This is a genomic window from Thermosynechococcus sp. FA-CM-4201, from assembly GCF_054689355.1.
This window is the reverse complement of the sequence record NZ_CP079920.1, coordinates 1,489,825-1,605,167: the sequence shown is the minus strand read 5'-3', so window position 1 is coordinate 1,605,167 and position 115,343 is coordinate 1,489,825. Positions and strand designations below refer to the sequence as shown.

The window sequence follows — 115,343 nt, the reverse complement described above, 5'->3', positions numbered from 1 at the left end:
AAAGAGCAGCGGGGGCGGGCGATCGCCAGTGGTGAAGCCCTCATTGATCGCTTTTGGAGTCTTCAGGGGCACACGTTCAACGCCAATGTCACCGCCAATAACCTGCGCTTAGGGGGCATTATTGCCCTCATGCTGGGACTAGTGGGGGTCTTTCAAAAACGCAAGGATGTGCTTTAGGCTGCTAAGTGGGCAAAGGCTCGGCTCACTGCCCCTAAGGCCATATCAATCTCGGCAGCACTGACAATGAGAGGAGGGACAAAGCGCACCACCTTCGGCCCCGCCGGCACCAGCAATAGCCCCTCAGCAAGGGCAGCTTTAACGACCTCAGCAGCGGTGAGGGGGGTGTCAGGTTGCAGTTCTAGACCGTTGATCAGTCCCCAGCCGCGCACCTCAGCAATGAGTTGGGGATAGGCTGCTGCCAGTTCACGTAGTCCTGTCCGCAGTTGCTGCCCGCGATCGCGCACATTTTCGAGGAGATTCTCCTTTTCAAGGGTTTCACAAACGGTGAGGGCGGCTGCCGTGGCCAAGGGGTTACCGCCAAAGGTACTGGCATGATCCCCCGGCTGAAAGACGGCACAAAACGCCTTAGCAATCATGGCACCAATGGGAACGCCGCCAGCAAGGCCTTTGGCGGAGGTGAAAATATCGGGTTCGACACCGAGGGTTTCATAGCCCCACAGGGATCCCGTGCGACCAATGCCCACTTGCACTTCATCAAAAATGAGGAGAATGCCTTTTTCGGTACAGAGTTGGCGTACCTGCTCAAAGTAGGCGCGATCGCCGGGGCGGACTCCCCCTTCCCCCTGCAAAGGTTCCAAGAGAATCGCTGCCACTTGCGGCTCCGGTTGATCCAAGGCGGCCACAAGGGCTTCTAGGGCAGCCAAGTCGTTGTAGGGCACATAGGCAAAGCCGGGCACCAAGGGGTCAAAGTGTTTTTGGTATTTCGGTTGACCCGTCGCGGTAATCGTAGCGAGGGTGCGTCCGTGGAAGCTAGCCTGTGCCGTAATGATGATCGGGTTGGCAATGTGGCGAACGGTATGGGCGTATTTACGAGCCAGTTTAATGGCGGCTTCGTTGGCTTCAGCCCCAGAATTGCAGAAAAAGACGCGATCGCCGCAGGAGTGAGCCACCAACCACTGCGCCAGTGCCCCCTGTTGGGGAATGTAATACAGATTCGAGACGTGATGGAGCGTTTGCATTTGGCGGCTGACCGTCTCCACCAAAGCCGGATGGGCATGACCGAGGGTACAGGTGGCAATTCCCGCCACAAAGTCCAGATAGCTACGGCCTTGATCATCCCAAACGCGGCAGCCTTCACCGCGCACGAGCGTAATCGGAAAGCGGCCATAGGTGGTCATCACCACTTGGTCAAAGGCATCGGTACTGAAGGACGTTGGGGGAGCGGCAACCATTGACTCTGGACTCAAAGCAAAAACTTCCTGCTATCTTAGCATCTCCCTCTCGCTGTGGCAGGGGAGTTACGGTTCTCTCTAGAATTAGTGCTTATTGACCCCCAAGGATTGCTTCGGTACACTACACCTAGTATTCAGCCATTGAGTCCTGCCCCTATGGTGCAAAATCCTCCCCGTCCTCAAACCAGCTTCCCCGCTACGGCTCCCACAGCCTATCCCGTGTTTTACCGCACCTACAGCCGCCAAAATGAAGCGGGCGAGCGGGAGAGTTGGCAACAGGTGTGCGATCGCACCCTGCAAGGACTACAGGAAGTGGGTCACCTCACCGCAGCAGAAGTTGCCCTTCTCCGGGAAATGCAGCAGGACTTGAAAGCACTGCCCTCTGGCCGTTGGCTGTGGGTGGGAGGAACTGATTGGGTGCGCCAGCCCGAGAACTTTTCCGGTGCCTACAACTGCACCAGCACCAATGTTGTGGATTGGGATTCCTTTGGCCTGATGATGGATTTGGCCATGCAGGGCTGTGGCACAGGGGCGATCCTAGAGCAAAAATACATCTCCCAGTTGCCGCCGATTTGCAATCGCCTTGAAGTGACTGTCATTGGCCAGATTGGTCAAACCCCCAAGGAAGCGCGTCAAGAGCAAACAACTGTAATACTCACGGGGCAGACCTGCCAGATCAAAGTGGGGGATAGCCGCCAAGGGTGGGTGAAGTCCTACCAAACACTGCTTGAACTAGCCAGCAACTCCCAACTCGGTGGTTCAGTTCAGGTGACGATTGACATTAGTGATGTGCGTCCCACGGGTGAGCGGCTCAAGGGGTTTGGGGGGGTTGCCAATCCAGTAAAGCTGCCAGACCTCTACCATCGCTGCGCGGCACTGTTGAATGCGGCGGTGGGTCGCCAGTTGACCTCTGTGGAGTGTTGTCTGCTGATTGATGAGGCGGCCGTTGTCGTTGTTGCGGGCAATGTGAGGCGTTCAGCGGGTATTCGTCAGGGCGCAAGTGAGGATGAGGCTTTTGCCCAAGCCAAGCAAAATCTTTGGCAGCAGGATGATCAAGGCAATTGGCGAATTGATCCCAAGCGGGATGCCCTGCGGATGGCCAACCATACCCGTGTTTTTCACACGAAGCCAAGTCTTGAAGAATGTACCAATGCGGTGCGTAGTCAGTTCTATTCAGGGGAAGGTGCCATTCAATGGGCCGGGGAGGCGATCGCCCGCGCCAATGCCGATCTTTTGACTACAGCGGATCTCAAGCAGGCCTTTCTCCGTGCCTATGAAAACCAACAAGGAGAGGCGTTTTTGCGGCAACTGTTGCCCACCATCGATCAGCGGGAGCTGGCTCACCGCTTGGGTCGTTATGGCCTCAATCCCTGTGTTACAGGCGATACGTGGGTACTCACGGAAGCAGGGCCGCGCCAAGTCAAAGATTTGATCGGCCAACAACACGGCACCTATGTTAATGGCGAGTTGTTTAGTACCACCGCTGCTGGCTTTTTCCTGAGTGGTATCCAGCCAGTTCTCAAACTCACCACCCGTGAAGGCTATACCCTACGGCTCACCGCGAACCATCGTTTGCTGAAAGTGACTGCCCAAACCCCGAAAAGACAGTACACGGAATGGGTAGAAGCAGGTCAATTGCACGGGGGCGATCGCCTTCTTTTGCACAATCACCGCGATCTAACCCCTTGGGCTGGTAAGGGAACTTGGGAAGAAGGCCGTTACGCCGCTCAAGCCCTTTATCAAGTTGTCACGGGAAGCGCTGCCCTGCAAACCCAAGCGGCACCCTGTTTCACAGAGATTGCACACCGTCAAAACAACTGGATAGCCGTACTCCCCCATAGCTTAGAAAAGAACTTTAGCCTAATCACGATCGAAGAAGGCAGCTATGCATTCTACTGCGGGTTCCTCCGAGAGATTTTCGCTACGACTCAGTTAACATCAATACCACGGCTGCATGTCACACTGGGGGATCGCCAACTAGCCTCACTTATTCAACGCATGCTATTACGTTTGGGAATCGTTTCGCTGGTTGCAGAATCATCCCTAGTTATCCAAGGGGATAATCTCACAACGCTGGCTCGGGTTTTGGACTTGGGGGCGATCGCCCATAATGATTCCTTACCTCTGGAACGGTTTACCGTTGTTGTTGAGTCAATTATTCCCGATGGCATTGAGCCAGTGTATGACTGTACCGTGCCCGGCCCGAATTGCTTTGATGCCAATGGCTTTGTTGCTCACAATTGCGGTGAAATTATTGGTGCTGATTTCCACTGCAACCTTGCGGAAATTCACCTAAATCAAATTGATCCAGCGGATACGATCACACAGGAAAAAGCCTTCAAAGCCGGTGCGCTCTCAGTGGCAGCGCTGTTGAACCATCGCTTTGTTGTCGATCGCTATCAATACTCCCGCGCCATTGATCCCATTGTTGGCGTCAGTTTTACGGGGCTATTTGACTTCTGCGTTCATGCCTTTGGTGTGCCTTGGCTGGAATGGTGGGCAGCGGGACGACCCGATACAACCCAAGGGCGGGAATTCAAAGTGCAAGAGGCAGCCTTCCTGCAACGCTGGCGGCAAATTGTCCATGAGACCGTCTGGGAGTATTGCGATCGCCACGGCCTCAAGCGCCCCAATCGCTGTACCACCGTCCAACCCTCTGGTACCAAATCCCTGCTGACGGGTGCCTCTCCCGGCTGGCATCCCCCCAAAGCCCAACGCTTTATTCGGCGGATTACGTTCCGCAAGGGCGACCCCGTGGCCATGGCCTGCTATGACTTTGGCTACAATATCATTCCCTCCCAATCCGATAAGGATGAGACAGGGAAGCTTCTTGATGATCCCTTTGATCCACGGTGTACCGAGTGGCTGGTGGAAATTCCCGTTGCCGTCTCTTGGGCAGATCTGCCGGGGGCAGACACGATTGATATTAGTCAATTTTCTGCCTTGGCGCAGTTTGACTTCTATATGCAGGTGCAGCAGCACTACACCACCCACAACACTAGTGCCACCATTGAGCTACGGGAACCTGAAGTCGAACCCCTTGCCACGGCAATTTACACGGCGATTCAGCAGGATCAAGGGTATATCTCTGCGGCGCTCTTGGCACGGTTTGATGCCCATGAAACATTCCCACGTCTACCCTTTGAACCCATTAGCAAAGAACGGTACGAGCAGGAAGTCGCTGCGGTTGCTCGGCGCAAGCGGGTCAATGATTTCCATGAAGCCCTCTCCCGCTATACCCAACCCCTCATGGAAGCAGGACCTGCGGGCTGTGACTCCGATAAGTGTCTGATGTCTTAAGCTTTTCAGGGGGGATTCCTTCCCCCTATTATTATTTTGGCAGTTTTGTAAACCAATTCTTTTTCGTATTGTCAAGTTGGCCTTGAACCATACCGGAAACTATACTAAAGTCTGCCCCACAAATATCGGCGCCGGTAAAGTTGGCTCCTGAGATCGAGGCATCCTGCAATTTAGCCCCTCTTAAATTTGCCCGCTCAAAGTTGGCTTGCACCAGATAGGCACCACACAGATTGGCATCACTGAGGTTAGCGCCTTGGAAATTTGCTTCCCGCAAAACAGCATTCGCCAGAATACAGCCCTTCAAATCTGCATTGGTAAAATTGGCGTTGGCAAAGTTGGCACCTGACAGATCTGCATTGCGGAGGACAATGTTGGAAAGATCCACATCCACAAAATCCCGTTCTCCCCGTTTATAGGCTGTGAGCACCTGTACTGCTGTCATCCGTGGTGTGACCTTGGCACGTAGGTGTTGACCCGGACCAGTTCCAACCACTGGTGGGCCTCCCAATTGTGTCCCTGTCATCCGTGATTGTCGCACTCGAGCCGCTTGGGCATTTTGGCTCACCGATGAGGCATAACTAGAGCGTTTAGTTGTCCCTGGGACACGGGGTCGGCCTTGACTGGGGGGAGCTGAAAGGGCACTACTGAGATCATCATCCTCTGCTGAAACAGTAGGGGCAGCCACAGTAGTTGTTTGTTTGGACTCGAGGAGTTGCAGATCCCTAAGCACATCCATCGCGCTTTGGTAGCGGTTTTTAACGGCATCCTCCAGCATTTTGTCGAGGAGAGCGGCAAACTCAGGGGAGATATTTTTGACGTACCGCTTCCAATGCCATTCGCCCGTGCGCGGATCCCGTTCAATCTCCTTGGGTGATTTACCCGTGAGGAGATAGACACAGGTGACACCCAGAGCGTAAATATCGCTGGCATAGATGGGACGCATGGCCATTTGCTCTGGCGGCGCATACATTGGTGTTCCCACAGCAAAGCTAGTGAATGTAGAGAGTTCTGGGGCATTTTCCACCATCGCTTGGGTGACTTTGTCTTTGACTGCACCAAAATCAATGAGCACTAGCTTGTTGTCAATATCACGACGGATCAAGTTCGCAGGCTTAATGTCGCGGTGGATCACACCATTTTTGTGGAGGTAATCAAGGATGGGCAGCACTTCCTGCAAAACCTGCTTCACCTCTTCTTCGCTTTTGGGGCCAAAGCGTTTGACCTCCTGTTGTAGGGTGAGGCCACCCACATATTCTTGGATCAGGTAGAACTCATTTTCATTTTCAAAGTAGCCAAGGAGACGGGGCAGTTGTGGGTGGTTGCCAACTTTGCCGAGGGTGGTTGCTTCCCGCAAAAAGAGTTCCCGCGCCATGGCCAAGATATGGGGTGCGGTGGCGGCTGGCCGCAATTGTTTAATCACACAACTGGGGTTACCGGGCAGTTTTGTATCTACGGCCAAAAAGGTAGTACCAAACCCTCCCCGCCCTAGCACTTTGATTGCCATGTATTGATCATTCAGCAAAAGTTTGCTGCCACAGGCTTGGCAAACATCTAAACCGTCAGGATTATCTGGCTTGACACAGTTCGGATTTAGGCAGTAACTCATAAGCAGCCAAGGAGATGAACAGCATGTTCAACAGGGAGGGAAGGGGGGTAGAGTGACCTTTTCACGTCAAAGCTCACAAGAATGTGCCCCCACTGCTAGCATGATTCAGTAGTTTCCACAGGACGACTCCGTACTTTTACGATACTCTTTTTTCTTTGCCTCACCCTATCCGTGAAATTACGGAAGTTTGACAAAAAGCTTACAGCCCTTTCCTAAAATATCGGATGCATAAGGAGGAAGCTTATCCTGCTCGAAAGTAGCTTTGACTGTTTTGAGGGTTTCCCAACCTTGTGAAAAGAGCCTTCGGTATGATACAAGGGTAGCACTTCATCATCCCTGCTGTGGCTTTGGCTATGACCCCGCTTGTGACAACTGATGCTAAAGACTCCCTGTGCGATCGCCAGCAGGTTTTGGCATGGCTAACAGAGAATGTGCCAGCACCCCGACTACAACATATCCTGCGGGTAGAAACAATGGCGGCAGAGCTAGCCCTACACCACGGCTTGGATGTGGATCGCGCCGCTTGGGCTGGGTTACTCCATGATCTGGCGAAATACTTTCCCCCAGAGCGGTTGTTAAGTATGGCACGGGAGGCGGAGCTACCCATTACAGAGGTTGATGAAGCAGACCCCCACTTGCTCCATGCCGATGTCAGTGCCTTAGTGGCGCGGCAGCAATTTGGCGTAACTGATGAGCAGGTTTTAGCAGCCGTCGCCAATCACACCTTGGGTCAACCGGGCATGGATGCCTTGAGTTGTGTTGTGTTTCTCGCGGATAGCTTGGAGCCGGGGCGCGGCCAGACGGTGGAGCTAGAGGAATTGCGCAGGGTGGCTCACCAAAATTTACAGGAGGCGGTGTGGCGGGTGTGCGATCGCACGCTGTTGTGGCTGATTGATCAGCACCGCTTAATTCACCCACGCATGATCCTGACCCGCAATTGGGCAATGCAGGTGGCACCAGCAAAACCGAAAAAGAGCGAAAAGAAAGGCGCCGCCAAGGTTTAGAGGCCTTGCTACCCTAGAAAACAGGTTTGATCTCGGAGTTGCGTTATGACCACCGCTTCAGCAAGGGCTGTTCCCGGTATTTTCTCAGGTGAATTCATTCAGGAAACCCTCGCTTTGACCCGTCGCCTGTTTATTCAACTGCAACGGCGCCCTTCAACACTGGTGGCGGGGGTGGTACAACCCTTGATTTGGTTGATCCTCTTTGGTGCCCTGTTCCAGAATGTGCCGCAGGGTCTGTTTGGCGAGAGTACCAATTATGGTCAGTTTCTCTGCGCCGGCATTATTGTCTTTACCGCCTTTAGTGGTGCCCTCAATGCGGGGTTGCCCGTGATGTTTGACCGTGAGTTTGGCTTTTTGAATCGGTTGTTGGTGGCGCCCTTGGCCTCGCGGTTTTCGATTGTTCTCGCCTCGGCGTTGTTCATTACGACCCTAAGTTTGATTCAGGTGGTGGCGATCGCCAGCTTGGGGGTGCTCCTCGGAACGGGGCTGCCGAATTTAGCGGGCATTGGGGTCGTTTTGGCCGCGGTACTGATTTTGGTCTTTGGGGTGACAGCTTTGAGCTTGGGCCTTACCTTTGCTTTGCCGGGGCACATTGAGCTATTGGCCGTGATTTTTGTGATCAACCTGCCGTTACTCTTTGCCAGTACTGCCTTGGTGCCCCTGTCGTTTATGCCCCGCTGGTTGCAGTGGATTGCCAGCCTCAACCCCCTCAGTTTGGCCATTGAACCGATTCGCTATGTCTATCTGCATCCCGATTGGCGGTTGAGCGATGTGGTGATGGTGGCTCCTTGGGGGTCACTGAGCTTAGGTGCTGCCCTATTGATCCTCTTTGCTGTTGCCCTGGGGATGAGCCTACTGATCCAACCCCTATTACGGCGGCGTTTGGCCTAGACCACCCGCAGTGTAAAGCCTTGGGTACACCACTCCCGCACATCCAAGCAAAACTCATTCCCTTCCGGTTCACTGCTGAGATCCGCTAGCAAACTGAGAACCAAGGCAAGACTATCCTCACCAGAAATTAGCAATGGCTCTGAATGGCTAGGGTGGCTACTCAGTTGACTAAAACGAGTCAGGGGGCGGTGGCTGCTGATGATAAAGACCTTCAGCCATTGGCAAGGGCGATTCAGCGTCCACGTATAAAGGGGAATATTCAAGCCCGGCGCAACCGCCAACTGCCACGACTGGGTTTGCAGCGGCAGCAGGAGAATGCCTTGACTGCTATCCCATGCAAAGGCGACAATGTTGAGGGGGCGATCGCCATAGTTGTAGAGGCTCCAGCGGCAAGTATCCCCCTTGGCTAAGGTGAGGGGCGTGTCTAAATTCGTGGCTGGCAGCTTGGTGCTCAGGACATCCGGCAAGGGATTGGGGCTGCGGGGTGGGGATTGGCGGCTCAAGAGTTTTGCCGTTGGCGATAGTTGCTCAAGGGTTGTACACACGGCCACCTGACTGGAGGTGGGATTGAGCGTTAGCGTCAACCATTTCTGCGCCAGTAGGGCATTCAGCAGGGGGTTCAAGCGACGGATGCCGGCTTTGGCGGCTTCATTGGTGCCACTACAACTGTGTTGGAGCAATGTTCCCACCGGCCACTCCAGCCCATAGCTGCCCACCGTCTCACTCTTGGTGAGAACCACATCGGGCAGGGGATCACTGCTGTTGAGGACGGCAACTTTTTCTTCATTGGTCAGGGCATTGATGGCATCTACGCGCTCAATTTTGCTGAGTTTGGTGTCGAGGGCCACGTGCAGATGGAGATTTTTCCCTAAACGTCGCTGTTGCTCGTAGAGGCGATCGCCGACTTGCAGCGGCTGACTACTAATCCCCTGTGCCATCAGGCCATTAAAACTCGCCATGTTGACGGCGGTGGTGCCATCGGCAGTGACCCAACGACTGTGGGGATGACAATGGGCTAATAGCCAAGGACTGAGGCCGCCACACCAAACCTGAAGGGTGCGATCGTGACTGGTACTTTGCACCACACCATCAAAGCCGTGGGATAAGGGGACATTCCCCGGCAATCCATCGCTAACTAGATGAATTTCTGCCCCGGTTTGCCAGCGCAGTTCATCGGCAGTGTACATCAGGCTTGTCGCCAACGGGCGATCGCCCCCCAAAGCCGCTAGATAATGGCTCAAACTAGCAGTAAAGAGTCCCATAGGAACGCCATTCAGATGCGTTTCTACCCCCAAATCTGCCCAGAGCAGATGATCCTTGGGAACTTGGCCTGTGCCACGGGTCTCTACAGGCTGCAACGGCACAAATCGCCAGCGCAACATCTCCCCCTCAATAGGTGGCGGGCTAAAGCGGGTGTCGAGCCATACCTGTACCCCTTTGGTACGCACTAATTCAGCAAGTGGTAAGATGCCCTCACCTGCTGCTGTGGCATCGGCGAAAACCAATGCTGGTTGTTGCTGCCAAAGCGTGCCGTAGCCACTAAAGTAAACCAACAGGGGCTGACCAGCGTGCTCCAGCACCCCTAGGGTTTCTTGAACCGCATCGAGGGTTGCCGCCTGTTCCGTCAGGAGCGTAATGTCACTGTCCGCCAGCCCCCAGCCATCTAGCAATAGGTTTTTCACTAGCTCAACATCCGTTAGACAACCGCCTAAAGGGGGCACACCCGCCAACTGGGGATAGTGGTTAATGCCAATCAGGAGTGCTCGCCATGGACGAAAAGAGTCTGCTAAGGAGCCGCCTGCCGTTTGCCAAACCCACGGCATCAGTGTCAGTGCCGCAGCACCGTACAAAAAAGAACGACGGCTTAACCTCATGCCTTACCTCCCAACAGGCCCATCCTCAGGTTCGAGCACAGGCACGACAACACTTATGAATTAGGACTAGTTCTATTCTCAAAGGTTGTGGACGCAATTCAGCGCACAGCGAGCATAAAACGTCAATTTTCCTAGGGGGCTTCCCCCCGCACAATGAAGCAGACGCGCTGGCCAATGGTTGTCGCATGATCACCAATGCGCTCCAAGTTGCGAATCAGCAGCAGCAGGATCAAGCGCAATTCCACTGGCTCTTGGGGATGCAAAGGGGTGCAGAGTCGCTCATAAAGACGTTGGTAGTCGGCATCGACGGCATCATCGCAGTTGGCGAGGGCTAGCCCGATCTCAGGATCCAAATTGGCAATGGCGGATAGCGCTTCCGATAGTAACAGTTGCGATCGCTGGAACATCAAGCGGATGTCCTCAAGGTAGGGTGGGGGTGGATAGCGCAGCAGGGTTTGACCCGCACGGCCAATTTCAAGGGCATAATCGCCGATCCGCTCTAGATCGCGGCAGAGGTGCGAGAGCATGACTAAAAATCGGAGATCCTCGGCCACAGGGGCTTGCAATGTCAGCAGGGCGATCGCCTCACGATTGAGTTCTTGGGCGCTGCGGTCAATGTCCCGTTCCCTTTGGATTAACTGCTCGACACTGAGAAGATGTCGCTCAATTAAGACACCATAGGCCAACTGACAGGCACTTTCGACTAGTGTCCCCAGTCGCAGCAAGTCACTGCGCAGACGTTGTAGTTGCCGTTCAAAATGGGTGGTCACAGCCTCAGACACCCACCCTCGCTCAAATAACTGTGCTCCCTAGTGTGCCAAAAAAGTAGCGAGTTGTTCCTTGGGCACAGCCGTAATTAATGATGTATAAAATATAGTCATTTTGATTCCTTCATCCACTGGCGCGATCGCAACAGCGCAGCGCAACTGTATCGCCCTTAACTTCGATGATCTAAATGGTTGGCTATCTCATTTCCCTTGGTATCTTCACTGCCACCTTTGCCCTTTTTAGCTTGGGGCTGAATTTGCACTGGGGCTATACGGGGCTAATTAACTTTGGCCATGTTGGCTTTTTGGCCATTGGTTCCTACACCACGATTTTGTTGGGGATTGCTGGCGTCCCCATGTTCTTTGCCGTCCTTGCTGGCGTGGTGCTGGCGATGGGATTGGGCTTTTTAATGGGGATTGCTACGCTGCGACTGCGGGAAGATTACCTTGCGATTGTGACCATCGGCATGGCGGAAATTGTCCGCTTGATTGCCCTCAATGAGGATTGGCTAACCCGAGGCGGTCGGGGGGTGTATGGGTTTCCGCTGCCCCTTGCTCAGTTCAATCCCAATATATCGACCAAGCTGGGGATGATTGCTCTTTTTTGGGCTGTGGTGGGGGCGGCTGCATGGCATTGGTGGCAATGGTTAGAGCGGCAGTACGGGCGATCGCACCCCCGCTGGTTACTGCCTAGCTATGCCGCTTTATTAATTGCCGGTACCCTCAGCCTTTGGGCCACGTTGCTCCCCTTGAGCTTAGGACGGGGAATGGCCATTTTTCCTCTGGTGTTGACACTGGTGACGCTGGGTGGGGCGATCGCCCTCGTCAGCTATTATTGCCGTCCAGAAAAACCAGCAGTGGTTCCCATCGCTTTGAATACGTTGGCCGCAGCTCTAGTTGGTCTCGTGGTCAAAGCCCTTACCCTTGGCCTGTGGGATTTTAGCTACCGGGCGGGACTGTTGTGGCTGTTGGTCTTGGTTTTGGCCTTGGTGGTGTGGCAGTTAGAGCGTTGGATTCATTCCCCTTGGGGACGGGTGCTCAAAGCAATCCGCGAAGATGAGGAGGTGGCCAAAGCCCTAGGCAAGAATGTCTTTGCCTACAAAATGCAGTCGCTGCTGTTGGGGGGAGCGATCGCGGCAGTGGCAGGGTCTTTTTATGCGTGGCAGCTCACCTTTATTAACCCCGATGGCTTTGTATCCCTGATTACATTTCAGGCGTGGACAATTGTGGTCTTAGGGGGTGCAGGCAATAACATGGGTACTCTCCTCGGTGCTGCGCTCTTTTGGGCCTACACTGCCCTGACCCGCTTTATTCCCCTTGATGGTGGTCGCCTAGAGGCCTTGCGGATGATGCTCATTGGCCTTGTCCTCATTATCTTGATGATGTGGCGACCCCAAGGTATTTTGGGCAAAAAGGAGGAACTCAGCCTTGGTCGATGAACCTTCTCTCGCGCCCGTCTCTAGCGGTGTCAGTCCAGTCTTGCCCTCAGACCTCCTAGTGGCTACGGGGCTATGCAAAAGTTTTGGTGGTATTCGCGCGGTGGATCATGCCGAAATTCGGGTTGCACGTGGCAGTATCACTGGTCTCATTGGTCCCAACGGTGCCGGCAAAACCACCCTATTCAACCTGTTGTGCAACTTCCTTACCCCCGACCAAGGCCGTGTGATTTTTGATGGTGCCCCCATTAGCCATTTGCCCCCCCACCAAGTTGCCCTTCAGGGACTGCTGCGCACCTTCCAAGTGCCCCGTGTACTCTCGCGCCTATCAGTTCTCGAAAATATGCTCCTAGCCGCGCCACTGCAAACAGGGGAGAAGTTTTGGAATAGTTGGCTGCAACCCCTGCGCATCCGCCAAGAGGAACAGGAACTGCGGCAACGGGCGTGGGCAATTTTGGAGTCTGTGGGGCTAGCGGCCAAGGCCAATGACTATGCGGGTGCATTGTCGGGAGGGCAGCGCAAACTCCTCGAAATGGCGCGGGTGATGATGCACCGTCCCCGCATGGTACTCCTCGATGAGCCAGCCGCCGGCGTCAACCCAACCCTGATTAATCAAATTTGCGAGCATATTGCGCGTTGGAATCAAGAGGGCGTGACGTTTCTGATTATTGAACATAATATGGACGTGGTGATGTCCCTGTGTCAGCACATCTGGGTCTTGGCGGAGGGCAAAAATCTTGCTGACGGTTCTCCGAGTGAGATTCAAACCAATCCTGAGGTCTTGAGAGCTTACCTCGGACAATAAGTTCTTTGGGGCAGATCAATCATGCGCAAGAGTTTTATTTTTTTACTCTGAAAACCCATCAGGAATAGCCCCGGATCACTGCCAAGGAAGGACAGCGCTGCTGATCCAATTGCTGGAGGTATTGGCGATGCTGGTAGTAGTCATGGCGCAGTTGTTCAAGGACTTGCAGCCGCTCGGGTGCCACACCGGGAATATCGTCAATCTCTCTGTCGCTGTCGGTGAGTGAGCGATCTAGATAGTGGCGTAGGGCTTCACTGGCGGGAGATTCACTTAAAATCAGGGCAACCGTTTCCTGCCAAGACTGGAGGATGTAGCGACAGCGCTTTTCAACGGCAATGCGCTCAAGGGTGGCGGCGGCGGCTTGGATGACTAGTTCGGGACGATCGAGACTGACGGCAGTGGTCTCATCTAACTGTAGGAGCGGCGTCATCAGAGAAGCTTCTGCTGCTTCGTCGAGGCGATCAAAAAGATGGGTGACCAAATCCAAGTCCGTCAGTTGTGTCCCGGTCTCCGTGGGTGAATGCAGTGGCCACTCAGCAGTATAGGGATCATCAGGCGCAGGCAGACCCGCACACTGTTCTTCTTCAATGGCTAGGATTTGCCGCCACAGCCAACGGTGGTGGGAGAGGCTAAATTCAATATCCCGTGCTTGCAGCGTTTGCCGAATTAGGGGGCGATATTCCCCACAGTGGAGGTAGAGGCGCAGAAGCTGTTCTTCAGCCGCTTGACGTAAATTATAATCCGCTGGACGTTGCCATTTTTGCGATCGCCCCTGCCAGCGCTGACCCCGCACCTGTTGCCGCAGGGATTCTTCAAGGCGGAGGATAAAGCGACTATCGTGGCGTCCCAATAGCTCAGCACAGTGGTGAATGTAGTGACTACGCAGTGTGGCATTGGGGAGTTTGCCCAAGAGTTGGCTCAGGGCTTGGCTTGCCTGCTGAAATTGATCGCTTTGGTCGAGATCGTACTGCTGCAAGATGGTTTGGATTTGCCAATCGAGCCAGAGGGGGGCTTGATCTAAGAGCGTTTGGTAGCGATCTCGCCGTGCCTCTAAGGACTCGGCAGCATCCGTGAAAAAGTCAGCCGCATCTTTACCCGCCGGTAACGTGAGAATGCGCAGTCGCAGATCCCCCCGATAGGCCAAATCCGCAGCCTCGCCAATGGCGCGATCGGCAGCCCGTTGTCCCGCTGGGTCGGCATCAAAGTTGAGAATAATTTGCTTCGACTCAGTGTAGCGCAGTAGCAACTTAATTTGGGCTTGACTGAGGGCAGTCCCTAAACTGGCCACCGCTTGGGGAAACCCCGCTTGGTGCAGAGCCATGACATCAAAGTAGCCCTCAACAACAATCGCCTGATCGGTTTGCACAATCGCTTGGCGTGCCTTATCAAGACCAAAGAGTAATTGCCCCTTGTTAAAAATAGGGGTTTCTGGGGAGTTGAGATACTTCGGCTCTTCGTTGCCTAGGGTACGACCGCCAAACCCCACCACCCGTCCTTGGGCATCCATAATCGGGATCATCAGGCGATCGCGAAAGCGGTCATAGTAGCCGTCCCCGGTTCGCCGAGGCATAATCAAGCCCGCCTGCTCAACTAAAGCAGCAGGATATCCCTTTTGCTCCACAAGATATGTGTAGAGCACTTGCCAACCCGCAGGGGCATAGCCCAAGCGAAATTGCTGAATCGTGTCCTCTTTCAGATGGCGTTGTCGCTGCAAATAGTCTTGAGCTGCTTGACCAATGGGCTGCCGCAGGGCGTGTTCATAGAAACTGGTGGCGATCGCCAGAATCTCGTACAGTTGCTCTTGAAGGGACAGCCGCGCTTGTAGTGCCTGTTTTTGCTCACTATCGAGGGTGCGTACGGGAATCTGATGGCGTTGGGCAAGGTCGAGCACCACCTCGGCAAAGGAGCGCTTTTGCAGTTCCATCAGGAACTTAATGGCATTGCCCCCAGCACCGCAGCCAAAACAGTAGTAAAAGCCCTTGAGGGGGCTGACCGTAAAACTGGGGGTTTTCTCCTCATGAAACGGACAACAGCCAACGTATTCTCGCCCGCGCTTGCGTAGGACAACGTGCTCGGCCACCACATCGACAATGTTGACCGCTTGGCGCACAGCCTCAATCGTATCGGGGTGTAGGCGAGGAATTTCCATAGATTACCAGTCTAATCGATCCTCTCAATCAGATATTCCCCTCTGGAAAATTCAACGATTCCTAAGGATGTTGCAAGCTCTTAACTCAAGCAGTCAAGGGCGATTGACCTTCGCTAGGATGTTGACGGTGCCCTTGTTAGGTGCAGAGGCAGGCTTTGAAGCCACAACCGTTCATATAGGGAGCAAGTATTCATGAGTACCAGCCGCAAACGACTTGGTGTGTTCACCAGTGGCGGAGATTGCCCAGGTCTAAATACGGCCATCCGTGCCATTGTTGCCCATGCCACTTTAAGTTACGGTTGGGAGGTGCTTGGCATTCTCCACGCGACTCAGGGGTTAATTGAGCGGAAGGCGATCCCCCTCAATGCAGAAGGCCTCGGGGGAATGGATGTACTGCTCAACATGGGGGGAACCATTCTCGGAGCAATTAATAAGGGCGATACCCTTGGCCATGCCGATGAAGTGATTGCGGGGTACTATGAATTGGGCTTGGATGCCCTCATTGCCATTTGTGGCGATGGCAGCCTGAAAATTTTGCATCAACTGGCGCAAAAGGGAAACTGGAATTTCCTTGCTGTACCCAAAACCATTGATAACGATGTCGCCTTGACCGATCGCGCCATTGGCTTTGATACCGCTGTCAACATTGTTGTCGAAGCCCTCAGTCGGATTACCTCCACCGCCGCGAGCCATGATCGTGTTTTTGTGGTGGAAGTGATGGGGCGCACTGCGGGTCACTTGGCTCTGTATTCGGGCATTGCTGGGGGCGCCGATATTATTCTGATTCCAGAAATTCCCTACTCCATTGAAGGCATTTGCCAGCACCTCCAGAAGTTGCGCGATCGCTGGGGACGTAAGTTTGCCCTCATCGTCGTTGCCGAAGGCGCCAAGGAACTAGAACAAGACGCCAACCATCACCGCCATTGTAGTATTGGCCAGTATATTGCCGATAAAATTGCCCAGCACAGCCCCATCCCCATTGAGCTACGGGTTTCGGTGTTGGGTCATATTCAACGGGGGGGTGCCCCCATGGCCATGGATCGGCTGCTGGCAGCAGGCATGGGCAATACCGCTGTCGATTTGGCGGCTCAAGGGACGTTTGGCCGCATGGTGGCGTGGCAAGCAGGGCAAGTGGTGACCGTGCCCATTGCCGATGTTGTTGCTAAATGCCCGCGGCATGTGGATCCCAATAGCTTCTTGATTCGTACGGCTCAAGGCTTGGGCATTTACGTTGGTGATAAGCCGATGCTGCCCTACGTGGATCCCACCCTTTGCCGCGATGAAGTAATTTGTGCGATCTAGACCCCACTGAATCAGCCAACTAGGGAATGCTCCGCAAGGGGCACACCACTGAGGCTAAAGGCTCGCGCCTCGGTAATGCGGACACGCACCAGTTGTCCCCGTAGGGTCTCAATATCGCCGGGCAGGTAGGTGAGGCGGTTGCCATCCGTGCGGCCATAGACTTGTTGCGCATCCTTGGGATTCGCCCCCTCCACCAGCACCACCTCTTCCCGTCCAAGATAGCGTTGGGAGCGATCGCCAGCGATCGTCGCCACTAAATGATTTAGCCGTTGCAGGCGATCTTCTTTAATCTCTTCCGGTACTTGATTCTCCCACGTGGCCGCTGGCGTATTCGGGCGCGGAGAATAGGCCGCCGTATTCAGTTGGTCAAACCCCACCTCCGCCACCAGATCCAGTGTGCGCTGGAATTGAGCTTCTGTTTCGCCCGGAAAACCAACAATGGCATCCGCACTAATGGCAGCATCCGGCATATAGCGGCGAATCGTTTCAATGATTTGTAGGTAGCGCTCGCGAGTATAGCCCCGTGCCATTGCCTTGAGAATCTCATTATCCCCCGACTGAAAGGGAATGTGGAAATGCTTACACACCTTGGGCAGTTCGGCACAGGCTCGAATCAAGCGCTCCGTAAAATAACGGGGATGGCTGGTGGCAAAGCGAATCCGCTCAATCCCAGCAACATCATGGATGTAATAAAGCAAATCGGTAAACGTGTGCTGTCGCCGCCCCTCTGGGGTAATTCCCGGCAAATCACGACCGTAGGCATCAATGTTTTGCCCGAGGAGCGTCACTTCCTTGTAGCCTTGAGCCGCCAGTTCCTCAATTTCAGCGCGGATTGCCTCGGGGCGGCGGGATTGCTCTTGCCCCCGTACCCCCGGCACCACACAGTAGGTACAGCGTTCATTACAGCCATAGATCACATTGACCCAAGCAGTGACCCTACTATCGCGGCGGGGTTTGGTAATGTCCTCAACAATGTGCAGTGGCTCCGTTGCCACCACTTGGCTGCCATTCCACACCTGCTCCAACAGCTCACCAAGGCGATTGGCATACTGCGGCCCCATCACCAGATCCACTTCGGGAACTCGCCGCAGCAGTTGTTCCCCCTCCTGTTGAGCCACACAACCAGCCACAATCAGCGTTAGGTTAGGGTCTTGATGCTTGCGCTTGGCCTGCCGCCCTAGATAGGAATAGAGCTTCTGCTCGGCGTTGTCGCGAATCGTGCAGGTGTTGTAGAGCAACACATCGGCTTCATCCGGTTCGGCGACTGGTTCTAAGCCCATTGCTTCCAAGACCCCGGCCATGCGCTCGGAGTCGGCTTTGTTCATTTGGCAGCCAAAGGTGGTGATGTAGTAGCGGCGTGGCATTCCCTTGAAGTGCCCCTATACGTCCGTCACATCATTGGTGGGATTCGTGTCACTGGCACTACCCTCTTCAGGGGGAGCGGCCACTTTGACCATGGCATGGCGCAACACGCGATCGCCCAGCATATACCCCCGCTTGAGTTCTTCAATCACGGTGCCTTCAGGATGTTCATTCGTTGCTTCCCGCAGCACAGCCTCGTGGAGATTGGGATCAAAGGGCTTGCCTTTGGCCTGCATCGCGGAAACGCCAATACGCTTGAGGCACTCCACCAGTTGCTTGTAAACCCCCTGATAGCTGCGGTGAATTTTTTCTTCCGCCTCTGTTTCGGTTTGAATGTGGGTGCGGGCTAGCTCAAAGCTATCCACCACAGGCAGCAAATCAGCAATGACGCTGCACTTAATCTGTAGCTCTAGTTCCTCTTTTTCTCGCTGGGTGCGTTTGCGGAAGTTTTCAAAGTCAGCGGCAAGGCGCATATATTGGCTATTGCGCTCCTCCACCACCTGCGAAAGACTAGCCTTGGCAGCTTCAAGGGCAGCAATTTTCTCTAGCAAATCCGCTGCATCCGCAGAGGTGGTCTCAGATGCTTGACCCTCTTCGCCCGTGGTGGCCTCGGTATGATTCTCAACGACATCGGGGGTAATTTCGCTTTCTTGGGCTTCAGCAGCGGGGTTGGTTATGGTTTCATCACTCATAGGTTGACTCAGGTTATGCCCTCTAGACTGTGGATTGCGCACCGCAGTGCGTTTAACTCATGCAATCGTTGTAGCCTATCACTTTACCCATTGTATCAATAGGGGCGAGGCATCCGTCTATTACGGACTTCTCTACAAAGAATACAATGGTTAGCTCATCGGTTTTGGAACTGAAAGATACAGTTGCTCGTCCCGTAAGAGGTACATGACTGCCAAAGCACAGTTTAGGAGTGGGAGTTTGCGTTGATGTCCTTTCGCCTGATGACATTCAGCCTGATTTTAGCGTGCGCGTTGACAGGTGTAATTCCAGTGTTGGCACAGACAGAGCCACCGCCACGGGAAAACTTTAATCCCTTTGGGGTGGATAATCCAGTCCTCCAGCGGGCACGGAATTGGGCACGACAGGCGGCAGAGCGAGCCAATGGCGGGTTGAGTCGCTACCGCGCTGAAGCATCCATGTTTGGGCCTGCGAGTCAATCCCCCTACGTGGACAATGGCGATGGCACGTTTACCTTTCGTTTTCTAGGGGGGCCCCCTGCGGAACCGCCAACCATTGAGAGTATCGTCACGGTCAACCCTGACCCCAGCAATCCGATGATTCGCATTGACTACAATGGCCCTATTCAGTCGGTCGCTCCTCCCCCTCAGCCGTTGCCAGAAGTGCCACCCCCAAGCAACATGGGCAGTTTCTAGTGCTATCGGTACATAGAGATTCGCCTATTCAGGAACTCGAAAATCTCTGGCACGCTGCCCCTCGTCAGGGGATCGCTGCTGCGGTATGATAACGGAAGCCCTGCTACCTCATAACCTCTAAAATTTGTGTTTAGGAGAGTTCGCAATGACAACGGCTACCGCTACCCCTGAGTTGGACTACCATAGCGATCGCTACAAGGATGCCTACAGCCGCATCAACGCCATTGTCATTGAAGGTGAACAGGAAGCTTACGATAATTACATTGATTTAGCCAAGCTGCTGCCCGAGCACCAAGAGGAACTCACCCGCCTTGCTAAGATGGAAGCCCGCCACAAAAAGGGGTTTGAGGCCTGTGGTCGCAACCTGAGCGTGACCCCAGATATGGAATTTGCCAAAGCCTTCTTTGAAAAACTGCACGGTAACTTTCAAGCGGCACTGGCAGAGGGGAAAATTGCCACTTGCCTGCTGATTCAAGCGTTGATCATCGAGTGCTTCGCGATCGCGGCCTACAACATCTACATCCCGATGGCCGATCCCTTTGCCCGCAAAATTACCGAGGGTGTGGTTAAGGATGAGTACAGCCACCTCAACTTTGGTGAAATCTGGCTCAAGGAAAACTTTGAGAGCGTCAAAGGGGAACTCGAAGAAGCCAATCGCGCCAACCTGCCCTTGGTCTGGAAAATGCTCAACCAAGTGGAAGCGGATGCCAAAGTGCTCGGCATGGAAAAAGATGCCCTCGTGGAAGACTTCATGATTCAGTACAGTGGTGCCCTAGAAAATATCGGCTTTACCACTCGTGAAATTATGAAGATGTCGGTTTATGGCCTAACTGCGGCATAATGGTGGCTTAACATATCGTTACATTTTAGTCACCGCACGCTTGTATGTTTGGATTAATTGGTCATCTGACGAATCTGGAGCACGCCCAAGCCGTTGCCCACCAGTTAGGGTATCCCGAATACGCTGATCAAGGCTTGGAATTTTGGTGTATGGCACCGCCGCAGATCGTCGATGAGATTACGGTGACGAGCGTAACGGGCAAAACCATCTACGGCAAATACGTCGAGTCCTGCTTCTTGCCGGAAATGCTGGCCAACCAGCGGGTGAAGGCGGCGACGCGCAAAATCATTAACGCCATGGCCCATGCCCAAAAACACGATATTGACATTACGGCGCTGGGGGGCTTCTCCTCGATCATCTTTGAGAACTTTGATCTGGAGAAAATGTCCCACGTTCGCAATATCGAGCTAGACTTTCGCCGCTTTACCACGGGGAATACCCACACCGCCTATATCATCTGCCAACAAATTGAGCAGGCGGCGCCCCAAGTGGGGATTGATTTGCGTCAGGCAACGGTGGCCGTCTGTGGAGCGACGGGGGATATTGGCAGTGCCGTCTGCCGTTGGTTGAATACCTGTTTGGATGTACAGGATCTCTTACTGGTGGCACGGAATCGCGATCGCCTGCTGGAGCTACAGGCGGAATTGGGACGGGGAAAAATTCTAGACCTAATGGATGCCCTACCCCTTGCCGATATTGTGGTTTGGGTGGCCAGTATGCCCAAGGGAGTCGAGCTGAGCGTTGAGCAGTTAAAACGCCCCTCGCTGATGATTGATGGCGGCTACCCCAAAAATATGGGCACCAAAATTCAGCACCCGGAGATTCATGTTCTCAATGGTGGCATTGTCGAGCACGCCCTCGATATTGACTGGAAAATTATGGAAATTGTGAATATGGATGTGCCCTCGCGGCAGATGTTTGCCTGTTTCGCAGAGGCCATGCTTTTAGAGTTTGAGGGCTGGCACACCAATTTCTCTTGGGGGCGCAATCAAATCACGGTGGAAAAGATGCAGCAAATTGGTGAAGTCTCCCGTAAACACGGATTTCAGCCACTACTGTTGAACCCTCAGTAAAACCAAAAGGAACCCAATCGCCTATGGCAAACGAACGTCGCACGCTTCTGTTGGAGTTTGAGAAGCCCCTCGTGGAGCTAGAAGCCCAAATTCAGCAGGTGCGGGATAAGTCTTCGGAGTTTGGCGTTGATGTCTCGGAGCAAATCCGTGAATTGGAAGAGCGCGCCAAGCAACTGCGCTATGAAATTTTCAGTAAGCTGACGCCGGGGCAAACCCTGCAGGTGGCTCGCCATCCACGCCGTCCCAGCACGTTGGATTACATCCAAGCCATTAGTGAAGAGTGGATTGAACTCCATGGCGATCGCCGAGGCAGCGATGATCCGGCTATTGTCGGGGGTATCGGTCGCCTCAATGGTCAACCAGTCGTGATGCTGGGGCAGCAAAAGGGTCGCGACACCAAGGATAATGTGGCTCGCAATTTTGGTATGGCCTCACCGGGGGGCTATCGCAAAGCCCTGCGTCTGATGGAGCACGCCAATCGCTTTCAAATGCCCATCCTCACGTTTATTGATACGCCAGCGGCTTGGGCTGGGGTGGATGCGGAAAAGTTTGGCCAAGGGGAAGCCATTGCTTACAATCTGCGGGAGATGTTTCGCTTTGAGGTGCCGATCATCTGCACCGTGATTGGTGAAGGCGGCTCAGGGGGAGCGTTGGCCATTGGTGTTGGCGATCGCCTGCTAATGTTTGAGCACGCCGTTTATAGTGTGGCACCCCCAGAAGCCTGTGCTGCGATTCTCTGGCGCGATGCCCAAAAGGCGCCCCAAGCAGCGGAAGCGCTGAAAATTACCGCTCGCGACCTGCTGAAGCTGGGAATTATTGATGAAATTGTGCCCGAACCCGTCGGCGCTGCCCATAGCAACCCCGTAGAAGCGGCGGAAAACCTCAAGGCGGCTCTCCTGCGAAATTTGGCGGAAGTGCAAGCCCTCAGCAGCAGTGAACGGCGGGAGTTGCGCTATCAGAAGTTCCGGCGCATGGGCGTCTTTAGTGAAGCGGTATGACCCAACAAGTCTTAATCACGGGAGCCAGTAGTGGCATTGGAGCCGCCACGGCCCTTGCCTTTGCCCAAGCAGGGTTTAATGTGGTGCTGTTGGGGCGATCGCCCGCCAAACTTGCTGCCGTTCATGCCCAAGTGGTGGCCTGTGGGGTTGAAGCCCATACCTTTAGCGTCGACTTTAGCGATCCTGAACCCCTGCGATCGCGCCTTGATGAGATTCTTGCTCGTGTCGGCGATGTCCATGTATTGGTGAATAATGCCGGGATGGCAAGAACCGTGCCCCTGATTGATCAACCCTTGGCGGACTGGCAGCAAATTCTTAACGTCAACCTCACCAGTGCCCTCATCTGCTCCCAAGCGGTACTGCCGCAACTGCGATCCCGCCAGTGCGGTACGATAGTAAACGTTGTTTCAATTGCTGGACGCCAAGTTTTTCCCGATTGGGGCGCCTACTGTGTCTCGAAGTTTGCCCTCATGGCCTTGACCAAAACGATGGCGGCTGAAGAACGCGCCCACGGTATCCGCGTGATTGCCATCTGTCCCGGCGCCGTTGATACCCCCATTTGGGAAGACGTAGCGGGAGACTTTGACCGCACGGGGATGTTAACCCCTGAACACGTTGCTAACACGATTTTGTACACGACTCAATTGCCGCAAACGGCTTTTGTGGAAGAGCTAGTGGTGATGCCCCTTGGCGGAACTCTCTAGGCTCCCTTTGTCCTTCACTTGTCACTCTTTCTATGACAACGTTCAATATGCCCGATTCGATCATTAACGGTAAAGCGACCACGCCGGCAATTCTGCCCGATCGCAACACACACCAAGGCAAAGAAGCGATTCCCCACCCACCCCCCCCAGATGTTGCCAAAGAAGAAATGATGGCCGCAGTGCGCACGATTCTGCTGAATGTGGGTGAAGATCCGGATCGCGAGGGGTTACTGAAAACCCCCAAACGGGTCGCCGAAGCGATGCAATTTCTCACCAGTGGCTATAGTCAATCCCTTGAGACCCTTGTCAACGGCGCGATTTTCGATGAAGGCCACGATGAAATGGTCTTAGTGCGCGACATCAACTTCTTTAGCCTCTGTGAGCATCACATGTTGCCCTTCATTGGCAAAGCCCATGTGGCCTATATTCCCAATCAGCGGGTGATTGGCCTCAGCAAATTGGCACGGATTGTGGAAATGTATGCGCGGCGGTTGCAAGTGCAGGAGCGCCTGACCCGTCAAGTGGCCGAAGCCATTGAAACAGTTCTCGATCCCAAGGGGGTGGCCGTGGTCATGGAAGCCAGCCACATGTGCATGGTGATGCGCGGTGTCCAAAAACCCGGCTCTTGGACGGTGACCAGTTCGATGCTGGGGGTCTTCCGTGAAGATCAAAAGACCCGTGAGGAGTTTCTCAACCTGATTCGCCATCAGCCGAATTTCTAGGACGTATCCTTGGGGGCGATCGCTAGCCCCCGCAGTGGTTCTCAGAAACTTAGGTTAGGATGAGAAGTAGCGGAATCCTTCTGAGATCATGGTGCAAACACTCCACTTTTCCAGTCATCGCCAACGCTGGCAAACACAGCCAAAATTCCTCAAGGTGGGGGTTGCCTATCTGCTGTGGTGCTTGAGCTTTGTGGGTTTCTGTGGCCTGCAACGCTTTTATGTCGGCCAGCCGATTATTGGCTTTTTGTACCTGATCACCTTTGGCTTTTGTGGCATCGGTCAATTCATTGATCTCTTTTTGATTCCGGGGATGGTGGATCACCGCAATACCTACCTGCGGGGGCGTTATCTCACCACCTGGGAGCAAGCCGACTTCAACCCCACGACACCGATGCACCGTTTACTGCAAGTGGCTAAGGAACACGGCGGCGTCCTTTCTGCTGCCCAAGCCGCACTTTATACCCATTTTGACGCTCAAACCGTTGAGGAACTGCTCTTTGAAGCCCAACGGCTAGGGTATGCCACAGTATTTAATGATCCAGAAACGGGCGCCGTGCGCTATCGCTTTGATGTCTAGTTCATGCCACGGTTAGACCAGTTTCAACCCATTGGGGCGATCGCCACCACTGCCCAAGGGCTGGCTCAACTGCAACGTCTTGTGGACACGGGGATTCCCCTCAGCATCTGGGTACCCAGCCATTTAGCATCCACCTACCCTAGGGTACAAACCTACGATCGCCCCCTTGCCGCGCATCTCGAAAACCACTGGTGCCACTATCAGGCTTGGATTTTTGCCTTGGCCTGCGGTGCTGTGGTGCGGTTAATCGCGCCCCTGTTGACCCACAAAAGACAGGATCCAGCGGTCTGCGTTCTTTCTGAGGATGGTCAATGGATCGTGAGTTTGCTAGGCAGTCATGGGGCTGGGGGCGATCGCCTGTGTCAAGTTCTCAGCGCCGCCATTGGTGCGACACCGATTCTCACGGGAGCCAGTCATGCCCAAGGCTACTTTGCTGTGGATATGTGGGGGATGGCCTTGGGTTGGCAACGGGGGGCAGGCGACTGGAATGCGATCGCTAGCCAACAGGCTCAAGGAAAACCGCTGCAAGTGTATCAAACCTGCGGTAGCGCTTTGTGGCGCACGGCTCTCAATTCCGATTGCCCCCTTGAGGTTGTCAGCACTCCACCCCTAGAAAATGCGGTTTGGATTACTGAAAAAGCGGTGCCCGCCTCTTTGACCTCAGGTGTGGCTTGGCATCCACGGGTACTGTGGCTCGGCATTGGCTGTGAACGGGGAACATCAGCAGCGCTGATCCAGCAGGCCATTGATCATACCCTTGCCCAAGCCGGATTAAGCCCGCGGGCGATCGCCGGCCTTGCCAGTATTGATCGCAAAGCTGATGAAGTGGGGTTATGTCAGGTGGCTGAGGCGCAGGATTGGCCTAGCCGCTGGTTTTCCGCTCAAGAATTGGCGCGTGTTGCCGTACCCACCCCCTCAGCGATTGTGGCCGCAGAAATGGGAACGCCCAGTGTGGCTGAAGCCGCAGCCGTGTTGGCCAGTGAGGGGGGGCGTTTAATTGTGCCTAAGCAGATCTACCGTCAAGGGGGGGAACCCGGTGCGGTGACGATCGCCATTGCCCAAGCTGAACGGGAATTCATTCCCCGCCAAGGTTCTCTGAGCCTGATTGGCACTGGTCCGGGAGCCTTGGATCAACTCACCCTCGCAGCCCGTTCTGCCCTTTTGGCCGCCGATATTCTCGTGGGCTATGGGCTTTACTTAGAATTGCTGGCTCCGCTGCGCCGAGCGGGACAGATGGTTGCCGCCTATGCCATTACCCAAGAGCGACAACGTGCCCAAGCAGCGATTGATCTGGCACAGTGGGGACTCAATGTCGCTGTGGTTTCTTCGGGCGACTGTGGCATCTATGGCATGGCGGGTCTGGTGCTCGAGCTATTGGCAGAAGCGGGTATCAGTGATTTACCTGTAGAGGTGTTGCCGGGGGTGAGTGCCGTCAATGCGGCGGCGGCTCGTTTAGGAGCACCCTTGATGCACGATTTTTGTACGATTAGCCTCAGCGATCGCCTGACCCCTTGGCCAGTGATTAAGAAACGCCTACGGGCGGCGGCAGAAGCAGATTTTGTGACTGCCCTTTATAACCCCCGTTCCCGCGATCGCCAGCAGCAATTGGTCGATGCCAAAGCCATTTTCTTAGCATATCGTTCACCGCAAACACCCGTGGCGATCGTCCGTGCCGCCTATCGCCCTGAGGAGCACATCACCCTCACCACCCTTGGGGCATTTGCACCCGAAACAGTGGATATGTTCAGCTTGGTGCTGATTGGCAATGCCAGTACCCGCCGCTTCCATGATTGGCTGATTACCCCTCGCGGCTATTTAGCAACCCTACAGCAAGCCTGCCCGACCCAGTAAACTAAAGCAAACCCCGTTGACAATACTGAGGGCGATCGAGCCAAAAAAGGCACTCCAAAAGCCATTGCGTAGTCTAAAGCCATCCACTAGGGCTGCTGCAAGGGCAAAAATGGCGGCATTGATAATCAGGGCAACCAAGCCAAACGTCAGAAAAATAAAAGGGAAGGCAAAGAATTTTAGGATAGCCCCCAACGTGGCATTCAGCAAGCCAAAAACAATCGCTGACCACAGCGCCGTTGTGAATTTATCAATTTCCACGCCCAAAAACGAGAGGCGCGACACAATAAACAAACTAATACTGGTCACAATCCAAGTAATGAGTAAACCCCACATACGCAGCTCCTCACAAGTTAAAGAACAATCAAAAAGAAGGGCAAGACGGGTACGCCAAAGGTGGCACTGAACCAGTAACTAATTAGGCTGAGGAGAAGGCTCAAGAGCAGTGAGAGACACAATGACCACAGCAAATGGGAGCCAAACTCCTGCAACCCTTGCCAAAAGGAATCAAAGGGCACGTCTAGGACATGACCATTGGCAGACACCAGTACGGGGGCTTGAGACATTGCACCATCCTCTAGCAGCGTTGCCTTTATTTTAGGCCAGAGATGAGAAGGTAACGTTTTGAGACATAAATTCTTGTTAAGGCACGCGTCATCAGAATCTGGGGCGATAATAAATAAAGAGCGCGATGCACTGAGGTCGGCATGGGACAAGGTTGGCAAGTGGGGCGTGTCTTTGGCATTCCCCTCTATATTGATCGGTCGTGGTTTCTGGTGATTCTGCTGTTTACCTTTCTCAATGGCAGTGACTGGCAGGCCACGTACCCACAGTGGGGAGCACTGGTATGGGTGATGGGATTTGTCGTTTCCCTGCTGTTGTTTGCCTCAGTCTTGCTCCATGAATTGGGGCACAGCTTGGTGGCGCGTTCCCAAGGGATTACGGTGCGCTCGATTACCCTCTTCCTCTTTGGCGGCATGGCGGCCATTGAACGGGAATCCAATACCCCCGGTCAAGCCTTTCAGGTGGCGATCGCCGGGCCTTTGGTGAGTTTTGCCCTTTTTGCCCTGTTGCAGGGGGCAGCCGTGGTACTGCCGGGGGATCATCCCTTCCATGAACTCTTGCTTTATCTAGCCAATATCAACTTTGTCTTGGGGGTCTTTAACCTCTTGCCGGGACTTCCCCTCGATGGTGGCCAAGTGCTCAAGGCAGCCGTTTGGAAATTGACAGGCAATCGCTTTCAGGGCATGCGCTGGGCGGCGCGATCGGGACAACTGTTGGGTTGGTTGGCCATTAGCTTTGGGCTGTTTGTGACGCTCCTTGGCAGTGGCAATGGGTTGTGGTTGGGTCTGTTGGGCTGGTTTGCCCTGCAAAATGCCACGCTCTACAATCGCCTTAGCCAACTCCAAGAAGCCTTGGTTAGCCTGACGGCCGCTGATGCCATGACACGGGATTTTCGCGTGATTGAGGGAACGTTATCGCTGCGGGAGTTTGCCGATCGCTATCTCCTACTGGCCGATCGCCAGCCCGCGGCCTACTTTGTCGCCACCGATGGTCGTTACCGGGGCTATTTAGATCCCCAAGCCTTGAACCATGTGGAGCGCAGCCGCTGGGAAGTGACGCCAGTTGAAGAGTTAGCCGTCCCGCTGCGGGCGATCGCCAGCGTCAAAGAAACCGATTCCCTCGCCAAGACAGTTTGCACCCTAGAGGAGCAGCAACAACGCTTTGTTACGGTTCTAACCCCTGCCGATGCCGTGGCGGGCGTCATCGATCGTGGCGATGTCTTGCTGGCTCTGGCCAAACGGTTGCACTGGCAACTGGGGAAACAGGATATTCAACGCCTCAAGCAAGAAAGGCACTATCCCCCTGAACTGCAATTATTGGAACTGGCAAAAACAGCACTGCAATTTCAGGGGAGCGATCGCAGCACACCACTCATTTCTCAAGTTCGCTAAAAATTTTAACAATGGCTACTGCAACGGCGATTGCTAGAGCTGTCATCAACCTATCTCGCCTACTAGATACATTAGGGTTGTGTGCTCCACCCTAACAGATACTAAAGCGTCTGGTCAAGCTTAACTTCAAACAATAAATGGAGTGGCTCAATGCATGAAATGAGATTAAAAAAAGAGATAGAAACATCAATTCAGCGATTTGATACAGACAACTTAGCGGACTGCACCCAAAACCTATTCTACACTTTGGGCTATCGTACAGATAAATCTATCCGCCTTGAAGCTTCTACTCCATCAGCATTTATAGAGCAATTTGGCCAAGGGAAATTAATATGCACAGAAGACTGGCGATTTGTTGATTTAGTATTTCAACTTACCAAAGATGAAATTACTGGTAATGAGCATACTAAGCTAGATTTTGGTAAACAGAGCAGAGTAGATAATACCATCATTGAATCTTATCTATTTATAGCTATTGAATTAGCAGGGAGTCAGCACAGCCGTACTAAACTAGCCACCATCGCCCGTGAAGTAAACAAACTATTTGCGATGCCTGTGATGGTGTTATTTAAGCATGGTCAAACAATTTCCTTAGCAATCATCGATCGAGAGATAAACAAGCGAGATGAATCAAAAGATGTCCTACGCAAAGTTACCCTGATTAAGGATGTTAGTATTGCTAGCCCCTACCGTGCCCACATAGAAATTTTGTTTGACTTATCACTAGGCGAGCTTCACAAAAAATATAAATTCACTAATTTTGTTGAATTACATCGCGCATGGCAAAATACACTCAACATTACAGAATTAAATAAACGGTTTTTCCAAGAAGTTTCTAACTGGTATTTTTGGGCAAGGGAATGTGTCTATTTTCCCGATGATGCACCAAAGGATGAAGAAGGAAAAGACTCTGCTAGTTTGATTAGGTTAATTACCCGCCTAATTTTTATTTGGTTCTTGAAGGAGAAGAAGGGAGAGGATGGTCAGCCACTTATACCTGATGAACTATTTCGAAAAGATTACTTGCAGAACCTAATTGACTTGGATAATGAAAATACCAGCACCTACTACAAAGCCATTCTACAAAACCTCTTTTTTGCCACCCTCAACCAAGAAATGAACAGCCCTACAAAACCTGATAATCGCAGGTTTAGAGGAAAGAGCCAAGACAATGGTCTTGACCATTATTCCATGATCCACAATGTCTATCACTACGAAGACCTATTTCGCAATCCTGCCCAAGCCCTAAATTTATTTGAGTCTATCCCCTTTCTTAATGGTGGCTTGTTTGAATGCCTAGATTATCTTGATCCACAAACTAAAAAACAAGTATACATAGATGGTTTTTCCGATTCCCCTGATAATAAGCTAACAGTACCCAACTATCTTTTCTTTTCTGAAGAACGAACAGTTGATCTCAATCAAGCCTATGGCACCAAAAATAAGAGGTATAAAGTACGGGGATTGATTGACATTTTCAATCGCTATAAGTTCACTATCACTGAAAACACTCCTATAGAAGAGGAAATCGCTCTCGATCCAGAATTATTAAGCAAAGTTTTTGAGAATTTGCTAGCACTATACAACCCTGAAACTAAATTGACAGCTCGTAAACAAACGGGTTCATTTTATACACCTCGTGAAGTAGTGGACTACATGGTTAATCAGTCCTTATTGCTTTATCTTGAAGATAAGATTGCTGATAATCATGGACCACAATGTCGGGAAAAGTTAGAGCAACTGCTGGCCTACAGTTACCCTAATAATCCCTTTGCTGATGATCCAGAGACGACTGATTTAATTATTTCTGCAATTGATAACTTAAAAGTGCTTGACCCCGCAGTAGGTTCAGGGGCATTTCCAATGGGTATTTTGCAAAAGTTAGTTTTTATTTTAGGTAAGTTAGACCCCAATAATGAACGCTGGAAACAGCAACAAAAAGAGAGAGAAATTTTACCCCTATTAAACAATCTTCAGCAGTCAAAAAAAATCAGTTATGAAGAGGCAAGGTTAGCTGCTATCAAGCAACTCCAAGAGAGATTAGCACAAATAGAAGCAGACTTTGCCAATAATGAAGTCGATTATCCCCGCAAACTATTCCTCATCGAGAACTGCATCTACGGTGTGGATATTCAACCCATTGCTGTTCAGATCGCCAAACTTAGATTCTTTATCTCTCTGATTGTGGAGCAAAAGGTAGATGATCATGCCCCTAATCGGGGAATCCTACCCTTACCTAACTTAGAAACTAAGTTTGTTGCAGCAAATACTTTGATAGGGATCAGTGACCAACTCAATTTAAGAAGTCCAGAAGTCATTGCCCTAGAGCAAGAATTAAAAGAAATTCGTAAAAAATACTTTACTGCACGCACACTTGAAACGAAATTGGAGTATCGCCAACGGGACGAGGAAATACGACGAGAAATTACCTGCTTGCTCAAAGAAGTAGCCTTAGAACCTGCCACTGCTGATACTGTAGCTAAATGGAATCCCTACAATCAAAATAGCTCAGCTACTTTTTTTGATCCCAAATGGATGTTTGGAGTTGAAAAGTTTGATATTATCATCAGTAACCCACCTTATGGTGCCAAAATAACTAAAGATGAGTTTAAATATATAGATAAAATATATTACTTAAAAACAAAAGAAACAGCCATACTTTTTTTAGAAAAAGGTAAGCGGTTACTTAACTCACACGGATTATTAGCTTATATAATTCCGAAGTCTTATTCATTTGCTTCAAATTATACTAAAGCAAGAGAACTAACTTTGAATGAATTAATTTTAACTGTGGACTGTGGGAAAGTATTTCAGAATGTACTTCTTGAAGTAATGATTATTATACTTCGTGAAGCGTGTAGATATCAAACATATACTTCTATCTCTTTTAAGAATCTAAACTTTCAAGTTAATTCTATAGTCGATAAATCACTAGTTACAGATTTTGGGTTTATTCTGAATGCAATCACTCCTATAGAAATTAATATTGCTATAAAGATGAAGGAGTCAAACATATATATTAACGATATTGCTACTAACTCTAGAGGTGAGCCATTACAAAAATTTCTTAGTAAAAATGTAGAAGACTACCCTGTGATTGGTGGTAATGAAATTAATAAGTACGGAGTTATTGGAGTAAAGGGTTATGTTAAAAGAAATAATATTCAGTCGGAAAAGGCGTTTATAAGACGGAACTCTGTGTTAGTGCAAAATATTGTTGCTCATACAACTAAACCCGTTGATATAATTAAAATTATTTGTTGTGTTTTACAAGATAAAGACGTTTCTTATGTAATAACTGATACCATAAATCAAATCCAAGTTATAGATGAAGATTACTCAAACTACATATTATGGGCTATTCTAAATTCTCAGATTATCAACTGGTTTACCTATTATTTTATTTTTGGAAAGGCTATTAGAACAATGCATTTTGATAGCCCAGTTACAGCTCGCATTCCAGTACCAAGGATAGATTGTAAGAGTAAGGGAATAATTGAAAGTATTGTAAACTATATTTTGTTACTTAATGAGCAACTTAAAAAACATACTTCACAAGAGACTGAGTCAATACGTAACTTTTTCGAAGAACTGCTTGACCTTGCTGTTATCGAGTTATACCTGCCTGAAGAAATGCATATGGTAAACTTCTATCTCTTAGATTACCTTGCATCTTTCATCTTGCTATCACCGAGTTTGAATGTAGAACTCATTTATTCTGTATATAGGCAGATAATGTGCTCGTTAGGTACTCTGTTAGATGCTTCTAGACTATATGAGACAAATGAGATAGTAAGTTACCTATTAAATATACATAGAATAAAGTATAGAAATGGTCTACTGAATTTCACATGTTAAGCTTAATCTCTTTGATCTTTGTTTGCATGTATGTCATAACATCTTCTGTCTTCTTTACCTCTTTTTGTCCATCGTGAAATATTACATATCTCTCCGTAACACCTTTCAGATTCTTTTCTTCATAGGGATATGATTTTGCAATATCTGGTTTGATCCACACAAATTTCTCTTCTGGTTCTTGGTAATGTAAAACAATCCATATATCTCTTTCAGGGTGATTTTGGATATACTCCAGCTTATCAGGACGAACCCAGTAACCTTCTCCTGCTTTCATCCTTTTTGTTCCAGTAACTTCTAGTGCAATAATTTCTATTTCATTGATTTGCAGGCTTAAATCTGGCTTGCCGCTCTCTTCAGGATGTTCTTTGATAAATTCAGTAGTATTTGCACCAAAGCCTACAAACTCAATCTCAATGCTTGGTACCCTTTGCTGAATTAGTTTAGTCACAGCATCTATTCTCTTTTTCTCTTCTGGCCATGTGTCTTGGTATAGCTTCTTAAATATGTATTTATCATTTTCCTTAATTCCTTCGCAGGTTATTGTGTCACCTTTCTGCAAATTCATAAATTCCCATACCCGCCTTCTAACTGAACAGCAAAATTGTCCATCTATATATACGCGAACTCTGTCCTCACCGTTCTTTCTGTGATACTCAATCTTTGTTATTGTCGGCATACAGAGCCTTACCTACACTCAAAAGACTGAAAGAAAGTTATTTTTTAACTTAGTACGATAGCAAAGCTATGAATATGAGGGCAAATATTCATGAGTTTTACTGATAAGGCTTTGTTAGCTGTTGGAACGCGCCCTGGAGGACTCGAACCCCCGACATCCGGTTTTGGAGACCGACGTTCTACCAACTGAACTAAGGACGCAAGGCTGTTTACAGCGGGCGATCAAACCGTGCTTTGATGCGCGAGGCCTTACCCACGAGGTTGCGCAGGTAGTAGAGTTTGGCACGGCGGACTTTACCTCGCTGGATTACTTTTATACTATCAATTCGTGGCGAATGTAGCAAAAAGACGCGCTCAACGCCCACTCCTTGAAAGACACGGCGCACGGTAATGGTGCGGTTAATGCCCGTGTTGCGCATGGCAATTACATCCCCTTCGTAGGGCTGCACGCGCTCTTTACCGCCTTCTTGAATTTTGACTCCGACCCGAACGCGATCGCCCACATGAATCACGGGCAAGTCAGTCTTCATTTGCTCCGCTTCAATCGAGCGAATAATGTCTTGGGCGTTCATGACAGTTCCTTAACTCGCAATCTCTTAGCATACCCTAAGTATTTAGACTTGTCTAGGCCGATTTTTTATTTCTTACCTTGCACATCGCCAAGGGTGTATCCCAAGCTTAGCAGCATCCGCCGCAGTAGGGGCAAGCTCAAGCCAATGACATTACTAGGAGTACCGACAATTTTCTCGACAAAGGCACCACCTTGGCCATCGAGGGCAAAACAACCCGCACAGGCAAGGGGTTCACCAGAAGCGACATAGGCAGCGATTTCGGCATCGCTAATATCGGCAAAAACGACTTGGGTGGACTCCACCTCAACACGGGTGCGCCCCTGTGCCAAGTCAATCAAGGCATGGCCTGTCAGCAATTCTCCCGTTTGACCGCGCATTTGTTGCCAGCGGGCGATCGCCACCTCTGGCGAGGCCGGTTTACCATGAATTTCGCCGCCAAGAACTAAGACAGAATCACAGCCCAAAATTAAGGCGGGCGCTGCATAACTCTGAGCCACCGTTTCTGCTTTACACCGTGCCAGTAATCGCACCAGTTCTGTCGGTGTTGTTGCCTGAATCACCGACTCATCAAAGTGACTGGGTTGAATGATTGGATCAATACCAATTTGTTGCAGCAGTTGGCGGCGGGCAGGGGAAGCCGAGGCAAGGACAAAGGGCACCATAGCACTATTTGCAAAGTCGCCACTCTTCATGATCTCATATTGAAATTATTAAAGCTGAATGAGGTGTCCTATTGAGGGTTTATTATCTAGGTGTTGCGTCTGGAGCCAAACAAATGACGAGTGCGGCCTACACCTACACTCCCCCCGGCGGACTACCCCAAGATGCGTCCTTACCCGATCACTTTTTGCCCTACAAAACACTCCAGTCGCTGCCGGAAATGTGGCCCCTATTGGCGCAACGTCATGGGGATGTGGTGGCTCTTGATGCCCCCTACGAAGATCCCCCGACGCGCATTACCTACAGTGAACTCTATCAACGCATTCAACGCTTTGCCGCTGGCCTACAAGCGCTGGGTGTTGCTGCCGGCGATCGCGTGGCCTTATTTGCTGACAATAGTCCCCGCTGGCTGATTGCTGATCAAGGCAGTATGATGGCCGGTGCCATTAATGTGGTGCGCAGTGGTACCGCAGAGGCTCAAGAACTTCTCTACATTTTGCGCGACAGTGGTTCAACCTTGCTGCTGATTGAAAACTTGGCCACCTTGCGCAAACTTCAAGAGGGTTTAGTAGAGACAGGGGTGGAAACGGTTGTGCTCCTGAGTGCCGAACCCCCAGAACTGGAGCATTTTCCCCTGCGGCTCTTGAACTTTGGTCAAGTCTTTACGGAAGGCCAATATGGCACAGTGCGGGCAGTAGCCATTACCCCCGATGACTTGGCAACGCTGATGTACACCTCCGGTACCACGGGTCAACCCAAGGGTGTGATGGTCACCCATGGGGGGCTACTGAGTCAAATCGTCAATCTTTGGGCAATTGTGCAACCGCAGGTGGGCGATCGCATCCTCAGTATCTTGCCCATTTGGCATGCCTACGAACGGGTGGCCGAGTACTTTCTCTTTGCCTGTGGCTGTAGCCAAACCTATACGAACCTCCGTCACTTTAAGAATGACTTAAAACGGTGTAAGCCCCACTACATGATTGCCGTACCTCGTATCTGGGAAGGCTTTTATGAAGGGGTGCAAAAGCAACTGCGCGATGCCCCGGCCACAAAGCGGCGTCTTGCCCAGTTTTTCCTCAGTGTTGGCCAGCAATATGTCCTGCAACGGCGACTGCTCACCGGCCTCAGTCTGACCAACCCCCATCCCAGCGGTTGGCAAAAATTTGTTGCCCGTCTGCAAACTTTCTTCCTGAAGCCCCTCTACGAACTCGGGGAGAAGCGTGTCTATAGCAAAATTCGTGAAGCTACGGGCGGTGAGATTAAACAGGTGATTAGTGGTGGCGGTGCCCTTGCCCCCCATTTGGACACATTCTATGAAGTCATCAACCTAGAAGTACTGGTGGGCTATGGCCTCACCGAAACTGCCGTGGTGCTGACCGCTCGCCGTTCTTGGGCGAATCTACGCGGCTCTGCTGGCCGTCCTATTCCCGATACCGCGATTAAGATTGTGGATCCCGAAACTAAAGCCGCCGTTGAGTTTGGTCAAAAGGGACTGGTGATGGCGAAAGGGCCACAGGTGATGCGCGGCTACTACAACAAACCCGAGGCCACTGCCAAGGTGCTGGATGCTGAAGGCTGGTTTGATACAGGTGACTTGGGTTACCTCACCCCCAATGGGGATCTGGTGCTGACGGGGCGGCAGAAGGACACGATTGTTCTCAGCAACGGTGAAAATATTGAACCGCAGCCCATTGAGGATGCCTGTGTGCGCAGTGTCTATATTGATCAAATCATGCTGGTGGGACAAGATCAAAAAGCCCTTGGTGCTCTGATTGTGCCCAATTTAGAGGCTCTGGAGCAGTGGGTGGTTGCCAAGGGGTACCGACTGGAGTTGCCGAACCGACCGGCACCGTCGGGCACGGGTGAACTGGTGACGCTGGAGAGCAAAGTCATTATTGATCTCTACCGCCAAGAACTGCTGCGGGAAGTGCAAAATCGCCCCGGCTATCGCCCAGATGATCGCATTGCCACATTTCGCTTTGTCCTCGAACCCTTTACGATAGAGAATGGTCTTTTGACCCAAACCCTAAAAATTCGCCGTCATGTCGTGAGCGATCGCTACCGCGATATGATTAACGCCATGTTTGAGTAATCTCCATGACAGACCCTATGGATACTAAACTGCTCCTGCGGCGCCAGATTATGGTGAAAGCAATCGTCACTCCCGAGTGGAAAGACGATGCCCAAAGGCAGCTTCAGGCACAACTAAATCAAGTGGATGGCCAAATTCAGCAGTTGGATTTTCAATTGCAGCAAGTGATTGACGAACTGCGCAAAAGTAATGAAGCAGCGGATGTGGTTAATGTCCGCATTCAAGAGGTTCAAGGGCAAGCCAACAACCAAAAGGCGCAACTGTTGCAGCAAAAAAATCTGATTCTTCAACAATTGGATCAGGTGCAACGCCTAGAAATGGGGCAGGAAGTGGATCAAGGTCAAGTGGATAATTTCTTCTATGTCACCAAAGGAGACAACCTGATCCAAAAAATGCAGGTGGAGATTCTCCTGCGCAATGGCGTCATCGAAGAAATTCGCGGGACGCTCTAACTTTTACCTTTCATTTTTTGACTCCCTTTCGATTGCCAACCAAGGATAGCAGCCTCTATGATTCGTGAACTGTTCATGCCCGCCCTCAGCTCCACCATGACCGAAGGGAAAATTGTCTCTTGGGTAAAATCTCCCGGCGATAAGGTGGCCAAAGGGGAAACCGTGCTGATTGTGGAATCCGACAAGGCCGATATGGATGTGGAGTCCTTCTATGACGGCTATTTGGCGGTAATTACCGTGCCCGCTGGCGAAGTGGCACCCGTCGGTTCCACCATTGGCCTCGTGGCAGAAACAGAAGCAGAAATTGCTGAAGCAGAGGCAAAGGCCAAGTCCCTTGGGGCGGCTACCAGTTCTACGACGAGTTCTGCGGCAACGGCCGCGACCCCTGCTGCGGCCACGAGTAATGGCTCCGCAACGGCTCCTGTGGCAGTGGCTTCTCCCGCCAGTACTGTTGCTCCTAGGCGAGTGATTGCTTCCCCCCGTGCCCGCAAATTGGCCAAGGAACACAAAATTGATTTGCAGACGCTCAAGGGAACGGGTCCCAATGGTCGGATTACCGCCGCTGATGTGGAAGCCTTGATTGGTGCGCCTGCAACCCCTGTCACACCAGTGGCAACGCCCCCTGCCTCTGTCCCCACAGCCCCCCCTGCCACTGCTCCAGTTGTGGCCAAGGAAGATTTGGTGCCCCTGACAACGTTACAAAATGCCGTTGTGCGGAATATGGTGGCCAGCCTTGGCATTCCTGACTTTCACGTGGCCTATACGATCACAACGGATGCCTTGGATCGGCTGTACCAGCAAATCAAATCAAAAGGGGTGACAATGACAGCGCTCCTTGCTAAGGCGATCGCCCTGACGCTGCAAAAACACCCAATTATGAATGCCTATTACACGGAGCAAGGGATTCAATACCGTCGCGACATTAACATTGCTGTGGCTGTGGCGATGCCGGGGGGGGGTCTGATTACACCGGTGCTGAAGAACGCTGATCAAATTGACATCTACAGCCTCTCGCGCACTTGGAAAGACTTGGTGGAGCGAGCACGCGCCAAGCAACTGCAACCCGATGAGTACAATACGGGTACCTTTAGCCTCTCGAACCTCGGGATGTTTGGCGTTGACTCCTTTGATGCCATTCTCACGCCCGGTCAAGGGGCGATTATGGCGGTGGGGGCGTCGCGTCCGACGGTGGTTGCCACAGAGGATGGCCTGCTGGGGGTGAAACGGCAGATGAAGGTGAATATCACCTGTGATCACCGCGTGATCTATGGTGCCGATGCCGCTGCTTTCCTTCAGGATTTGGCGAAACTGATTGAAACCAATCCCCAAGCACTGACGCTCTAAACTGTGACTGCCCTGCTGGAAATCAGGGATCTCCATTTTGGCTATGGGGCAACCCCCTCACTACTGCAAGGAATTGATCTCACGGTGACGGGGGGCGATCGCCTTGGCATCATGGGTGACAATGGTTCTGGCAAAACCACACTCCTACTGCTCTGTGCTGCTGTTCTCAAGCCACAGCGGGGAACGATCACCTGCTTGGGGCAGTCAGTGGTGGCTGGACAGTTTCAACCGGCGGTGGGGGTCGTGCTGCAACATCCAGCGGATCAGTTAATTGGGGCGACCGTGGCCGAGGATGTCGCCTTTGGCCCTGAAAACTTGGGCTGTTCGACCGCAGAAGTGCGGCAGCGCGTGCATCAAGCCTTGGCCATGACCGGCACTCAGCATTTGGCCGATCGCGTGCCCCATCAATTGTCGGGAGGCGAACAACGCATGGTGGCGATCGCGGGCATTTTAGCCATGCAGCCCCAGTTGATTCTCTATGATGAGCCCACGGCCTTTTTGGATCAGCGCAGTTGTGGCACGTTGATCGAGTTTTTGCAGGCAGATACTACCCCCGGTATCATCGTTAGCCATGACCCTGCATTTTTACGCACAGTCTGTACGCAAATTTTGCTCCTAGAGTCAGGACATCTCCGTCCACTGGCGTTGTAACCTATGCTGCATCGTCGCGTTTGGCTGTTGTTCTTTCTCTTCTGTTGGAGTTTGTGTTGGACGATTTGGCCGGTACAGGCGCAAAACTCAACGCTGATTCGCGGCGTCTGGCTGACAACCAATGATTTACCGATCCTGCGCGATCGCCCTCGGTTGGAGGCAACCCTCAATGATTTACAGCGGCTGAACTTCAACACCCTCTATCCCGTTGTTTGGAACTCTGGCTATGTCAGTTTTCCCAGTGCTACGGCACGGAATCTGGGAATCCAGCCCTTTGTACTGCGGGGCATCCAAGACTACGACATTCTCTGGGAACTCACACAGCAGGCGCACTGCCGCAATCTCTTGGTCATTCCCTGGTTTGAATTTGGCTTCATGGTGCCAGAAACCTCAGAACTCGCCCTTGGTCATCCGGACTGGCTCACCCAAGGGGTCAATGGTCAAACCACGCGCTTAACGGCGGCCGGAGAAGTGGCGTGGCTCAATCCCTTTCATCCGCAGGTACAAGCCTTTCTCACCAGTATTGTCCTTGAGGTACTGCGGCAGTATCCAGTGGATGGTGTACAGTTTGATGACCACCTCAGCCTGCCCGTGGAGTTTGGCTACGATACCTACACCCGTGCCCTCTATCAGCAGGAAACGCAAAAGCCCGTTCCCGACAATCCCCGTGATCCGGACTGGATGCGCTGGCGTGCCGACAAGCTCACCGCCTTTGTGCAAACGTTGCGGCAGCGGGTCAAGCAGGAGTTTCCCAATGCCATTTTTTCCGTCTCACCGACCACATTGCCCACCGCCTACCAGACATTTCTCCAAGATTGGCCGCAGTGGGTCGCCCTCGGACTGCTCGATGAAGTGATTGTGCAAGTCTATCGCTACAATCTTGCCAGCTTTGTGCAGCAGCTCACTCAGCCGGAGATGCTCCACGCCCAAGCCAAAATTCCCACCGCCGTTGGTGTTCTTACGGGACTGCGGACTAACCCTGTGCCCATTGAACTGGTGGATGCCAAGGTAGAAGCCGCGCTGCGATCGGGACTGGGGGTGTCCTTTTTCTCCTTTGAGACGCTGTGGGAACGGGCGCCGGATCCCCGCGATCGCCGCCAAAATACGATCCTCTTTCATTTTCGCCAGCCCCTACCGAGGCGATTCTTTGGCCAGGCTTGCCAGAAGGCCTAGCAGTCAAGGGTGGTTTCGCGCTCCCAAGGGGTCACTCGATGACGAAACTCTTCCCATTCTTGGGATTTGAGTTTGAGATAGGCATCTACGCACTCACTGCCGAGGCGATCGCGAAAGAGGGGATCCCGATCTAGGGCTTCCAAGGCCAACATCAGATTTTGTGGCACTTCCTTGGCCGTTCCCTTGGGAAGCGGGTCGGTGTAGCTATTGTTGTCGTAGCGCGGTCCCGGCTCGAGCTTGTTGACAATGCCATCCAAGCCAGCGGCAATCACGGCTGCCGTTAGCAAATAGGGGTTCGCAGCACCATCGGCGAGACGCAGTTCAAAGCGTCCAGAATCTGGAATCCGAATCGCATGGGTGCGGTTATTGCGGGTGTAGGTCAGGGTGCTAGGAGACCAAGTGGCACCAGAAAGGGTGACGGGAGCACTGAGACGACGATAGGAATTAACGGTTGGCGAGGTAAAGGCACAGAGGGCTTCACCATGGGCCAAGACCCCGGCAATGAAGTGGTAGGCAATCGCCGATAACCCCAACTCCCCCTGATCATCATGAAAGAGATTCGTCTTCCCCTCCAGATCCCAAAGGGAGAGGTGCATGTGGCAGCCATTACCCGTCAGGTGCTCAAAGGGCTTGGGCATAAATGTGGCACGGTAACCGTGGAGTTCAGCAATACTTTTGACCATGTACTTAAAGAAGGCGTGGCGATCGCTGGTTACCAAGGCATCATCAAAAAGCCAATTCATTTCAAATTGACCGTTGGCATCTTCATGGTCATTTTGGTAGGGTTGCCAGCCGAGGGTCTGCATCCCATCGCAAATATCGCGGATCACCTCAAAGCGGCGCATCAGGCTCAGTTGGTCATAGCAAGGCTTGGCCTGAGTATCGGCTGCATCGGAAAGGCTCTGACCGTCCGCACTCAAGAGCATAAACTCACACTCAACACCGGTGCGGGGACGAAAGCCCAAGTCTGCCGCCTGCTGAAGCACCTGTTGTAGCACCCAACGGGGGGTTTGTTTCAGGGGGGTGCTATCCCCTTGGAGTAAATTGGCCGGCAGCCATGCCACCTCCGGTTTCCAAGGCAAAGGAAACACGCGCTGGCGATCGCCCACGGCAAGGACATCGGCATCGGCGGGGGTCATATCTAGCCAAGCCGCAAATCCTGCAAACCCCGCTTGTCCTGCGGCCATGCGATCCACCACCACTGCGGGAACCAGTTTCGCTCGTTGCACGCCCAATAAATCAGTAAATGAGATCAGAAAATAGGTAATACCGTGGGCGTCAGCGTAGGCAGCAAGGGACTCCGACATAAACACACCATAACCAAAAAGGATTGGTCACAGTATAAGCGGATCCCTTGTGAAGTCAAGGGGGGATGCCGCCTAGAGCTTACTGCCGCACTCCGGACAGAAGCGATGGCTAGAGATCGTTTTTGCCCCACAGTTGGCGCAGTAGATCAATTCGGCAGCCTTTTCGAGCACCTTGCGTTCCGGTAGCCCCAGCATTTGCGAGTTGGCCTTGCCGGGGGCAACCATCGGGTAGCAATTTTCATCGCGGGTGACGTGGGCATCCAGTAGCACGGGGCCATCGTAGGCCAAGACTTCTTGGACAATGGCATCCAAATCGTGGCGATCGCTCACCCGCAACCCCTTAACCCCGTAGGCCTCCGCCAATTTCACAAAGTCGGGCATCCCCTTGGCCATATTGGAATGGGAATAACGCTCCTCGTAAAAGGCCTGCTGCCACTGGCGCACCATTCCCTGCCAAAAATTGTTAATAATGACCGTCTTGACAGCAATACCGTACTGAGCCAATGTGGCCAACTCTTGGGAATTCATTTGAAAACTGGCATCGCCACTAATACAGATCACCTGTTGATCGGGTAATGCCACCTTCACCCCCATTGCTGCGGGCATGCCAAAGCCCATCGTGCCCAAGCCGGCACTGGAGATCCAACGCCGAGGGCCATTTTTCAGGAATTGTGCCGCCCACATCTGGTGCTGACCCACATCAGTCGTGTAGTAGGCATCAGGCGCATGGCGACCAAAGGCAACAATCACCTCTTGGGGCGAGAGTTCGCCACTGGGCTGCGGCACGACGAGGGGATAGTCCTCTTTCCAGACCTTGATCCGCTCCAGCCACGCTTGGGTGGCGGGTTCAACGGCTTCACCACTGTCTTCAATGTGCTTGAGGAGTTGCTGGAGGACTGGTTTAACGCTGCCAACAATCGGCACATCAGGCACGCGGTTTTTCCCCACTTCGGCAGGATCAATGTCAATGTGAATCACCTTAGCGCGGGAGGCAAATTCATCCAGCTTACCGGTCACGCGATCGTCAAACCGCGCCCCCACGGCAATCAATAGATCACATTCACTGACGGCAAAGTTGGCATAGGCAGTGCCATGCATCCCCAACATACCCACGGAGAGGGGATGGGACTCAGGAAACGCCCCCTTACCCATGAGCGTTGTTGTCACCGGAATCTGGAATAGCTCGGCTAACCTAAGCACCTCCTCGTGAGCACCCGCTGTAATCGCGCCGCCCCCCACATAGAGCAAGGGTCGCTTGGCCTCACGCATCAATTGAACCGCTTGGGCAATTTGGCGGGCATTGCCGCGAATCGTGGGACGATAGCCCCGCAGCTTGACCTGCCCCGGCTCAATCGGTTCATACTCACAGACTTCTAGGCCGACATCCTTGGGAATATCCACGAGCACGGGTCCTGGACGACCGGTGGTGGCAATGTAAATCGCCTCAGCAACAATCCGTGCCATGTCCTTGGCTTCGCGCACCACGTAGGAGTGCTTGACAATCGGCAGCGTAATGCCAAAGATATCCGTTTCCTGAAAGGCATCCGTACCAATGGCGGAGCGAGGCACCTGACCCGTGATCACCAGCAGTGGAATGGAATCCATGTGGGCTGTGGCAATACCTGTCACTAAGTTCGTTGCCCCCGGCCCTGAAGTACCAAAACACACCCCCACTTGACCTGTGGCACGAGCGTAGCCGTCAGCGGCATGGGCTGCCCCCTGTTCGTGGCGGACTAGAATGTGCTGAATGATTCCCTTTGACTCAGCACGGTACAGTTCATCGTAAATCGGTAAAATTGCTCCACCAGGATAGCCAAAAATATGCTTAACGCCGTGACGGCATAGGGTATCAATAAGAATGTATGCTCCAGTTGCTTGCACAGGCCAACCTCGTCAGGCAGTGGTGGTAGATGTTTCTAAATTCTAATTTTTCAATTAGGGTCTCGGCAAGAGCGCAAAGGCTTGAAAGCATTGAATTCTTGGCCTTAAACTCCTCAATGCTTAACATATCTTTGCAATTAGTACCTGCCTCTCTTTGCTGAAAGAACGCTGTTGATTTAGTTAGGTAAAATGCGCATTAAGGTTTGGCCATACTCAATGGGTTCAGCATTTTGCACCAAAATTTCCACCACTTGGCCATTGACTTCGGCTTCAATTTCATTCATCAGCTTCATGGCTTCAATGATGCAAACCACTTGGCCTTTTTTGACTGTATCGCCCACTTCGACAAAGGGGGGTTCATCGGGAGCAGGGGCACGATAAAAGGTGCCTACCATTGGCGCCACGATATCCACGGTTTTACGGTTGGCGGGGGGTGGCGTTGGTTCCGGATCGGGGGTAACGGCTGGCGGGGGCACAGGTGTGGGCGTGACGGTTGATGCAGGAGCTGGAGCCACAACCACGGGGGCGCTGCCACTGATCTGCTCACGCTTGCGGAGTTGAAGTTCCAGTTCGCCACTCTTAAGGTTGAGTTCGGTGACGCTGGTTTGGTCAAACATTAGTAGCAGTTCGCGTACTTGGTTGAGGTCAAGCTCCACACCCATTACTCCTATTCGCGGCCAAGATACGTATCTGAGCGAGTATCAATGCGAATCCGCTCGCCTACGGAGATAAATAACGGTACCATGACTTGGGCACCCGTTTCGACAATGGCGGGTTTCGATCCACCGGTGGCGGTATCCCCTTTAACCCCCGGATCGGTTTGCACCACTTCTAAAACAACGGAGTTGGGTAGCTCCACCTCAAGGACTTGCTCACCCCATTTGACGATATTGACTTCCATACCTTCTTTGAGATACTTGGCGCGATCGCCCATTTGTGCGGGCGTGAGGCGAGCCTCCTCATAGCTTTCCATGTCCATAAAGACATAGTCTTCGCCATCTTTGTAGGTATGCTGCATGGTGCGTTTTTCAAGGGTGGCTTGGGGAACGGTCTCGCCGGCGCGGAAGGTGCGCTCAATCACGTTGCCCGTTTGCACATTCTTTAGCTTTGTCCGCACAAAGGCTGAGCCTTTACCGGGTTTGACGTGTAAAAATTCGACAACTCGCCAGACGGCACCATCAAGCTCAATACTTACACCGGGGCGAAAATCATTACTGGAAATCATGTCCTACCGTGCAGTTCACCAAGCTATTATTGTATCCTTGAGCGTTGCCGTTCCTAACACTGTTGAGTAGATTTCCCTAGAGCCAGATCCATTGGCACCCCTTAGAATTCCCAAAGGGCGATCGCCCCTGCAAATGCTAGACTAAGGAAATGTGAACGCTACGCCAAGGACAGTAATCATGGCTGCAACCCTTGAATTGAGTCAAGAAAACGTCGAAAAAGTCCTTGATGAACTCCGCCCCTATTTGATGGCCGATGGCGGTAATGTTGAACTCGTGGAAATTGAAGGGCCTGTGGTACGGCTGCGCTTGCAGGGTGCCTGTGGTTCCTGCCCCAGTTCGACGATGACGCTGCGCATGGGGATTGAGCGCAAGTTGAAGGAATCCATTCCAGAGATTGCTGAAGTCCAGCAGGTTCTCTAGGTTGCTGGCTGCTGGGGAGAGATAGAGCGTGGCGATCGCGATCAAGTTAACCCCAGATCAGATTGATCGTCTGGACTTATCTCCCCTGCAACAAGTCCTTGACCCATTGATTGCAGAAGAGCGACTTTTGGATCATCACCAAGCGCTGCGTTTTACAATTGACTATCCCCGGCCAGCCGATGAACCTGATCTAGAGCTTTCGGAATTGGCAGCCGTGCGCCTTTGGTTCATTCGTGCCGATGTCTGCTACCCATGGCTGCCCTATTTACTGGATTGGTCAGCGGGTGAACTCGTGCGTTATGGGGCGATGCTCGTGCCCCACGAATTTCATCCGCAGCAGGGTATTATCTTCAACCCCCAAGCCCTTGATATTTTTGTGATGGCCAAGGTGTTTACTCTTTGGCAATGGCTTCAGGGACAGGGCTATCCTGCTGCTGAAAAAATCAAAGGCATGGCGGCGATGTTTGGCTATGAGCTAGATACGGCTCTCTTTACATTGCTTTAGTAAAATTATCATTTTGCAAAAAAGAACAGACAGTTCCAAAATTCTGAAGTAGAATTTACTTCAACCTAGGGCTTCTAGCTTATGAAGTGAAACGTGTACGATAACAGACCTAGGTTTGGAGTCTAAAAATGTCTTATCTTGTTATTGATACGGAAGGAAATCCTCTCAAGCAAGTTGCTGTCATTGATGCAAAGGGTCATCTTATTTATGAGGCCTATACTGAATCAGCAAATGATAAGCATGCCAATAAAAAGAAATTTCACGAAATCAGTCATGACTTAAAGTCTCTCTTAAATGGACATATATGTGTTTTTCACAATGCAGGTGCAGACCTACAAACATTAAGAGCTAGCCTAGATTTAGACAGTGAACTTAAATATGAGTGTACAGAACAGCTAGCACGCCGACTATTCCCGAGCTTACCCTCTTATGGACTAGCAGAATTATGCACCTACTTTAAGATTAATCATCAGGGCAGAGGATTCACGTTAAGTAACGCTCATGATGCTCAATATGATGCTAGATTTACTTATGAACTTTATCGATATCTTTGCCGCTACAAGCTCAAACAGGAAAAATATCCTAATGTTTTTAGTAGTGTTCGAGTAGATACACCATTTCAAGATTTTCCTGATGCATTTAAGGTACAAGAGCCACAGTATCGCTATATCTATCAACTAGTTCAAGAAATTCGTGAGGATAATAATCTTCAGAGTCAAGGAGTGGTTATTTTGGGTGAAGCAGGCAGTGGCAAAACCCATATGGCCATGCGAATTGCTCAACAATTGCTTAAATATAACCGTTTATTTTTTATTCTACAACCAGCTCATGAAAACAATGTTCTCTATCACATTTACAGTAGTGTTTTGCAATCTTTAGTACAACCTGTAGAGAAGGGATATACACAGTTGGAGTATTTTCTTTCCAATATATTCTTCAGTATTCTGAGTAAATATCAAAATAATGAAGATGACCGATGGTTATTAGAAAAATTATCAAAAGATAGATTATATCTGTTTTGTGAAAATAGCAATAATGAAACTAAGACCCGTGAAGAAAGGATTGAACGACTTGAAAAATATTTACTGCGTTGGCATAATTCTCAGCGATTTAATAACTTATTTTCTGAAATTTTTATTAAAGGATTAATAAAATATTGTCGTTATCGCAGAGAATACTATCGTGATATTATCATTCGATGGTTAGCAGGTAGTGGAATTGAAGAAGATGAAGAGACTAAAATTGGCCTACCTGATTGGGGAGAAACACTAACAAGTAACGATTTTGCATTGCAAGCACTCATTAGTCTTTCAGTACTATCTACCTTAGATCAGCCACTACTGATTATTTTTGACCAACTTGAAGGATTAGCTAACCCTAATAATAGACCAATTTTGCTAAAACTAGGTGAGGCTCTGCGAGAGTTAATGACAAATCTGCGCAACACATTATTTATTCTCAATTTATTTCCAATTACTTGGCAGTATTTTCAGGATACCCTTGAAAAATCAACAATTGAGCGTCTTAGTGCCAATACTATCTCTATACAAGAGCCAACAGAAGATGAAATTTTGGCTATCTTAAATGAACGCCTTAAGCCTGCAGGTGTTTTTGCAGAAGCTTTTTTCAACTTAGAGGAATTACATCAAATTGTTCATTCTGAGTCAATTCGTAGCTCATTAATTTTAGCTGCAAACCTATATCGTAAGATCGTCAATGAGATTAATTTTTCTGATCTTTCTATTGGACATTACCCAAATGCTATTTCGGAAGTAACACAAGAGGTACAGAATCTAATTATAAAAATCAATGATCTGGAGCAGCGGATCAAAATTTTAGAAGAAAGAACAATTTCAAAAATATCCTTTGAAGAAGAATTGTATAAATTTTTAAGGGAAAAGAAATATATTCTAGCTAAAGATTATGGAAAAATTGGCTATCAAAATAATTATCATGAGTTAGGAGTACTAAAGTGCGTTTTAAATTATCTTCAAATTGTCAAACCTAATATTAGTCTTACACAGTATGCTATCCAAATGCCAATCAATGATCAAATCATCTACTTAGGGCATTGTAAAAAATATGTAATAATTATGAATAATCCAGAAACAAGTAGAAAACCAACTATTAATGTTAATGCTTGTTTTCGAGCAATTCAAAGCTTTCTTGCTGATAAAAAGGAAGCAACATTATTTATTTATCGAGATAATCGGATTCGTTTTCCTCAATCAAACAATTCTCCTGCCGCTAGAAATTGGAGATCACTCCAACATCGGTTTGGTCATCGGTTAGAGATACGACATATTAATGTGAACGACTATATTTGGTTACATCTTTTCTATACAATGATAACTGCGATTGAAAATAAGGAATTTGAAGGAGATGTCAGACCTGCTGAAGCCGTTAACTTATTCTTGAAAAAGTATCCGAATGAGTTTTGGAGTTATCTTTTTAGATAGTTATAGATTAGTCCAATAGTATTCGTAAGGGCTTAATTATTAGAGTGACCACTACGGTATTGGGGATCGATTTTGGTACCTCGGGGGCGCGGGCGATCGCCATCGATCCTGAAGGCAATATTCTCGCCACTGCCCGTCGTCCGTTGAATCAGCCCGATCAACCCCAAGAATGGGCAGCAACACTGCGGGCGTTGATTTTAGATATTCCAAGTGCTATCCGTCAGCAAATTCAGCGGATTGCCATTGATGCCACCTCTAGCACCGTTTTCCTCTGTGATGCTCAGGGGCAGCCCTGCTCACCCGTTCTCCTCTACAATGACAATCGCGCCCAAGATCATGTTCAAACGCTGCGGCAGATTTTAACCACGGATCACCTTGTTCTGAGTGCCACCAGTAGTCTAGTCAAGCTGTTGTGGCTCCAGACCCACTACCCCACCGTCAACGCTGTTTTGGTACACCAAGCGGATTGGCTGGCCTTTTTGCTCCATGGTCAACTGAGCATTTCCGACTGGCACAATGCCCTGAAGTTGGGCTATGACCCGGCAAAGGAAGCTTACCCCGACTGGTTCAGCCACCCCACGCTTGCGCCCTTGCAGTCTCTGCTCCCTAAGGTCGTTCCCCCCGGTACGGTTCTGGGAAAGGTCACAGCCACCGATTTAGGCTTGTCTCCAAAGTGTGAGGTCTGTGCCGGTACCACCGATAGCATTGCCGCCTTCTTGGCTAGTGGTGCCTCTGAGGTGGGTGAAGCGGTGACATCCTTGGGGTCAACCCTTGTGCTGAAGCTTTTGAGTGCCTCTAGGGTAGAGGATTTGACAGCAGGCATCTATAGTCATCGCTTGGGCGATCGCTGGCTCGTGGGGGGCGCCTCCAACTGTGGTGCGGCGATTTTAGCCCAATTTTTTACCCCAGAGGAACTAGAGCGCCTCAGTGTCCAAATAGATGTCAATCAACCCACGGGCTTGGACTACTATCCCCTGCTCAAGCGGGGTGAACGCTTTCCCATCAATGATCCTCACCTAGAGCCTCGCCTAGAACCACGACCCGCCGACCCTCGCCGCTTTTTGCAGGGACTCCTTGAAAGTCTCAGTCGTATTGAAGCCCAAGGCTATGCCCAATTGCAGCGTTTGGGTGCCTCACCCCTGAAACGCATCTGGACGGCTGGCGGGGGTGCCTGTAATCCAGCATGGTTAGCGCTGCGCCAGCAATACCTAGGGGTGCCGGTGGCCATTTCATCCCACACTGAGGCCGCCTATGGAACAGCTCGTCTTGCTCAATCATGAAGTTATGTTTGTTTTTTGATAAAGTACAGCCCTTTTCTTAAATATTCGATAAAAATCGGACACACAAAAAAAGTTGGCCACATAAAATGGATGTCATCCTCTTCCATAGTGACTTGCGCGGTTTTGTGTGTCTTCCATCCTTGTCAAAAGAGCTGTATCAGACTTTGCGATAGTGACAAAGGATCGTCTATCCTCAAAAAAAGTAGAACTCCTATGTTCTGAAGAGCATGTCTTTCCTAGAAGCTATACGCAGAAAAATTCTGTTTGAGTTTACTGCCCCCCACCTCGAATCTGTTTTTATACCTAGCCTCCTCAAACGCTGGATTGTTCACCAGCATAATTGCCCTATATCTCTTCAAGAGACCCTAGCTAGAGATACTCACTGGCGAGTGCGTCAAGCAGCAGCAACAAATCCGGAAAGTTCACCTTTACTCTTGGAAACCTTGGCTAAGGATACTGAATAGCGAGTCCGGCGAGCGGTTGCTGCCAATCCTAATTGCCCTCCAATCTGTCTTGAAGCACTGGCAATAGATAGCTATTTTCAGGTGCGTCAGCAGGTCGCAGCTCATTCTCAATGTCCCCCCGCTATTCTCAACTGCCTTGCTCAAGATCGGTACTATCAAGTGCGGTAGGCTGCTGCTAGCAATCTGCAAAAACTGACCTCTTCTCTCCTTGAGCAGCTAGCACAGGATGACTACTGGCAAGTACGCGCCGCTGTTGCCGCCCATCCCAACTGTCCCGAAACTATCCTAGCTCAGCTTGTTAAGGATCAGTACTGGCAGGTACGTATAGCGGTCGCTCGAAACGCTCAATGCCCTCTTCCCCTGAAGCAGACTTTTGAACACGACAGACGAGTTTTTATTTTTCACCACATACTAAACAGATACTTAAGTCTACTGGGTCTTTCTCTCTTTGTAAAACGGTTGCTTGCTGGGTGCAGATATTGTCCTCTTTGGATTATTGAGGAGCTAGGAAAGGATCAGCATTGGAGAGTGCGCCAAGCAATTGCCAAACATCCCAAATGTCCCCCATCTCTTTTAGAGAGTCTAGGGTGTGTCATCAGTTAAGCCAGATAACAGCGGCAGCGAGATATATCGCACCTAAAAAGTTTCGCGCTGTCTTATCGTAACGTGTGGCAATCCCTCGATACTGCTTGAGCTTGGCAAAAAAATTCTCAATCAAGTGCCGAGCTTTGTACAGTTCTTTGTCATAACCACGACGCTGTTTACGACAAGACTTGGGCGGAATGACAGCCTCGCACCCTTTCTCCGCTAGCCCTCTTAGCACCCGCTCATCTGCATCATAAGCTTTGTCCGCCAGTAATGCTTGTCCTTCTTGAACAAGCTCCAGCAGCACATCTGCTCCCGCTAACTCGTGGACTTGGCCTCCACTCAGATAAAACCCCGTCGGATGACCTAAGGCATCACACAGCGCATGAATCTTTGTACTCAACCCACCTTTACTGCGCCCAATCGCTTGGTCTACAAGGCAGCCGTCTTCTTGTTTTTGTGGGCAGCTCCAGCACTGTGCTGATGCGCCTGTACGAGGGTGGCATCGATCATGGCGTATTCATTATCCGCATCTTCAGCTAAAACGTTGAAGACCCGCTCCCAAACCCCTGTTTTTGACCATCGAATATGGCGGGTATGGATGACTCGGAAGTCGCCAAAGCACTCTGGCAAAGCTCGCCACGGGATGCCCGCACGATAGCGATACAACACGGCGTCGACAAACAGTCGATTATCTTTAGCAGTACCGCCTACATGCCCCTCACGTCCTAGCAACAGGTCTTTGATTCTTTCCCATTGGTCATCTCGCAGGGTGTACCGATCCATGATGGACTCCTGATGAATACTGACCTCATGTTACCTCAGCAAAACACTGCCCCGATGGTCAATCTATCTGATGACACGCCCTAGAAGTGTGTCGCCAAGTTTGGAATGATGCGCTGAGGGAGCGCAAAGACTGGATTGCTTCGCGCAAATGTCTGGTTAACGCTTGCTCTGTGCATAGCGAGTACATCATCCCAGCGGATGCCCCCTATCCCAGCTTCAACGTGCAGTGTCAACGGTTGACCCAAGCAAAGCAGTTCAACCCTGATTTAGCGTTGGTTAACGCCCAAGCATTGCAGCAAGTCTTGAAGCGGCTAGACCAAGCGTTTGAACGGCCGCAGAAGTTGGGAGCCGGGTTTCCACGGTTCAAGAAACCTGGCCAGATGCGGTCATACGTTTTCCCCCAACTCGGCAAGCAACCATTGGCACCCGGACGAGCCAAGTTACCCAGTCTGGGCTGGGTGGCTATTCGTCAGTCTCGCCCTTATCCAGAGGGGTTTACCGCTAAGCAAGTGAGGGTGCTCAAACGCGCCTCGGGTTATTGTGGTTGGCGTCGATGTTGGTCTGGAATACTTTCTCTCCACCTCGGATGGGCTTCAACTCGCACGACCCAAGTTTTTCGTGGAGATGCAACGCAAGCTTCAATTGCTGCAACGCAGACTGAAGCGAAAACAGATTGGGTCAGCCAACTGGAAGAAGATTCAACGGAAGGTGGCGAAGCTGCATGAACAGATTGCCCGCCCCCGCAGGGACTTTCACTTCAAGGTCGCCCAGCAGTTTTGCGACAGGGCTGATATGATTGTGGTTGAGGATTTGAATCTGATTGGCCTCAGTCGCAGGACGCTGGGTCAGCACATGCTAGATGCGGGTCATGGGCAATTCCTGAACTCGGTGTTGCCCTGGGTGGCCTTGAAGCGTGGCAAGGCGGTTGTCAAGGAGAAAGCAGCGGGCACCTCTCAAGAGTGTCCTAACTGTGGTGAGCCAGTCCGCAAAACGCTATCACTCCGTTGGCATAACTGCCCCTTTGGCTGTTCAATGCCTAGGGATATTGCCGCTGCATTCGTGTTGCGGAATAGATTGATAGGCGGTGGGGCGCACTGTCTTGAAAACACCCCTGGAGAGGTTCTGGCGGGGGTGTCCTTCGGGGCATCTAGTCAAGACTCTGTGAACGGGGAATCTCCTGCTATACGCCTAGCGTTAGCGGGATGAGCGTCAAAGCATCGGCATTGCTATAAACTTCTATTCCCAGTGCTGCGGCAACGGATCGTGCTCGATCATCCACCATCAATGGCTGAAGCGAGACAACTTAGTGCCGACCGTTATCCCCCGTCGTTCTTGGGTAGAGGGCTATGGGGAGGAAATGGTGGTGTACATTGATTGAGACAGGGTTTGACTCTCGGGTGGACTGTGAGTATGGGTGGTCAGCGCGAGGCCAACAGACTTTATTGGAATAGCTATATTTTGGAGACTAAAGATGCCCCTTTATGAGTTTCGCTGCTCTACCTGGGGCATTTTTGAAGAATGGCGATCGCTCGTCCCATCTAGTGAACCCGCCTTTTGTCCAGAGTGTCAGCAGCTTGGCCAACGCATTTTTCAGTTTATTAAGATTTATTGCGATTTGGGGTTTCGGGTAACTTTAGCGATCGCTAGGGGTACTGTCAAGAGTACAGCCCTTTTCTTAAATAAAGGACATAATCCTCTTCTATAGAGGCTTTCGTGATTTTGAGCGTGTGCTATCCCTGTGAAAAGGGTTGTAAATCACATTTCTTCAGAAAATTAGGCATTAAAAATTCATCAATTGATGTCCCCTTGTTGTTGAAAGTTCAATCATTTTCTACCAGTAGGGGCAACCATGAAAATTGGCGAATTACTGCTAAAGGCAGCTCTCATTAACCCTAGCCAGCTTCAGGTGGCTTTGATGGAAAAAGATATCTACACCCACCTGCGTTTAGGAGAAATTCTTGCTCTCCACGGTTGGCTATCACAGGACACCATCGATTTTTTTGTTGAAGAGTGGCCAAAACTCAGCCAAAGCCAAGAAAAACATCCCATTGGCTTTTATCTCAAAAAGGCCAGTTTATTGACCGAGGAACAAATTCAGCAAATTCTCAAAGAACAATGGCAGACCAGCTATCGCTTTGGTGCCTTGGCTGTCCTCAATGGCTGGGTAAAACAGGAAACAGTGAATTTTTTTCTGCAATCCATTAACCCCAATGCCCTCAAAGAAAGTACGCGCATCGAGAAAACCACCCTGTCAGATGTGAAGCGAACCCCTGTTTCTAGCTCAGCCTATTCAAAGCCAACCCCTGAGGAATTGAAGCAGCGTTTAATCGATCCAGAGGACTTGGCAGAGATTGACCTCGACTTTGATGAAATCAAGTGGCTAAGCTAAGCAAGAAAAAGTTTTGCCGGAGTTGCTTAAAAAAACTCGCACCGGAGAGGACTCCAATGCGAGGACAATTACGAATCAGTCTTGAGAGAGGACACTCACGTCCGTGCGCTAGCTCATTGTGGCATGACTACGATCGTAGCTTGTCCAGACATGAGGCTTAATTTTGCCCTGAATTTGGTTCCAATAGTGACCTGCGGCCGCAGGTAATCCCATTTGGGCAATCATCCGCGTGAGGAGGGATTGTTCGCGGTTTTTGATCACTTGGTGGTGATGGGTGAGAATGACCCGTGAAAGTTGATTGAGATCAAGCGCTGGCATATTCACTTCATTGGCTGTGTTGGCAGCAGCAGTTGCCGTCGTATTCACGGCTTCCGTTTGACCCGTACGGTAGGCAACACCGCGATAGATTAAATCCCGCACAGGTTGAGCTGGGGGATTCACTGCGTGGGTGCAGTGGTAATTCCAACCCCGATATTTTGCTACCACATCGGTTGCTTCGGTGCGTACTGCCGGAGGAACGTAATCGTATTGAACGCCGCGATAGGTGAGTGTGGTTTTCATAGTCATCGCCCCAAATTATCTACTAGGTGGTTTTTGTCAACTGAGGCGCGTTCCTTCGGGACAACTGCCCTACTTCCGTCTTCGCTGCTCACCCAAGTTTTCGGATGGCCTTTAGCGAAGATGAACGATTTATTTCTGTATCTAATTTAACAGTTTTGCCACTATGAATGCAAGTGTTTACAAAAATTTACATCAGAAAACTGCCCCTATGTTCTGGGGGGTCTTGATTCAGGTAGAGATGCCCTCTTAAATCTCAGCGGTGTTGGTGAGAATGATGTGGCGATCGCGATCGTAGGTGAGCCACTGCTCCTCTTTGAGCTTGCCCAAGAGGCGAGTCATCGTCACCCGACTAGTACCAATGGCGGTTGCGAGTTGCTGATGGGTAAGGCGAACAGTGTAGCGTATGCCCAAGGGATGGGGCTGACCAATTTCTTGCTTCAATAGCAGGAGTAAATGGCGTAATCGCTCCTCAATACGGCGATGGCTGGTAATTCCTAAAAGACCTTCCGCTTGCCGTAGGCGACGAGCCAGACCCCGCACAAGGCTTTGGGTCAAGTTGGGCGAGGATTCTACCTCCACCAGCGTAAAGAGCATCAGCTCTGCCTTGGAAAGTGCCTTGGCTTGGTAGGCCGTTAAACTGGTCAAGGGTAAACCAAAAGCAGTACCAGGTGTGGCCAGTCCCACCACCACTTCTTCGCCATCGGGGTGCAAAAGGTTTAACAGCACGACGCCCCGGCTCACTAGCCAAATGCGTTCTGGCTCCATCCAGATGCTGTCCCCGATGCCAAACGTGTGCAGTCGAGAGGGGGAACGCCAGCGTCCATCCACAGGGGGAGTGATTGCAGCAGTGGAGACGTTTGCCATGGCAGTAGAACCTCAAGCAAAGGAACCAGCCCTTAGGTGTGTGCCTGAGAGATGGGTTGTTTTTCCAACATTCCCAGTGCCTGTGTTCTGGGTAACGTTAGCCAAAACTGCCTACTAGGCTAGGGGGCAAACGTAAAGATGAGATAATCCTTGGCTCAAGATCGGGTTAAGGTTTTGTTGTCAGGGCAGAAATCGCCTCCAATAGCCCCCGTGCTTTGTTCAAGGTTTCTTCGTATTCCCGTTGGGGATCGGAGTCAGCAACAATGCCGGCGCCCGCTTGCACATGAATCAAATGTTGATGGTCAGTGAGGGGTTGCACCACCATTGTGCGAATGGCGATCGCTGTATTGAGTTGACCTTCAAAGTCATAGTAACCATAGGCACCAGAGTAAGGGCCACGGCGGCAGCCCTCCAATTCATAGATGATTTCCATGGCACGAATTTTGGGGGCACCACTGACTGTGCCAGCGGGGAAACAGGCTTGCAATAAATCCCATGCCGTTTTATCGGGCAATAGTTCACCCACCACATTACTGACAATGTGCATGACATGGGAGTAGCGCTCAATCACCATAAACTCTTCAACGGTGACACTCCCCTGACGACACACGCGCCCCAAATCATTGCGCCCCAAATCAACCAGCATAACGTGTTCGGCCACTTCTTTGGTATCGGCGAGGAGTTCTGCGGCGAGCTGCTGATCTTCGGTGTAGGTGTGCCCCCGCTTGCGAGTGCCGGCAATGGGACGCACTGTGGCAAGGAGAGACCCACGTTTTTCAGGGTGATGCTCTGCTTTAACCATGACTTCTGGACTAGAGCCAATGATCTGCCACGTGCCAAATTGAAAGTAGGCCATGTAGGGGGAAGGGTTAATCAGGCGCAAGGAGCGATAGAGGGCAAAGGGATCGCCGCTGTAGGTGGCACTGAGGCGTTGGGAGAGAACGACTTGGAAAATATCGCCCGCACGGATGTAGTCCTTGGCACGCGCCACATTAGTACGGAAGGCTTCGGGAGTGGTGTTGCTGGTATAACTGGGGGTCTGGCGACTGGGTTGCCAGTGAAGTTGGGTGGCCTCAGCAGGAATACGGGTTTGCAGTGCGTTCAAAAGTCGCTCTAGGCGATCGCTGGCGTGGGTATAGGCCGTTTTCAAGTCCGTCTCACGGGTATCAGCATAGACCACCGCCCAAATTTTCCGCTTCACCTGATCAAAAATCAGGATTTGATCCACCTGCATCCACACGCCATCCGGCAAATCCCTTTCAGTGGCAGGATGAATGGGCACTCGTGGCTCAATCCACTGAATCAGTTCATAGCCCCAAAAACCAAAAAGACCGCCAATGCCCCCCGGCAATTGTGGTAGCTTCACCGGCTGATAGGGGGCAAGGCAATTGGCCAAAATGGTGAAGGGATTGCCCGTAAACGTGGTGACCGAGCCATCGCGATGGGTTTGGGTGGTTTGGTTGCCCCGCGTTTCGAGAACCCATAGCGGATCACAACTGAGGAGGCTGTAGCGAGCCAGTTGTTCACCCCCCTCGACGGACTCCAGCAAAAAGTTGTAGGGGCGATCGCGACAGACCCGATACCAAGCCGACACGGGCGTATCCATATCCGCCACCCACTCCTGATAGATGGGGATGAAGTTACCCTGCTCGGCAAGCTGACAAAAGGTCTGAAAATCGGGGTACATGGTCGCGTCTGTGAAAACTTTCTTATTTTCTCCCTAAAGGGGGGCAACAGCAATCTCGACGCCAAGGGTGAGGTGCTTCTGGGGTGGCACGTGCAGGAGATCTACCCCCGTATTCAAGGCATTGCGGGGCGCAGTCCAAGGTTCTAGACAGTAGTAGGGTTTGCCCTGAACCGTCCAAAAAACAAGGGTTGTAAACGCTGTATCGTAGCGCAGCGTCAGGCAGTACTGTTGTTGGAGGTCACAGACGCGAGCCACTTGACCCGTGAGGGGGCGACAGGCCAAATCCAGTTCTAGGGCATGCCAGTCAAATGTGCCACTAAAGGTGAGGGGTTGCTGTGTTTTTTGATCCACCATGGCATGGATTGGCAAGTCAAACTGCAATTGCTCCTTGTCAGCAACAGCAAAGTAGGGATGCAAGCCAAAGCTAAAGGGCAAGGGGGTGTCACCGGGGTTAGCCACCTCAAGGGCGATCGCCAAGGCATCAGCAGCAAGGGTGTAGGTTAAGGTCAGGTGAAAAGCAAAGGGATAGACTTGGCGTGTGGCTGGCGTATCCTGCAATCCCAGTTTCAAGAGATGTTCCTGCTGATCGAGTACCTGCCATGGCAAATCCCGTGCAAAGCCATGCTGCTTGAGGTGATAGGTTTGGCCATTGTAGTGGAATGTATCCTCGGGCAGATTGCCACAAATGGGAAAAAGGAGAGGAATACCGCCGCGCACGCTTAACTGCGGGTTGGCAAAGCGCTCCCGATCCAAGTACAGCAACTCATGCCCCCGCCACTGCCAGCGACTAATCAGGCCACCGCGCTCTGGGATCACTTCAATGCGAGTACGTTCGGCGTGGAGAGTATAGGGCATGACCATAGCTTGATGGTGCGCTTGCTTTTTAGGATACACCCGCGACTACGCTAGAATAGCGGCAATGCCCTTGGAGGGAGGCCAATGTCCCTAAGATTTACCCTAAACCCCACCCTACGTTTTTGGTTCAGTGTGTTGCTGGTGACTTGGTTACTGGGGCTACTGGGGCTAGGCTGGTTAGTGCAATCCTTTCTGGTGCTGTTTCTCATCTTGATGTTGACCCCTGTGCTCCTTTTTGCGGGGTTGCAACTTTGGTTTCGCTGGAAGCTGGTGACGGCGGCTTGTCCAGTGTGTGGCTTTGAATTTAGCAGTTTGAATAATACCCAAACCCAATGCCCCGCCTGTGGCGAAGTCTTGATGGTGCGCGATCGCCAGTTTCAACGCTTGGTTCCCCCCGGCACCATTGATGTCCAAGCAGTAGAAGTCAGTCACTCAGTGATTGAGGACTAGCCACAGTGGTATGATTAGCCCAAGATTGTTGGTCGCTGGCAAGAGGCCCGATGCGACAATCCCTGTCTATGATTAGATTTGTTACAGGATGCCCTATGCGACAACTGAACTTCTTGATGATATTTGTCATTGGCTTGGGCTTAGTTCTCTTTAGTATTCAAAATACCGAACCCGTTAGTATTAAGTTCTTTGAAGGGAAAGTGATTCAAGCCCCCTTGTGCATTGAACTGATTGTGGCCATGGGCATTGGTGCCGTCTTTGCTTGGGTCTTTAATGTCTGGGTACAGGTGCAGCGCATCTTTACGATTCGGGTGGAAATGGAAGCCCGCGATGAGCAAATTGCCCACCTTGAAGAGGATGTGGAACGCTACAAAGCTGCCCTTGAGGAGCAACAACGCCTCTTGCCTAGTGTCAGCAGTGCCTCGACGGAAAAGTAGCCGAAAGCCTTGAAAATTGGTTAGGCTAGGAAGTGATTAACTTTTGTTATTTTGTGTTAACTCGGCGTGTCCTATGGCTACCTCTCTGGCTGTTGAAAAGAAAAAGTTAAAAAATCCCCCTCTGCAATTGCACTATTTGGGCGATCGCGTGCTGCGTCAACCCGCCAAACGGGTCAGCAAAGTGGATGACAGTATCCGCGATATTGTGCGGAAAATGCTGCAAACCATGTATAGTGCCGATGGCATTGGCTTGGCGGCACCACAGGTGGGCATCAATAAGCAAATTCTTGTCATTGACATTCATCCCGATGACCCCGCGGCAGAACCGTTGGTGATGATTAACCCGGTCATTAAGGACTTCAGTGAAGACCTTGAAGTCTGCCAAGAGGGCTGCCTGAGTATTCCGGGGGTGTACCTAGAGGTGCGTCGTCCGGCCATGGTGGAGGTGGCCTACAAAGATGAGTGGGGGCGTCCTCAAGTCATCATGGCGGGTGGGTTGCTTGCCCGCGCGATCCAGCATGAAATTGATCACCTGACGGGGGTGATGTTTGTCGATCGCGTCGAAAACCAAGCGCTACTGCGCCACGAACTCAAAGAGCATGGGTTTACTGCCAGTGCCGTGCGTCCTATTGCTGCCTAACCCTGAGGATCATTGTCTGTGGCCAAGAGTTACCTATACCTGTTGGGTGCCTGCGTAGCAGCGATCGCCACGGTGGGTTGTGTCTTTGAACTCAGTTCGGGAGAAGCCCAGTTGGGAACCATTCCAACCACTGTGATTTTGCTCCTCAGTGTACCCTTGGGTTTAGTTGCCTTTGTAACGGCGGTGCGCCTTGCCCGTGCCAGCGATCGCCCCTGATGGATTGGAATCTGCTATGACGCTCACCTACCCTGACGATCTGCAATATCTCGACAGCCATGAGTACCTGCGCCTTGAGGGCGATACGGCCACCCTCGGCATTAGTGCCTTTGCCGTCGATCAACTGGGGGATATTGTCTTTGTTGAGTTGCCTGCCGTTGGCGATGCCCTAGAACCCGGCGAACGCTTTGGAACCATTGAGTCGGTCAAGGCCGTTGAGGATCTCTATGCGCCCCTCGCAGGAACCGTGATTGAGGTCAATCAGGCGGTCATTGACAACCCCGAGCAAATTGCTGCCGATCCCTACGGAGAGGGGTGGTTGGTGAAGGTGCAAGTCAGTACCCCCCCTACGGGACTCCTCTCAGCAGCGGATTATCGTGCCCTTGTGGAAGGCGCTTAAGTGGCAACGAACGCCCTGCAAATCCTTGTGGATGGATTGGCCACAGGGAGTGTTTATGCCATCTTTGCCCTCGGCTATACCCTTGTCTTCTCGATTTTGGGCATTATCAACTTTGCTCACGGTGCTGTTTTTGCCATTGGCGCTTATCTCACCTATGCCCTCTTGGGAGGCCGCTTTGGCTTTAATGGTCTGTTGGCCAATGGACAGCTTCCCGTTGCCTTACCCTTTGCGCTGGCCTTAGTTCTCAGTGCCCTTGGCTGTGGTCTGTTGGGGGTTGGCATTGATTGGCTGGTCTTTCGACCCTTGCGGCAACAGCGCGCCGATACCCTCTTGACCGTGGTGGCAAGCCTTGGGGCGGCTGTTCTCCTCACCAACCTGATCCAGTATTTGGTGGGTGCCGAAGTCTATACCTATCCCGATCAACTCTGGGGGGGATTGCCCCTTACCCTGCGACTGGGGGACATTGCCCTGCGCACCAGTCAGTTTGTCATCTTTGCCGTGGCCGTGGTCTTGATGATTGCCCTGACCTATTGGGTCAAAGGGACGCGCATGGGCAAAGGATTACAAGCCGTGGCCGAAAATCCGACTGCTGCGACATTACTGGGCATTGATAGCGATCGCATTATTCAAGTGACGTTTTTTGTCAGCAGTGCCCTAGCGGCTGTTGCTGGCACCCTCGTTGCCTTGAGTGTCGGGATTACAGGGCCACAGTTTGGCGTGATCTTTGGCCTCAAGGGGTTAGCGGTGATTGTTCTGGGGGGGCTAGGGAGCTTACCGGGGACGATGTTGGCGGGCTTTTTGCTGGGACTGGTGGAGGCAATGGTGCCGGCGGCTGCTTCGGGGTTTCGGGATGCTGCGGCCTTTGCGATTCTCTTTCTGGTGCTGCTTGTGCGCCCCCAAGGACTGTTGGGGCAGCCCCCAGTGGAAAAAGTTTAAGGCTGTTGAATTAGTAGTTGACTGCTGTGGCTAGAACCGTACTACTGGCGGGCACCAATTCCACCTTCAAACTGACGCCAAATTGAGTTTCAAAGGGTTCTTTTTTGTAGTTGACACTCCAAATTTCCAACTCACAGCGATCGCTCGGATCTGCCGGGTGCACCTGCACACAAAACTCCCGCTGCGGGGCACGCCACTCACAGGTAATATGATCCACCGCCCCGATTTGCCGCCGATCCAAGGCCGAAGCCAACCGTAGAATGGCACTCAGTTGCTCGACAATTTGCCGTTCGCGCCGTCCCACCAATTGACGGAAGTTCTCATGCTTTTTCTTGGGGGGGCTTTTGCGGTGATAGCGACAGAGGTTGGCAATGATTTCAATTTCCGTATCGGTGTAGCCCAGTAAGCCGCCGTGGCGCACAAGGTAGTAGGAATGTTTATGGTGGGCGGAATGGCTGACGTAGTGGCCAGCATTGTGCAGGATTGCCGCTGCCCAGAGGAGTTCCCGTTCCGCTTCTGTCCAGTTGTGGAGAACCCCTTGGGTGCGATCAAATAGCGTTAGGGCAAAATTAGCCACCCGTTCACTGCTGGCAAGATTGACGTGGAACTTTTGCGCCAAACTGTAGGTACTGCGCTGGCGGACGGAGCTTTGATAGCGAAGGCGGTCTTCAATCAGGCCGTGGGTGAGCATCCAGTCCACAATGATGCCTTCCCGCAGGGCGCGATCGCAGGTGATCAGGCTGGGTTGGCCAAGCATCTCCATGGCCTCGGCGAGAATTACTGCCCCCGCAACAATAATTTCGGCGCGCCGCTCCGACATCCCCAAGAGTTGACAGCGCTGGCTAAAGTTCAGTCGCCGCAATTTGGCCACCAGTGCCTTTAAGTCCTCTAGCGTCAGTTCATAGCCGCGTAGGGAGGGGGGGCAAGCACCAAGGCGATCGCAGGTGTGAATCATCATCAGGCTTTCAATCGTGCCTGAGGTACCCACAAATTGCGGTTTTTCATGGGGGCCGAGCTGCTGCCGCAGATCTTCAACGGCACGATCCAACATTCCCCGTACATAGGCGCGTAGGGCTGCGTAATCTTGATCGCTAATGGGATCGCTTTTGACAAATAAATCCGTCAGGCGTACTGCCCCCACCTTGGTACTGCTGAGGTAGCGGGGTTCATGGCCATCCCCCAAGATTAACTCTGTGGAGCCACCGCCAATGTCAATGATGATGTGGGGCTTGCCGTTGAATTCTAGTCCCGAGAGCACCCCCAAGTAGATGCGCCGCGCTTCCTCTTCGCCGGAAATGAGATCAATGGTCAGGCCGGTTTCTGCCTTGACCCGCTCTAAAAACTCGCGACCATTGGGGGCTTCGCGCACAGCACTGGTGGCCACGCCAATAATTTCTTCCGCCTTGAGACCTGTGGCCAATTCGCGACAGCGGCGCAGGGTGGCGATCGCCCGATTCATGGCCTCTTCCGTCAGTTGCCCAGTAATTTGGCAGCGTTCCCCCAGCCGCACCATATCCTTTTCAGCAGCAATGATTTTGAAGCTGGGTAAGCTGGGCTGAATTTGCACCACAACCATGTGAATTGAGTTTGTCCCGACATCAATGGCCGCCAGAATGCGATCGCTGAGGTTCACCGGTCGCCACAGGTGGAGATGTTGTTCAACTGTCATTGGACTTGTCATCGAGGGGACAAACATCCCCTATGGTACCCCAACTACAAACCTTTTCACGAGGCTGGAACAGACGTAAAAGGATGCAAGCCACGACGGTATCTCCTATTTCAGAAAAGGGCTGTATGTCCTGTTAAATGATCTTTGATTTTGGCAGCAATTCGTGAGCCTAAATAGTCGGGAATGACACTGCCATTGGGGCCTAGGAGATAGAGCAATAGCCGCACCCGCCCCTGCCAGAGCATAAAGTTGATATTCACCACCAGCAATTCCTCTTGCCAAATGGCATGCATCACCTTGTAAAGCAGCGCGGGATGATTCGCCGACTCCACCAAGAGTGCCGGCAGATGAAAGACCTGATCTTGGTAAAAGCTGGTGGTAATTTGCGGCAGGCCTTCGTTGAGGTTAAACTCCATTGCCAGCATCTCCTCAACAGCAAACTCCCCACTCAGGGTCTGTTGGAGGGCGCGGCGCACGCTTTCACTGCGTTTTTTGGTCAGGGGTTTGCCCTGCTCTGAGAGCACCAGTTTGACAAACACCAGCATCGGCGGTCGCACATGGCCATAGAGCGAGACATTGTGAATCGTCAGCTTGTAGGCGGCCATCACCCCAAAAAGATCACTGAGCAGATAGGAGTGATTGCGGTGGGCAAAGTGGAGAACGGAGCGATCGCCCTCGGGGACAATCTGAATCACCGCCTGATTCGTACGATGAATTTGAAAGCCCAACTTGAGGTTTTGCAGTTGGACATCCCGACCAACAAATTGCTCATAAAAGTCCGGAAAGGAGCGGTTGAATCGCTTCAGGACATCAAGGTTGCGCAGTTGAAAATCGGAAACCATGGGTGAGAGTCGCTATACTATAGCCTAGGCCGGGTTACACTTGGTCGTTTCCCCATCTCCAGCATACTTGCATGAGCTTCTGGAAATCGCTGTTCAATTCGCAACCGACTGCCAGCGCCACCACGACGTCCCCTAGTTTAGGTTCTCAGGTAGAGCGGGACAATGGCAGCGAAAGCCAAATTATTTTCAGCAAAGAAAAAGATATTGATGTCTATGAACTCGAAGAACTTTGTGATGCGGTCGGCTGGTCGCGCCGTCCCATTCGCAAGGTGAAAAAAGCAATTCAGCATAGCTTTTTGGTGATCTCGATGTGGGAGCAGCGGGGTGCCTATCGCCGTCTGATTGGCTTCTCCCGTGCCACCTCTGATCATGCCTTTAATGCCACGATTTGGGATGTGGTGGTGCACCCCGAATTTCAGGGGCGGGGTCTGGGCAAAGAATTAATGCGGCAAATTATCAAAGAACTGCGCAGCGAGGACATCAGCAACATTACCCTCTTTGCCGATCCCCATGTTGTCGACTTTTACCGTCAGTTGGGTTTTCGTCCCGATCCCGAGGGGATTAAGGGGATGTTTTGGTACCCCAATTCCCGCTAGGCTCGATAATCAATAACGTAGCTGAAATAATCCTATGAGCCAAACGCCCCTCGTCACTGCGGCTGAGATTGCTGCTGAAGGTCTCAAGCCCCAAGAATACAGCGAAATTGTCCGCCGCCTTGGTCGCCATCCCAACCGCGCGGAATTGGGCATGTTTGGGGTGATGTGGTCAGAGCATTGCTGCTACAAAAACTCCCGTCCCCTGCTCAAGCAGTTTCCCACCCAAGGGCCACGGGTGCTCGTCGGTCCCGGTGAGAATGCCGGCGTGGTGGACTTAGGGGATGGCTTGCGCCTTGCCTTTAAGATTGAGTCCCACAACCATCCCTCGGCCATTGAACCCTTTCAGGGGGCAGCCACTGGCGTGGGGGGAATTTTGCGGGATATTTTCACGATGGGGGCACGTCCCATTGCCCTGCTGAACGCCCTGCGCTTTGGCGATCTCAAGGAAGCCAAAACCCAACAATTGGTGAAAGGCGTTGTGGCGGGTATTGCCCACTATGGCAACTGTGTCGGTGTGCCTACGGTGGGGGGTGAGGTCTATTTTGACCCTTGCTATGCCGGTAACCCCTTGGTGAATGCCATGGCCTTGGGCCTCATGGAAACCCCAGAAATTGTCAAGTCGGGAGCGAGTGGCATTGGCAATCCGGTGCTGTATGTGGGATCCACAACGGGTCGTGATGGCATGGGGGGGGCGAGTTTTGCCAGTGCTGAACTCACCGATGAATCAATGAGCGATCGCCCCGCCGTCCAAGTGGGGGATCCCTTCATGGAAAAATGCCTCATTGAAGCCTGTCTGGAAGCCTTTCAAACGGGGGCAGTGGTGGCCGCCCAAGACATGGGGGCAGCGGGCTTGACCTGCTCGACCTCGGAAATGGCTGCCAAAGGCGGTGTCGGCATTGAACTGGATTTAGATAAAGTGCCCGTACGCGAACAGGGGATGGTGCCCTACGAGTTTCTACTCTCAGAATCCCAAGAACGGATGCTGTTTGTGGCGGCGCAAGGGCGGGAAGCAGAACTAATTGAGATTTTCCACCGTTGGGGCTTGCAGGCGGTGGTTGTGGGTCGCGTCATTGCTGAACCCGTCGTGCGGGTGCTTTACCGGGGCGAGGTGGCCGCAGAGGTGCCTGCCCGTGCCCTTGCTGAAGATACCCCCCTCTATGAGCGACAGTGTCCTAGTGAGCCGCCCGCCTATGTGCAACAGGCGCGGCAATGGTCGGTGGATCAATTGGCGCTACCGGCGCGATCGCCCGCGGAGATCTTGCTGACTCTGCTTGCCACCCCCAGTATTGCTTCCAAGGCATGGGTCTATCGGCAGTACGATCACGAGGTGCAAAACAACACCCTAATTTTCCCCGGCGATGCCGATGCAGCGGTAATTCGCCTGCGGGGGACTCCAAAAGGGATTGCGGCAACCGTGGATTGCCCCAGCCGCTATGTGTATCTGGATCCCTACGAAGGGGGCAAAGCAGCCGTGGCCGAAGCCGCCCGTAATCTGAGTTGTGTTGGGGCAGAACCTCTGGCTGTTACCGATAACCTCAACTTTGGCAGTCCAGAAACCCCCGTGGGGTACTGGCAGTTGGCCCATGCCTGCCGAGGTCTGGCCGAGGCTTGTCGTGCCCTACAAACGCCGGTCACCGGGGGCAATGTCTCCCTCTACAACGAAACGATTGATAGCAATGGCCAGCCACAGCCCATTTATCCGACCCCTGTGGTGGGGATGGTGGGGTTGATTCCCGATGTGCAGCGGGTTGTCGGTCAGGGCTGGCGATCGCCCGGGGATGCCATTTACCTATTGGGGTTGCCTCTGACCACGCCCTTGAGTGATCCGCGCCTGAGCCTCGGTGGGTCGGAATACCTTGCCCAGATCCATGGCCTTGTGGCGGGGCGTCCGCCTCAGATTGATTTAGACCTGGAGCAGCGCGTGCAGGCGGTCTGCCGCTATGGCATTCAGCAGGGGTGGGTTGCCAGTGCCCACGATCTCAGTGAGGGGGGCTTGGCCGTGGCCTTGGCGGAAAGCTGTCTCAGTGGCCAACGGGGGGCAACGATTCAATTGCCAGCGGGCACCTATCCGCGCTGGGATGTGCTGCTGTTTGCTGAGGGGGGGGCGCGCATTCTGGTTTCGGTGCCGCCAACGGCACAGCCGATGTGGGAAGCCTATGTGCAGGCGCAATTACCTGATGCTTGGACACGCCTAGGGGTTGTTAATGGTGAACATACAGAACTGTGTATTGACACCTGTGACAATTCTCCGCTCATCAGGGTTACGATGGAAGAGTTAGCTCATGCGTGGCGATCGCCCCTGCCGAAGTATTTGGACTAAATGACAGAACAACAATTTGCTGATAAGCCGGAAGAAGCCTGTGGTGTGTTTGGGGTCTATGCCCCCGGGGCGGATGTGGCTCGCCTTGCCTACTTTGGTCTCTATGCCCTGCAACATCGAGGTCAGGAATCGGCTGGAATTGCCACATTTGCCGGTGACACCGTCCACTGTTACAAGGATATGGGCTTGGTCTCCCAAGTCTTTGATGAAGAGATTCTTGGACGGCTGGTAGGCAATTTGGCTGTCGGCCACAACCGCTACTCGACCACGGGTTCCAGTCGCATTGTCAACGCCCAACCAGTGGTGGTGGAAACTCGCCTAGGGCCTTTGGCTTTAGCCCACAACGGCAACTTGGTGAATACCTACGCTCTACGGGAACAAGTCCTAGCCTGTGATGCCCCTACGGCGGTCTTGGCAAGCACAACGGATTCGGAACTCATTGCCTGGGCGATCGCCCAAGCGGTAGCCACGGGTCAATCCTGGTCAGAGGGGATGATTACGGCGGCGCAACAGTGCCAAGGGGCTTTTAGTCTAGTCATGGGTACCCCAGCGGGATTGTTTGGGCTGCGGGATGCCCACGGCATTCGTCCCCTAGTGATTGGCCGCCTGACGATCGAAGGGACGCCCCACTATGTCCTTGCTTCGGAGACCTGCGCCCTCGATATCATTGGTGCTGACTATGTGCGGGATGTAGAGCCGGGGGAACTCGTCCACATTACTGCCGAAGGCATTGGCAGTGTGCAATGGGCAGAATCCCAACGCAAGCTGTGTATCTTTGAGATGATTTACTTTGCCCGCCCCGATAGTGTCATGCAGCGGGAGAGCCTCTATAGCTACCGCCAGCGCCTAGGGTACCAGTTGGGGCGTGAAGCTCCCGCCGATGCTGATGTGGTGATTGCTGTGCCCGATTCGGGTGTGCCAGCGGCCATTGGCTTTTCCCAAGCAACGGGGGTGCCCTATGCCGAAGGCTTGATTAAAAATCGCTATGTGGGGCGCACGTTTATTCAGCCCACCCAGTCAATGCGGGAGTCGGGAATTCGGATGAAGCTGAATCCGCTGCGGGATGTGCTGATGGGACAGCGGGTGGTGATTGTGGATGACTCGATTGTGCGGGGCACCACGAGCCGTAAAATTGTTAAGGCGCTGCGGGATGCCGGGGCGGTGGAAGTTCACATGCGCATTTCTTCGCCCCCTGTCACGCATCCCTGCTTCTATGGCATTGACACCGATACCCAAGATCAACTAATTGCCGCCACCAAGTCCGTGGCTGAGATTGCTGCTCAGATTGGTGTGGATTCCCTGAGTTACCTGAGTTGGCAGGGGATGATTGCCGCCACCTACGATACGGGCGATCGCTTTTGTTCCGCCTGTTTTACGGGCAAGTACCCGATTAGCATCCCGGAGCCAGTGAAGCGGCAAAAGTTGGTGCTTGAGCAAATTCCCCAATGAGTCTGGACTACGGTCACTGGCCTTCCATCCTCTCTGCCGTCGAAGTCAGTGCTGCGGCCACCAGTATCAGTGAATTGCGCGCCACTCCCCTAGGTCTGGTGTGGTTAGAGCGGCGTCCCCAAGAAAAGGGGCGAGTCGTGCTGGTGCGTCAAGGGCAAGAACTGTTGGCTGCCCCCTGGAGTGCGCGATCGCGCGTGAATGAGTATGGTGGCGGTGCCTACTGGTGCCACGGTGATCAAATTTACTTTGTCAATGACGCCGATCAGGGAATCTATGCCCTTGGGGAACCCAGCCCTCAGTTGATCTACCAAGCGGCGAATACGCGCTTTGCTGATGGCTGCGTTGATCCTTGGCGCGATCGCCTGCTGTGTGTTGAAGAGGCGCATTTTCCAGAGGGGAGATCTCAGCAGTCCCTTGTCGCCATTTCCCGATCGGGGGAGCGAACTTCCCTAATCACGGGGGCTGGTTTCTATGCTGCGCCACGCTTGAGTCCAGAGGGCCATACCCTTGTCTGGTTGCAATGGTCAGCACCGCAGATGCCTTGGGATGGCTGTGAACTGTGGGGAGCCATGGTCAATAGTGACGGTTCCCTTGGTACCCCCTACCGCATCGCTGGCAGCAGTGAGGAATCGGTGCAGCAACCCCAATGGCAGGGAGAAATCCTCTACTACATCAGCGATCGCTCTGGCTGGTGGAATCTCTATCGTTACCATGATGGCCACCATGACCCCGTCTGGCAGGCCAGTTATGATGCCGGTGTGCCCCTGTGGGTCTTTAGTCAATCCACCTATGCCCTTGTGAACGCTGAAACGGCAGTTTTAACCTATAGCGATCGCGGGCTATGGCGGCTGGCAGTGGTTTCCCTAGCTACAGGTGAGTGGCAAACTGTCCCGACGGACTACACGGAGATTCACTCCCTTGTTCGGGTGAGCGATCGCGCCGTTGCCTTGATTGGCAGTTCGCCCCTGTTGCCCCCCCATATTGTGCAGTTCAATCTGGATGACCGTACCACGACACCGCTGCAACCCATTGCTTCTCCCCTACCGCTGGCGTGGATTTCGCAGCCCGAGGTGATCGAATTTCCGACAAGTGACAGCGCAACTGCCTACGGCTTTTTCTACCCGCCCCAAAATCCCCAAGTGCAGCCTTCGGCAGACTCACACCCCCCCTTAATTGTGAGATGTCATGGGGGGCCAACGGCAGCCAGTGGCACGGGTCTCGATTTGCGCATCCAGTTTTGGACAAGTCGCGGCTTTGCGGTGTTGGATGTCAATTATCGTGGTAGTACTGGCTATGGTCGCGCCTATCGCAATGCCCTGCGGGGACAGTGGGGGGTGGTGGATGTGGCGGATTGTAGAGCAGGGGCAGAGTATCTGGTGGCTCAAGGACGAGTGGCTGGCGATCGCTTGGCGATTCGTGGCAGCAGTGCCGGCGGCTATACCACCCTGTGTGCCCTGACCTTTACCACAACCTTCCATGGGGGGGCGAGTTACTACGGCATTGGCGATCTCATTAGCCTGCTCAAGGAGACCCATGCCTTTGAAGCCCATTATTTTGATCAACTGATTGCGCCCTATCCTGAAGGGGCAGACCTCTACCGCCAGCGATCGCCCCTCTACCATACGGATCGCCTCACCTGCCCAGTGATTTTCTTTCAGGGACTTAAGGATGTGGTCGTTCCCCCTAGCCAAGCGGAGCAGATGGTGGCTGCCCTTCAGGCCAAGGGTATTCCCGTCGAGTACTACACCTTTGCTGAAGAGGGGCACGGCTTCCGCCAAAGCAGTACGATCGCCACCGCCCTTGAGGCAGAATTGAAGTTTTATCAAAGGTATTTACTCAAAGGCTAGAAGAACAATGTTTACGGGTATTATTCAGGCGATCGGTGTGCTCCAGCAACGCTCCGAGTCCCAGTTGGCGATTACTGCGACCGCTGCCCCGTTTCTTAGGGACATAGCCATTGGCGATAGTATTGCCGTTGAGGGTGTCTGCCTGACAGTGGAAACCTTTGATGCCACGGGGTTTACGGTCAGTGTCTCTCCGGAAACGTTGCAACGCACCACATTGGCGGCCAAAGCAGCAGCAGGCGCAATGGTGAACCTAGAACCTGCCCTACGAGTTGGGGATAAGGTGGGGGGGCATTTTGTGACCGGTCATGTGGATGGTGTCGGCACCCTACTGGCGATCGCCCCCACAGGCAGCAGTTGGGAATTCACCTTCTCTGCCCCTGAAGCAGTGGCAACCTACATTATCCCCAAGGGCAGTATTGCCATCAATGGCATTAGCCTCACCGTTGCCCATTGCAATGAAAAAGGGGATGAATTCAGCATTGCTGTCATCCCCCATACCTATGCAGAAACCACGTTGCAATTTCTTAGGGTTGGCGATGGCGTGAACCTAGAGGCGGATCTGTTGGGCAAATATACCCGCAAGTTTCTCCAGCCCCAAGACACCTCAACCGCAGTCGAAATTGACCTCGCCTTTCTCCAAGCCCATGGCTACGCCTAGGGACATTATTTTTTCTTCTTGGTGGTGCGAGACTTGCCACCGGATTTTTTGGTAGCGGCACCAAATCCCTTGCTTTCAGCCGCAGGTTCAGCGACGGGTTCAGGACTTTCGGCAGCAGGCTCAGCGACGGGTTCCGCCGTCTGCTCAGAAACTGCGACAGGTTCTGGGGCTGGCTCTTCAGTTGTCGTTTCCGCTGCTGGCTCAGGGGCACTCACTTCAGGTGGGGCGGTTTCGGCCACTTCTGCAGGTGCTTCGGCAGCTTTTGCGGCAGTACTCATGGCTTGGGTTTGGGCAGCCACCTCTTCAGCAAGGTTGGTTTCTTGCTTCTCAATCCCCTCACCGAGAACAAAACGTTGGAAGCGGCGAATCTGGATATTTTCCCCCAGTTCGGCAATGTGCTCTTTCACCAACTCTTCAACGGTCTTAGACTGATCGCGGATAAAGGGCTGGTTGAGCAAGCACAGCTCTTTGAGGGTTTTCTCCAATTTGCCAGCAACAATTTTCTCCTTGACTTCGGGGGGTTTCCCTTTCAGGGCATCGGAGCCAAGGGCAATTTGGCGTTCTTTTTCCTTGTACTCAGCGGGAATATCATCCACTGAGACAAATTCCACATTGGGGCAAGCGGCAATTTGCTTGGCAATGTCTTGGACAAGGGCTTTGAATTTCTCGTTGCGAGCGACAAAGTCGGTTTCACAGTTTACCTCCACCAGCACGCCAATGCGCCCGCCGGTGTGAATGTAGCTATCCACCAGACCTTCACTGGTGACGCGCCCGGCCTTTTTACCCGCAGAGGCTAGACCCTTTTGCCGCAACCAAGCAATGGCGGCTTCCATATCGCCGTTGGATTCCTGCAAGGCTTTCTTGCAGTCCATCATGCCGGCACCGGTTTTGTCCCGCAGTTCTTTGACTAGTTTGGCTGAAATCTCTGCCATGATCTGTTCCTCAAGGATTAAGCGTCAGAGTCATCTGGAATATCTAGGGCTTCAGCATCACCATCGTCGCTGGCGGTCATCCCATCGTCGTCCTCATCAGCGAGATCCGCTTCCGGTTCGTCCAACTGACCATGGCGGCCTTCGTAAATGGCATCGGCTAGTTTACCCACAATCAGCTTAATCGAACGGATGGCATCATCGTTAGCAGGAATGGGAATATCCACTTGGTTGGGGTCACAGTTGGTATCTAGCAGCGCCACGATCGGAATTCCCAATTTGTGGCACTCGGCAACGGCGTTGTATTCCCGCTTGACATCAACAATAATCGCGACATCGGGCAGCCGCCGCATCTGTTTAATCCCGCCAAGGTATTTCTGTAAGCGTGCCAGTTCTCGCCGCAGGGCTGAGGCCTCCTGTTTTGGCCGCAGATCAATGAGGCCATTTTCCTCCATGCTTTCTAATTCTTTGAGGCGATCGACACGGGTTTTGATGGTATTCCAGTTGGTGAGCATCCCCCCCAGCCAGCGCTGGTTGACGTAGTAACTACCGCAGCGGAGCGCTTCCTGTTCGACAATGCCGGCGGCTTGACGCTTGGTACCAATAAACAAAAAGCGTTTGCCTTTTTCAGCAGCGTTGCGGATGTAGTTGTAGGCTTCATCCACGAGTTGGGCGGTTTGCACGAGGTCAATGATGTGCACCCCATTGCGAACCGTGAAGATGTAGGGTGCCATCCGGGGGTTCCAGCGGCGGGCTTGGTGGCCAAAGTGAACCCCTGCCTCCAGCATTTGGGCAAGGCTAAGAACTGCCATTGAGTTGTACTCCTATGGGTTAAACAACCATCCGTCCATCATCCGGTGAGGACACCCAAGGGGACGAATGTGAAAGATTTGCAGATTTACTATCATAGCCAATGATCAAGGCCGTTGGAAAGCCCAATCCACAGCGATTTGGTAGCGTCGTGATCTTGACGCTCGGGGGTGGCCAACCTATTCTGAAAGATTCAAGACGGCTGGGTGGTGCTTAACGTTGGATATTTCCCGCTTGCGATCGCAATGGCAACAAATTCACGGTGACGAAACCTCTGAAGCCGTTATTGAGCAGCACTTTGTGCAACCGCTCCTGAGCGTGTTGGGCTTTGGCGATCGCGATCGCCTCTCTTCTTTTGACACCGGTATGGGCATTGCCGATGTGGCCGCCCGGTTTCCCCGCGAGCATCAGCCTCCTTTTTGTCAAACTCCAGTTGACCCCGATTTAATTGTGGAGATTAAACCCCCTGCCCGTCGCTCCCGCAATACCCCCAGTCAAACCGTGGCCTTGAACCTTGAGAATGGGTCTGCCCATCATAGCCGCGCGCTGCAACAACTCCGCCAACTTCTCAGGGGTTGCCATTGCCAAGGAACTGCTTGGGGGTTGATCACCAATGCTCGCCATCTACAGCTTTTTCAACGCCATGGCCACTTGGTCTATCCAGTGACGCCCAACTATGAACTGACGGGCGATCGCCTTGAGAGCATTATCGAAGACCTCAAAACCTGCTTGGGATCGCGCCCCCGTGCCACCACCCTCTGTCTCTACAACCACAAGGGGGGAGTGGGCAAAACCACCACCACGATTAACTTGGGTGCCACCCTTGCTGTGGCTGATGCCGCTGTCTTGCTGGTTGATTGTGACCCCCAAGGGGATCTCAGCCGCGCCCTTGAGCTAACCCCCACCAGTACGACCCTTGCGGCTTGTCTGCAAAACCCTGATGAGCCGATTACGGCTACAATTCGCCCCTTTGACCTGCGCATCCGCACCAGCAGCAGTATCAAATCTGCCCATATTTTTGATGTCATTCCCGCTGCGCCACAACTGCAAAGCATCCTCATTCAGGCGATGCAAACCCAACATCCACCCATTACCCGCCTGCGGGAACTCCTCGCCCCTTTGCGCGATCGCTACGACTACATCCTCATTGACTGCCCCAGTGCTTGGCTCTTTTTAAGTAAGAGCGCTGTGTATGCCAGTGACGCCGTTTTGATTCCCACCCGCCACACCGATCTCTCCTCCCTCAACAATGCCGCTCAGGTGATTCACCAATTTCTCTTTAATGAAATTCACACATTGCGCCGCGAAGGCGGGCCCCTTCCTTTGCCTATTTTCTTTAATGGTGCTCCCACAACCGACAAGGCAATGGCTGTTGCCCAAGCAGAAATTGAACGGATTCTCCAGAAACTCCCCCACCTCACTCCCTACTTTTGGCCACAGTATCAAGCCAATGACACAAGTGTATTTGCCATTCCTGAATATGCCATTATTTCCCGTGCCGCCTTTGCCCGTGTCCCTGCTGTCTTCAAAGATAAGCGCGTCTTAGGCTTCTATCAGGCATTGGTGCAGACCTATCTTCGCCCCTTAGCTCCTGCCAATGACCTCCCCTAACCGCCAACCTTCCTAACAGAATTTATAAAAAATCTGAAAACAGAAATTGCTTGCCCCCCTAAAATGAAATTACTCCTCCCTGAGCAGCCGTCATGACCGAGCCTGTCACCGAGTCCCAACTGACTGAAGTTCTGGAAACTGTGAAAGCCATCCAGTCACAACTGACGGAACTCACCCTTGAAGTGAAGGTAGGGCAAGCAGAAATCCGTGAAAAATTTAACACTATTGATCAGAAATTCAACATCGTCGATCAGAAGCTCCAAGCAGTGACATTCTCCTTCACTAACCTAAAGGTATCGTGAAAGCTTCCAACATCGCTATCGGAATTTCCTGCTTCACAGGCTGGGTAACCCCGAGGCCTCCACAGGCAGACACCGTGAGTCCCACGGTGTGTAAGGCACGTTTCAGAATCACTCTCGCCGAGTTGCAGTCTCTTGTGGTACTCAGCCCACAGGCACAGCGATGCTCCCTATCAGCGAGAGTCTTGGGAACAGTTGCGCCACAGTTTGCACACTCTTGTGATGTGCCTTGCGGGTTGACCTTCACCATCCAGACGCCGCATTTGACTGCCACTGCTGCCAGAATCGTGAGGAACTGACCCAAGGCCGCATCCAAGATCGATTTCGCTAGCTTACTTCTAGCCAGCCCTCGGATGTTCAGGTCTTCCACTCCGATTAAGTCGTATCTTCGGCATAGTTGATAGGCCTCCTTGTAGTGAAAGTCTTTTCTTTGCCTCTTGAGGTGCAAATGCAGTCTGGACACCTTCGCACGTGACTTCTAATAGTTGGCAGACCCCCTCTGCTTACGGCTCAGTTGCTTCTGTCTTCTGGCTAATACTCTCTCCGACCGCTGATAAAACTTCGGGGGAGAGACTTCTTCTCCTTGAGCAGTCACCAAGAAACTGTTCAATCCCAAGTCAATGCCAGTGGCGTTTTTGATCTCGAATTTAGCCTTTGGAGCAGGCGCGGACACGGTCTTGTTTTCTAGGGTGATGCACACATACCAGCCATGCGCTCTCTGGACAACAGTACAGGTTTTGGGCGTAAATCCCTCTGGCAAAGGACGGTGCAAAATGATGGGCATCTCACCTATCTTGCTGAACTTGATGGTCTGTCCCGTGATGTGCACACCGGCTTTTGGACAGTTGACTCTTGGAAACGTGAATGAGCGGGGTTCCCCTGCTTTCTTAAACTTGGGTCTGCCAGCCCGTTTGCCAGTGGCATCAGGAAATAACCAACGCTGCCATGCCTTCTCTAATCTGAGTAAGGTCTGTTGTTGTACCTCGTGATAAATCTGTTTGTACTCAGGAAATAATTCTTTGGTCTGTTTCAGTTGCGCTGATTGAGAGTAGTAGGTTGGACATTCAGGAATCTCGCCTATCGGCTGAGAAATTAAAGAGCATCGATCAATGAAGCAGCGAGTGCGATGCAACCAATCGAATCTTTGTCCCAAGCCGTAGTTCCAGTGTCGCCGTAGCAGCTCTAGCCAGAGTAGCAGCACAGCTTCTTGGTCGTTGTTAGGTTGGATGCGGTACTCGTAGGTGAGAATCATGCTGTCGATTATAGTCTGAATCTCAAGGACAGAACCGCAATTCCCCGTGCCACTCAGCGACGCTATAGTGGTAGTCCCCTTGCGAAGTTTATGATGGAAGCCACCATTAACGAAAAATTCAAGACTATTGGCGAAAAATTTAACACAATGGAGGCCAAAATCGAGGCTGTGCGATTAGAAGTACAGACCAATCGTGAACAATTGGTGGAGTTGGGTAAACGCCAAAGTGCAACGGACAATCGCCTTTGGGCATTACTGGTGGTGCTTCTTTTAATGGTGGCGGGACTTCTGGCCAAGATTACGCTGTTTGATCAAGTGTAAACTTCCCACCGACTAAAGTCGGGGGCTTTCAGTAGCCCTAGGCCATTGGGCAAGCCAAATAGCCTGAACTTCCAGCGAGCATTACGGACTCGCCCAATAAGGCAATCACAGAGGCACCATTCAGATCAGCATCACCAACCCAGCCACAATGACCACAAGCAAACTGTTTGCCATTTCGATAGGACCGACAAGGATCAGGATGAATATGCAGGCATCGATGGCAAGTTTGGCTGGTATACGCTGGATTGACCATCACCCACCTCACGCCGTCTCGCAGACATTTGTACTCAATAAACTGCCGCAACTGATAGAACGACCAGCTATTGGAGCGTCTGCGTTCGGTTTTGCTTCGGGGTTGCTGATTCAGGCGCTCGCGAATTCCCGTCAAGTCCTCAATCGCGATCACCGCATTGAGTGCTTTGGCTTCACGGACAATCGCCGCACTGATCGAATGGTTGAGCCACTGTTGAAAGCGTTGTTCTTTACCCGCCAGCCGTTTCAAGAGTTTTCGGCAAGACCGCCGCGAACTTCTTGTGCCCTGCGAGGCTCGTTTTTGAATCGATGCTCTCACTCGATGAAATTTATCTCGACGTTCGTTTAACTGATTCCCATCCCAACCTCCACCTGTACTGGTTTTAGCAATCTCTCGTCGCCCCAAGTCCACGCCAATGACGGTGCTCGGTTCAGAAGGTTCAGGAACCTCTTCGGTTATTTGGATGTGGATATAGTAGAAGCCATCCCGATGTTTGCATAACTGAGCCGATGTTGGCCTTCGCCCTCTCAACCTGTTCTTTTGATAATCACCCATATCAAGCTGAATGGTCTCTCGACCCTCCAACAGCGTCAGGCTCACCGCCCCATCTTTTTCCTTGAAGGTAAAGATGCGAGCATCATAATCTGCTGAAGTTGGCTTGAATTCTTGAACGGCTTTACCTTTCAGCTTGGCGGTCTTGCGGTTGGCTCCGACTCTGGCACAAACCCGAACCGCTTGATTAGCACTTAACCCAAACCGAGAACGAAGTTCCTGATAAACCTTGTTTTGAATGGTGATCTTATTCGTTACGGTTGGCTGAACGGTTTTGTTGGCAAAGTTGCAAGCATCTGCAGTCGTCTCTGTCTTTCTTCCCCGTACTAAAGTAACAGGGTTTCCAGAGATAAATCTGGTGAATCTCAATTTATTCCATCGCTTCTGGCTGAAAAAAGACACACTGGGGCGGGGTTGGCGTTAGCACAACGACACTGCCAATGGCGCGATCGCCCACGGGGAAACTGGCTGCCCAATGTTCTAAAGGCTGAGCTGCTGTCCGCTGCCATACCCCGATCCCCTGAGCCTTGAGCCATGCTTCATAGTATGTCCAAGCCTGTAGAAACGAGCGATCGCTCCCCTCTAATATCCTTTGTTGCAGAGCCGCCCCAAAAAACCGCCGACTAATGGCTGAACGCTGAGGACAGGGGCGCAATATTTCTACATCTACCCCTACAGCCGCCCGGCCACTCACGGCCAACACCGCTAAGTTGCCACTATGGCTCCAGTTAAATTCCAAGGCATCCAAATAGGGCTTACCCCCAGCGGTACGCGGTAGAGGCTTCTCGCCAAGATTCGGCTGATAGCGTCGTAAATAGGCGCGCAGGATAACCTCACGGGGCACATCAGGGGGAAGCGTTAACCACCAAAGATGCAAGGCATGGGAATCTAGGGGGAGATCAGGGTGTGGCGTCTGCCATTGAGGGGCAACAATCGGGGGTAGGGGGAAATCCCACACATTAAAGACTGAGGCGTTTTTTGAGCGACAATAGGTGAGTGCGGGGATTAATGGGGCTGCGGGGCAGCGGTAACTCAAAATTCGGCCAATTGGGCAGACTGGCACAAGGACAGTGCACAGGGGGCAGCCCGTGACAGGGTAGAGGCACAGGCATTTGGCAGCGGGCACAGGGGGTAATCTCCCAACAGTCGCTCAGTAGTTGCGTAATTGTCTCGGTCGTGTCTTCGAGAAAGCAGTCCCCTGCCTGACCAGAGATCACATAGGCCCAGCAGGCCTCAAAGGCTTGACTGTAGCGATCGCCCTGAAGGACAGGTTGCGGCAGCACCGTATGCGCTCCGCCCCAAATACAAAGCCGCTTGCCCAACTGAAACCAGTAGGCGAGATAGGACTTCACCTTTGCTTGGGCTGCCAAAAAGGCACAACCTTCCAGATCCGTCATTGACACAACCCTCGCTGCTGTACTTACTACCCTAGCGCAAGGAAACGAGGGCGATGCGTGCTAACGAATCAGTGCCGCCAAGGAGGCATCCAACTGCCCCCAACTGTGGCCATCAAGGGCTAACTGCTCAATGAGACTGGCCAAGCGCAACGCTTTGAGTGCCTGCTCCCCACCCACCGAGGGGGGTTGACCGCCACGGACACAGTTGACGAAGTGCTCCAACTCGGCATGGAGAGGTTCAATATTGCTCGTATAGACCTTCTCAATGAGGCCGTCTTGGCGGTAGAGGACTTGGCCATGATCGGCACTGCACGATGCCGTGGTTTTGCGGTGAATCAGAATCTCGTTTTTCAGGAAATCCGCCTCTGTGAGGGAATTTTTGCAGTGGGCGGCAATGCGCCGTTGCTTGCGGTGGGTGACTTTACTAGCAGTGAGAGTGGCAATAATGCCGTTGGCAAAGCCCAAGGTGGCGGTCACGTAGTCCAGATACCCAGAGTTGGCAGAGCGACTGCCTGCGGCCGTTAGGCGCACCACAGGGGAATTGGTGAGTTCCAAGAGCAGGTCAATGTCGTGGATCATTAAGTCGAGAACCACCGAGACATCATTGGCGCGATCAGAGTAGGGACTCATGCGATCGGCCTCAAGGGCAAGGATTTCCTCAGTGCGCAGAACTTTGCTCAGTTCTTGAAACGCGGGGTTAAATCGCTCAATATGCCCGACTTGGAGGATGCACTGGCACTCCGCTGCCGCGTTAACGAGGGATTCTGCTTCGCTAATACTGGCGGCAATCGGTTTTTCTACCAAGACATGTACCCCGTGGCGCAAGCAGGTAATGCCCACTTCATGGTGGAGACGGGTGGGCACGGCAATACACACCGCCTCAACGTGGGGCAACAAATCCACATAATTTTCAAAGAATTTCACCCGATATTTGCTAGCGGTATCAATGCCCCGCTCCAGATTCACGTCAGAGATGCCCACAAGTTCGACATCTTTGAGTAAACTCAAAACACGGGTGTGGTGCTGACCCATGTTGCCAACACCGATGACGCCAATGCGCAGTGGCTCGGGCTGGGGACGGACGGCAGAACTCATGTCTAGTTATTTCACTCCTCTACGCAACCGGGGAAGGGTTTGGTGTTGGCGATCGCCCGCCGTAAGTAAAAACTCACAGAATGAACATTTTCAGAAAGATGCTACCACAGCATTGCCAAATGTAAAGTTTTTGATAGACAGCTATGATGACGACACCAAAGGCCGTCGTGTTGCTCTCAGGGGGCTTAGACTCCAGCACCGTGTTATTTCGTGCCAAGGCACTGGGTTATGCTTGCTATGCCCTTTCCTTTGACTATGGGCAGCGCCATCAGCGGGAATTAGAAGCCGCGATCGCCATTGCCAGCGCCGCCGGCGTGATTCAGCATCAAATGGTCTCCTTGAATTTGCAGTTGTGGGGCGGCTCCGCCTTGACCGATTTAACGATTGACTTGCCTCGCGATCGCGATCTGGCCACCATGAGCCAAGAAATTCCCGTTACCTATGTCCCCGCCCGCAATACGATTTTCTTGAGTGTCGCCCTTGCCTATGCCGAAGCCCTAGGGGCCCAAACCGTTCATATTGGCGTCAATGCCCTCGATTACTCTGGCTATCCCGACTGTCGCCCTGATTATATTGCCGCGATGCAGGAGGTCTATCGCCTAGGTACCAAGCAGGGGCGCGAAGGCCAGCCCATTGAAATTGTCACCCCCCTCATTGAACTTCATAAAAAAGACATCATTCGTCTGGGGAATGAGTACGGCGTTCCTTGGGAAAAAACATGGTCCTGTTATAGCGATGGCGAACAGGCCTGTGGTCGCTGCGACGCCTGTCGATTGCGTTTAGCGGCCTTTGCCGAGTTGGGTTTAGTCGATCCCTTGCCCTACGCAGTTCACCCCCCGCTCTAGGTTCGGTAAATCCCCCTTTTGCTCATGGCAGGAGCGATCGCACTATAGGAAGGAGAGAGGGTTAAGCCCAATATGGGTGCTGTGCCCCGCATCGAAGTTAGCCTGCAAAGGGAGTTTTCGTCGCTATGGCAAAAGTTGTCGGAATTGATCTGGGGACCACCAACTCCTGTGTGGCCGTCATGGAAGGGGGCAAGCCCACGGTTATTGCCAATGCTGAAGGGTTTCGGACAACGCCCTCCGTTGTTGCCTACACCAAAAATGGCGATCGCCTCGTGGGTCAAATTGCCAAACGGCAAGCAGTGATGAACCCCGAAAATACCTTTTATTCTGTGAAGCGCTTTATTGGCCGTCGCTTTGATGAGGTGACCCACGAAGCCACCGAGGTCTCCTACAAAGTTTTGAACGTCAATGGCAACGTCAAGCTGGATTGCCCCGCCCTTGGCAAACAGTTTGCCCCCGAAGAAATTTCTGCTCAAGTCCTGCGCAAACTAAAAGAGGATGCCAGCAAATACCTTGGCGAGGAAGTCACCCAAGCGGTGATTACTGTGCCTGCCTATTTCAACGACTCGCAGCGCCAAGCCACCAAAGATGCTGGCAAAATTGCCGGTCTTGAAGTGCTGCGGATCATTAACGAACCCACTGCCGCCTCCTTGGCCTATGGCCTAGATAAAAAAGCCAATGAAACCATCCTCGTCTTTGACCTTGGCGGTGGTACCTTTGACGTATCCATCCTTGAAGTCGGTGATGGCGTTTTTGAAGTGCTCGCCACCTCTGGGGACACCCACCTTGGCGGTGACGACTTCGACAAGAAAATTGTGGACTACTTGGCTGAGTCTTTCCGTGCCCAAGAAGGCATTGACCTGCGCAAAGACAAACAGGCGCTGCAACGGCTGACGGAAGCGGCAGAAAAAGCCAAGATTGAACTTTCCAGCGTCATGCAAACGGAAATTAACCTGCCCTTCATTACCGCAACGCAGGATGGGCCTAAGCACCTCGACATGACGCTCACTCGCGCCAAATTTGAGGAACTCTGCTCTGACCTCATTGACCGTTGCCGCGTACCCGTTGAGCAAGCCCTCAGGGATGCCAAACTCACTAAAGAACAGATTGATGAAGTGGTGCTCGTCGGCGGTTCCACCCGCATTCCTGCCATCCAAGAGTTGGTCAAACGGCTATTGGGCAAAGACCCCAACCAGAGTGTGAACCCCGATGAAGTCGTGGCGGTGGGTGCCGCTATTCAAGCTGGGGTACTGGCAGGGGAAGTGAAAGACATTCTTCTCCTCGATGTCACACCGCTGTCTTTGGGGGTGGAAACCCTTGGTGGCGTGATGACGAAAATTATTCCCCGCAACACCACGATCCCGACGAAAAAATCCGAGGTCTTCTCCACCGCCGTTGACGGTCAAACCAATGTGGAAATCCACGTCCTGCAAGGGGAGCGGGAAATGGCCGCCGACAACAAGAGCCTCGGTACCTTCCGTTTGGATGGCATTCCCCCCGCACCACGTGGCGTGCCCCAAATCGAAGTCACGTTTGATATTGATGCCAACGGTATCCTCAACGTGACCGCTCGCGACAAAGGCACCGGCAAACAGCAGTCCATTAGCATCACTGGCGCCTCAACGCTGCCTAAGGATGAAGTGGAACGCATGGTGCGCGAAGCGGAAATGAATGCTGCTGCCGATAAAGCCAAACGTGAGAAAATCGAGACCAAGAACCAGGCAGAGCAACTCTGCTATCAAGCGGAGAAACAGTTGAGTGAGTTGGGGGATAAAGTCTCCACCAGCGATAAAGACCGTCTCACCTCCCTCATTGCCAACCTACGCTCGGAAATCGGCACTGAAGCTGAGAAGAAACCCATTGAGTCGATTGACTTTGAACGGGTGAAATCACTGATGCAGGATCTGCAACAAACCCTCTATAGCGTCGGCTCCAGTGTCTATCAAAGTACTCAGTCCAGTGATGGAACTGGCTCCAGCAGCAGCGGTAGCAGTGGCGGTGATGACGAAGTGATTGACGCTGAGTTCTCAGAAACCAAATAGTTCCGCCCATTGGCAACTTTCTGCCAGAACAAGACTCCTCCTCCCCCTAGGTGAAAGCTTAGGGGGTTTCTCATTTTTGTGAGGTGGTATGGTCACAGTTTTTTCGATCACAGGCTTCTTGTGCTAGGGGAAAAATTCCGATAGAATAAAGTTTCTGTCCTTAATTTTTGTTGAGTGCTGAGACCACCCCTACCATTGAGGTAAGCATGGCCAAACGCCGCAATCCTAAGAAAGAAAAAGCTCTTCGTAACCAAGCCTATGCTCGCAAGTTTCGCAAGCGTTCTTCGGGTCGCTACAGCCGCCGCCTAAATACGGAGAATCGCCCAGAGACGAAAACCACCGAGACGGTTGAGGAAATGACGGACGCCTAGAGGGCAATCGGTGATTAAGCGCGCGTTGCCATGGCGAGAGTTCGGGGTTGCGTTTTTAACCGTTTTTTTGGCTGAATTTGCCGATAAAACTCAAATTGCTGTTTTTTTCATGGCTGCCCGCGCTGCCTCCCCTTGGTTGGTGTTTTTGGGAGCAGCTTTGGCCTTAGTAACCACCAGTTTGATTGGGGTATTGATTGGTCGCTGGTTGTCACAGTACCTCTCGGAACAGCGATTACAAACACTGACCGGCAGTAGTCTCTTGGCGATCGCCCTTTGGCTATTGTGGGATATGTTGCACCCAAGCCTTTGATCACTAAGAGAGCAGATCCCTATTTAGGTGAGTTCTTTTAGTTGACGATCTCCCCCTGCTAAAGTGAGGGGGTTAGCTTAGGAACTGTCTAAGTTTGTGAACCCCTGAGGAGACTGTGGAGAATGCCATCTCAAGTCATTGAACTGTGGTCATCGTTCGTTAGTATTGTCGATGCACCTTTGTTTCGGCTTGGGCGGGAAACGATTTCCCTGCGTTGGTTGTTTCAAGTGGTGCTGTTGCTCATCCTCGTTGCCATTTTGGCGCGCTTTTTCAAGGGGGTGCTGAAAAATCAACTCCTACCGCGCTTGGGCTTGGATCTAGGCAATCGCGAGGCCATTTCCACTGTGATTAGCGGTGCCGGAGGAGCACTAGGCTACATTATTGTTTTGCAAGCAGTGGGGATTAATCTCGATTCCCTAGCGGTGATTATCGGTGGCTTGGGGGTGGGGATTGGTTTTGGTTTGCAGGATGTCACCCGCAATCTCATCAGTGGCCTGACGCTCCTTATTGAGCGCAAAGTCCGTGTCGGCGACTTTGTGGAAATTGAAAACATCAGTGGCTACGTGCAGGAAGTCTCAATGCGGGCGACGGTGATTCAAACTTTTAACGGTTCAAATGTGGTAGTACCCAATACCTACCTTGCCGATAGTCCGGTGCTGAATTGGTACTATGAAACCCATCGCGGTCGTATTGATATTCCCATTGGGGTGGCCTATGGGACAGATCCAGTTTTGGTGACAGAAGTCTTGCTCAATATTGCGCATTCTGAACCAGATGTCCTCAGGGAGCCAGCCCCTCGAGTGATTTTCCGTGAATTTGGCGATTCGGCTCTTGAGTTTGAACTTTGGGTATGGACGGATGCCATTGAGCGGCGAGTGTTCATTAAGAGCAGTCTCAATTTCAAGATTGATTACTACTTTCGGCAGCACAATATCTCGATTCCTTTCCCGCAACGGGACATCTGGATCCGCAATGCGCCAGCCCTCTCTCCCCTCAGTGAGCCAGTGGAAACCGTAGGGATGCCCTTGGCACCGGCAACGCCCTCCTTAAAGTCGCTGCTTCAGCAGGTGAGCTATTTTCAGTGTATGAATGATTTGCAATTACGCTTTCTCATTGAATCGGGCTACCGCAAGCACTTGGCGGCAAAGGAAATTTTGTTCCGTGCTCAGGAGGCAATCAGTAACTTCTACATCGTATTGCAGGGGCAGATGGCGGCGGTCTATGAGGAGAATGGTGAACTCAAGCCAATGATGACGTTTAATCCGGGGGAGCACTTTGGTGAACTACCACTGATGCTGGGGGTCGCCTGCCCAGCAACGATGATGGCAATGACGGATACAGTCCTGTTTGTCCTACCACGGGAGGGATTTGAACAGTTGCTAAAAGAACACCCTTCCCTTGCTGATGATATTGCGGTGGCGATCGCCCGCCGTCAGGATGTGCTGGCGCAACATCAACAGGAGCTTCAGCAACTGAGTCGCCAAGAGCAGGATCAAAGTCAGCCCATTAACTGGATTCGCGATCGCCTGCAAAAACTCCTGAGTTGGTAAAGTGCTCAATCAGTGGCGTCCAGTGTAAATGCGTGCTCCAAGTATTGATGCAGCCGATAGGTACCTGCTTGGTATCGCACCAAGGCCACATCGAAGCGACAGGGATGATCCTGCCACTGGGGCTGACGTTCTAGGAAGGCTTGGGCGGCCAAAATGAGTTTGTGTTGCTTGCTAAGGGAAATCGCGCCAAGGCCATCATAATCCCAGTTGCGGGAACGGCGAGTTTTCACTTCGACAAAGAGCACCACGCCCCCCGGATCACAGGCAATAATATCCAGTTCACCCCAAGGGCAAGACCAGTTCTGAGCCAAAATTTGACACTGCTGGGTTTGTAGCCACGCGACAACTACCGCTTCCCCGCGATCGCCCACGTGGCGCATAGGCTCTAGGCTTCGATGGGTTCGAGATTAAACAAGTCTTGGAGGGTCTGCATAGCGCGTTGACGACTTTCTAAATCCCGCTGTGATTGCAGTTGCACGGTTGGATCATGGAGAATCTTGTTAATAATCGTGCGCGTCATTGCTTCAATGACCCCTTGGTGCTTATCACCAAACTCACTACCCAAGCGAGAAAGGGCTTTTTCCAGCTCTTGGGTACGGATCGCTTCCATTTTTTGGCGCAGACTGCGGATGGTGGGAATCGTTTCTAGGGCGTGCCACCAAGCCAAAAAGGTCTCTAATTCTTCTTCAAGGATACCCTCAGCCTCTTGAGCCAATTGGCGTCGCGCCTCTTGGTTTTGGGCGACAACTGCTTCGAGATCATCCACATTAAACAGTTGCACGGAGGCCAATTCCGTCACGTTGGCATGGACATTGCGGGGCACAGAAATATCAATGATTGATAGGGGGCGATCGCCGGTGAGCACCGACCCTAAATTCTCACGATCCAAGAGGGGTTGTGTCGCTGCTGTGCCCGTAAAGACCAAATCCATCGCTGCCACAATCGGCAGTAGATCCGTCATCGTAAAGAGTTCAAAGCGTACTTCGGGAAACTGCTGCGCCAGTTCCTGTGCCCGTTCCAAGGAGCGGTTGATAATGCTCATCTCCTTCACCCCTCGGGCAATCAGGTGTTGCACCACCAAGCGGGACATTTTGCCCGCACCGACAATAGCAATGCGGCAGTTCTGGAGATTTTGCAGCCGCAGGTCGGCGAGTTCCACCGCCGCTGAGCTAATGGAGACCGCTCCCGTCCCAATACTCGTTTCTGTGCGTACCCGTTTACCGGCAGCGATCGCCCCCGTAAAGAGGCGATTGAGAATAGACCCAATGGACTTGTACTGCTGCCCTAACTGATGACAGCGTTTCACTTGGGAGAGAATTTGCCCTTCACCAATCACCAAGCTATCTAGCCCCGAGGCCACCCGCATGAGATGCATCACCGCATCCTGATGCAGCAGGATAAAGAGGTAGGGACGCAGTTGGGGCAGGGGAATATGACTCCACTCACTGAGAAACTGATGCACTTCCCGCACGCCCACCTCAGTGTCACTGGTAACAATGTAAATTTCTAAGCGGTTACAGGTGCTAAGGATGGTCGCTTCCTGAATATGGGCGTAGCCGCATAGATGTTGCAGTGCCCGCTCCCGCACATCCTCTGGCACACTCAATTTTTCGCGCACATCCACAGGGGCGGTTTTGTGACTCAAGCCAATGACAGCAATATTCATAGGAATCGGTTGACGTTCGGCTGCAACTCCATCAATTGTTGTATCAGGATTCTTGAGCCTCCTTCACGCTTGTTTGCAAGTCTTTACTAAAGGAGGATTCTCCCTAACCGAGATTTCTGAGCCAGCCTCTCAGGTCTTCAAGGGTCGCAAAGTCAAGGAGTGCCTCTGCCAAAGTCTCAATCTGAGTGGGTGGGAGTTGGCGAATCGCTGCTTCAAGGTCAGCCGGTATATCCCCAAACCGTCGCCTGAGGAGCCGCAAAATGACAAGTGCTTCTCCCTGCTGTAGTCCCTGTTGTAATCCTTGTTGTAATCCCTCTTCTCGCGCCTCAGCATACACTTCTTGATAAAATCGCGTCCGCTTTAGTTCGTCAGTGGTAAACCCCAACATGGGCAGCACCTCCTCGCGACTTAGCTTGGTGAACTTGTAGAGCACAATGGTTGTGATCAACTCCATTATGACTTCTGGCCTTGGAACTGCCTCTATGCGAGTGCGCTCTGCCAGCATCCGCGCTGCTGTCGGCATTTCTGCTTCAGGTAACACCGTGAGCTGCATCAGGGCTAGGTTCAATGGCAAGGCCTGAAGTGAACCGAGTTCATTTAGATACACCCGACGCAGGCGATCGCTATTCACTAACAATTGATACGGCTCAAAAGACTCTTGTTCAGTTTGGCGATTGGGATAAATGACTACCGCTTGCCAATCAGAGAAGGTCTGGCGATACAGGCGCAAGTAGAGAAAGATTTCAGCAAAGAAGCGTTCATAGAAGGTCGTATCCCGCTGAAACTGAACCTCGCAAAAATAGACCGTTCCTGAGGGGTCAGGGGGTACGAAGACGCCGTCAATGCGAAAGGCGGTTTGTTTGAGTTCCACAGAGTCAAAGCGGTAACCCATGGGATGGTCTATTCCCAATAGGTCAAATAGCGTTTCGGGTAACTGCGCAAACAGTTGGTAAAAGAGAGAGTCACGATGCATTGAAAAAGGGGAGAACGGTTAGTCCCGCATCGGGGAACCTAAGCAAGGACATCTGAATAGGAGCGGTTAGGGGATTCTTGATAGACCTGGGTAATGGTGGCGGCTAGTCGTTGCATGCCAAGGGCAATTTCCTCATCACTAGCAGTGAGACTAATACGCAGGCACTCCTGTTTGTGGCGCCACGGCTCGGTCAAGCCGGGGAAAAAGGAACTGCCGGGAACGACAATCACCCCTGCTCGCTTCAGATGTTGATATAGTTCCCAATCTGTCATGGGTAAGTCCCGTAACCACAGCCACGCGAAAATCGCCCCCTCACCGCGATGCAAAAACCAAGGAAGGTCGTTCGGCAAAGCAGTTCGTAGGGTTTCTTCGAGAACTGTAAACTTGCGTTGATAGAAGGGACGAATGACATTGACGGATACTTCGGCTAGGGCACCATTGGCAATGGCTAATGCCGCGATCGCCTGACCGTAGCGCGAGGCATGAATACAGGCATTGGTTTGAAAGGCTTCAAGGACACTCAAAATCTCGCGATCGCCAATGGCAATCCCCACCCGTTCCCCCGGTAGTCCCGCCTTGGAGAGGCTGAGGCAGTGGACAATATTGCCGCCAAAAACGGGTGCCAGTTCCGTAAAGTTCAGACTGGGATAGGGGGGGCCATAGGCGGCATCAATCAACACTGGAACGCCATAGGGGACAGCGAGATCAGCAATTTGCCGCACCTCGACATCCGTGAGCACATTTCCCGTCGGATTGCAGGGGCGGGAGAAGATGACGCATCCAGTCGTCTCATCAATGTGGAGTTGTTGAAAGTCGGGACGATACTTAAAGGTGTGATCCGCTTCAAAAATCTCAAGGCGCGGACGATAGGCAACAACGGTATCAGGGGTGAGGCTGACGCCACCGTAGCCCGTATATTCTGGACTCAAAGGGAGAACGACTTTCTTTAATTCACCGTTGGCGCTAAAGCCCCCAAAAGCATTGGCGGCAAAGAAGTAGATGGCCTGACTACCGGGGGTGACGAGGACATTGCGCTCCGTCAGGTTCAAACCATAGCGGCGGTTAAAATCATCGACAACAGCAGCAATTAGCGGTTCATACCCTTGGCTTGTGCCGTAGCGGCAGACCACTTGGCCAAATTCTGGGCTGGCCATTAGCTCGTGGGTACAGTCACGCCACAGTTGCTCCACCTCTGGAACAATGAGGGGGTTACCTGCACTCAGGTTAATCAGGTCTTGACCGCGATTCAGGCGTAACGTCTCAATAATATCCTTCATGATTGCCCGAACTCCCGTCAGTTGGGACATTTGCTGGCCAATCTGGGAGAGTGCAGGATTCATAGGCAAAGGACATAGACAGTATTGGTTAGGATAGCATCTGCGCTTCTATTGAGGGACAGATAAAACTCATAGGCATCATCAATGCGGCTATTCAGTGGGTCACTGTAACATAACGTTAGAATAGGGCAAGAACTGTAAAGCATTCATGGCAGCGTTTATCCCTTTTGTTGGTAAACCTTCTTCCCCTTGGCGATCGCTCGTGATTGGGGTGATTGCTGCTGGTCTGATTGGCAGTGGTGGCCTACTGCTGTGGCGATCGCGCCAAACGCCCCTTGATCTAGATCGCTACACCGTACCCGTTCAAGACAGTCGCGATTTAGTTGCTCGCATCGCTGCCACTGGCAAAGTCGTCCCTGTACAAACCGTCAATATCAGTCCAAAACGGGCAGGTCTTCTCGCCGAACTCTACGTTGAGCAGGGCGATCAGGTTAAGGCGGGTCAAATCATCGCCCGTATGGACAACCGCGATGAGCAGGCGCAACTCGCCCAAGCCCAAGCCAACCTAGCTGATGCCATTGCCCGTCGCGATCGCGTGGTTGCCGGCAACCGTGCCGAGGAAATTGCCCAAGCCGAAGCCCAAGTACGAGCAGCCGCCACCCGTGCGCAATTGGCGCAAGAACGCCTGAAACGCAATGAATTGCTCGCGGCTGAGGGTGCGATTCCCCGCGATACCCTTGATGAACTAAAAGCGAATCGGGATAGCGCGATCGCCAACCTGAATGAAGCCCAAAAGCGCCTGCAACTATTACAGCGTGGCTCCCGCAGTGAAGAAATCCGCCAAGCAGAAGCAAGCGTCGCCGCTGCCCAAGCCCAAGTTGAAGCTGCCCGTGCTGCTTTTGAAGATACAGTGATTCGCGCTCCTTTTACGGGGATTATTACCCAGAAGTACGCCAATCCGGGAGCCTTTGTGACACCGACCACCACCGCCTCTGCCACGACCTCTGCCACTTCCACCTCAATTGTGGCGATCGCTGAGGGCTTAGAAATTCTTGCCGAAGTACCAGAAGTGGATATTGGCCAAGTGCTCGTGGGGCAACCCGTTGAAATCCGTGCCGATGCCTATCCAGGGGAAACCTTTGCAGGACGAGTGCGCTTAGTGGCACCTGAAGCGGTTGTGGAGCAAAATGTCACCTTCTTTCAGGTGCGGGTTTCCTTGGTGACAGGGCTAGAGAAGCTGCGTTCCGGAATGAATGTGGACTTAGATTTTCTGGGGCAAAAAATTAACAATGCCCTGCTGGTGCCGACGGTGGCCATTGCCGTTGAGCGCGGTCAAACCGGTGTTTATGTTGTGGGTGAAGACAATCAGCCAAAATTTCGCCCTGTCACCATTGGCAGTAGCTGGCAAGATCAAACCCAGATTATCAGCGGTGTCAGTGTCGGTGAGCGCGTCTTTATTGATTTTCCTGAGCGGTTGCGGCCAAAACAAGACTAGTTATGGGTTTGCATCACGTTTCCATCCGCACAGCCAATATTCAGCGGGCGATCGCCTTCTATGAGTGCCTAGGCTTCACAATGGATGTCCGCTTTACCACGGGCTATACCCTTGCCTGTTGGCTCAAGGGCTGGCACACCCGCCTCGAACTTCTGCAAGTCCCTGAACCCCAGCCACCTGCCGATCCTTTTCACGATGAGCACTACGTCGGCTACTACCATCTTTCCTTTGATCTTAGTGACCATCCTGACCCCCTCGAGACGTGGCTCAATCAGGTGGGAGAAACATTAAAGGCACAGCGTTTACCCTTTGAGCTATTGCTGAAGCCCACCCAGCAAGTGATTGGGGCGCACCTTTATCATGTCGCCTTTATGCGTGACTGCGATGGCTTGCCCCTTGAATTTTTGCAGTGTCTGGGTTCCTGCTGAGGCCTAAACGCCGATAAAATAAGGGGGGTGAGAGATTTTTGGGTCGTAGATAGGCATGCAACTGCAAACGGTTACCACAGCTATTCCCGACTGGTCGGGGGATTTATTGGCGATCGCTGTCTTTCAAACGGAAGGCACCCTCACCCTCACCGACCCCTACACGACCCTTGATCAACGCCTCAATGGCCTCTTACAGGAACTGATCAACGAAGGGGAATTTCAAGGCAAATCCGGTACCTCCCTGCTCGTGCGTCTATTGCCCAACTTCCCCATTAAAAAGCTTCTCCTTGTGGGCTTAGGGAATCGCGATGACTTTAACCTAGAGACCCTGCGCCGCACTGCTGCGACCATTGCCCGTACGGCTCGCCGTGAACGCGCAAAAACATTAGGCATGACACTGCCCCACGAGACTTTAGAAGCGGCAGATGCTGCCCAAGCCATTGCTGAAGGGGTTCTCCTTGCCCTCCACAGTGATGTGCGTTTTAAGTCGGATCCTGAAGCTCGTAAACTCCTGCCCTATCCAGAATCTGTGAGCCTGTTGGGCTTAGGGGAGCAAACAGCGGCCTTGACCCGTGCCCAGCAGATTTGTGATGGGGTGATTTTGGCTCGTGAACTGGTGAATGCCCCAGCGAATGAAGTGACACCTGTGACCCTGGCGGAAACGGCTCAGCAATTGGCAGCTACCTACGGCCTGACGGCAAAAATTTTGGAGCGCGATGAATGTGCCGCCTTGGGTATGGGGGCCTTTTTGGGGGTGGCTCAGGCGTCTGATCTACCGCCGAAATTTATTCACCTCACCTACACTCCCCCCGGCAATGTCCAGAAGAAAATTGCCCTCGTTGGCAAAGGGTTAACGTTTGATTCTGGTGGCCTCAACCTCAAGACCCAAGGGGGCATTGAAACCATGAAGATGGACATGGGGGGAGCCGCAGCCGTTTTGGGAACGGCCAAGGTCATTGGTCAACTCAAGCCCGCTGGCATTGAAGTTCACTTTATTATCGCCGCCACCGAAAACATGATCAGTGGCCATGCCATGCATCCCGGAGATATTCTCACCGCCTCCAACGGTAAAACCATCGAGGTCAACAACACCGATGCTGAAGGCCGCCTCACCCTTGCCGATGCCCTTGTCTATGCTGAAAAACTAGGCGTAGATGCCATTGTTGATTTGGCAACGCTGACAGGTGCCTGTATTGTTGCCTTAGGGGATAATATTGCCGGTCTTTGGAGCAATAATTCAGAATTGGCGCAAGCCCTGCAAAAGGCCAGCGATCGCTCCGGTGAGAAATTCTGGCAAATGCCCCTTGAGAATAAATACTTTGAGGGTATGAAGTCCCAAGTGGCCGATATGAAAAACACGGGTCCGCGATCGGCGGGATCAATCACTGCTGCCCTATTTCTTCAGCAATTTGTCGATCACACCCCTTGGGCACACCTTGATATTGCTGGCCCAGTCTGGACGGAAAAAGAGGATGGCTACAATAATCCCTGTGGGACGGGTTACCCTGTGCGCACCTTGGTAGAGTGGTTATGCAGTCTCAGCTCCTAAAACTGGTCAACGTTGGTTGTGGTCAGACCTTCCACCCTGAGTGGCTAAACTTTGATGTAGTACCAACCGCTGCGGGGGTAAGACGTTGGGATCTTCGTCGCGGCTTGCCTTTTGCAGAAGGGGAAGTTGATGCTATTTATTCTTCTCATGTTCTTGAACACTTGAATTACAACGAGGCAAAAAGATTCATCGGCGAGTCTTGGCGAATTCTCAAACCCGGTGGCATTTTGCGCATTGTTGTTCCCGACCTAGAGCAAACAACCCGTGCTTACCTAGCTGAGCTAGATGCTTTGCGAGAGGGCAAGCAAACAGACAGTGCTAACTATGACTGGCTAAAACTGGAGCTTTTAGATCAACTTGTCCGCCATCATAGTGGTGGGGCAATGGCAACATATCTTCTGAATCCAAACATCCCAAATCCTGACTTTGTGCGCTCTCGCATCGGCCAAGAGGCTGAAAATTTCTTCAAAATAGCCCAACAACCACAAACAACTAAGATATTTCTCAAGAAAATATTGAGGCCACTACGTTATCCCCGTGAGTTACTCGCGAAAATTTTAATCTGGCCAATTCTTGGAAAACGAGGCGTAGATGCTCTTAATGTAGGACTGTTTCGCCTGAGTGGTGAAGCTCACTTATGGATGTACGACAGCTACTCTCTCAAGGTCTTGATTGAAGCTTGTGGTTTTCAAGACTGTCGTGCCGTCTCTGCTTTTGAGAGTCGTATTCCAGAATTTTCCCGTTACAACTTAGATGTGGTTGACGGCCAAGTGCGCAAGCCTGATTCTCTGTTTATGGAAGCTGTAAAGCCTGTCAGTAGCTAAGGAGTTCGACAAGCACCCCCATTCATGCGATCGCCCCAGCGGTTAGTTGTCTCACCCTCACAAATTCAAGACCAACAGGTGTGGCTCACTCCTGAGCAAGTCCACTATCTCCGCCATGTCCTGCGCTTAAAAGATAACGATGTCATCTCGATTCTGGATGGCCAAGGCCAGCGATGGCGAGGCAGGCTTGGTGTGAATGGGCAGACTGTCGCATTATTGGAAACTGAAAAGCAAGAGACGGAGCTAAGTGTAGAAATTATTCTCTGTCTCGCTCTGCTGAAGGCGGCAAACTTTGAGCAAGTGCTGCAACAGGCAACGGAATTGGGGGTCAAGCGTATCATTCCGATTCAAACGGCGCGATCGCTCCTTCAACCCAGTGCCAATAAATACCAGCGTTGGCAGCGCATTCTCCAAGAGGCCGCCGAGCAAAGTGAGCGCCTTTATGTGCCCACCCTCAGTGATCCCCTCTCCGTTGCCGAAATGATCAGCCTCACCCCCAAGGGCTACATTGCCAGTTTGAGTGCCTCACAGCTCCTGTGGGATTGCTTGCCCCAGATGGATTTATCTCAGCCGATTTATCTGGCGATCGGGCCAGAGGGGGGATGGACAGCCTCAGAAGTGGAGCAGGTCTTGGCCGCTGGTTGGCAGGCATTTTCCTTGGGGCAGCGTACCCTGAGAGCCGTCACTGCCGCGATCGCCAGCCTGACCTTAGTGAGCCATTACACTGAGAGGCACTGCGCAACGGCACAACAGCATTGACAACGCGACGGCTACCTCGATACACTAGAAGTTCGGTGAAATTAACGTAAGCAGCAATGCCCACCATCCAGCAACTGATCCGCCAAGAGCGGGAACTGTTGAAAAAGAAAACAAAATCTCCTGCCCTCAAAAGCTGCCCCCAACGGCGTGGGGTATGCACACGGGTCTATACCACAACCCCCAAAAAGCCCAATTCTGCCCTGCGCAAAGTGGCACGGGTACGCTTAACCTCTGGCTTTGAGGTCACCGCCTATATTCCGGGAATTGGCCACAATTTGCAGGAGCACTCTGTGGTGATGATTCGCGGCGGTCGGGTTAAAGATTTGCCCGGTGTCCGCTACCACATTATCCGTGGCACGCTGGATACCGCTGGTGTCAAAGACCGTAAACAAGGTCGCTCCAAATATGGTGCCAAGCGTCCCAAACCCGGTGAGGCTGCTGCTACCGGCAAGAAAAAATAATTTCCGTTCTCTTATCTCCTTGAGTCCACCCTTGAAACCCTAAACTTCACTAGAGCAAACAGCAAACACCTATGTCTCGTCGCACTCGCGCTCAAAAACGGCCTACTGCCCCTGATCCGGTCTATAACAACGTGCTGGTGAATATGTTGATCCAGCGGATTATGCTCAATGGCAAAAAATCCCTTGCCAGCCGCATTGTCTATGACGCGATGAAAACCGTACAGGAGCGCACCGGCGAGGATGCTCTGCAAATTTTTGAGCGTGCAGTGAAAAATGCAACGCCCCTAGTGGAAGTGAAAGCCCGCCGTGTGGGGGGTGCCACCTACCAAGTGCCCATGGAAGTTCGTCCCGACCGCGGGGTCGCCTTGGCTTTGCGCTGGTTAGTGCAATTTTCCCGCAAACGCGCCGGTCGTTCGATGTCCGCCAAGCTGGCCAATGAATTGATGGATGCCGCCAACGAAACCGGCAGCACCATTCGTAAACGGGAAGAAACCCACAAGATGGCAGAAGCCAACAAGGCCTTTGCCCACTATCGCTATTAAACCGTCACACGGTTCAAGAGTTGGATACAATTATTTAAGAATTCTAACGTAATGCAACAAACAAGGAGGTAGCTGTGGCACGGACGACCCCGCTAGAGCGAGTGCGAAACATCGGGATTGCCGCTCACATTGATGCGGGTAAAACAACCACAACTGAACGTATTCTTTTCTATTCCGGTGTGGTGCACAAAATTGGCGAAGTGCACGAGGGTACCACGGTTACCGACTGGATGGAACAGGAGCGGGAGCGGGGCATCACCATTACAGCCGCCGCCATTAGCACCTCTTGGAAAGACCACCAGATCAACATTATTGACACCCCCGGCCACGTGGACTTCACGATTGAGGTGGAGCGCTCCATGCGGGTTCTTGATGGGGTAATTGCCGTATTCTGCTCCGTCGGTGGTGTGCAACCGCAATCAGAAACTGTGTGGCGGCAAGCCGATCGCTACAGCGTCCCGCGCATCGTCTTTGTCAACAAGATGGATCGCACTGGGGCAAACTTCTACAAAGTCTATGACCAGATTCGCGATCGCCTGCGGGCGAATGCCGTGCCGATTCAGTTGCCCATTGGTGCTGAAGATCAGTTCAAAGGCATCGTTGATCTAGTGCGGATGCGCGCCAAAATCTACAAAGACGACCTTGGCAAGGAAATCGAAGATACCGAAATTCCTGCCGAGATGACTGAACTGGCGGAAGAGTATCGCACCAAGCTCATCGAGGCGGTTGCCGAAACCGATGATGCCCTCATGGAAAAATACTTTGAGGGGGAAGAACTCACAGAAGAGGAAATCCGTGCCGCCCTACGCAAAGGGACGATCGCTGGCACCATTGTGCCGATGCTTTGCGGCTCCGCCTTCAAAAACAAAGGCGTGCAATTGCTCCTTGATGCCGTGGTGGACTACCTGCCAGCACCCATTGACATTCCAGCGATTAAAGGTCATCTGCCCGATGGCACAGAGGTGGAGCGGGCTGCCGACGACGATCAGCCCCTAGCGGCACTGGCCTTCAAAATCATGTCGGATCCCTATGGCCGCCTGACCTTCGTGCGTGTCTATTCCGGGGTTCTTAAAAAAGGCAGCTATGTGCTCAATGCCACCAAGGGCAAGAAAGAGCGCATTTCGCGTCTGATTGTGCTCAAAGCCGATGAGCGGATTGAGGTGGATGAACTGCGAGCCGGCGATTTAGGAGCTGCCTTGGGTCTGAAGGAAACCTTCACGGGGGATACCCTCTGCGATGAAAGCTCGCCCGTGATCCTTGAATCGCTGTACATTCCAGAGCCAGTGATTTCCGTGGCTGTGGAACCCAAAACCAAGCAGGACATGGAAAAACTCTCCAAAGCCCTGCAAGCCCTCTCTGAGGAAGACCCCACCTTCCGCGTCAGCGTTGATCCTGAAACCAACCAAACCGTGATTGCGGGCATGGGGGAACTGCACCTTGAGATCCTTGTGGATCGGATGCAGCGGGAGTTCAAAGTGGAAGCCAATATTGGCCAACCCCAAGTGGCCTACCGCGAAACGATTCGCAAACCTGTCCGTGCCGAAGGCAAGTTTATCCGTCAAAGTGGCGGTAAAGGCCAGTATGGTCACGTTGTGATTGAAGTAGAGCCTGCTGAACCCGGTACTGGGTTTGAATTTGTCTCCAAAATTGTTGGTGGTGTCGTACCCAAAGAGTACATTCCACCCGCTGAGCAGGGGATGAAGGAAGCCTGTGAATCGGGGATTTTGGCAGGGTACCCAGTGATTGACCTCAAAGTCACACTAGTGGATGGCTCCTACCACGAGGTTGACTCCTCAGAGATGGCCTTCAAAATTGCTGGCTCCATGGCCATTAAAGAGGCAGTGATGAAAGCCAATCCAGTGCTGCTGGAGCCAATGATGAAGGTCGAGGTCGAGGTTCCAGAAGAATTCCTTGGGACAGTGATGGGAGACCTAATTTCCCGTCGCGGTCAAATTGAGGGACAAACCGTGGAAAATGGCATTGCCAAAGTAACGGCAAAAGTCCCTCTCGAACGGATGTTTGGTTATGCCACTGACATTCGCTCGAATACCCAAGGTCGGGGAATTTTCTCGATGGAATTTAGCCATTACGAGGAAGTCCCCCGTAATGTGGCTGAGGCGATCATTGCCAAAAATAAAGGGAACGCATAGTCTATACGAGGAACAACATGGCACGCGCTAAATTTGAACGAACCAAACCCCACGTTAACATTGGTACGATTGGTCACGTTGACCACGGTAAAACCACACTGACCGCAGCCATTACCATGACACTGGCTGCCCAAGGGAAAGCTCAGGCTCGCAAATACGATGAAATTGATGCTGCCCCTGAGGAAAAAGCCCGTGGGATTACCATCAACACGGCTCACGTGGAGTATGAGACTGAAAAACGTCACTATGCCCACGTGGATTGCCCCGGCCACGCTGACTATGTGAAAAACATGATCACCGGTGCCGCCCAAATGGACGGTGCCATTCTCGTGGTGGCCGCTACCGATGGTGCAATGCCCCAAACCAAAGAGCACATTCTCTTGGCTCGTCAGGTGGGGGTGCCCAGCATCGTTGTCTTCCTGAACAAAGTGGATATGGTGGACGACGAAGAACTGCTGGAGCTGGTGGAACTGGAACTGCGGGAACTCCTCAATGAGTACGAATTCCCCGGTGACGAAGTGCCCATTATCCGTGGTTCGGGTCTGAAAGCCCTTGAAGCCATGACCGCCAACCCGAAAACCCAACGCGGTGAAAATGAGTGGGTGGATAAAATCTACGAGCTAATGGATGCGGTGGATAACTACATTCCCACCCCTGAGCGGGATGTGGACAAGCCCTTCCTGATGGCTGTAGAAGACGTGTTCTCCATCACCGGTCGGGGTACGGTGGCCACGGGTCGGATTGAGCGGGGTCGCATTAAACTCAACGAAACCGTTGAACTCGTAGGTCTGCGGGAAACTCGCACAACCACGGTTACCGGTATTGAAATGTTCAAGAAGAGCCTCGAAGAGGGGATTGCCGGTGACAACGCTGGTCTGCTCCTGCGCGGTCTGAAAAAAGAGGATGTGGAACGGGGAATGGTGATTGCTAAACCCGGCTCCATCACGCCCCACACCCAATTTGAGGGTGAAGTGTACGTGCTCACTGAAAAAGAGGGTGGCCGTAAAACCCCCTTCTTTGCGGGTTACCGTCCGCAGTTCTATGTGCGTACCACCGATGTGACGGGTACGATTACTTCCTTCACCGCTGATGATGGTAGCGCTGCTGAAATGGTGATGCCCGGTGACCGGATCAAAATGACCGTGGAACTGATCCAGCCCATTGCCATTGAGCAGGGGATGCGCTTTGCCATCCGTGAAGGTGGCCGGACGATTGGTGCGGGCGTTGTCTCCAAAATCCTGAAGTAGTTGATCTTATGGCCGCTAGCCTTTCTGTGGTGTTGGCGGCCTTTTTTTGTCTGAATTTTGTCGGATTGTCTCTGAACCTTGACAAGTAAGGAAGATTCCTATGGCTGCTTTACAACAGAAAATTCGTATTCGCCTTAAGGCCTTTGATCATCGCTTGCTCGATACTTCCTGCGATCGCATTGTCGATACCGCGAAAAGAACCGGCGCTTCCCCTGTGGGGCCGATTCCCCTACCCACTCGCCGTCGCATCTATTGCGTCCTGCGATCGCCCCACGTGGACAAGGACTCGCGGGAGCATTTTGAAACCCGTACCCACCGTCGCATACTTGACATTTACCAACCTTCACCGAAAACGATTGATGCGCTGATGAAGTTGGACTTGCCGGCGGGCGTAGATATTGAAGTGAAATTGTAAGCGTCGCCAAAGTTCACTACACTGAGGGGTATGACGCATACAATCATTCATCCTTCCCCCTCTGAGTCTTCTCTTCAGCCCCCTGCCATGGCCTATCGGATTAACTGCCAGCAGGGGCATACGCATCTTTTATGGGTAACGCTGCGGCTCACGGCACCGCAAACCGATGTCCTTGATCTGCACTTACCGGTGTGGACGCCCGGCTCTTACCTCGTGCGCGAATATGCGCGGCATCTTCAGGATTTTACGGTAACAGCCGCCGATGGCACCCCCCTTGAGTGGTGGAAGTGTGCCAAGAACCAGTGGCAGGTGGCCTGCACGCCCGGTCTAGAACTTGAAGTGCGCTATGCCATCTATGCCCATGAACTCTCGGTACGCACAAACCACTTTGATGGCAGCCATGCCTATTTCAATCCCGCAGCGGTGTGCCTTTATGTGCCAGAGTATCGTGACCAGCCCTTGACGGTCACCATTGAAGCGCCCCCCGATTGGCGGGTGACCACTCCCCTTGAACCCTTGGGTGAGGATGGCTACACCTTTTGGGCGGCAAATTACGATCTGCTGGTGGATAGCCCCTTTGAGGTGGGCACCCATGCTCTTTACACCTTTGAGGTGGCGGGGAAACCCCATGAATTGGCGGTGTGGGGCAAGGGGAATTTTGATCCCAAGCGGGCGATCGCCGATATGCAGCGGATCATTGCCACCGAGGCAAGTCTGTTTGGTGGTTTGCCCTACGATCGCTATGTCTTTATTTTGCACCTGACCCACAAGGGCTACGGCGGCTTGGAGCATCTGAATAGTTGCTCGTTGATCTTCCATCGTTTTGGCTTTCAGCAACCGGAGCAGTATCGCCGCTTTCTCTGCTTAGTCGCCCATGAGTTTTTTCATCTCTGGAATGTCAAGCGGATTCGTCCCCAAGCCTTCGAGGTCTTTGACTACGACAGTGAGAATTACACGACCAGCCTCTGGTTTGCAGAGGGGGTGACCAGTTATTTCGACCAACTGATTCCGCTATGGGCAGGATGCTTTGATGCAGAGGCCTATCTCAAACTACTGAGCGAAAGCCTCAATCGCTACCTACATACGCCCGGTCGCTGGGTGCAATCCCTGAGTGCCGCTAGTTTTGATGCTTGGATTAAGCTCTACCGCCCTGACGAAAATAGCATCAATTCCCAGATGTCCTACTACCTCAAAGGGGAGTTGGTGGCACTGCTATTGGATTTGCGGATTCGCCTTAATTTTAATCACCAGCGATCGCTCCTCGATGTCCTGCGGCGGTTGTGGCAGCAGTATTGTGAGACGGGTCAGGGCTACACCCCTGATGAGCTGTGGGAAACAATTGAAACCGTTGCCGATGAAAACCTTGGCACATGGCGCGAGCAATTCATTGAAGGAACCATAGAACTTCCCCTTCAGGAGTGGTTGGCTAAAGTGGGTTTGGAACTGGTGCCCCAAGACGCGCTGCCCTATACGGGACTTCAGTTCAAGCAGGAACATGGTTCTCTGCAAATCAAGGCAGTGCTGCGGGACTCCCCCGCTGAACAGGCAGGCTTGGTGGCTGGGGATGAAATCATTGCTCTCAATGGTTGGCGCGTCAAGGCAGAGGACTGGTCAGAGCGACTGCGGGAATATCCAGTGGGAGAGACAATTCACCTGACATGGTTCCATGATCAGCAATTGCACACTGGAGCGTTGATTTTAGGGCAACCCCAACCCCACTATCGGTTGCAGTGTCGCGCCGATGCCCCACCGAGCCAGCGGGCACATTTAGAAGCTTGGTTGGGAGCCACAGCGGCGCAGCTTTAGGGGAGGTGGCAGAATGCTTCAGCCCTTGATTCAGGATCGCGATCGCTTGGAACAGGTTCTGCGGCAACTGCCCTTGGCACCGGGGGTCTATTTCCTGAAGGACAAGACGGATCAAATTCTCTACATTGGCAAATCCAAACGCCTGCGATCGCGGGTGCGCTCCTATTTTCGTGAGCCAGCCCAACTGGGACCGCGCCTTGAATTAATGGTCTATCAGGTGGCGGACATTGAATTCATCGTCACCGATACGGAGGCCGAGGCCCTTGCCCTCGAAGCCAATTTAATCAAGCAGCATCAGCCCCACTTCAACGTTCTCCTCAAGGATGACAAGAAATATCCCTACGTCTGTATTACGTGGTCAGAACCCTACCCCCGCATTTTCATTACCCGCAAACGCCAATTCGGTAATGTCGGTGATACTGGCAGTGATTCCCCCAAGGATCGCTACTATGGCCCCTATGTGGATAGCTTTCGCCTGCGCCAAACCCTTGCCCTTGTGAAGCGGCTTTTTCCGCTGCGGCAACGTCCCCGCCCCCTCTTTAAGGATCGCCCTTGCCTCAACTACGACATTGGTCGCTGTCCGGGAGTCTGTCAAGCCCTGATTTCACCGCAGGAGTATCGGCAAACATTGCACAAGGTGGCGATGATTTTTCAGGGGCGCACGGGGGAACTGGTGGCGCAGTTGCAGGCACAAATGGCGCAAGCGGCGGCGGATCTGAATTTTGAACTGGCGGCACGACTGCGGGATCAAATTCGCGGCCTTGAGCATTTAGGGGTGGATCAAAAGGTGTCCTTGCCCGATGATACGGTGTCACGGGATGCCATTGCCCTTGCCCTCGGCGATCGCCATGCAGCCATTCAACTCTTTCAAATTCGCGCTGGTCGCTTGGTGGGACGTTTGGCCTTTGTCGCCGATGCCCAAAGTGGCAGTGTGGGCACGATTTTGCAACGGGTGCTCGAAGAACACTATGCCCAAGTGGACGATGTAGAAATTCCCAGTGAAATTTTGCTGCAACATCCCCTACCCGAGGCGGATCTGCTGCGCACATACTTGAGCGAAAAGAAAGGGCGCGCCGTTACCCTCACTGTCCCCCAGCGGCAGGCAAAGGCCGAACTGATTGCCATGGTGCAACGAAATGCCGAACTGGAACTCGCACGCATTCAACAGGCCAGCGATCGCACCCAAACGGCTCTTGAAGATTTAGCCCAACTCCTTGGCCTTGACACCCTTCCCCATCGCATTGAAGGCTACGACATTTCCCACATTCAAGGGTCTGACGCGGTGGCCTCACGGGTTGTCTTTATTGATGGCTTGCCCGCCAAGCAACACTATCGCCACTACAACATCCGCAACCCCGCGGTCAAGCTTGGCCACTCCGACGACTTCGCCAGTCTTGCCGAGATTCTCCGCCGCCGCTTTGCCCCCTACCTTGAGGGCAAGGGTGACCCTCTAGAGGCTGATGACTGGCCTGATGTGATCCTCATTGATGGCGGCAAGGGGCAACTGTCCGCCGTGGTTCAGGTCTTGGAGCCACTCCTAGGCGATCTCACCCTGCTCAGCTTGGCCAAACAGCGGGAGGAGATTTTCCTACCCCACCACCGCCAGCCTCTGCCGACTGATCCAGAGCAACCGGGGGTGCAATTGCTACGCCGCGTCCGCGATGAGGCGCACCGCTTTGCCTTGAACTTCCACCGTCAAAAACGTGCCCAACGCCAACGGCGATCGCACCTTGACCAAATTCCCGGCTTGGGCTATCAACGCCAAAAGGAACTCCTTGCCACCTTTCGCTCCATTGACTATATCCGCATGGCCACGCCCGAACAGTTGGCGCAGGTGCATGGGGTTGGCCCTCGTCTAGCGGAAAAAATTTACCGCTATTTTCATGCTGATACCGATTAGCAAAAAGGTACCCGTTTTCCAAAAAAGAGGGCGATCGCTGTCTATTTCAAAAGCGGGTAACGCGATTCGAACGCGCGACATCAACCTTGGCAAGGTTGCGCTCTACCACTGAGCTATACCCGCAACAGATTTTTAATTTAGAAAATCAGGGGGTGCATTGTCAAGCCCCAGACATTTCAGCAGCCCCCCGGACCACAAAAGCTGTGGGCGTACAGCACCTCGGCATCGTAGATGTAGGCAATGCCTGCATAGTCGTTGAAAAACTCGACTGCCACCCGATCCACAATTTTTTCCGCCATTTCTCGCGTCTGGGTGAGTACCTCAAACTTGATATTGGCTTGGGTATCGGAAACGCTGGGTTGACCGGAGGAGCGCACATTGCGACTCCCTTTGCCGCCGGTTTCCATCACAGTGTAGCCAGTCGCCCCGGCCTCATCTATGATTTGGGCAATTTTTTTCAAGAGAATCTTCTCGGTCACAATCACGAGCTTCTTTGCTGGCTTGGCCATTCTGTTTACCTCCTTGAGTGAAATTCGCACCTCTGGTTCACTAGTTGCCACCCATGATTGCTTGGGCAAGGCCAAGGTAAAGCGGAATTCCTAGGCCAATGGCAATGGGAGTCCCGATCGCGGTGGAAGCACCAATATAGGCGGAAGGGTTGGCGGAGGGAATACCTGCCCGTAATGTTGGCGGCCCAGAAATATCGGAACTAGAGCAGGCAATCACGGCTAGAATCACCACACCCCCAAGGCTAAAGCCAGTGAGATAGTGGGCAATCATTCCCAAACCAAAGGCAATCAGGCCATGCACCAGCGGTGCTACGACGGCATAGACCACATACCACTGAGCCACTTTGCGCAACTCACCCAAGCGTGACCAAGCTTCCATCCCCATAACGAGCATCAACACCGAGAGTAAACCGCGAAACAGAGGGTTGTAAAAACTCTCATAGACGCTGTCGGGACGGGTAAAGATGCCCAAGGCAACACCCAGCAGGAGTGCCGAAAGGGCTGCCCCTTGCAGACTCTCTTTGACAATCGGCCAGATTCTAACTCGCTTGCTTGGTTGACTGCGGTACTCACTGGGGTACTCACTGGTACTACTGGCATAACCTGTGGCGCTCCCTGCACCCGCATAGGCACCAACGGCACTGAGGGAAGCCGGCGCCTTTTTCTCCTGTTTTTTCTTGAGGTAAATGCTGGCAACGACAATGGCTGTCACCAGAGCCGGAATATCCATGAAGGGATATAGTGCGGCTGCCCAAGGTTCATAGCTAATTTTCTGCGCCTCCAGAGCCGTCAGCGCTGCTGCCATGGTCGAACCACTCACAGCCCCAAATAAGCCTGCAGTGGCGATCGCGTCAACGGTTTTGACCTTCGGCAGCTTTGCTAAGGTATAACGGCCAATAAATACAATGAGAATCCCCATCACCACAGCAAAGAGTGCTGGCAAGAGCATCTCCTGTAGGTTGGAACTGCGAATCGCAATGCCACCGCTGAGACCCACTTTCATGAGCAACATAAAAATAATGAACTTATAGATGGCATCGGGAATCTGAAGTTGACTGCCCAGCGCCGCAATGACCATGCCCCCCAGCAAAAAACCAAGGGTGGGGGACTGTAACTGCTTGACAAAATCCTGTAAAAACTGACTGAGAAAATCCACAGTACTATTCCTCCTTAATTATCAGGGGCTATCCATGGGGCTGTAGACGTTGAAGTTGATAGAAGACTATTGGGCGATCGCCACCGTTGCAGCCGTCGGTCAACAGCGCAAACATAGCCTCTTATCTATTCAAACTTTTTGATTTGCTTGACTTAGTCTATAGCAAATTCTTCAGCAAAACACACATTTAATAAACATTACTTTTAAATAGATTAAATAAGCCCAGCTTATAGAATGACTTTGGGGAGATCGCGACGCTGTCAATGGCTTCTTGGCGCGTACATGATAATCAGCGTTCCTAGGAGGGCAACCGCGGCACCGAGCAGATCAAACTTATCGGGGCGCACCTTATCAATTCCCCAACCCCAGAACAGAGCCACCAGCAGGAAAATGCCACTATAGGCAGCCTGAACACGACCGAAATGCGCCGGTTGCAGCGTTGGGACCATGCCATACATGAAAAGGACGATCGCCCCCGCTACGGCATACCAAATGCTTTTATGCTCCCGTAGCCACAGCCAGACAAGATAGGCTCCCCCCAGCTCGAGGAGGCCTGTGATCAGAAAGTAAAGTAGGGATTTTGCAACTTTCACCATCACCGCAGTGCTTGCTATACACTGGAAACGACATTGGGCTGACGCCAGCATATGACCATTCAGTTGACGATTCGCCGCCAAGCACCCAACAAGAGCGCCTATTGGCAAACCTTTGAACTAGAGATTGATCCTTCCCTGACGATCCTTGATGCCCTCATTCAAATCAAGGGATACCAAGATGGTAGTCTTAGCTTTCGCAAAAATTGTCGAAACACCATCTGCGGCAGTTGTGCGATGACGATTAATGGTCGTTCTGCCCTTGCCTGCCAGCAAAGTATTCATGCCGAGTTAGCCAATAGTCCTGTTCCCAACCAAATTGCGATCGCCCCCTTGGGGAATTTGCCTGTCCTCAAAGATCTTGTCGTGGACATGAGCGATTTTTGGCAAAAACTTTCAGCCGTCAATCCTTATGTGAGTACAGCGGCACGACAAGTGCCTGAGCGGGAGTTTCTCCAATCCCCCAGCGATCGCGCCAAACTCAATGCTGCGGGTAACTGTATTCTCTGCGGTGCCTGCTACGGTGCCTGCAATGCCGTGGAAGTCAATCCCAACTTTGTCGGTCCCCATGCCCTTGCCAAAGCGGCTCGCCTTGTGGCCGATACCCGTGATCGCGAAACTGACCAACGCCTAGACCAATACAACACTGCCACCAGTGGCGTCTGGGGCTGTACCCGTTGTTTTAATTGCAATACAGTGTGTCCCGTGGGCGTGCAACCCCTCGATCGCATTAGTGAGATCAAGCAGGCGATTCTAGCCCGCTCAACAACAGCAACCCGCAATCAAGACCGTCCTTTGCGCCATCGGCAAGTGCTCTTGGAACTAGTGAAAGACGGTGGCTGGGTGGATGAGCGGCAATTTGGCCTACGGGTGGTGGGCAATCGCTTTCGAGATGTCGGCGGGGTTGTCAGCCTTGCCCCCTTAGGCTGGCGGTTATTGCGGCGCGGCAAGTTTCCCCTGCGATTTGAAAAGTCTGCCGGTCAAGCCCAAATTAAGGCAGTGATCACCGCCCTACAGCAGAAACAGCCCTCTTTATAAAATGTTGAGTACAAAGTGAAGGCTCTATGCCAAGCTAAAGAAGTTGTTTTGCATTCCTAACGCCATGAGTGAACCGACGCCCGATGATTTGACCCCGCAATTTGGTTGGTCGCGCTATGCGGAGCTGATCAATGGTCGCTTTGCCATGATTGGCTTTATTGCCCTGCTGGTGCTCGAGTGGGTGACTGGCCAAGATTTCTTTACGTGGGTGGGCTTGCGATAGGTTGTGACGGCAACACTGCGCTTAGAGGGAGTCACACGCCGATTTGCACCGGGGGTGGGGATTGGCCCTCTGTCTTTGACGGTACCCGCAGGGGAGCTTTGGGTGATTGTCGGGCCTTCCGGCTGTGGTAAATCCACCCTATTGCGGCTCATTGCTGGCTTGGAGCAACCCACCAGTGGTGAAATTTATATTGGGGAGACCTGTGTCAATGGCCGCAGTGGGCGCGATCGCGATGTGGCAATGGTCTTTCAGAACTATGCCCTCTATCCCCACATGACCGTAGCCGAAAACCTTGGCTTTGGTCTGAAAATGCGCGGTGTTGATCCGGCCACACGGCAGCAACGGGTGCTCCAAGTGGCTAAGCTACTGGGGATTGAGTCCCTGCTGCAGCGCAAACCGCGTCAACTCTCCGGTGGTCAGCAACAGCGGGTGGCCTTGGGAAGGGCCTTGGCGCGATCGCCCCAAGTGTTTCTCCTCGATGAACCCCTCTCCAACCTTGATGCCCAATTGCGGGAGCAAACCCGTGCTGAACTGAAACAATTGCATCAACAACTGGGCATTACCACCCTCTATGTCACCCACGATCAAGTGGAGGCCATGACCCTTGGCGATCGCATCGTGGTGCTGGATCGTGGTCAAATTCAGCAAATTGGCACCCCCGCTGATCTCTATGACAAACCTGCCAATACCATGGTGGCGCGATTTTTGGGCACCCCACCGATGAATTTACTGCCCGCTCGCTGGGATGGCAGCCACCTGTGGCTAGCGCAACAGCCCTTACCCTGTCCGGACACCCGCCATTGGCCGCTGAAAAGTGAACAGCCCCTCACGGTGGGCATTCGCCCGGAACATTTGTCTATCAGTGAGAAGGGCTTGGGGGCGATCGCCACCCTTGTTGAACCCCTAGGCCGCGAAGCCATTGTCCGCTGTCGCCTCATGGATAGTTCCCAAGAACTGCTATGGCTAGCCCCTAGTCACCAAATTCCTCAAATGGGCGATCCTCTCCAGTTGCAGGCGCGCCATCTTTATCTGTTTGATTCCACAAGTGGGGCAGCTCTCAATTTTGAGCCTAGCTGAAAATTCATCGGAACCCTTACCCAAGATTGGAGGGTTCGCTTAGAATACAACTAGGATTCTGTAAAATTTCGTAACTTATGCGGCCAGCCCGTCCATGACTTCGGTAACCTCTCTTTTTTCACCTGTCGAAGCGGATCTCTGTGTACTGACAGAGAACCTGAAGGCACTGATTGGAGCACAACACGCCGTACTCTCTGCTGCCGCCGAACATCTTTTTGCTGCCAGTGGCAAGCGCATCCGACCCGCCATTGTTTTTTTGGTGTCGCGAGCCACGCTGCCCGATCAGGGGATTACCCCCCGGCACTGCCGCTTGGCAGAAATTACGGAAATGATTCATACCGCTAGTCTCTTTCACGATGATGTGGTGGATCAAGCGCAACTGCGGCGCGGTGTGCCCACCGTCAACAGTGTCTTTGGCAATCGGGTGGCCATTCAAGCGGGAGACTTTCTCTTTGCCCAAGCCTCTTGGTACTTAGCGGATTTGGATAACCTGCAAGTGGTGAAACTCCTCTCCCAAGTGATCAAAGACTTTGCTGAAGGGGAAATTCGCCAAGGCTTTAACCGCTTTGACACCAGCATTACCCTAGACGACTATCTCCTGAAAACCTACTACAAGACAGCTTCCCTCATTGCCAACAGTGCCAAGGCCGCAGCAGTTCTTAGTGAAGCGCCCCCAGAAACCATCGAAGCCATGTACACCTACGGCAAAAATTTAGGCTTGGCCTTTCAAATCGTCGATGACATCCTCGACTTCACCCGCTCCACCGCAGAACTAGGGAAACCCGCTGGCTCAGATCTGCGGGATGGCAACCTAACGGCACCCGTCCTTTTTGCCCTACCCAAAGCCCCCTATCTGCACACCCTGATCGAGCGCGAGTTCAGTGAAGAAGGCGATCTAGAAACCGCCCTCAACCTCGTGCGCCAAAGTGGTGCCATTGAAGATGCCCGCAATTTAGCCAAGGAATATGCCCAAGCGGCTCTACCGGCGCTTGAAGTACTGCCCCCATCGGAACCGCGTCAGGCCCTCAGCCAGTTGACGGATTATGTCCTTGAGCGGCTCTACTAAGCTGCCAGCAGTATAATTTCCAATGCCCAGCGCATAAATCTCAGGAAGTGCGCGAAAAACAGAAACAAGCCTTGCTTGGGGCAGTCCAATAGGTATAAGTGCGGGATCAGTAATCAATCCCCTACACTAGAGACAGGGGTTGCGTCCACCCGACTAGCCCACGATTTGTTTTTATTTCGGGAGTGAATTTGTGGCAAGAGGTCTTCAACAGCGTAAACCAGTGAGTTCTACTGTGGGTGGTCGGGGAAGGCAAAAGGTCTCTCAAAAAAGCAGGGGTCAGCGATCGCGCCCTTCAGTGTGGCGTACCCTAGGCTGGATTGCTGCCTTTAGTGGTGTGTCCTTGGTCTCTGCCTTTGCGGGCATGACATTTGTTTTGATGTCACCCTTTCAGGGTACCAACCATCGTGGCCAACGGGATCCCTCTTGGCTGGAAATGATGACACGGGGATTCCAGTATGGCATGAGTCGGCCAGTGAACCTCTTGGTACTGGGGGTGGATAACGTCTTGGATGCCCCTGAAGGTTCTGCGGAACGCTTCCGTGGTCGCACGGATACGATGCTGCTGGCGCGGTTTAACCCTGAAAATGGCACGATTACGGTCTTGAGTATTCCCCGTGATACCCGTGTGGAAATTCCCGGATATGGCATCGACAAAATTAATGCGGCCAATGTTTATGGGGAGGTTGATCTCACGGTGCGGGTGGTCAGCGAAACCCTCAACTATACCCCCATTGATCGCTACATTCGCATTGATACAGATGCATTTCGAGAATTGGTGGATCTGGTGGGCGGTGTCGAGATCAACGTGCCCAAGCGGATGGTTTATACCGATCACACCCAAAAACTTTACATTGATCTGCAACCGGGGCTGCAAACCCTGAACGGGGAGCAAGCAGAGGGCTTTGTTCGCTTTCGTTACGATGAACTGGGGGATATTGGTCGTGCCCAGCGGCAGCAAATGCTGATCAAAGCGTTACAAAAGAAACTGGCCAATCCCGTCATGCTGACCCAGTTGCCGAAAATCTACAGCGTCCTCCAAAAATATGTGGATACGGATTTAACCTTTGCCGAACTGATGGCGATCGCCCAATTTAGTCTGCGCATTGAGCCAGACAACCTCCGTTTGATCCTGCTGCCGGGACGCTTTAGTGGTGATGGCTATGAAGCGAGCTACTGGCTGCCTGACTATGACCGCATTGATCGGGTGGTTGCCGAGCACTTTAGCGATCGCCCCTCGAAGCTGGTTGACCATACGTGGCGTGAAGCGGGGACGCTGCGCATTGCTTTGCAAAATGCCTCCGGTAGCAGTGACGCTGCCCAAGACATGGCGGATTTCCTCGCCCACCATGGCTATACTAATGTGATCATCAGTGAAGAGTGGTATCAGCAAACCCCCGAAACAGAGATTGTGGCACAGCAAGGGGATATTGGAGCTGCGCAAATGATTCGTTCTGTCCTTGGCATGGGGCGAGTATCCGCGAACTCCACAGGGGTGCTGTCTTCGGACATTACGATTCGCATTGGCCGCGACTGGGCAGCCGTCTTGCACTAGGTGAGAGTGGCGGGCAGCTTCTTGGTCACCGCTTCGGGTTCGAGAATGCGGTCAATAATGCCGTATTCCTTGGCCATTTGGGGCGTCATATAGAGCAGTCGATCCATATCGCGGGTAATGCGTTCGGGGGGTTGACCGGTATTTTGCGCCAAAATTTCCACCATCATCGCCTTATTGGCTAGAACCTCTTTGGCACGAATTTGGATATCGGTGGCCTGCCCTTGGGCATAGCTCTTAGTTTGGTGCAGGACAATCGTGGCGTGGGGTAAGCTGGCGCGACACCCCTTGGTACCGGCAGAGAGCAACATGGCTGCCATCCCCATCGCTTGACCAATGCAGATCGTATGCACGGGGGGTTTAATGTAGCGCATGGTGTCGCAGATGGCAAAGGCTTCTGTTTCAAAGCCAATGGGTTCGCCATCGTAGCGGGAGGTTCCCGTCGAGTTAATGTAAATGCGGATGGGTTTTTCAGGATCGTCGTATTGCAGATAGAGCAGTTCCGCAATGATCAGCTCCGTGACCGCTGGCACCAAAGGCATGCCGAGATAGACAATCCGCTCCTTCAACAGCAGTGAAGGGAGATCGGGGGGTGGGGTGCGATAGTAGGCATCACCATAGTAGGCCGCTTGGGCAGCAGTAATGGGCAACCGCATAGGACGCTCAGCAAATGACAGACTATCTGTACTCTAGCAAGGAATTGACTTCAGGATCGGCGGGAAGCACCGCCTATAATCAAAGCAGAAATCCAATTCTTTGAGAATGAATCAACTCCTCAGTTCACGGCTCACCTCCTCAGTGGTGGCGATCGCCATTGTCTTGCTGGTTGTCCTTTTGAATGTCGTGGTGATTATTAATCCCGGCCAAGCAGGGGTGCTGAGTATTTTGGGCAAAGCTCAGGATACCCCCCTCCTCGAGGGCATTCACTGGAAACCCCCGTTTATTGCCAGTGTGGATGTCTATGACGTAACCGTCCAGAAGTTTGAAGTGCCAGCAGAAAGTGCCACCAAAGATTTGCAGGACATTACTGCCAGTTTTGCCATCAACTTTCGCCTAGACCCCATGGCCATCGTGGATGTGCGCCGCACCCAAGGGACACTCGAAAATATCGTGGCCAAAATCATTGCTCCCCAGACCCAAGAGGCCTTCAAAATTGCCGCTGCCCGTCGCACGGCGGAGGAGGCCATTACCAAGCGGGATGAACTCAAGGAGGATTTTGATCATGCCCTTGGCGATCGCCTAGCGAAATACCACATTCTCGTACTGGATACGAGTGTCGTTAACCTTGACTTTTCGGAAGAATTTTCCAAGGCCGTCGAGGATAAGCAAATTGCTGAGCAGCGGGCGCAACGGGCAGTCTATATTGCCCAAGAGGCGGCTCAACAGGCGCAAGCAGAAATTAACCGTGCCCAAGGGAAAGCGGAAGCCCAACGCCTCCTTGCCGAAACCCTCAAAGCGCCGGGGGGCCAGTTAGTGCTGCAAAAGGAAGCGATCGAAGCATGGCGCGAAGGCGGTGCCCAAGTGCCCCAAGTGATTGTGCTCAATGGTCAGGAAGGGCTGCCCCCCTTTTTGCTGAACTGGAGTGCCGAAAAATAGGCAAGGGAGCGATCGCCCAAATCCCCCTAGAATTGAGAATAGCGATTTGTCGCCTTATATTCTTTGATTTCTCGCGATACTGACCCATGATCTCCACCCCTCTTGCTGCCAATCAACAAATTTTACCCCTGACTGCGCAAACCAATGCTCGAGGCCATCTCACCATTGGCGGGTGTGATGTGGTGGAGTTAGTGGCACAGTTTGGCTCTCCCCTCTACATCCTTGATGAATTCACCTTTCGCACCGCTTGCCGTCAATATCAAGACACGCTCCAGCAGACCTATAGCGGTGAATTTTTGGTACTCTATGCCTCAAAGGCTTGGAACTGCCTAGCCACCTGCGCCCTTGCCCACAGTGAAGGCTTGGGGATTGATGTGGCCTCCGGGGGTGAACTTTACACTGCCCTGAGTGCCGGTGTCCCTGCCAGCCACATTTACTTCCACGGTAATAACAAGTCCCCCCAAGAACTCCTCTATGCCCTTGAGGTCAATTGCACGATTGTTGCCGATAACTGGCTAGAACTAGAACGCCTTGCTGCCTATGTTGAGGAGCATGATCTCTCGACCCCACCGCGCGTCATGTTGCGGTTGACACCGGGGATTGAATGCCACACCCACGAATATATCCGCACTGGGCATCTAGACAGCAAATTTGGCTTTGACCCGCAACAGTTTCCAGAGTTGCTTCAGTTTGCTAGGGCGCATCCCGAACTGGACTGGGTCGGACTCCACGCCCACATTGGCTCACAGATTTTTGAGGAGCAACCCCACTTAGACCTCTGTGATGTCCTTTTGGATTGGCTGGCTCAAGCCCGTGAGGCGATGCTACCCATGCGCGAACTGAATGTGGGGGGTGGCCTTGGCATTCGTTATGTAGACTCCGATCATCCACCGGCGATCGCCCACTGGACAAAGGCCATTAGCCATCAAGTGAGCCAAGCCTGTCAGCAACGCCATCTTCCCTTACCAAAACTCATCTGTGAGCCGGGTCGCTCCATCGTTGGGCCTGCGGCAGTGACGGCCTACACTGTGGGCAGCCGTAAGGTGATTCCTGAGCTACGCACCTATATTGCTGTGGATGGTGGCATGTCCGATAATCCACGACCAATTACCTATCAGGCGCAATATACCGCCCTGTGTGCCAATCGCATGACCACTGCCGCCACAGAAACCGTGCGTGTTGCCGGTAAGCACTGCGAATCGGGCGATATTCTGCTGCCCCAAGTCACCCTACCCCCCCTGCAAGCCAATGATATTTTAGTGGTGGCCAGTACGGGTGCCTACAACTACAGCATGGCCTCCAACTACAATCGTGTGCCTCGGCCGGCGGCGGTGGTCGTCTGTGAGGGTGAAGCCAACCTGATCCTGCAACGGGAAACCTACGCTGATTTGGTGGCTCATGATGTCTTGCCCCTGCGATTGAGCACCCCCACCCCTTAGGAGGTGACGAGCAAAATGGGATGATCAGCCTCCTAGGAAACTTCTCGTGGCTGCTGCTGTCCTCGGAGACACTGGCCAAGGTGCGAACAGTCGTGGATGTGGTTTTGGTCTTGACCCTAACCTACGCTATTTTGCGGGTTGTAGCCGAGCGGCGAACCCTCTGGATGATACGGGGCTTTATCTTCCTCCTGTTGGCGACCTCCCTCAGTCGTGCCATTGAGCTACAGTTTTTGAGCTTTGTGCTTCACAACTTAGTGATTGGTTCTGCAGTAGCCTTAGCCGTCATTCTGCAGTCGGAAATTCGCATTTTTCTGGAACAGTTGGGACGAGGACAGTTTTTGGGCTTTGTGCAGCCCGTGGCCGAATCAAGTCTGACCAATGATGCCGTTGATTTGATTGTGACGGCCGTGAAAGGGTTATCTCAGGATCGCACGGGGGCACTCATTCTCTTGGAAACCCATACAAAGCTCAGCCCCCAAGATTTTACTCATGCAGGGATCGCTCTCAATGCCCGCCTTTCGCCAGAACTCATTACCTCCATTTTTCAGGTGAGTTCCCCCCTGCACGATGGGGCAATTTGGGTGCGGGGGGCTGAAGTGATTGCCGCAAAGTTGATCCTGCCACTCTCGGATCGCACGGGGCCTTGGCAGTTGGGCACTCGCCATCGCGCCGCCCTAGGGATTACCGAACGCATTAGCCACTGTGTCTGTGTGGTGGTCTCTGAGGAAACGGGGTCAATTTCCCTTGCCTTTAAGGGGGAGCTTCAACGTCCCCTCACAAGCAGTAAACTAGGGGAATTGTTGCGGCAATATGTGCAGGATCAAGGGACGGGAACTTCACAACCCCGTCAACGTCGGCACAGCTTAAAATTTTGGAAGACTGTATGGCCACTGCGCTAATTTCCGCCAATAGGATGTGTCCATGACGCTACAGCCCCATTCACTCATTGAGTTACCCGATGATTTGGATCGCGATCGCCTACCTCGCCATGTGGCGGTGATTATGGATGGCAATGGCCGCTGGGCAAGGCAACGCAATTTACCGCGCATTATGGGGCATCAACGGGGGGTGGACACCCTCAAGGATCTGCTGCGCTGTTGCAAAGATTGGGGCATTGAAGCCCTGACCGCCTACGCCTTCTCCACGGAAAACTGGGGTCGCCCCCTGCCGGAGGTGGATTTTCTGATGACCCTCTTTGAGCGGGTGTTGCGGCGGGAGCTAGCGGAAATGGTTGCCGAGGGTGTGCAAATTCACTTTGTGGGCGACTTGGCGTGTTTGCCGAACTCCCTGCAAGCGGAAATTGAGCGAGCGATGACCGCTACGGCCAATAACCAAAAAATTAAATTTGTGGTGGCAACCAACTATGGTGGGCGACGGGAAATCATCCACGCTTGCCGTTCGATTGCCACCCAAGTGAAAGCGGGACACCTTGACCCTGCGGATATTGATGAAGTGCTCTTTGAACGCCATTTGTACACAGGCGGCCTACCGGATCCCGATTTGTTGATTCGCACCAGTGGCGAGATGCGGGTCAGTAACTTTTTGCTGTGGCAGGTGGCCTATTCCGAAATTTACGTCACCAAGACCCTCTGGCCAGATTTTGACCGCGCTGCTTTCCATGAGGCGCTACGGGATTACCAACAGCGACAGCGGCGATTTGGCCGTGTCTAAAGGGGACGATTTCGGTGGAGAATAGGAAAGCCCGCCGGGTACGTATTGGAGCGATACTGTGACCCCCCAATTGCGCATTTATGTCCCCCCTCATCCCCTCATTCAGCACTGGCTAACGGTTGCTCGCGATCGCAACACGCCCACCCCCTTATTTCGGGTGGCCATGACAGAACTGGGGCGATGGCTGGCCTATGAAGCGGCGCGGGAATGGCTGCCAACGGTGGAAACAGTGGTTGAAACGCCCCTTGCCCCCTGTGCAGCGCTGGTGGTGAATCCGCAAGTACCCGTCGTGGTTGTACCGATTCTGCGGGCGGGTTTGGCCTTGCTCGACGGTGCCCAAGGGGTCTTACCCACAGCAAAGACGTACCACTTAGGGATTGTGCGGGATGAGGCTACCCTTGAACCCAGTTGCTATCTCAATAAGTTGCCCCCGCAGTTTGACTCGCAAACCCGTGTCCTCATTAGTGAGCCGATGCTGGCGACGGGAGGTTCAATCATGACAGCAATGCAGGAACTGGTGCAGCGGGGGATTGACCCAGCCTTGGTGCGAATCATTTCCGTTGTCACTGCTCCCCCAGCTTTGCAGAAACTCAGTGCCCATTTTCCCGCAGTGCAAGTCTATGCGGCCACGATTGATGAGACATTGAATGAGCAGGGCTTTATTGTGCCCGGCTTAGGGGATGCAGGCGATCGCGCCTTTGGTACTGGGGAGGAAGCCTAACCCATGATGACAGTGGTGACTGTGCCGGCAACAACGGCCAACTTGGGTCCGGGGTTTGATTGTCTGGGGGCTGCTTTAACGCTCACCAATACGTTTACCTTTTCTTTGAGCGATCGCCCCCATGTCAGTGTGCGGGGCACTGAGGCAGCCAGTGTCAGCAGTAGCTCCGACAATTTGGCCTATCGTGCTTATAGCCGTTTCTATCAATATCTCGGCCGTGAAGCCCCACCTGTGTATTTAGAGATTGATCTGGGGGTTCCCCTCGCACGGGGCCTCGGCAGTTCAGCGACCGCAATTATCGGCGGCTTGGTGGGGGCAAATCGGTTGGCGGGCTTTCCCCTCAGTCATACCGAGGTTCTAGAATTGGCGATTGAAATGGAAGGCCACCCCGATAATGTGGTGCCGGCCTTGTTAGGGGGCTGTCGTCTGGCTGTCCAAGAGAGTGCAGGGGGATGGCATTGGCTCGAAATTCCTTGGGATCAGGATGTGGTGCCGATTGTGGCGATTCCAGACTTTGAGCTGGCCACGGAAACAGCGCGGCAAGTGCTGCCCCCCCACTGTACCTACGGTGATGCGATTTTTAATATCAGTCACCTTGGTGCTCTGCTGCGGGGGTTGGAAACGGGTCAACGGGAGTGGCTGCAACTGGCCTTGGGCGATCGCCTGCATCAACCCTACCGCCAAAGTTTGATCAAAGGCTATGCCGATCTCCACAGGGCGGCTCTTGAGGCGGGTGCCCACGGTTTGGTCATTAGTGGTGCAGGCCCCACGCTCTTAGCCCTTGGGGATCCCGTTACCGCTTCCGCCATTGCCACTGCCCTCAAGGAGACTTGGGCAAAGTTTGATGTGCAGGCACGGGTGGAGGTACTGGCAATTCAACGCCAAGGGACAACGGTGCGCGATCGCTAGCAATCAATAGAATGTTTCCCTGCTGCTAGGAGGTGATTGGATGAGTCAAGAACAGGATGCCCTGACAACGGAAGTGCTGCAACGCCTACGCCGCAAGGAGGGAACTTGGCAGGATTGGGGGGCAGGATGCCAGCAACTGCAAAAACAAGGGCTCTCTCCCCAAGCGATTTTTGAGGCGACGGGCATTGAACCCATCCACCAAAATCAACTAATCATTGCCCTGCAAGTGAGTCAGAGCCTACGGGAAGCCCCTGAATCTGTGCGTGCCTATTTTCAAACGCGGGGCAGCGATCTGCTCTATGAACTGCGGGTCTTATCAGCGGGCGATCGCCTAGCAGCAGCCACACTCATTGTTGAGAAAGAACTGGATGTCACTGCGGTTCATGAGGTCTGCCGTGCCCTCAAAGCGGTGAGCTATCAAAAGGATGACAGTGAAGGTTTTGGTGAGAGTGTGGGCGATCGCATTGGTCGCTACTATTGGCAACTGGCGCGGCAGCAACGGGATTTAGCCCAGCGATCGCGCCTCATTGCCCAAGGCTTTCGCTTTGTCGAATCCGCCACAGGTCGCCAAGCCCTTGAAAAACTGCTGACGGACTTTACCGTGGTTCCCGCTGCTAGCCAACCCCGACTCCCCCTTTACCGCTTGGATTCCGCTGAAGACCTGCCCTACCTCGTTCCCGTTGCAGGAACAGCCCCCCTCACGGCCGCAGCCTTTAATCAAGTGCCCCAGTTAACTTCTACAGGCGCCTTTCAACTAGTCTCTGTCTCCCAACCCATGAGCCTAGTGGCTCTCCCCAGTTGGCAGGTTCTCCTGAATGCCGTTGATCCAGTGGCGGTGCTTTGGCCAGTGGCAGACTTACCCACAGAATTACCGCCCACGCCTGAGGGACTCCCCATTGAACAGGTGCTCTTGATTGTGGATCGCGGGCTTCCAGAATGGGATCGCGATCGCTATCTGCTGATTGCACCTGCGGCCAGCGATACTGTCCAACTCGCTTGGTTTCCTGAACCCCCTACAGCACCAATTCTGGGTCAACTCCTGCTGGTTCTGCGCCCCCCCCAAGTGCTGGATGAGAGTATCAACAAGGAACTCTGGTTTTTTGAAGAATAGCTTAGGCGAGATTAACCACAACACCCAGAGCGCTACTACTTCCCAAACTGTAATCTGCCAAGGCTAGTCGCACAGGCTGCTGGGGTGCCTTCAGATTCACCACCACAAGGGTCTGATCCACCAGTCCCGACCAGAGTTTGGCATCAGCAAAGTTGGCCAAGGGGGGTGTATCCACAATCACCAGATCAAAATAGTTTTTCAGGTGAGCCATGAATTGCTTGAGGGTGTCTTGGCTGAGGAGCCGCATCGGCTGTTGCCGCAACTCGCCAGCGGTTAAAATTGCAAGGCCGCGCCGCGCCTGAGCAACGCTATACCAGTACCGCCGATGAATTAACCAAT

General features: G+C 52.5%; 111 protein-coding genes, 2 tRNA genes, 2 pseudogenes and 1 riboswitch (2 of these 116 only partly in view). Of the genes and pseudogenes, 74 read left to right on the top strand and 41 right to left on the bottom strand.

Going from position 1 to position 115,343, the window contains the following annotated elements; translation table 11 throughout:
• A protein-coding gene (locus tag KV190_RS07835; RefSeq protein WP_460192693.1) for an FHA domain-containing protein crosses the window boundary here: on the top strand, nt 1–177 show its 3' portion. 2,805 nt of this gene lie to the left of the window's left edge; 177 of the gene's 2,982 nt are visible here — the last part of the coding sequence; its start codon lies beyond the left edge, outside the window; its stop codon occupies nt 175–177.
• Here KV190_RS07835 and KV190_RS07830 read toward each other — a convergent pair.
• Entirely contained in the window at nt 174–1,412 is a 1,239-nt protein-coding gene (locus KV190_RS07830) for an acetylornithine/succinylornithine family transaminase (protein ID WP_460192692.1), read from the bottom strand. The two genes, KV190_RS07835 and KV190_RS07830, sit on opposite strands and share 4 nt — an antisense overlap.
• A gap of 156 nt (nt 1,413–1,568) precedes the next feature.
• On the opposite strand from KV190_RS07830, the gene nrdJ reads away from it, so the two are divergent.
• Complete coding sequence (gene nrdJ, locus KV190_RS07825; protein ID WP_460192691.1) at nt 1,569–4,712, top strand: ribonucleoside-triphosphate reductase, adenosylcobalamin-dependent; 3,144 nt, start codon at nt 1,569–1,571, stop codon at nt 4,710–4,712.
• Between the two features lie 31 nt (nt 4,713–4,743).
• Here nrdJ and KV190_RS07820 read toward each other — a convergent pair whose 3' ends face one another.
• Nucleotides 4,744–6,318, bottom strand: coding sequence for a pentapeptide repeat-containing protein (locus tag KV190_RS07820; RefSeq protein ID WP_460192690.1), 1,575 nt, complete (start codon nt 6,316–6,318; stop codon nt 4,744–4,746).
• A 353-nt stretch (nt 6,319–6,671) separates the two neighbouring features.
• Between KV190_RS07820 and yqeK the strand changes: the two genes are divergently transcribed.
• Both yqeK and KV190_RS07810 read left to right on the top strand, forming a co-directional pair.
• Nucleotides 6,672–7,322 (top strand): bis(5'-nucleosyl)-tetraphosphatase (symmetrical) YqeK, encoded by a 651-nt coding sequence (gene yqeK / locus KV190_RS07815; RefSeq protein WP_460192689.1) that lies wholly within the window; start codon nt 6,672–6,674, stop codon nt 7,320–7,322.
• A gap of 45 nt (nt 7,323–7,367) precedes the next feature.
• Nucleotides 7,368–8,213: an ABC transporter permease gene (locus KV190_RS07810; protein ID WP_460192688.1), complete on the top strand. Its 846-nt coding sequence runs from the start codon at nt 7,368–7,370 to the stop codon at nt 8,211–8,213.
• On the opposite strand, the gene KV190_RS07805 is transcribed toward KV190_RS07810, so the two are convergent.
• Entirely contained in the window at nt 8,210–10,087 is a 1,878-nt protein-coding gene (locus KV190_RS07805; RefSeq protein WP_460192687.1) for a caspase family protein, read from the bottom strand. The genes KV190_RS07810 and KV190_RS07805 overlap by 4 nt on opposite strands.
• Nucleotides 10,088–10,218: 131 nt before the next feature.
• A complete protein-coding gene (phoU, locus tag KV190_RS07800; protein ID WP_460192686.1) occupies nt 10,219–10,857 on the bottom strand; it encodes a phosphate signaling complex protein PhoU in 639 nt (212 codons plus the stop codon).
• A 185-nt stretch (nt 10,858–11,042) separates the two neighbouring features.
• On the opposite strand from phoU, the gene KV190_RS07795 reads away from it, so the two are divergent.
• Both KV190_RS07795 and KV190_RS07790 read left to right on the top strand, forming a co-directional pair.
• Nucleotides 11,043–12,293 carry a branched-chain amino acid ABC transporter permease gene (locus tag KV190_RS07795; protein WP_460192685.1) on the top strand — a complete coding sequence of 417 codons (1,251 nt, stop codon included), beginning with the start codon at nt 11,043–11,045 and terminating at the stop codon, nt 12,291–12,293.
• Nucleotides 12,283–13,095 carry an ABC transporter ATP-binding protein gene (locus KV190_RS07790; protein WP_460192684.1) on the top strand — a complete coding sequence of 271 codons (813 nt, stop codon included), beginning with the start codon at nt 12,283–12,285 and terminating at the stop codon, nt 13,093–13,095. The genes KV190_RS07795 and KV190_RS07790 overlap by 11 nt, the downstream gene beginning before the upstream one ends.
• A gap of 58 nt (nt 13,096–13,153) precedes the next feature.
• Here the strand turns inward: KV190_RS07790 and dnaG are convergent, their stop codons facing one another.
• On the bottom strand, nt 13,154–15,244 hold the full coding sequence (gene dnaG, locus KV190_RS07785; protein ID WP_460192683.1) for a DNA primase: 2,091 nt from the start codon (nt 15,242–15,244) through the stop codon (nt 13,154–13,156).
• 192 nt (nt 15,245–15,436) lie between these two features.
• Between dnaG and KV190_RS07780 the strand changes: the two genes are divergently transcribed.
• The gene (locus tag KV190_RS07780; RefSeq protein ID WP_460192682.1) at nt 15,437–16,546 is read left to right on the top strand and encodes an ATP-dependent 6-phosphofructokinase; all 1,110 of its coding nucleotides are present in this window, start codon (nt 15,437–15,439) and stop codon (nt 16,544–16,546) included.
• Between the two features lie 11 nt (nt 16,547–16,557).
• On the opposite strand, the gene miaB is transcribed toward KV190_RS07780, so the two are convergent.
• Both miaB and grpE read right to left on the bottom strand, forming a co-directional pair.
• Nucleotides 16,558–17,910 carry a tRNA (N6-isopentenyl adenosine(37)-C2)-methylthiotransferase MiaB gene (miaB, locus tag KV190_RS07775; RefSeq protein WP_460192681.1) on the bottom strand — a complete coding sequence of 451 codons (1,353 nt, stop codon included), beginning with the start codon at nt 17,908–17,910 and terminating at the stop codon, nt 16,558–16,560.
• Between the two features lie 15 nt (nt 17,911–17,925).
• Complete coding sequence (gene grpE, locus KV190_RS07770) at nt 17,926–18,600, bottom strand: nucleotide exchange factor GrpE (protein WP_460192680.1); 675 nt, start codon at nt 18,598–18,600, stop codon at nt 17,926–17,928.
• A 246-nt stretch (nt 18,601–18,846) separates the two neighbouring features.
• Here grpE and KV190_RS07765 point away from each other — a divergent pair, with 246 nt between their 5' ends.
• The 8 genes from KV190_RS07765 (at nt 18,847) to cobJ (ending at nt 26,059) form a co-directional block, all read left to right on the top strand.
• Complete coding sequence (locus KV190_RS07765) at nt 18,847–19,293, top strand: hypothetical protein (protein WP_460192679.1); 447 nt, start codon at nt 18,847–18,849, stop codon at nt 19,291–19,293.
• 145 nt (nt 19,294–19,438) lie between these two features.
• Nucleotides 19,439–20,134, top strand: a complete 696-nt coding sequence (locus tag KV190_RS07760; protein ID WP_460192678.1) for an aldehyde oxygenase (deformylating) — start codon at nt 19,439–19,441, stop codon at nt 20,132–20,134.
• 44 nt (nt 20,135–20,178) lie between these two features.
• Nucleotides 20,179–21,207 carry a long-chain acyl-[acyl-carrier-protein] reductase gene (locus KV190_RS07755; protein ID WP_460192677.1) on the top strand — a complete coding sequence of 343 codons (1,029 nt, stop codon included), beginning with the start codon at nt 20,179–20,181 and terminating at the stop codon, nt 21,205–21,207.
• A 23-nt stretch (nt 21,208–21,230) separates the two neighbouring features.
• Nucleotides 21,231–22,205, top strand: a complete 975-nt coding sequence (locus tag KV190_RS07750; protein WP_460192676.1) for an acetyl-CoA carboxylase carboxyltransferase subunit alpha — start codon at nt 21,231–21,233, stop codon at nt 22,203–22,205.
• Nucleotides 22,202–22,909 (top strand): SDR family oxidoreductase, encoded by a 708-nt coding sequence (locus KV190_RS07745; protein WP_460192675.1) that lies wholly within the window; start codon nt 22,202–22,204, stop codon nt 22,907–22,909. Before KV190_RS07750 ends, KV190_RS07745 begins: the two co-directional genes overlap by 4 nt.
• 47 nt (nt 22,910–22,956) lie before the next feature.
• A complete protein-coding gene (gene folE / locus KV190_RS07740; protein ID WP_460195252.1) occupies nt 22,957–23,631 on the top strand; it encodes a GTP cyclohydrolase I FolE in 675 nt (224 codons plus the stop codon).
• An 88-nt stretch (nt 23,632–23,719) separates the two neighbouring features.
• Entirely contained in the window at nt 23,720–24,208 is a 489-nt protein-coding gene (locus KV190_RS07735; protein ID WP_460192674.1) for a TM2 domain-containing protein, read from the top strand.
• Between the two features lie 3 nt (nt 24,209–24,211).
• The gene (gene cobJ / locus KV190_RS07730; protein WP_460192673.1) at nt 24,212–26,059 is read left to right on the top strand and encodes a precorrin-3B C(17)-methyltransferase; all 1,848 of its coding nucleotides are present in this window, start codon (nt 24,212–24,214) and stop codon (nt 26,057–26,059) included.
• Here the strand turns inward: cobJ and KV190_RS07725 are convergent.
• Nucleotides 26,033–26,392 carry a phage holin family protein gene (locus KV190_RS07725; protein WP_460192672.1) on the bottom strand — a complete coding sequence of 120 codons (360 nt, stop codon included), beginning with the start codon at nt 26,390–26,392 and terminating at the stop codon, nt 26,033–26,035. The genes cobJ and KV190_RS07725 overlap by 27 nt on opposite strands.
• A gap of 17 nt (nt 26,393–26,409) precedes the next feature.
• On the bottom strand, nt 26,410–26,622 hold the full coding sequence (locus KV190_RS07720) for a hypothetical protein (RefSeq protein ID WP_460192671.1): 213 nt from the start codon (nt 26,620–26,622) through the stop codon (nt 26,410–26,412).
• Between the two features lie 141 nt (nt 26,623–26,763).
• Between KV190_RS07720 and KV190_RS07715 the strand changes: the two genes are divergently transcribed.
• On the top strand, nt 26,764–28,011 hold the full coding sequence (locus tag KV190_RS07715) for a site-2 protease family protein (protein ID WP_460192670.1): 1,248 nt from the start codon (nt 26,764–26,766) through the stop codon (nt 28,009–28,011).
• Nucleotides 28,012–28,161: 150 nt separating this feature from the next.
• Nucleotides 28,162–31,869, top strand: a complete 3,708-nt coding sequence (locus KV190_RS07710) for an Eco57I restriction-modification methylase domain-containing protein (protein ID WP_460192669.1) — start codon at nt 28,162–28,164, stop codon at nt 31,867–31,869.
• Here the strand turns inward: KV190_RS07710 and KV190_RS07705 are convergent.
• The 4 genes from KV190_RS07705 to KV190_RS07690 form a co-directional block, all read right to left on the bottom strand.
• Complete coding sequence (locus tag KV190_RS07705) at nt 31,859–32,434, bottom strand: hypothetical protein (RefSeq protein ID WP_460192667.1); 576 nt, start codon at nt 32,432–32,434, stop codon at nt 31,859–31,861. The two genes, KV190_RS07710 and KV190_RS07705, sit on opposite strands and share 11 nt — an antisense overlap.
• 238 nt (nt 32,435–32,672) lie before the next feature.
• Nucleotides 32,673–32,745 (bottom strand) — tRNA-Trp (locus tag KV190_RS07700).
• Nucleotides 32,746–32,753: 8 nt separating this feature from the next.
• Nucleotides 32,754–33,116 carry a 50S ribosomal protein L19 gene (gene rplS, locus KV190_RS07695; protein WP_302677316.1) on the bottom strand — a complete coding sequence of 121 codons (363 nt, stop codon included), beginning with the start codon at nt 33,114–33,116 and terminating at the stop codon, nt 32,754–32,756.
• A 65-nt stretch (nt 33,117–33,181) separates the two neighbouring features.
• Nucleotides 33,182–33,778 carry a nucleoside triphosphate pyrophosphatase gene (locus tag KV190_RS07690; RefSeq protein WP_460192666.1) on the bottom strand — a complete coding sequence of 199 codons (597 nt, stop codon included), beginning with the start codon at nt 33,776–33,778 and terminating at the stop codon, nt 33,182–33,184.
• Between the two features lie 113 nt (nt 33,779–33,891).
• Between KV190_RS07690 and KV190_RS07685 the strand changes: the two genes are divergently transcribed.
• The 5 genes from KV190_RS07685 to KV190_RS07665 are packed head-to-tail and all read left to right on the top strand — an operon-like array spanning nt 33,892 to nt 39,488.
• Nucleotides 33,892–35,868, top strand: coding sequence for an AMP-binding protein (locus KV190_RS07685; protein ID WP_460192665.1), 1,977 nt, complete (start codon nt 33,892–33,894; stop codon nt 35,866–35,868).
• 5 nt (nt 35,869–35,873) lie between these two features.
• Nucleotides 35,874–36,320, top strand: a complete 447-nt coding sequence (locus tag KV190_RS07680; RefSeq protein WP_460192664.1) for a YlqD family protein — start codon at nt 35,874–35,876, stop codon at nt 36,318–36,320.
• 57 nt (nt 36,321–36,377) lie between these two features.
• Complete coding sequence (locus KV190_RS07675) at nt 36,378–37,664, top strand: dihydrolipoamide acetyltransferase family protein (RefSeq protein WP_460192663.1); 1,287 nt, start codon at nt 36,378–36,380, stop codon at nt 37,662–37,664.
• A 3-nt stretch (nt 37,665–37,667) separates the two neighbouring features.
• Nucleotides 37,668–38,315 (top strand): energy-coupling factor ABC transporter ATP-binding protein, encoded by a 648-nt coding sequence (locus KV190_RS07670; protein ID WP_460192662.1) that lies wholly within the window; start codon nt 37,668–37,670, stop codon nt 38,313–38,315.
• A gap of 3 nt (nt 38,316–38,318) precedes the next feature.
• On the top strand, nt 38,319–39,488 hold the full coding sequence (locus KV190_RS07665; protein ID WP_460192661.1) for a glycoside hydrolase family 10 protein: 1,170 nt from the start codon (nt 38,319–38,321) through the stop codon (nt 39,486–39,488).
• On the opposite strand, the gene glnT is transcribed toward KV190_RS07665, so the two are convergent.
• From glnT to efp, 4 genes are all read right to left on the bottom strand, one after another.
• Entirely contained in the window at nt 39,485–40,795 is a 1,311-nt protein-coding gene (gene glnT / locus KV190_RS07660; protein WP_460192660.1) for a type III glutamate--ammonia ligase, read from the bottom strand. The genes KV190_RS07665 and glnT overlap by 4 nt on opposite strands.
• 72 nt (nt 40,796–40,867) lie before the next feature.
• A complete protein-coding gene (ilvB, locus tag KV190_RS07655; protein WP_460192659.1) occupies nt 40,868–42,676 on the bottom strand; it encodes a biosynthetic-type acetolactate synthase large subunit in 1,809 nt (602 codons plus the stop codon).
• 176 nt (nt 42,677–42,852) lie between these two features.
• Entirely contained in the window at nt 42,853–43,332 is a 480-nt protein-coding gene (accB, locus tag KV190_RS07650; protein ID WP_206201594.1) for an acetyl-CoA carboxylase biotin carboxyl carrier protein, read from the bottom strand.
• Nucleotides 43,333–43,343: 11 nt separating this feature from the next.
• Entirely contained in the window at nt 43,344–43,901 is a 558-nt protein-coding gene (gene efp / locus KV190_RS07645; protein WP_149820380.1) for an elongation factor P, read from the bottom strand.
• A 178-nt stretch (nt 43,902–44,079) separates the two neighbouring features.
• Between efp and KV190_RS07640 the strand changes: the two genes are divergently transcribed.
• The 6 genes and pseudogenes from KV190_RS07640 to KV190_RS07615 all read left to right on the top strand — a co-directional run bounded on the left by KV190_RS07640 (nt 44,080) and on the right by KV190_RS07615 (nt 49,633).
• Nucleotides 44,080–44,322 carry a NifU family protein gene (locus tag KV190_RS07640; protein WP_297049579.1) on the top strand — a complete coding sequence of 81 codons (243 nt, stop codon included), beginning with the start codon at nt 44,080–44,082 and terminating at the stop codon, nt 44,320–44,322.
• A 28-nt stretch (nt 44,323–44,350) separates the two neighbouring features.
• Nucleotides 44,351–44,827: a CRR6 family NdhI maturation factor gene (locus KV190_RS07635; RefSeq protein WP_460192658.1), complete on the top strand. Its 477-nt coding sequence runs from the start codon at nt 44,351–44,353 to the stop codon at nt 44,825–44,827.
• A 128-nt stretch (nt 44,828–44,955) separates the two neighbouring features.
• Nucleotides 44,956–47,286 (top strand): exonuclease domain-containing protein, encoded by a 2,331-nt coding sequence (locus KV190_RS07630; protein ID WP_460192657.1) that lies wholly within the window; start codon nt 44,956–44,958, stop codon nt 47,284–47,286.
• A 44-nt stretch (nt 47,287–47,330) separates the two neighbouring features.
• Nucleotides 47,331–48,566, top strand: a complete 1,236-nt coding sequence (locus KV190_RS07625) for an FGGY-family carbohydrate kinase (protein ID WP_460192656.1) — start codon at nt 47,331–47,333, stop codon at nt 48,564–48,566.
• Between the two features lie 494 nt (nt 48,567–49,060).
• Nucleotides 49,061–49,198, top strand: a pseudogene (locus tag KV190_RS07620) (hypothetical protein); the annotation flags it as partial.
• A 15-nt stretch (nt 49,199–49,213) separates the two neighbouring features.
• On the top strand, nt 49,214–49,633 hold the full coding sequence (locus KV190_RS07615; RefSeq protein WP_460195251.1) for a HEAT repeat domain-containing protein: 420 nt from the start codon (nt 49,214–49,216) through the stop codon (nt 49,631–49,633).
• Here the strand turns inward: KV190_RS07615 and KV190_RS07610 are convergent.
• Nucleotides 49,626–50,401, bottom strand: a protein-coding gene (locus KV190_RS07610; RefSeq protein ID WP_460192655.1) for an IS5 family transposase whose coding sequence is annotated in 2 segments (ribosomal slippage) — nt 49,626–50,051 and nt 50,054–50,401 — 774 coding nt in all. Because the reading frame shifts where the segments join, the coding sequence is not laid out codon by codon here. The genes KV190_RS07615 and KV190_RS07610 overlap by 8 nt on opposite strands.
• 540 nt (nt 50,402–50,941) lie before the next feature.
• On the opposite strand from KV190_RS07610, the gene KV190_RS07605 reads away from it, so the two are divergent.
• The 3 genes from KV190_RS07605 to KV190_RS07595 all read left to right on the top strand — a co-directional run bounded on the left by KV190_RS07605 (nt 50,942) and on the right by KV190_RS07595 (nt 52,790).
• Nucleotides 50,942–51,607 carry an RNA-guided endonuclease InsQ/TnpB family protein gene (locus KV190_RS07605; RefSeq protein ID WP_460192654.1) on the top strand — a complete coding sequence of 222 codons (666 nt, stop codon included), beginning with the start codon at nt 50,942–50,944 and terminating at the stop codon, nt 51,605–51,607.
• Between the two features lie 265 nt (nt 51,608–51,872).
• The gene (locus KV190_RS07600) at nt 51,873–52,106 is read left to right on the top strand and encodes a zinc ribbon domain-containing protein (RefSeq protein ID WP_460192653.1); all 234 of its coding nucleotides are present in this window, start codon (nt 51,873–51,875) and stop codon (nt 52,104–52,106) included.
• A 144-nt stretch (nt 52,107–52,250) separates the two neighbouring features.
• The gene (locus KV190_RS07595) at nt 52,251–52,790 is read left to right on the top strand and encodes a hypothetical protein (protein WP_460192652.1); all 540 of its coding nucleotides are present in this window, start codon (nt 52,251–52,253) and stop codon (nt 52,788–52,790) included.
• 108 nt (nt 52,791–52,898) lie between these two features.
• Here KV190_RS07595 and gifA read toward each other — a convergent pair whose 3' ends face one another.
• From gifA to KV190_RS07575, 4 genes are all read right to left on the bottom strand, one after another.
• Complete coding sequence (gifA, locus tag KV190_RS07590) at nt 52,899–53,351, bottom strand: glutamine synthetase inactivation factor IF7A (protein WP_460192651.1); 453 nt, start codon at nt 53,349–53,351, stop codon at nt 52,899–52,901.
• A 44-nt stretch (nt 53,352–53,395) separates the two neighbouring features.
• Nucleotides 53,396–53,480, bottom strand: a riboswitch (Glutamine riboswitch).
• 117 nt (nt 53,481–53,597) lie between these two features.
• Nucleotides 53,598–54,215: a Crp/Fnr family transcriptional regulator gene (locus KV190_RS07585; protein ID WP_460192650.1), complete on the bottom strand. Its 618-nt coding sequence runs from the start codon at nt 54,213–54,215 to the stop codon at nt 53,598–53,600.
• A 166-nt stretch (nt 54,216–54,381) separates the two neighbouring features.
• Nucleotides 54,382–55,902: an anthranilate synthase component I gene (gene trpE, locus KV190_RS07580; protein ID WP_460192649.1), complete on the bottom strand. Its 1,521-nt coding sequence runs from the start codon at nt 55,900–55,902 to the stop codon at nt 54,382–54,384.
• A gap of 33 nt (nt 55,903–55,935) precedes the next feature.
• On the bottom strand, nt 55,936–56,757 hold the full coding sequence (locus KV190_RS07575) for an aldose epimerase family protein (protein ID WP_460192648.1): 822 nt from the start codon (nt 56,755–56,757) through the stop codon (nt 55,936–55,938).
• An 84-nt stretch (nt 56,758–56,841) separates the two neighbouring features.
• Here KV190_RS07575 and KV190_RS07570 point away from each other — a divergent pair, with 84 nt between their 5' ends.
• From KV190_RS07570 to KV190_RS07545, 6 genes are all read left to right on the top strand, one after another.
• Nucleotides 56,842–57,207 (top strand): hypothetical protein, encoded by a 366-nt coding sequence (locus tag KV190_RS07570; RefSeq protein ID WP_460192647.1) that lies wholly within the window; start codon nt 56,842–56,844, stop codon nt 57,205–57,207.
• A 95-nt stretch (nt 57,208–57,302) separates the two neighbouring features.
• The gene (locus tag KV190_RS07565) at nt 57,303–57,644 is read left to right on the top strand and encodes a LapA family protein (RefSeq protein WP_149818967.1); all 342 of its coding nucleotides are present in this window, start codon (nt 57,303–57,305) and stop codon (nt 57,642–57,644) included.
• A 73-nt stretch (nt 57,645–57,717) separates the two neighbouring features.
• Nucleotides 57,718–58,284, top strand: coding sequence for a peptide deformylase (gene def / locus KV190_RS07560; protein ID WP_302677747.1), 567 nt, complete (start codon nt 57,718–57,720; stop codon nt 58,282–58,284).
• A gap of 18 nt (nt 58,285–58,302) precedes the next feature.
• Nucleotides 58,303–58,500 carry a hypothetical protein gene (locus tag KV190_RS07555; RefSeq protein ID WP_460192646.1) on the top strand — a complete coding sequence of 66 codons (198 nt, stop codon included), beginning with the start codon at nt 58,303–58,305 and terminating at the stop codon, nt 58,498–58,500.
• Nucleotides 58,501–58,516: 16 nt separating this feature from the next.
• Nucleotides 58,517–58,900 carry a glycine cleavage system protein GcvH gene (gene gcvH, locus KV190_RS07550; protein ID WP_460192645.1) on the top strand — a complete coding sequence of 128 codons (384 nt, stop codon included), beginning with the start codon at nt 58,517–58,519 and terminating at the stop codon, nt 58,898–58,900.
• Complete coding sequence (locus KV190_RS07545) at nt 58,901–59,836, top strand: branched-chain amino acid ABC transporter permease (RefSeq protein WP_460192643.1); 936 nt, start codon at nt 58,901–58,903, stop codon at nt 59,834–59,836.
• 10 nt (nt 59,837–59,846) lie between these two features.
• Here the strand turns inward: KV190_RS07545 and KV190_RS07540 are convergent, their stop codons facing one another.
• The gene (locus KV190_RS07540; protein WP_460192642.1) at nt 59,847–61,505 is read right to left on the bottom strand and encodes a Ppx/GppA phosphatase family protein; all 1,659 of its coding nucleotides are present in this window, start codon (nt 61,503–61,505) and stop codon (nt 59,847–59,849) included.
• A 110-nt stretch (nt 61,506–61,615) separates the two neighbouring features.
• A complete protein-coding gene (locus tag KV190_RS07535) occupies nt 61,616–62,347 on the bottom strand; it encodes a hypothetical protein (protein ID WP_460192641.1) in 732 nt (243 codons plus the stop codon).
• A 71-nt stretch (nt 62,348–62,418) separates the two neighbouring features.
• Here KV190_RS07535 and KV190_RS07530 point away from each other — a divergent pair, with 71 nt between their 5' ends.
• The 5 genes from KV190_RS07530 to KV190_RS07510 are packed head-to-tail and all read left to right on the top strand — an operon-like array spanning nt 62,419 to nt 69,217.
• Nucleotides 62,419–62,943 (top strand): GNAT family N-acetyltransferase, encoded by a 525-nt coding sequence (locus KV190_RS07530; protein WP_297048696.1) that lies wholly within the window; start codon nt 62,419–62,421, stop codon nt 62,941–62,943.
• 34 nt (nt 62,944–62,977) lie between these two features.
• Nucleotides 62,978–65,263, top strand: a complete 2,286-nt coding sequence (gene purL, locus KV190_RS07525) for a phosphoribosylformylglycinamidine synthase subunit PurL (RefSeq protein ID WP_460192640.1) — start codon at nt 62,978–62,980, stop codon at nt 65,261–65,263.
• On the top strand, nt 65,264–66,712 hold the full coding sequence (purF, locus tag KV190_RS07520) for an amidophosphoribosyltransferase (RefSeq protein ID WP_460192639.1): 1,449 nt from the start codon (nt 65,264–65,266) through the stop codon (nt 66,710–66,712).
• A complete protein-coding gene (locus KV190_RS07515; RefSeq protein WP_460192638.1) occupies nt 66,709–68,559 on the top strand; it encodes a S9 family peptidase in 1,851 nt (616 codons plus the stop codon). The genes purF and KV190_RS07515 overlap by 4 nt, the downstream gene beginning before the upstream one ends.
• 7 nt (nt 68,560–68,566) lie before the next feature.
• On the top strand, nt 68,567–69,217 hold the full coding sequence (locus KV190_RS07510) for a riboflavin synthase (protein WP_460192637.1): 651 nt from the start codon (nt 68,567–68,569) through the stop codon (nt 69,215–69,217).
• Nucleotides 69,218–69,222: 5 nt separating this feature from the next.
• On the opposite strand, the gene tsf is transcribed toward KV190_RS07510, so the two are convergent.
• Both tsf and rpsB read right to left on the bottom strand, forming a co-directional pair.
• Nucleotides 69,223–70,149 (bottom strand): translation elongation factor Ts, encoded by a 927-nt coding sequence (tsf, locus tag KV190_RS07505; protein WP_460192636.1) that lies wholly within the window; start codon nt 70,147–70,149, stop codon nt 69,223–69,225.
• 17 nt (nt 70,150–70,166) lie between these two features.
• Nucleotides 70,167–70,958, bottom strand: coding sequence for a 30S ribosomal protein S2 (rpsB, locus tag KV190_RS07500; protein ID WP_181496218.1), 792 nt, complete (start codon nt 70,956–70,958; stop codon nt 70,167–70,169).
• 217 nt (nt 70,959–71,175) lie between these two features.
• Here rpsB and KV190_RS07495 point away from each other — a divergent pair, with 217 nt between their 5' ends.
• Both KV190_RS07495 and KV190_RS07490 read left to right on the top strand, forming a co-directional pair.
• A complete protein-coding gene (locus KV190_RS07495) occupies nt 71,176–72,567 on the top strand; it encodes a ParA family protein (RefSeq protein ID WP_460192635.1) in 1,392 nt (463 codons plus the stop codon).
• Nucleotides 72,568–72,659: 92 nt separating this feature from the next.
• Nucleotides 72,660–72,869, top strand: coding sequence for a hypothetical protein (locus tag KV190_RS07490; protein ID WP_460192634.1), 210 nt, complete (start codon nt 72,660–72,662; stop codon nt 72,867–72,869).
• On the opposite strand, the pseudogene KV190_RS07485 reads toward KV190_RS07490, so the two are convergent.
• Nucleotides 72,850–74,118: pseudogene (locus KV190_RS07485) on the bottom strand (RNA-guided endonuclease InsQ/TnpB family protein). The gene KV190_RS07490 and the pseudogene KV190_RS07485 overlap by 20 nt on opposite strands.
• Nucleotides 74,119–74,208: 90 nt before the next feature.
• Here KV190_RS07485 and KV190_RS07480 point away from each other — a divergent pair.
• Entirely contained in the window at nt 74,209–74,439 is a 231-nt protein-coding gene (locus KV190_RS07480) for a hypothetical protein (protein WP_460192633.1), read from the top strand.
• A 37-nt stretch (nt 74,440–74,476) separates the two neighbouring features.
• Here KV190_RS07480 and KV190_RS07475 read toward each other — a convergent pair whose 3' ends face one another.
• Genes KV190_RS07475 through KV190_RS07460 form a run of 4 tightly spaced genes read right to left on the bottom strand, consistent with a single transcriptional unit; the run spans nt 74,477 to nt 77,736 of the window.
• Nucleotides 74,477–75,613, bottom strand: a complete 1,137-nt coding sequence (locus KV190_RS07475) for an RNA-guided endonuclease TnpB family protein (protein WP_460192632.1) — start codon at nt 75,611–75,613, stop codon at nt 74,477–74,479.
• 1 nt (nt 75,614) lies between these two features.
• Nucleotides 75,615–76,202: a 4'-phosphopantetheinyl transferase family protein gene (locus KV190_RS07470; RefSeq protein WP_460192631.1), complete on the bottom strand. Its 588-nt coding sequence runs from the start codon at nt 76,200–76,202 to the stop codon at nt 75,615–75,617.
• 1 nt (nt 76,203) lies between these two features.
• Nucleotides 76,204–76,641 (bottom strand): hypothetical protein, encoded by a 438-nt coding sequence (locus KV190_RS07465; protein WP_460192630.1) that lies wholly within the window; start codon nt 76,639–76,641, stop codon nt 76,204–76,206.
• Nucleotides 76,642–76,701: 60 nt separating this feature from the next.
• A complete protein-coding gene (locus tag KV190_RS07460) occupies nt 76,702–77,736 on the bottom strand; it encodes a Gfo/Idh/MocA family protein (protein ID WP_149819497.1) in 1,035 nt (344 codons plus the stop codon).
• A 143-nt stretch (nt 77,737–77,879) separates the two neighbouring features.
• Between KV190_RS07460 and queC the strand changes: the two genes are divergently transcribed.
• From queC to KV190_RS07435, 5 genes are all read left to right on the top strand, one after another.
• Entirely contained in the window at nt 77,880–78,581 is a 702-nt protein-coding gene (gene queC, locus KV190_RS07455; RefSeq protein ID WP_460192629.1) for a 7-cyano-7-deazaguanine synthase QueC, read from the top strand.
• A gap of 125 nt (nt 78,582–78,706) precedes the next feature.
• Nucleotides 78,707–80,623, top strand: coding sequence for a molecular chaperone DnaK (gene dnaK, locus KV190_RS07450; protein ID WP_460192628.1), 1,917 nt, complete (start codon nt 78,707–78,709; stop codon nt 80,621–80,623).
• 170 nt (nt 80,624–80,793) lie between these two features.
• Nucleotides 80,794–80,994: a hypothetical protein gene (locus KV190_RS07445; protein ID WP_181496979.1), complete on the top strand. Its 201-nt coding sequence runs from the start codon at nt 80,794–80,796 to the stop codon at nt 80,992–80,994.
• 67 nt (nt 80,995–81,061) lie between these two features.
• Nucleotides 81,062–81,304, top strand: a complete 243-nt coding sequence (locus KV190_RS07440) for a TMEM165/GDT1 family protein (RefSeq protein ID WP_255451628.1) — start codon at nt 81,062–81,064, stop codon at nt 81,302–81,304.
• A 122-nt stretch (nt 81,305–81,426) separates the two neighbouring features.
• Nucleotides 81,427–82,854 carry a mechanosensitive ion channel domain-containing protein gene (locus tag KV190_RS07435; protein WP_460192627.1) on the top strand — a complete coding sequence of 476 codons (1,428 nt, stop codon included), beginning with the start codon at nt 81,427–81,429 and terminating at the stop codon, nt 82,852–82,854.
• A gap of 5 nt (nt 82,855–82,859) precedes the next feature.
• On the opposite strand, the gene KV190_RS07430 is transcribed toward KV190_RS07435, so the two are convergent.
• The 4 genes from KV190_RS07430 to KV190_RS07415 form a co-directional block, all read right to left on the bottom strand.
• On the bottom strand, nt 82,860–83,234 hold the full coding sequence (locus KV190_RS07430) for a YraN family protein (protein ID WP_460192626.1): 375 nt from the start codon (nt 83,232–83,234) through the stop codon (nt 82,860–82,862).
• A 5-nt stretch (nt 83,235–83,239) separates the two neighbouring features.
• Nucleotides 83,240–84,520 (bottom strand): glutamyl-tRNA reductase, encoded by a 1,281-nt coding sequence (locus tag KV190_RS07425; protein ID WP_149819508.1) that lies wholly within the window; start codon nt 84,518–84,520, stop codon nt 83,240–83,242.
• Nucleotides 84,521–84,623: 103 nt separating this feature from the next.
• On the bottom strand, nt 84,624–85,493 hold the full coding sequence (locus KV190_RS07420; protein WP_460192625.1) for an Rpn family recombination-promoting nuclease/putative transposase: 870 nt from the start codon (nt 85,491–85,493) through the stop codon (nt 84,624–84,626).
• A 38-nt stretch (nt 85,494–85,531) separates the two neighbouring features.
• Nucleotides 85,532–86,833, bottom strand: a complete 1,302-nt coding sequence (locus KV190_RS07415) for a valine--pyruvate transaminase (protein WP_460192624.1) — start codon at nt 86,831–86,833, stop codon at nt 85,532–85,534.
• Between the two features lie 145 nt (nt 86,834–86,978).
• On the opposite strand from KV190_RS07415, the gene KV190_RS07410 reads away from it, so the two are divergent.
• The 12 genes from KV190_RS07410 (at nt 86,979) to uvrC (ending at nt 100,346) form a co-directional block, all read left to right on the top strand.
• A complete protein-coding gene (locus KV190_RS07410) occupies nt 86,979–88,265 on the top strand; it encodes an efflux RND transporter periplasmic adaptor subunit (RefSeq protein ID WP_460192623.1) in 1,287 nt (428 codons plus the stop codon).
• Nucleotides 88,266–88,273: 8 nt separating this feature from the next.
• Nucleotides 88,274–88,693, top strand: coding sequence for a VOC family protein (locus tag KV190_RS07405; RefSeq protein ID WP_460195250.1), 420 nt, complete (start codon nt 88,274–88,276; stop codon nt 88,691–88,693).
• A gap of 55 nt (nt 88,694–88,748) precedes the next feature.
• Nucleotides 88,749–90,242 (top strand): leucyl aminopeptidase, encoded by a 1,494-nt coding sequence (locus KV190_RS07400; RefSeq protein ID WP_460192622.1) that lies wholly within the window; start codon nt 88,749–88,751, stop codon nt 90,240–90,242.
• Nucleotides 90,224–91,066: a class I SAM-dependent methyltransferase gene (locus KV190_RS07395; RefSeq protein ID WP_460192621.1), complete on the top strand. Its 843-nt coding sequence runs from the start codon at nt 90,224–90,226 to the stop codon at nt 91,064–91,066. The genes KV190_RS07400 and KV190_RS07395 overlap by 19 nt, the downstream gene beginning before the upstream one ends.
• Nucleotides 91,067–91,090: 24 nt before the next feature.
• The gene (locus KV190_RS07390) at nt 91,091–91,825 is read left to right on the top strand and encodes an RsmE family RNA methyltransferase (protein ID WP_460192620.1); all 735 of its coding nucleotides are present in this window, start codon (nt 91,091–91,093) and stop codon (nt 91,823–91,825) included.
• A 56-nt stretch (nt 91,826–91,881) separates the two neighbouring features.
• On the top strand, nt 91,882–92,286 hold the full coding sequence (gene rpsL, locus KV190_RS07385; protein ID WP_149819523.1) for a 30S ribosomal protein S12: 405 nt from the start codon (nt 91,882–91,884) through the stop codon (nt 92,284–92,286).
• 71 nt (nt 92,287–92,357) lie between these two features.
• A complete protein-coding gene (gene rpsG, locus KV190_RS07380) occupies nt 92,358–92,828 on the top strand; it encodes a 30S ribosomal protein S7 (RefSeq protein WP_149819525.1) in 471 nt (156 codons plus the stop codon).
• A gap of 74 nt (nt 92,829–92,902) precedes the next feature.
• Nucleotides 92,903–94,978 (top strand): elongation factor G, encoded by a 2,076-nt coding sequence (gene fusA / locus KV190_RS07375; RefSeq protein ID WP_149819527.1) that lies wholly within the window; start codon nt 92,903–92,905, stop codon nt 94,976–94,978.
• A 17-nt stretch (nt 94,979–94,995) separates the two neighbouring features.
• On the top strand, nt 94,996–96,225 hold the full coding sequence (gene tuf / locus KV190_RS07370) for an elongation factor Tu (protein WP_460192619.1): 1,230 nt from the start codon (nt 94,996–94,998) through the stop codon (nt 96,223–96,225).
• Nucleotides 96,226–96,325: 100 nt separating this feature from the next.
• Nucleotides 96,326–96,640 carry a 30S ribosomal protein S10 gene (gene rpsJ, locus KV190_RS07365; RefSeq protein ID WP_149819531.1) on the top strand — a complete coding sequence of 105 codons (315 nt, stop codon included), beginning with the start codon at nt 96,326–96,328 and terminating at the stop codon, nt 96,638–96,640.
• 30 nt (nt 96,641–96,670) lie between these two features.
• On the top strand, nt 96,671–98,446 hold the full coding sequence (locus KV190_RS07360) for a M61 family metallopeptidase (RefSeq protein ID WP_460192618.1): 1,776 nt from the start codon (nt 96,671–96,673) through the stop codon (nt 98,444–98,446).
• Between the two features lie 13 nt (nt 98,447–98,459).
• Nucleotides 98,460–100,346 carry an excinuclease ABC subunit UvrC gene (gene uvrC, locus KV190_RS07355; protein ID WP_460192617.1) on the top strand — a complete coding sequence of 629 codons (1,887 nt, stop codon included), beginning with the start codon at nt 98,460–98,462 and terminating at the stop codon, nt 100,344–100,346.
• Between the two features lie 51 nt (nt 100,347–100,397).
• On the opposite strand, the gene KV190_RS07350 is transcribed toward uvrC, so the two are convergent.
• The 4 genes from KV190_RS07350 to KV190_RS07335 all read right to left on the bottom strand — a co-directional run bounded on the left by KV190_RS07350 (nt 100,398) and on the right by KV190_RS07335 (nt 102,604).
• Nucleotides 100,398–100,469: transfer RNA gene (locus KV190_RS07350), tRNA-Gly, on the bottom strand.
• 53 nt (nt 100,470–100,522) lie between these two features.
• On the bottom strand, nt 100,523–100,855 hold the full coding sequence (locus tag KV190_RS07345) for a P-II family nitrogen regulator (protein ID WP_297048443.1): 333 nt from the start codon (nt 100,853–100,855) through the stop codon (nt 100,523–100,525).
• A gap of 40 nt (nt 100,856–100,895) precedes the next feature.
• The gene (locus KV190_RS07340) at nt 100,896–102,011 is read right to left on the bottom strand and encodes a sodium-dependent bicarbonate transport family permease (protein ID WP_460192616.1); all 1,116 of its coding nucleotides are present in this window, start codon (nt 102,009–102,011) and stop codon (nt 100,896–100,898) included.
• A gap of 260 nt (nt 102,012–102,271) precedes the next feature.
• Nucleotides 102,272–102,604 (bottom strand): YnfA family protein, encoded by a 333-nt coding sequence (locus KV190_RS07335; RefSeq protein ID WP_460195248.1) that lies wholly within the window; start codon nt 102,602–102,604, stop codon nt 102,272–102,274.
• 54 nt (nt 102,605–102,658) lie between these two features.
• Between KV190_RS07335 and KV190_RS07330 the strand changes: the two genes are divergently transcribed.
• The 5 genes from KV190_RS07330 to KV190_RS07310 all read left to right on the top strand — a co-directional run bounded on the left by KV190_RS07330 (nt 102,659) and on the right by KV190_RS07310 (nt 107,560).
• Nucleotides 102,659–103,642: a succinate dehydrogenase/fumarate reductase iron-sulfur subunit gene (locus KV190_RS07330; protein ID WP_460192615.1), complete on the top strand. Its 984-nt coding sequence runs from the start codon at nt 102,659–102,661 to the stop codon at nt 103,640–103,642.
• A gap of 64 nt (nt 103,643–103,706) precedes the next feature.
• Nucleotides 103,707–103,865 (top strand): chlorophyll a/b-binding protein, encoded by a 159-nt coding sequence (locus KV190_RS07325; protein ID WP_181494902.1) that lies wholly within the window; start codon nt 103,707–103,709, stop codon nt 103,863–103,865.
• 3 nt (nt 103,866–103,868) lie between these two features.
• Entirely contained in the window at nt 103,869–104,942 is a 1,074-nt protein-coding gene (locus tag KV190_RS07320) for an ABC transporter ATP-binding protein (RefSeq protein WP_460192614.1), read from the top strand.
• A 94-nt stretch (nt 104,943–105,036) separates the two neighbouring features.
• Nucleotides 105,037–106,008: a solanesyl diphosphate synthase gene (sds, locus tag KV190_RS07315; RefSeq protein WP_011057594.1), complete on the top strand. Its 972-nt coding sequence runs from the start codon at nt 105,037–105,039 to the stop codon at nt 106,006–106,008.
• 295 nt (nt 106,009–106,303) lie between these two features.
• Nucleotides 106,304–107,560 (top strand): LCP family protein, encoded by a 1,257-nt coding sequence (locus KV190_RS07310; RefSeq protein ID WP_460192613.1) that lies wholly within the window; start codon nt 106,304–106,306, stop codon nt 107,558–107,560.
• Here KV190_RS07310 and KV190_RS07305 read toward each other — a convergent pair.
• Nucleotides 107,557–108,213 carry an ATP-dependent Clp protease proteolytic subunit gene (locus KV190_RS07305; RefSeq protein WP_024124803.1) on the bottom strand — a complete coding sequence of 219 codons (657 nt, stop codon included), beginning with the start codon at nt 108,211–108,213 and terminating at the stop codon, nt 107,557–107,559. The genes KV190_RS07310 and KV190_RS07305 overlap by 4 nt on opposite strands.
• 106 nt (nt 108,214–108,319) lie before the next feature.
• Here KV190_RS07305 and KV190_RS07300 point away from each other — a divergent pair, with 106 nt between their 5' ends.
• The 7 genes from KV190_RS07300 (at nt 108,320) to KV190_RS07270 (ending at nt 115,004) form a co-directional block, all read left to right on the top strand.
• Nucleotides 108,320–109,153, top strand: coding sequence for a prohibitin family protein (locus KV190_RS07300; protein ID WP_460192612.1), 834 nt, complete (start codon nt 108,320–108,322; stop codon nt 109,151–109,153).
• 86 nt (nt 109,154–109,239) lie between these two features.
• Entirely contained in the window at nt 109,240–110,592 is a 1,353-nt protein-coding gene (gene lysA, locus KV190_RS07295; protein ID WP_460192611.1) for a diaminopimelate decarboxylase, read from the top strand.
• A gap of 20 nt (nt 110,593–110,612) precedes the next feature.
• Entirely contained in the window at nt 110,613–111,491 is an 879-nt protein-coding gene (gene cdaA / locus KV190_RS07290; RefSeq protein WP_460192610.1) for a diadenylate cyclase CdaA, read from the top strand.
• Between the two features lie 22 nt (nt 111,492–111,513).
• On the top strand, nt 111,514–112,263 hold the full coding sequence (gene uppS / locus KV190_RS07285; RefSeq protein WP_460192609.1) for a polyprenyl diphosphate synthase: 750 nt from the start codon (nt 111,514–111,516) through the stop codon (nt 112,261–112,263).
• 58 nt (nt 112,264–112,321) lie between these two features.
• Nucleotides 112,322–112,984, top strand: coding sequence for a uracil phosphoribosyltransferase (gene upp, locus KV190_RS07280; RefSeq protein WP_460192608.1), 663 nt, complete (start codon nt 112,322–112,324; stop codon nt 112,982–112,984).
• 3 nt (nt 112,985–112,987) lie between these two features.
• Entirely contained in the window at nt 112,988–113,893 is a 906-nt protein-coding gene (gene thrB, locus KV190_RS07275) for a homoserine kinase (protein WP_460192607.1), read from the top strand.
• Between the two features lie 40 nt (nt 113,894–113,933).
• The gene (locus KV190_RS07270; RefSeq protein WP_460192606.1) at nt 113,934–115,004 is read left to right on the top strand and encodes a RuBisCO accumulation factor 1; all 1,071 of its coding nucleotides are present in this window, start codon (nt 113,934–113,936) and stop codon (nt 115,002–115,004) included.
• 1 nt (nt 115,005) lies between these two features.
• On the opposite strand, the gene KV190_RS07265 is transcribed toward KV190_RS07270, so the two are convergent.
• Nucleotides 115,006–115,343, bottom strand: partial view of a GumC family protein gene (locus KV190_RS07265; protein WP_460192605.1) — the 3' end only. 1,906 nt of this gene lie beyond the right edge of the window; the window shows 338 of its 2,244 coding nt (coding positions 1,907–2,244); its start codon lies off the right edge, out of view; its stop codon occupies nt 115,006–115,008.

Excerpts from the sequence above, each read along its gene's own strand:
- KV190_RS07830 (WP_460192692.1), bottom strand. The coding sequence starts at position 1,412 with ATGGTTGCCGCTCCCCCAACGTCCTTCAGTACCGATGCCTTTGACCAA.
- nrdJ (WP_460192691.1), top strand. The coding sequence starts at position 1,569 with ATGGTGCAAAATCCTCCCCGTCCTCAAACCAGCTTCCCCGCTACGGCT.
- KV190_RS07820 (WP_460192690.1), bottom strand. The coding sequence starts at position 6,318 with ATGAGTTACTGCCTAAATCCGAACTGTGTCAAGCCAGATAATCCTGAC.
- yqeK (WP_460192689.1), top strand. The coding sequence starts at position 6,672 with ATGACCCCGCTTGTGACAACTGATGCTAAAGACTCCCTGTGCGATCGC.
- KV190_RS07810 (WP_460192688.1), top strand. The coding sequence starts at position 7,368 with ATGACCACCGCTTCAGCAAGGGCTGTTCCCGGTATTTTCTCAGGTGAA.
- KV190_RS07805 (WP_460192687.1), bottom strand. The coding sequence starts at position 10,087 with ATGAGGTTAAGCCGTCGTTCTTTTTTGTACGGTGCTGCGGCACTGACA.
- KV190_RS07795 (WP_460192685.1), top strand. The coding sequence starts at position 11,043 with ATGGTTGGCTATCTCATTTCCCTTGGTATCTTCACTGCCACCTTTGCC.
- dnaG (WP_460192683.1), bottom strand. The coding sequence starts at position 15,244 with ATGGAAATTCCTCGCCTACACCCCGATACGATTGAGGCTGTGCGCCAA.
- KV190_RS07780 (WP_460192682.1), top strand. The coding sequence starts at position 15,437 with ATGAGTACCAGCCGCAAACGACTTGGTGTGTTCACCAGTGGCGGAGAT.
- miaB (WP_460192681.1), bottom strand. The coding sequence starts at position 17,910 with ATGCCACGCCGCTACTACATCACCACCTTTGGCTGCCAAATGAACAAA.
- grpE (WP_460192680.1), bottom strand. The coding sequence starts at position 18,600 with ATGAGTGATGAAACCATAACCAACCCCGCTGCTGAAGCCCAAGAAAGC.
- KV190_RS07765 (WP_460192679.1), top strand. The coding sequence starts at position 18,847 with ATGTCCTTTCGCCTGATGACATTCAGCCTGATTTTAGCGTGCGCGTTG.
- KV190_RS07760 (WP_460192678.1), top strand. The coding sequence starts at position 19,439 with ATGACAACGGCTACCGCTACCCCTGAGTTGGACTACCATAGCGATCGC.
- KV190_RS07755 (WP_460192677.1), top strand. The coding sequence starts at position 20,179 with ATGTTTGGATTAATTGGTCATCTGACGAATCTGGAGCACGCCCAAGCC.
- KV190_RS07750 (WP_460192676.1), top strand. The coding sequence starts at position 21,231 with ATGGCAAACGAACGTCGCACGCTTCTGTTGGAGTTTGAGAAGCCCCTC.
- KV190_RS07745 (WP_460192675.1), top strand. The coding sequence starts at position 22,202 with ATGACCCAACAAGTCTTAATCACGGGAGCCAGTAGTGGCATTGGAGCC.
- folE (WP_460195252.1), top strand. The coding sequence starts at position 22,957 with ATGCCCGATTCGATCATTAACGGTAAAGCGACCACGCCGGCAATTCTG.
- KV190_RS07735 (WP_460192674.1), top strand. The coding sequence starts at position 23,720 with ATGGTGCAAACACTCCACTTTTCCAGTCATCGCCAACGCTGGCAAACA.
- cobJ (WP_460192673.1), top strand. The coding sequence starts at position 24,212 with ATGCCACGGTTAGACCAGTTTCAACCCATTGGGGCGATCGCCACCACT.
- KV190_RS07725 (WP_460192672.1), bottom strand. The coding sequence starts at position 26,392 with ATGTGGGGTTTACTCATTACTTGGATTGTGACCAGTATTAGTTTGTTT.
- KV190_RS07720 (WP_460192671.1), bottom strand. The coding sequence starts at position 26,622 with ATGTCTCAAGCCCCCGTACTGGTGTCTGCCAATGGTCATGTCCTAGAC.
- KV190_RS07715 (WP_460192670.1), top strand. The coding sequence starts at position 26,764 with ATGGGACAAGGTTGGCAAGTGGGGCGTGTCTTTGGCATTCCCCTCTAT.
- KV190_RS07710 (WP_460192669.1), top strand. The coding sequence starts at position 28,162 with ATGCATGAAATGAGATTAAAAAAAGAGATAGAAACATCAATTCAGCGA.
- KV190_RS07705 (WP_460192667.1), bottom strand. The coding sequence starts at position 32,434 with ATGAATTTGCAGAAAGGTGACACAATAACCTGCGAAGGAATTAAGGAA.
- rplS (WP_302677316.1), bottom strand. The coding sequence starts at position 33,116 with ATGAACGCCCAAGACATTATTCGCTCGATTGAAGCGGAGCAAATGAAG.
- KV190_RS07690 (WP_460192666.1), bottom strand. The coding sequence starts at position 33,778 with ATGGTGCCCTTTGTCCTTGCCTCGGCTTCCCCTGCCCGCCGCCAACTG.
- KV190_RS07685 (WP_460192665.1), top strand. The coding sequence starts at position 33,892 with ATGACGAGTGCGGCCTACACCTACACTCCCCCCGGCGGACTACCCCAA.
- KV190_RS07680 (WP_460192664.1), top strand. The coding sequence starts at position 35,874 with ATGACAGACCCTATGGATACTAAACTGCTCCTGCGGCGCCAGATTATG.
- KV190_RS07675 (WP_460192663.1), top strand. The coding sequence starts at position 36,378 with ATGATTCGTGAACTGTTCATGCCCGCCCTCAGCTCCACCATGACCGAA.
- KV190_RS07665 (WP_460192661.1), top strand. The coding sequence starts at position 38,319 with ATGCTGCATCGTCGCGTTTGGCTGTTGTTCTTTCTCTTCTGTTGGAGT.
- glnT (WP_460192660.1), bottom strand. The coding sequence starts at position 40,795 with ATGTCGGAGTCCCTTGCTGCCTACGCTGACGCCCACGGTATTACCTAT.
- efp (WP_149820380.1), bottom strand. The coding sequence starts at position 43,901 with ATGATTTCCAGTAATGATTTTCGCCCCGGTGTAAGTATTGAGCTTGAT.
- KV190_RS07640 (WP_297049579.1), top strand. The coding sequence starts at position 44,080 with ATGGCTGCAACCCTTGAATTGAGTCAAGAAAACGTCGAAAAAGTCCTT.
- KV190_RS07630 (WP_460192657.1), top strand. The coding sequence starts at position 44,956 with ATGTCTTATCTTGTTATTGATACGGAAGGAAATCCTCTCAAGCAAGTT.
- KV190_RS07600 (WP_460192653.1), top strand. The coding sequence starts at position 51,873 with ATGCCCCTTTATGAGTTTCGCTGCTCTACCTGGGGCATTTTTGAAGAA.
- KV190_RS07595 (WP_460192652.1), top strand. The coding sequence starts at position 52,251 with ATGAAAATTGGCGAATTACTGCTAAAGGCAGCTCTCATTAACCCTAGC.
- gifA (WP_460192651.1), bottom strand. The coding sequence starts at position 53,351 with ATGAAAACCACACTCACCTATCGCGGCGTTCAATACGATTACGTTCCT.
- KV190_RS07585 (WP_460192650.1), bottom strand. The coding sequence starts at position 54,215 with ATGGCAAACGTCTCCACTGCTGCAATCACTCCCCCTGTGGATGGACGC.
- trpE (WP_460192649.1), bottom strand. The coding sequence starts at position 55,902 with ATGTACCCCGATTTTCAGACCTTTTGTCAGCTTGCCGAGCAGGGTAAC.
- KV190_RS07575 (WP_460192648.1), bottom strand. The coding sequence starts at position 56,757 with ATGCCCTATACTCTCCACGCCGAACGTACTCGCATTGAAGTGATCCCA.
- KV190_RS07570 (WP_460192647.1), top strand. The coding sequence starts at position 56,842 with ATGTCCCTAAGATTTACCCTAAACCCCACCCTACGTTTTTGGTTCAGT.
- KV190_RS07565 (WP_149818967.1), top strand. The coding sequence starts at position 57,303 with ATGCGACAACTGAACTTCTTGATGATATTTGTCATTGGCTTGGGCTTA.
- def (WP_302677747.1), top strand. The coding sequence starts at position 57,718 with ATGGCTACCTCTCTGGCTGTTGAAAAGAAAAAGTTAAAAAATCCCCCT.
- gcvH (WP_460192645.1), top strand. The coding sequence starts at position 58,517 with ATGACGCTCACCTACCCTGACGATCTGCAATATCTCGACAGCCATGAG.
- KV190_RS07540 (WP_460192642.1), bottom strand. The coding sequence starts at position 61,505 with ATGACAGTTGAACAACATCTCCACCTGTGGCGACCGGTGAACCTCAGC.
- KV190_RS07535 (WP_460192641.1), bottom strand. The coding sequence starts at position 62,347 with ATGGTTTCCGATTTTCAACTGCGCAACCTTGATGTCCTGAAGCGATTC.
- KV190_RS07530 (WP_297048696.1), top strand. The coding sequence starts at position 62,419 with ATGAGCTTCTGGAAATCGCTGTTCAATTCGCAACCGACTGCCAGCGCC.
- purL (WP_460192640.1), top strand. The coding sequence starts at position 62,978 with ATGAGCCAAACGCCCCTCGTCACTGCGGCTGAGATTGCTGCTGAAGGT.
- purF (WP_460192639.1), top strand. The coding sequence starts at position 65,264 with ATGACAGAACAACAATTTGCTGATAAGCCGGAAGAAGCCTGTGGTGTG.
- KV190_RS07515 (WP_460192638.1), top strand. The coding sequence starts at position 66,709 with ATGAGTCTGGACTACGGTCACTGGCCTTCCATCCTCTCTGCCGTCGAA.
- KV190_RS07510 (WP_460192637.1), top strand. The coding sequence starts at position 68,567 with ATGTTTACGGGTATTATTCAGGCGATCGGTGTGCTCCAGCAACGCTCC.
- tsf (WP_460192636.1), bottom strand. The coding sequence starts at position 70,149 with ATGGCAGAGATTTCAGCCAAACTAGTCAAAGAACTGCGGGACAAAACC.
- rpsB (WP_181496218.1), bottom strand. The coding sequence starts at position 70,958 with ATGGCAGTTCTTAGCCTTGCCCAAATGCTGGAGGCAGGGGTTCACTTT.
- KV190_RS07490 (WP_460192634.1), top strand. The coding sequence starts at position 72,660 with ATGACCGAGCCTGTCACCGAGTCCCAACTGACTGAAGTTCTGGAAACT.
- KV190_RS07480 (WP_460192633.1), top strand. The coding sequence starts at position 74,209 with ATGATGGAAGCCACCATTAACGAAAAATTCAAGACTATTGGCGAAAAA.
- KV190_RS07465 (WP_460192630.1), bottom strand. The coding sequence starts at position 76,641 with ATGACGGATCTGGAAGGTTGTGCCTTTTTGGCAGCCCAAGCAAAGGTG.
- KV190_RS07460 (WP_149819497.1), bottom strand. The coding sequence starts at position 77,736 with ATGAGTTCTGCCGTCCGTCCCCAGCCCGAGCCACTGCGCATTGGCGTC.
- queC (WP_460192629.1), top strand. The coding sequence starts at position 77,880 with ATGATGACGACACCAAAGGCCGTCGTGTTGCTCTCAGGGGGCTTAGAC.
- dnaK (WP_460192628.1), top strand. The coding sequence starts at position 78,707 with ATGGCAAAAGTTGTCGGAATTGATCTGGGGACCACCAACTCCTGTGTG.
- KV190_RS07435 (WP_460192627.1), top strand. The coding sequence starts at position 81,427 with ATGCCATCTCAAGTCATTGAACTGTGGTCATCGTTCGTTAGTATTGTC.
- KV190_RS07430 (WP_460192626.1), bottom strand. The coding sequence starts at position 83,234 with ATGCGCCACGTGGGCGATCGCGGGGAAGCGGTAGTTGTCGCGTGGCTA.
- KV190_RS07425 (WP_149819508.1), bottom strand. The coding sequence starts at position 84,520 with ATGAATATTGCTGTCATTGGCTTGAGTCACAAAACCGCCCCTGTGGAT.
- KV190_RS07420 (WP_460192625.1), bottom strand. The coding sequence starts at position 85,493 with ATGCATCGTGACTCTCTCTTTTACCAACTGTTTGCGCAGTTACCCGAA.
- KV190_RS07415 (WP_460192624.1), bottom strand. The coding sequence starts at position 86,833 with ATGAATCCTGCACTCTCCCAGATTGGCCAGCAAATGTCCCAACTGACG.
- KV190_RS07410 (WP_460192623.1), top strand. The coding sequence starts at position 86,979 with ATGGCAGCGTTTATCCCTTTTGTTGGTAAACCTTCTTCCCCTTGGCGA.
- KV190_RS07400 (WP_460192622.1), top strand. The coding sequence starts at position 88,749 with ATGCAACTGCAAACGGTTACCACAGCTATTCCCGACTGGTCGGGGGAT.
- KV190_RS07395 (WP_460192621.1), top strand. The coding sequence starts at position 90,224 with ATGCAGTCTCAGCTCCTAAAACTGGTCAACGTTGGTTGTGGTCAGACC.
- KV190_RS07390 (WP_460192620.1), top strand. The coding sequence starts at position 91,091 with ATGCGATCGCCCCAGCGGTTAGTTGTCTCACCCTCACAAATTCAAGAC.
- rpsL (WP_149819523.1), top strand. The coding sequence starts at position 91,882 with ATGCCCACCATCCAGCAACTGATCCGCCAAGAGCGGGAACTGTTGAAA.
- rpsG (WP_149819525.1), top strand. The coding sequence starts at position 92,358 with ATGTCTCGTCGCACTCGCGCTCAAAAACGGCCTACTGCCCCTGATCCG.
- tuf (WP_460192619.1), top strand. The coding sequence starts at position 94,996 with ATGGCACGCGCTAAATTTGAACGAACCAAACCCCACGTTAACATTGGT.
- rpsJ (WP_149819531.1), top strand. The coding sequence starts at position 96,326 with ATGGCTGCTTTACAACAGAAAATTCGTATTCGCCTTAAGGCCTTTGAT.
- KV190_RS07360 (WP_460192618.1), top strand. The coding sequence starts at position 96,671 with ATGACGCATACAATCATTCATCCTTCCCCCTCTGAGTCTTCTCTTCAG.
- uvrC (WP_460192617.1), top strand. The coding sequence starts at position 98,460 with ATGCTTCAGCCCTTGATTCAGGATCGCGATCGCTTGGAACAGGTTCTG.
- KV190_RS07345 (WP_297048443.1), bottom strand. The coding sequence starts at position 100,855 with ATGGCCAAGCCAGCAAAGAAGCTCGTGATTGTGACCGAGAAGATTCTC.
- KV190_RS07330 (WP_460192615.1), top strand. The coding sequence starts at position 102,659 with ATGACCATTCAGTTGACGATTCGCCGCCAAGCACCCAACAAGAGCGCC.
- KV190_RS07325 (WP_181494902.1), top strand. The coding sequence starts at position 103,707 with ATGAGTGAACCGACGCCCGATGATTTGACCCCGCAATTTGGTTGGTCG.
- sds (WP_011057594.1), top strand. The coding sequence starts at position 105,037 with ATGACTTCGGTAACCTCTCTTTTTTCACCTGTCGAAGCGGATCTCTGT.
- KV190_RS07305 (WP_024124803.1), bottom strand. The coding sequence starts at position 108,213 with ATGCGGTTGCCCATTACTGCTGCCCAAGCGGCCTACTATGGTGATGCC.
- KV190_RS07300 (WP_460192612.1), top strand. The coding sequence starts at position 108,320 with ATGAATCAACTCCTCAGTTCACGGCTCACCTCCTCAGTGGTGGCGATC.
- lysA (WP_460192611.1), top strand. The coding sequence starts at position 109,240 with ATGATCTCCACCCCTCTTGCTGCCAATCAACAAATTTTACCCCTGACT.
- cdaA (WP_460192610.1), top strand. The coding sequence starts at position 110,613 with ATGATCAGCCTCCTAGGAAACTTCTCGTGGCTGCTGCTGTCCTCGGAG.
- uppS (WP_460192609.1), top strand. The coding sequence starts at position 111,514 with ATGACGCTACAGCCCCATTCACTCATTGAGTTACCCGATGATTTGGAT.
- thrB (WP_460192607.1), top strand. The coding sequence starts at position 112,988 with ATGATGACAGTGGTGACTGTGCCGGCAACAACGGCCAACTTGGGTCCG.
- KV190_RS07270 (WP_460192606.1), top strand. The coding sequence starts at position 113,934 with ATGAGTCAAGAACAGGATGCCCTGACAACGGAAGTGCTGCAACGCCTA.